At 53.9% G+C, this 84,494-nt stretch carries 97 protein-coding genes and 4 tRNA genes (1 of these 101 only partly in view); 37 read left to right on the top strand and 64 right to left on the bottom strand.

What is annotated here, in order from left to right:
- The 6 genes from ACI9KD_RS01605 to ACI9KD_RS01580 all read right to left on the bottom strand — a co-directional run.
- Positions 1-582: acyl-CoA dehydrogenase family protein (locus ACI9KD_RS01605; protein ID WP_414979389.1), on the bottom strand; the 582-nt coding region annotated here is incomplete at its 3' end.
- Between the two features lie 10 nt (positions 583-592).
- Positions 593-1,795, bottom strand: coding sequence for an acyl-CoA dehydrogenase family protein (locus ACI9KD_RS01600; protein WP_414979388.1), 1,203 nt, complete (start codon positions 1,793-1,795; stop codon positions 593-595).
- A 47-nt stretch (positions 1,796-1,842) separates the two neighbouring features.
- Positions 1,843-2,469 carry a glutathione S-transferase family protein gene (locus ACI9KD_RS01595; protein WP_414979387.1) on the bottom strand — a complete coding sequence of 209 codons (627 nt, stop codon included), beginning with the start codon at positions 2,467-2,469 and terminating at the stop codon, positions 1,843-1,845.
- Positions 2,466-3,638 (bottom strand): acyl-CoA dehydrogenase family protein, encoded by a 1,173-nt coding sequence (locus ACI9KD_RS01590; protein ID WP_414979386.1) that lies wholly within the window; start codon positions 3,636-3,638, stop codon positions 2,466-2,468. Before ACI9KD_RS01590 ends, ACI9KD_RS01595 begins: the two co-directional genes overlap by 4 nt.
- A gap of 127 nt (positions 3,639-3,765) precedes the next feature.
- The gene (locus tag ACI9KD_RS01585) at positions 3,766-5,517 is read right to left on the bottom strand and encodes an aromatic amino acid hydroxylase (protein ID WP_414979385.1); all 1,752 of its coding nucleotides are present in this window, start codon (positions 5,515-5,517) and stop codon (positions 3,766-3,768) included.
- A complete protein-coding gene (locus ACI9KD_RS01580) occupies positions 5,514-5,990 on the bottom strand; it encodes a MarR family winged helix-turn-helix transcriptional regulator (protein WP_414979384.1) in 477 nt (158 codons plus the stop codon). The genes ACI9KD_RS01585 and ACI9KD_RS01580 overlap by 4 nt, the downstream gene beginning before the upstream one ends.
- A 76-nt stretch (positions 5,991-6,066) precedes the next feature.
- Between ACI9KD_RS01580 and ACI9KD_RS01575 the strand changes: the two genes are divergently transcribed.
- From ACI9KD_RS01575 to maiA, 3 genes are read left to right on the top strand one after another with little or no spacing between them, the layout of a single operon-like run.
- Positions 6,067-7,200, top strand: a complete 1,134-nt coding sequence (locus ACI9KD_RS01575) for a homogentisate 1,2-dioxygenase (protein ID WP_414979383.1) — start codon at positions 6,067-6,069, stop codon at positions 7,198-7,200.
- 29 nt (positions 7,201-7,229) lie between these two features.
- Positions 7,230-8,222: a fumarylacetoacetate hydrolase family protein gene (locus tag ACI9KD_RS01570; RefSeq protein WP_414979382.1), complete on the top strand. Its 993-nt coding sequence runs from the start codon at positions 7,230-7,232 to the stop codon at positions 8,220-8,222.
- A 3-nt stretch (positions 8,223-8,225) separates the two neighbouring features.
- On the top strand, positions 8,226-8,876 hold the full coding sequence (maiA, locus tag ACI9KD_RS01565) for a maleylacetoacetate isomerase (protein WP_414979381.1): 651 nt from the start codon (positions 8,226-8,228) through the stop codon (positions 8,874-8,876).
- Here maiA and ACI9KD_RS01560 read toward each other — a convergent pair.
- Entirely contained in the window at positions 8,843-9,487 is a 645-nt protein-coding gene (locus ACI9KD_RS01560; protein ID WP_414979380.1) for a nucleotidyltransferase family protein, read from the bottom strand. The two genes, maiA and ACI9KD_RS01560, sit on opposite strands and share 34 nt — an antisense overlap.
- Positions 9,488-9,665: 178 nt before the next feature.
- On the opposite strand from ACI9KD_RS01560, the gene ACI9KD_RS01555 reads away from it, so the two are divergent.
- Complete coding sequence (locus ACI9KD_RS01555; RefSeq protein ID WP_414979379.1) at positions 9,666-10,277, top strand: YegP family protein; 612 nt, start codon at positions 9,666-9,668, stop codon at positions 10,275-10,277.
- Positions 10,278-10,580: 303 nt separating this feature from the next.
- Here ACI9KD_RS01555 and ACI9KD_RS01550 read toward each other — a convergent pair whose 3' ends face one another.
- Positions 10,581-10,925, bottom strand: coding sequence for a UrcA family protein (locus ACI9KD_RS01550; protein ID WP_414979378.1), 345 nt, complete (start codon positions 10,923-10,925; stop codon positions 10,581-10,583).
- Positions 10,926-11,257: 332 nt separating this feature from the next.
- Here ACI9KD_RS01550 and hemH point away from each other — a divergent pair, with 332 nt between their 5' ends.
- A complete protein-coding gene (gene hemH / locus ACI9KD_RS01545; protein WP_414979377.1) occupies positions 11,258-12,349 on the top strand; it encodes a ferrochelatase in 1,092 nt (363 codons plus the stop codon).
- On the opposite strand, the gene ACI9KD_RS01540 is transcribed toward hemH, so the two are convergent.
- The 5 genes from ACI9KD_RS01540 to rplU form a co-directional block, all read right to left on the bottom strand.
- Complete coding sequence (locus ACI9KD_RS01540) at positions 12,338-13,255, bottom strand: ZIP family metal transporter (protein WP_414979376.1); 918 nt, start codon at positions 13,253-13,255, stop codon at positions 12,338-12,340. The genes hemH and ACI9KD_RS01540 overlap by 12 nt on opposite strands.
- The gene (gene proB, locus ACI9KD_RS01535) at positions 13,255-14,382 is read right to left on the bottom strand and encodes a glutamate 5-kinase (RefSeq protein ID WP_414979375.1); all 1,128 of its coding nucleotides are present in this window, start codon (positions 14,380-14,382) and stop codon (positions 13,255-13,257) included. Before proB ends, ACI9KD_RS01540 begins: the two co-directional genes overlap by 1 nt.
- Positions 14,379-15,566, bottom strand: a complete 1,188-nt coding sequence (gene cgtA / locus ACI9KD_RS01530; RefSeq protein ID WP_414979374.1) for an Obg family GTPase CgtA — start codon at positions 15,564-15,566, stop codon at positions 14,379-14,381. The genes proB and cgtA overlap by 4 nt, the downstream gene beginning before the upstream one ends.
- 137 nt (positions 15,567-15,703) lie before the next feature.
- Positions 15,704-15,961: a 50S ribosomal protein L27 gene (rpmA, locus tag ACI9KD_RS01525; RefSeq protein ID WP_414979373.1), complete on the bottom strand. Its 258-nt coding sequence runs from the start codon at positions 15,959-15,961 to the stop codon at positions 15,704-15,706.
- A gap of 12 nt (positions 15,962-15,973) precedes the next feature.
- A complete protein-coding gene (gene rplU / locus ACI9KD_RS01520; protein ID WP_414979372.1) occupies positions 15,974-16,282 on the bottom strand; it encodes a 50S ribosomal protein L21 in 309 nt (102 codons plus the stop codon).
- Positions 16,283-16,671: 389 nt separating this feature from the next.
- On the opposite strand from rplU, the gene ACI9KD_RS01515 reads away from it, so the two are divergent.
- Positions 16,672-17,634 (top strand): polyprenyl synthetase family protein, encoded by a 963-nt coding sequence (locus ACI9KD_RS01515; RefSeq protein WP_414979371.1) that lies wholly within the window; start codon positions 16,672-16,674, stop codon positions 17,632-17,634.
- Between the two features lie 34 nt (positions 17,635-17,668).
- Here ACI9KD_RS01515 and ACI9KD_RS01510 read toward each other — a convergent pair whose 3' ends face one another.
- From ACI9KD_RS01510 to ACI9KD_RS01500, 3 genes are all read right to left on the bottom strand, one after another.
- On the bottom strand, positions 17,669-19,021 hold the full coding sequence (locus ACI9KD_RS01510) for a phosphomannomutase (protein ID WP_414979370.1): 1,353 nt from the start codon (positions 19,019-19,021) through the stop codon (positions 17,669-17,671).
- Positions 19,022-19,029: 8 nt separating this feature from the next.
- Complete coding sequence (gene galU, locus ACI9KD_RS01505) at positions 19,030-19,860, bottom strand: UTP--glucose-1-phosphate uridylyltransferase GalU (protein WP_414979369.1); 831 nt, start codon at positions 19,858-19,860, stop codon at positions 19,030-19,032.
- Between the two features lie 103 nt (positions 19,861-19,963).
- On the bottom strand, positions 19,964-21,373 hold the full coding sequence (locus tag ACI9KD_RS01500) for a mannose-1-phosphate guanylyltransferase/mannose-6-phosphate isomerase (protein ID WP_414979368.1): 1,410 nt from the start codon (positions 21,371-21,373) through the stop codon (positions 19,964-19,966).
- Between the two features lie 433 nt (positions 21,374-21,806).
- On the opposite strand from ACI9KD_RS01500, the gene fabA reads away from it, so the two are divergent.
- The gene (fabA, locus tag ACI9KD_RS01495; RefSeq protein WP_414979367.1) at positions 21,807-22,322 is read left to right on the top strand and encodes a 3-hydroxyacyl-[acyl-carrier-protein] dehydratase FabA; all 516 of its coding nucleotides are present in this window, start codon (positions 21,807-21,809) and stop codon (positions 22,320-22,322) included.
- A 3-nt stretch (positions 22,323-22,325) separates the two neighbouring features.
- A complete protein-coding gene (gene fabB / locus ACI9KD_RS01490; protein WP_414979366.1) occupies positions 22,326-23,552 on the top strand; it encodes a beta-ketoacyl-ACP synthase I in 1,227 nt (408 codons plus the stop codon).
- A gap of 31 nt (positions 23,553-23,583) precedes the next feature.
- On the opposite strand, the gene glp is transcribed toward fabB, so the two are convergent.
- From glp to ACI9KD_RS01465, 5 genes are all read right to left on the bottom strand, one after another.
- Positions 23,584-24,795, bottom strand: coding sequence for a gephyrin-like molybdotransferase Glp (glp, locus tag ACI9KD_RS01485; RefSeq protein ID WP_414979365.1), 1,212 nt, complete (start codon positions 24,793-24,795; stop codon positions 23,584-23,586).
- Positions 24,796-24,797: 2 nt separating this feature from the next.
- Complete coding sequence (moaB, locus tag ACI9KD_RS01480) at positions 24,798-25,316, bottom strand: molybdenum cofactor biosynthesis protein B (RefSeq protein WP_414979364.1); 519 nt, start codon at positions 25,314-25,316, stop codon at positions 24,798-24,800.
- Between the two features lie 5 nt (positions 25,317-25,321).
- Positions 25,322-26,200: a sugar nucleotide-binding protein gene (locus ACI9KD_RS01475; protein ID WP_414979363.1), complete on the bottom strand. Its 879-nt coding sequence runs from the start codon at positions 26,198-26,200 to the stop codon at positions 25,322-25,324.
- Between the two features lie 44 nt (positions 26,201-26,244).
- Positions 26,245-26,760 carry a single-stranded DNA-binding protein gene (gene ssb / locus ACI9KD_RS01470; protein WP_414979362.1) on the bottom strand — a complete coding sequence of 172 codons (516 nt, stop codon included), beginning with the start codon at positions 26,758-26,760 and terminating at the stop codon, positions 26,245-26,247.
- A gap of 76 nt (positions 26,761-26,836) precedes the next feature.
- Complete coding sequence (locus tag ACI9KD_RS01465) at positions 26,837-28,042, bottom strand: MFS transporter (RefSeq protein WP_414979361.1); 1,206 nt, start codon at positions 28,040-28,042, stop codon at positions 26,837-26,839.
- Positions 28,043-28,199: 157 nt separating this feature from the next.
- Here ACI9KD_RS01465 and uvrA point away from each other — a divergent pair, with 157 nt between their 5' ends.
- The gene (uvrA, locus tag ACI9KD_RS01460; RefSeq protein WP_414979360.1) at positions 28,200-31,052 is read left to right on the top strand and encodes an excinuclease ABC subunit UvrA; all 2,853 of its coding nucleotides are present in this window, start codon (positions 28,200-28,202) and stop codon (positions 31,050-31,052) included.
- A 392-nt stretch (positions 31,053-31,444) separates the two neighbouring features.
- Here the strand turns inward: uvrA and rplQ are convergent, their stop codons facing one another.
- The 28 genes from rplQ to rpsJ all read right to left on the bottom strand — a co-directional run bounded on the left by rplQ (position 31,445) and on the right by rpsJ (position 45,521).
- Positions 31,445-31,837, bottom strand: a complete 393-nt coding sequence (rplQ, locus tag ACI9KD_RS01455; RefSeq protein ID WP_414979359.1) for a 50S ribosomal protein L17 — start codon at positions 31,835-31,837, stop codon at positions 31,445-31,447.
- A gap of 103 nt (positions 31,838-31,940) precedes the next feature.
- Positions 31,941-32,945: a DNA-directed RNA polymerase subunit alpha gene (locus ACI9KD_RS01450; RefSeq protein ID WP_414979358.1), complete on the bottom strand. Its 1,005-nt coding sequence runs from the start codon at positions 32,943-32,945 to the stop codon at positions 31,941-31,943.
- Positions 32,946-33,021: 76 nt separating this feature from the next.
- Positions 33,022-33,642, bottom strand: a complete 621-nt coding sequence (gene rpsD, locus ACI9KD_RS01445) for a 30S ribosomal protein S4 (protein ID WP_414979357.1) — start codon at positions 33,640-33,642, stop codon at positions 33,022-33,024.
- 14 nt (positions 33,643-33,656) lie between these two features.
- Complete coding sequence (gene rpsK, locus ACI9KD_RS01440) at positions 33,657-34,049, bottom strand: 30S ribosomal protein S11 (RefSeq protein ID WP_008292587.1); 393 nt, start codon at positions 34,047-34,049, stop codon at positions 33,657-33,659.
- Positions 34,050-34,148: 99 nt separating this feature from the next.
- A complete protein-coding gene (gene rpsM, locus ACI9KD_RS01435) occupies positions 34,149-34,505 on the bottom strand; it encodes a 30S ribosomal protein S13 (protein WP_414979356.1) in 357 nt (118 codons plus the stop codon).
- Positions 34,506-34,640: 135 nt separating this feature from the next.
- Positions 34,641-34,757 (bottom strand): 50S ribosomal protein L36, encoded by a 117-nt coding sequence (gene rpmJ / locus ACI9KD_RS01430; protein ID WP_414979355.1) that lies wholly within the window; start codon positions 34,755-34,757, stop codon positions 34,641-34,643.
- A 27-nt stretch (positions 34,758-34,784) separates the two neighbouring features.
- On the bottom strand, positions 34,785-36,107 hold the full coding sequence (secY, locus tag ACI9KD_RS01425; RefSeq protein WP_414979354.1) for a preprotein translocase subunit SecY: 1,323 nt from the start codon (positions 36,105-36,107) through the stop codon (positions 34,785-34,787).
- A gap of 68 nt (positions 36,108-36,175) precedes the next feature.
- A complete protein-coding gene (gene rplO, locus ACI9KD_RS01420; RefSeq protein WP_414979394.1) occupies positions 36,176-36,610 on the bottom strand; it encodes a 50S ribosomal protein L15 in 435 nt (144 codons plus the stop codon).
- Positions 36,611-36,618: 8 nt separating this feature from the next.
- Entirely contained in the window at positions 36,619-36,807 is a 189-nt protein-coding gene (gene rpmD, locus ACI9KD_RS01415) for a 50S ribosomal protein L30 (RefSeq protein WP_414979353.1), read from the bottom strand.
- Between the two features lie 65 nt (positions 36,808-36,872).
- Complete coding sequence (rpsE, locus tag ACI9KD_RS01410) at positions 36,873-37,379, bottom strand: 30S ribosomal protein S5 (RefSeq protein ID WP_414979352.1); 507 nt, start codon at positions 37,377-37,379, stop codon at positions 36,873-36,875.
- A 12-nt stretch (positions 37,380-37,391) separates the two neighbouring features.
- On the bottom strand, positions 37,392-37,742 hold the full coding sequence (gene rplR / locus ACI9KD_RS01405; RefSeq protein WP_414979351.1) for a 50S ribosomal protein L18: 351 nt from the start codon (positions 37,740-37,742) through the stop codon (positions 37,392-37,394).
- A gap of 13 nt (positions 37,743-37,755) precedes the next feature.
- Positions 37,756-38,283, bottom strand: a complete 528-nt coding sequence (gene rplF / locus ACI9KD_RS01400; RefSeq protein ID WP_414979350.1) for a 50S ribosomal protein L6 — start codon at positions 38,281-38,283, stop codon at positions 37,756-37,758.
- 82 nt (positions 38,284-38,365) lie between these two features.
- Positions 38,366-38,761 (bottom strand): 30S ribosomal protein S8, encoded by a 396-nt coding sequence (rpsH, locus tag ACI9KD_RS01395; RefSeq protein ID WP_414979349.1) that lies wholly within the window; start codon positions 38,759-38,761, stop codon positions 38,366-38,368.
- A gap of 23 nt (positions 38,762-38,784) precedes the next feature.
- Positions 38,785-39,090 (bottom strand): 30S ribosomal protein S14, encoded by a 306-nt coding sequence (rpsN, locus tag ACI9KD_RS01390; RefSeq protein ID WP_414979348.1) that lies wholly within the window; start codon positions 39,088-39,090, stop codon positions 38,785-38,787.
- Between the two features lie 8 nt (positions 39,091-39,098).
- Entirely contained in the window at positions 39,099-39,638 is a 540-nt protein-coding gene (gene rplE / locus ACI9KD_RS01385) for a 50S ribosomal protein L5 (RefSeq protein WP_414979347.1), read from the bottom strand.
- Between the two features lie 23 nt (positions 39,639-39,661).
- Entirely contained in the window at positions 39,662-39,976 is a 315-nt protein-coding gene (rplX, locus tag ACI9KD_RS01380; protein WP_414979346.1) for a 50S ribosomal protein L24, read from the bottom strand.
- Between the two features lie 49 nt (positions 39,977-40,025).
- Entirely contained in the window at positions 40,026-40,394 is a 369-nt protein-coding gene (gene rplN, locus ACI9KD_RS01375) for a 50S ribosomal protein L14 (RefSeq protein ID WP_414979345.1), read from the bottom strand.
- A complete protein-coding gene (rpsQ, locus tag ACI9KD_RS01370) occupies positions 40,391-40,660 on the bottom strand; it encodes a 30S ribosomal protein S17 (RefSeq protein ID WP_414979344.1) in 270 nt (89 codons plus the stop codon). The genes rplN and rpsQ overlap by 4 nt, the downstream gene beginning before the upstream one ends.
- 2 nt (positions 40,661-40,662) lie before the next feature.
- The gene (gene rpmC, locus ACI9KD_RS01365; protein ID WP_414979343.1) at positions 40,663-40,854 is read right to left on the bottom strand and encodes a 50S ribosomal protein L29; all 192 of its coding nucleotides are present in this window, start codon (positions 40,852-40,854) and stop codon (positions 40,663-40,665) included.
- The gene (gene rplP, locus ACI9KD_RS01360) at positions 40,854-41,267 is read right to left on the bottom strand and encodes a 50S ribosomal protein L16 (protein ID WP_414979342.1); all 414 of its coding nucleotides are present in this window, start codon (positions 41,265-41,267) and stop codon (positions 40,854-40,856) included. The genes rpmC and rplP overlap by 1 nt, the downstream gene beginning before the upstream one ends.
- Positions 41,268-41,295: 28 nt before the next feature.
- Positions 41,296-41,964 (bottom strand): 30S ribosomal protein S3, encoded by a 669-nt coding sequence (gene rpsC, locus ACI9KD_RS01355; protein ID WP_414979341.1) that lies wholly within the window; start codon positions 41,962-41,964, stop codon positions 41,296-41,298.
- A gap of 19 nt (positions 41,965-41,983) precedes the next feature.
- A complete protein-coding gene (gene rplV, locus ACI9KD_RS01350) occupies positions 41,984-42,322 on the bottom strand; it encodes a 50S ribosomal protein L22 (RefSeq protein WP_414979340.1) in 339 nt (112 codons plus the stop codon).
- Positions 42,323-42,350: 28 nt separating this feature from the next.
- Positions 42,351-42,626 carry a 30S ribosomal protein S19 gene (rpsS, locus tag ACI9KD_RS01345; RefSeq protein ID WP_009024884.1) on the bottom strand — a complete coding sequence of 92 codons (276 nt, stop codon included), beginning with the start codon at positions 42,624-42,626 and terminating at the stop codon, positions 42,351-42,353.
- A 48-nt stretch (positions 42,627-42,674) separates the two neighbouring features.
- Complete coding sequence (gene rplB / locus ACI9KD_RS01340; protein ID WP_414979339.1) at positions 42,675-43,502, bottom strand: 50S ribosomal protein L2; 828 nt, start codon at positions 43,500-43,502, stop codon at positions 42,675-42,677.
- Positions 43,503-43,516: 14 nt separating this feature from the next.
- Complete coding sequence (rplW, locus tag ACI9KD_RS01335) at positions 43,517-43,813, bottom strand: 50S ribosomal protein L23 (protein WP_414979338.1); 297 nt, start codon at positions 43,811-43,813, stop codon at positions 43,517-43,519.
- Positions 43,810-44,427 carry a 50S ribosomal protein L4 gene (gene rplD, locus ACI9KD_RS01330; RefSeq protein ID WP_414979337.1) on the bottom strand — a complete coding sequence of 206 codons (618 nt, stop codon included), beginning with the start codon at positions 44,425-44,427 and terminating at the stop codon, positions 43,810-43,812. The genes rplW and rplD overlap by 4 nt, the downstream gene beginning before the upstream one ends.
- A gap of 17 nt (positions 44,428-44,444) precedes the next feature.
- Complete coding sequence (rplC, locus tag ACI9KD_RS01325) at positions 44,445-45,080, bottom strand: 50S ribosomal protein L3 (protein ID WP_414979336.1); 636 nt, start codon at positions 45,078-45,080, stop codon at positions 44,445-44,447.
- Positions 45,081-45,209: 129 nt separating this feature from the next.
- Positions 45,210-45,521, bottom strand: coding sequence for a 30S ribosomal protein S10 (rpsJ, locus tag ACI9KD_RS01320; protein WP_414979335.1), 312 nt, complete (start codon positions 45,519-45,521; stop codon positions 45,210-45,212).
- 282 nt (positions 45,522-45,803) lie between these two features.
- Between rpsJ and ACI9KD_RS01315 the strand changes: the two genes are divergently transcribed.
- Both ACI9KD_RS01315 and ACI9KD_RS01310 read left to right on the top strand, forming a co-directional pair.
- The gene (locus ACI9KD_RS01315) at positions 45,804-46,835 is read left to right on the top strand and encodes a cation:proton antiporter (protein ID WP_414979334.1); all 1,032 of its coding nucleotides are present in this window, start codon (positions 45,804-45,806) and stop codon (positions 46,833-46,835) included.
- The gene (locus ACI9KD_RS01310) at positions 46,717-47,052 is read left to right on the top strand and encodes a cation:proton antiporter (RefSeq protein WP_414979333.1); all 336 of its coding nucleotides are present in this window, start codon (positions 46,717-46,719) and stop codon (positions 47,050-47,052) included. The genes ACI9KD_RS01315 and ACI9KD_RS01310 overlap by 119 nt, the downstream gene beginning before the upstream one ends.
- An 18-nt stretch (positions 47,053-47,070) precedes the next feature.
- Here ACI9KD_RS01310 and ACI9KD_RS01305 read toward each other — a convergent pair whose 3' ends face one another.
- On the bottom strand, positions 47,071-47,391 hold the full coding sequence (locus tag ACI9KD_RS01305; RefSeq protein WP_414979332.1) for a TraR/DksA family transcriptional regulator: 321 nt from the start codon (positions 47,389-47,391) through the stop codon (positions 47,071-47,073).
- The gene (locus ACI9KD_RS01300) at positions 47,391-47,636 is read right to left on the bottom strand and encodes a YdcH family protein (RefSeq protein WP_414979331.1); all 246 of its coding nucleotides are present in this window, start codon (positions 47,634-47,636) and stop codon (positions 47,391-47,393) included. Before ACI9KD_RS01300 ends, ACI9KD_RS01305 begins: the two co-directional genes overlap by 1 nt.
- 183 nt (positions 47,637-47,819) lie before the next feature.
- On the opposite strand from ACI9KD_RS01300, the gene ACI9KD_RS01295 reads away from it, so the two are divergent.
- Complete coding sequence (locus ACI9KD_RS01295; RefSeq protein ID WP_414979330.1) at positions 47,820-48,203, top strand: TM2 domain-containing protein; 384 nt, start codon at positions 47,820-47,822, stop codon at positions 48,201-48,203.
- 43 nt (positions 48,204-48,246) lie between these two features.
- Positions 48,247-48,978, top strand: coding sequence for a hypothetical protein (locus ACI9KD_RS01290; RefSeq protein ID WP_414979329.1), 732 nt, complete (start codon positions 48,247-48,249; stop codon positions 48,976-48,978).
- 221 nt (positions 48,979-49,199) lie between these two features.
- Here ACI9KD_RS01290 and tuf read toward each other — a convergent pair whose 3' ends face one another.
- The 4 genes from tuf to ACI9KD_RS01270 form a co-directional block, all read right to left on the bottom strand.
- A complete protein-coding gene (gene tuf, locus ACI9KD_RS01285; RefSeq protein ID WP_414979328.1) occupies positions 49,200-50,423 on the bottom strand; it encodes an elongation factor Tu in 1,224 nt (407 codons plus the stop codon).
- Positions 50,424-50,540: 117 nt separating this feature from the next.
- Positions 50,541-50,616: transfer RNA gene (locus tag ACI9KD_RS01280), tRNA-Thr, on the bottom strand.
- A gap of 124 nt (positions 50,617-50,740) precedes the next feature.
- Positions 50,741-50,814: transfer RNA gene (locus tag ACI9KD_RS01275), tRNA-Gly, on the bottom strand.
- A 133-nt stretch (positions 50,815-50,947) separates the two neighbouring features.
- Positions 50,948-51,031 (bottom strand) — tRNA-Tyr (locus tag ACI9KD_RS01270).
- A gap of 451 nt (positions 51,032-51,482) precedes the next feature.
- Between ACI9KD_RS01270 and ACI9KD_RS01265 the strand changes: the two genes are divergently transcribed.
- Positions 51,483-53,798, top strand: a complete 2,316-nt coding sequence (locus ACI9KD_RS01265; RefSeq protein ID WP_414979327.1) for a sulfatase-like hydrolase/transferase — start codon at positions 51,483-51,485, stop codon at positions 53,796-53,798.
- A 123-nt stretch (positions 53,799-53,921) separates the two neighbouring features.
- On the opposite strand, the gene ACI9KD_RS01260 is transcribed toward ACI9KD_RS01265, so the two are convergent.
- The 3 genes from ACI9KD_RS01260 to birA form a co-directional block, all read right to left on the bottom strand.
- Positions 53,922-53,997 (bottom strand) — tRNA-Thr (locus ACI9KD_RS01260).
- 42 nt (positions 53,998-54,039) lie between these two features.
- Positions 54,040-54,825 (bottom strand): type III pantothenate kinase, encoded by a 786-nt coding sequence (locus tag ACI9KD_RS01255; RefSeq protein ID WP_414979326.1) that lies wholly within the window; start codon positions 54,823-54,825, stop codon positions 54,040-54,042.
- On the bottom strand, positions 54,822-55,802 hold the full coding sequence (birA, locus tag ACI9KD_RS01250; protein ID WP_414979325.1) for a bifunctional biotin--[acetyl-CoA-carboxylase] ligase/biotin operon repressor BirA: 981 nt from the start codon (positions 55,800-55,802) through the stop codon (positions 54,822-54,824). The genes ACI9KD_RS01255 and birA overlap by 4 nt, the downstream gene beginning before the upstream one ends.
- Before the next feature lie 143 nt (positions 55,803-55,945).
- On the opposite strand from birA, the gene ACI9KD_RS01245 reads away from it, so the two are divergent.
- Genes ACI9KD_RS01245 through ACI9KD_RS01210 form a run of 8 tightly spaced genes read left to right on the top strand, consistent with a single transcriptional unit; the run spans position 55,946 to position 64,961 of the window.
- Positions 55,946-56,362: a MerR family transcriptional regulator gene (locus tag ACI9KD_RS01245; protein ID WP_414979324.1), complete on the top strand. Its 417-nt coding sequence runs from the start codon at positions 55,946-55,948 to the stop codon at positions 56,360-56,362.
- A 19-nt stretch (positions 56,363-56,381) separates the two neighbouring features.
- Entirely contained in the window at positions 56,382-57,551 is a 1,170-nt protein-coding gene (locus ACI9KD_RS01240) for an isovaleryl-CoA dehydrogenase (RefSeq protein ID WP_414979323.1), read from the top strand.
- A 10-nt stretch (positions 57,552-57,561) separates the two neighbouring features.
- Positions 57,562-59,169: a carboxyl transferase domain-containing protein gene (locus tag ACI9KD_RS01235; protein WP_414979322.1), complete on the top strand. Its 1,608-nt coding sequence runs from the start codon at positions 57,562-57,564 to the stop codon at positions 59,167-59,169.
- 12 nt (positions 59,170-59,181) lie between these two features.
- The gene (locus ACI9KD_RS01230; protein WP_414979321.1) at positions 59,182-59,991 is read left to right on the top strand and encodes an enoyl-CoA hydratase/isomerase family protein; all 810 of its coding nucleotides are present in this window, start codon (positions 59,182-59,184) and stop codon (positions 59,989-59,991) included.
- On the top strand, positions 59,991-61,988 hold the full coding sequence (locus ACI9KD_RS01225) for an acetyl-CoA carboxylase biotin carboxylase subunit (RefSeq protein ID WP_414979320.1): 1,998 nt from the start codon (positions 59,991-59,993) through the stop codon (positions 61,986-61,988). The genes ACI9KD_RS01230 and ACI9KD_RS01225 overlap by 1 nt, the downstream gene beginning before the upstream one ends.
- Positions 61,988-62,893 (top strand): hydroxymethylglutaryl-CoA lyase, encoded by a 906-nt coding sequence (locus tag ACI9KD_RS01220; protein WP_414979393.1) that lies wholly within the window; start codon positions 61,988-61,990, stop codon positions 62,891-62,893. Before ACI9KD_RS01225 ends, ACI9KD_RS01220 begins: the two co-directional genes overlap by 1 nt.
- 45 nt (positions 62,894-62,938) lie before the next feature.
- Positions 62,939-63,367, top strand: coding sequence for a hypothetical protein (locus ACI9KD_RS01215; RefSeq protein ID WP_414979319.1), 429 nt, complete (start codon positions 62,939-62,941; stop codon positions 63,365-63,367).
- On the top strand, positions 63,360-64,961 hold the full coding sequence (locus tag ACI9KD_RS01210) for a cation:proton antiporter (protein WP_414979318.1): 1,602 nt from the start codon (positions 63,360-63,362) through the stop codon (positions 64,959-64,961). The genes ACI9KD_RS01215 and ACI9KD_RS01210 overlap by 8 nt, the downstream gene beginning before the upstream one ends.
- Here the strand turns inward: ACI9KD_RS01210 and ACI9KD_RS01205 are convergent.
- From ACI9KD_RS01205 to cysQ, 3 genes are all read right to left on the bottom strand, one after another.
- Entirely contained in the window at positions 64,958-66,199 is a 1,242-nt protein-coding gene (locus ACI9KD_RS01205) for a sterol desaturase family protein (protein ID WP_414979317.1), read from the bottom strand. The two genes, ACI9KD_RS01210 and ACI9KD_RS01205, sit on opposite strands and share 4 nt — an antisense overlap.
- A gap of 28 nt (positions 66,200-66,227) precedes the next feature.
- Positions 66,228-66,473 carry a YdcH family protein gene (locus tag ACI9KD_RS01200; RefSeq protein ID WP_414979316.1) on the bottom strand — a complete coding sequence of 82 codons (246 nt, stop codon included), beginning with the start codon at positions 66,471-66,473 and terminating at the stop codon, positions 66,228-66,230.
- A gap of 111 nt (positions 66,474-66,584) precedes the next feature.
- A complete protein-coding gene (gene cysQ / locus ACI9KD_RS01195; RefSeq protein WP_414979315.1) occupies positions 66,585-67,439 on the bottom strand; it encodes a 3'(2'),5'-bisphosphate nucleotidase CysQ in 855 nt (284 codons plus the stop codon).
- 22 nt (positions 67,440-67,461) lie between these two features.
- Here cysQ and yrfG point away from each other — a divergent pair, with 22 nt between their 5' ends.
- Complete coding sequence (gene yrfG, locus ACI9KD_RS01190) at positions 67,462-68,124, top strand: GMP/IMP nucleotidase (RefSeq protein WP_414979314.1); 663 nt, start codon at positions 67,462-67,464, stop codon at positions 68,122-68,124.
- Positions 68,125-68,135: 11 nt separating this feature from the next.
- Entirely contained in the window at positions 68,136-68,522 is a 387-nt protein-coding gene (locus tag ACI9KD_RS01185) for an RNA-binding S4 domain-containing protein (RefSeq protein ID WP_414979392.1), read from the top strand.
- On the opposite strand, the gene ACI9KD_RS01180 is transcribed toward ACI9KD_RS01185, so the two are convergent.
- The 3 genes from ACI9KD_RS01180 to ACI9KD_RS01170 are packed head-to-tail and all read right to left on the bottom strand — an operon-like array spanning position 68,519 to position 71,796.
- Complete coding sequence (locus tag ACI9KD_RS01180) at positions 68,519-69,433, bottom strand: glycosyltransferase family 2 protein (protein WP_414979313.1); 915 nt, start codon at positions 69,431-69,433, stop codon at positions 68,519-68,521. The two genes, ACI9KD_RS01185 and ACI9KD_RS01180, sit on opposite strands and share 4 nt — an antisense overlap.
- Positions 69,430-70,593 carry a glycosyltransferase family 4 protein gene (locus ACI9KD_RS01175; RefSeq protein ID WP_414979312.1) on the bottom strand — a complete coding sequence of 388 codons (1,164 nt, stop codon included), beginning with the start codon at positions 70,591-70,593 and terminating at the stop codon, positions 69,430-69,432. Before ACI9KD_RS01175 ends, ACI9KD_RS01180 begins: the two co-directional genes overlap by 4 nt.
- Before the next feature lie 3 nt (positions 70,594-70,596).
- Positions 70,597-71,796: a GGDEF domain-containing protein gene (locus tag ACI9KD_RS01170; RefSeq protein WP_414979311.1), complete on the bottom strand. Its 1,200-nt coding sequence runs from the start codon at positions 71,794-71,796 to the stop codon at positions 70,597-70,599.
- A 140-nt stretch (positions 71,797-71,936) separates the two neighbouring features.
- Between ACI9KD_RS01170 and ACI9KD_RS01165 the strand changes: the two genes are divergently transcribed.
- From ACI9KD_RS01165 to ACI9KD_RS01105, 13 genes are all read left to right on the top strand, one after another.
- Positions 71,937-72,680: a hypothetical protein gene (locus ACI9KD_RS01165; protein WP_414979310.1), complete on the top strand. Its 744-nt coding sequence runs from the start codon at positions 71,937-71,939 to the stop codon at positions 72,678-72,680.
- A 36-nt stretch (positions 72,681-72,716) separates the two neighbouring features.
- Positions 72,717-74,648 (top strand): 1-deoxy-D-xylulose-5-phosphate synthase, encoded by a 1,932-nt coding sequence (gene dxs / locus ACI9KD_RS01160; protein WP_414979309.1) that lies wholly within the window; start codon positions 72,717-72,719, stop codon positions 74,646-74,648.
- Between the two features lie 123 nt (positions 74,649-74,771).
- Entirely contained in the window at positions 74,772-75,545 is a 774-nt protein-coding gene (gene rfbF / locus ACI9KD_RS01155) for a glucose-1-phosphate cytidylyltransferase (RefSeq protein ID WP_414979308.1), read from the top strand.
- Positions 75,527-76,597, top strand: a complete 1,071-nt coding sequence (gene rfbG, locus ACI9KD_RS01150; protein WP_414979307.1) for a CDP-glucose 4,6-dehydratase — start codon at positions 75,527-75,529, stop codon at positions 76,595-76,597. The genes rfbF and rfbG overlap by 19 nt, the downstream gene beginning before the upstream one ends.
- The gene (locus tag ACI9KD_RS01145; RefSeq protein ID WP_414979306.1) at positions 76,594-77,151 is read left to right on the top strand and encodes a dTDP-4-dehydrorhamnose 3,5-epimerase family protein; all 558 of its coding nucleotides are present in this window, start codon (positions 76,594-76,596) and stop codon (positions 77,149-77,151) included. The genes rfbG and ACI9KD_RS01145 overlap by 4 nt, the downstream gene beginning before the upstream one ends.
- 4 nt (positions 77,152-77,155) lie before the next feature.
- Positions 77,156-78,379 carry a methyltransferase domain-containing protein gene (locus ACI9KD_RS01140; RefSeq protein ID WP_414979305.1) on the top strand — a complete coding sequence of 408 codons (1,224 nt, stop codon included), beginning with the start codon at positions 77,156-77,158 and terminating at the stop codon, positions 78,377-78,379.
- Between the two features lie 5 nt (positions 78,380-78,384).
- Positions 78,385-79,284, top strand: a complete 900-nt coding sequence (locus ACI9KD_RS01135; RefSeq protein ID WP_414979304.1) for an NAD-dependent epimerase/dehydratase family protein — start codon at positions 78,385-78,387, stop codon at positions 79,282-79,284.
- Entirely contained in the window at positions 79,274-80,791 is a 1,518-nt protein-coding gene (locus ACI9KD_RS01130) for an oligosaccharide flippase family protein (RefSeq protein WP_414979303.1), read from the top strand. The genes ACI9KD_RS01135 and ACI9KD_RS01130 overlap by 11 nt, the downstream gene beginning before the upstream one ends.
- Positions 80,792-80,793: 2 nt before the next feature.
- Positions 80,794-81,684: a class I SAM-dependent methyltransferase gene (locus ACI9KD_RS01125; protein ID WP_414979302.1), complete on the top strand. Its 891-nt coding sequence runs from the start codon at positions 80,794-80,796 to the stop codon at positions 81,682-81,684.
- A complete protein-coding gene (locus tag ACI9KD_RS01120) occupies positions 81,681-82,895 on the top strand; it encodes a glycosyltransferase family 2 protein (protein ID WP_414979301.1) in 1,215 nt (404 codons plus the stop codon). Before ACI9KD_RS01125 ends, ACI9KD_RS01120 begins: the two co-directional genes overlap by 4 nt.
- Positions 82,892-83,893, top strand: a complete 1,002-nt coding sequence (locus ACI9KD_RS01115) for a glycosyltransferase family 2 protein (RefSeq protein ID WP_414979300.1) — start codon at positions 82,892-82,894, stop codon at positions 83,891-83,893. The genes ACI9KD_RS01120 and ACI9KD_RS01115 overlap by 4 nt, the downstream gene beginning before the upstream one ends.
- 138 nt (positions 83,894-84,031) lie before the next feature.
- The gene (gene xseB / locus ACI9KD_RS01110; RefSeq protein WP_414979299.1) at positions 84,032-84,238 is read left to right on the top strand and encodes an exodeoxyribonuclease VII small subunit; all 207 of its coding nucleotides are present in this window, start codon (positions 84,032-84,034) and stop codon (positions 84,236-84,238) included.
- Positions 84,239-84,282: 44 nt separating this feature from the next.
- Positions 84,283-84,494: the beginning of a polyprenyl synthetase family protein gene (locus ACI9KD_RS01105; RefSeq protein WP_414979298.1), read on the top strand. Its footprint extends 607 nt past the window's final position; only the first 212 of its 819 coding nucleotides appear in the window; its start codon is at positions 84,283-84,285; its stop codon lies beyond the right edge, outside the window.

Raw genomic sequence — 84,494 nt, 5'->3', positions numbered from 1 at the left:
CAGCACTCGAGGGCTAATCGCTTGTGCCTCAAGCTCGCCGGCATCCACCACCGCTATCGCGGCCTCACCCTCAACACTCACAAGCACCGCGATCCACCGCGCACTCTGTGCGTCCATCACCATTTGCTTGCGACCCTGCAAAAGACCCGCATCGTCCACAAGACACGCGAACGGAGCACTCCAATCCTCGGACTCTAACTCCGCCACACAGGCCGCATCGCCTCCTGCGATACCTCGAAGTACATCAGATGTCGCATTAGCGTCGGCTCGCAGGAGCAACTGTGCCGCCAGCAAAGTCGACAGCAGTGGCGTACCCATAAGCGCCTTACCCAGACTCTCGGCCACAGGAACCGCAGCCCCAATACCGAGCCCCGCCCCACCAAGCTCTTCGGGCAAGCCAATACCTGTCCAGCCCATGGCAACCATCTCTTGCCACACAGCAGGGCTGTACTCCAAGGGCGATTCCAGGTGTTCCCGTGCCGCATTCAAGCCTCCACGGTCGGCGCAAAAGCTTCGAGCGTAGTCCAGGAGCATGCTCTGCTCTTCATCAAAACGCATTGCGGTATTACCGATCACTGACATAACGCGCCCCTTACTTCGGTAAACCGAGCACATGCTCGGCAATAATGTTGGCTTGCACCTGGCTGGTACCACCGCCGATGGTGGCCGAAAAACTGTTCAGATACGCCCGCTGCCAAAATCCACCCTCCCGAGCGCGGTCATCCCCAACAAACAGGGCCCCGTCGGCACCTTGAGCATTGATGGCAAACTGACGCATGCGCCTGGCGTACTCAGTCCAGCGTAATTTGTTCGACAGTGGAAGTGACATGGGATAATCACTGGTCAGCGCCGGTATACCCGAACGTCGGTCCCCGAGAGCGATAGCCTTCTCTTCCATAATCAGAGCGACCAACTGATCGCGCATGAGCGGGTCTTCAAGAACCGGACGTCCGTCGCGCTTCACATCGCGCAGTTGCGCGATGAGGTCATCCATCACGATTCGGACAAATGCCAGCCCCCCCGCCGCACCGGCCTCGGCCCCACGCTCGTACTGCAGCGTTTTCATCGCTATTTTCCAGCCCTCACCCTCGCCCCCCATAAGACAGTCAGCAGGAATACGGGCATCGCGAAAGAACGTCTCGGTAAAGCCGTACTCTCCCGTCAACTTGCGTATTGGCCGTGTCTCGACCCCCGCAACGGTCATGGGCGCAAGGAAAAACGACAGGCCATCGTACTTACGCTCTGCTTCAGGATTGCTTCTCGCCAGTAAAATCATGTACTTGGAGTAGTTCCCCATGGTCGTCCAGATCTTGCTGCCATTGATGACATATTCGTCACCATCGCGCTCAGCGCGGGTTCTAGCGCTACCTAAATCGGAGCCATGATCGGGCTCCGAAAAGCCTTGGCACCAGATATCCTCGGCGCTCAAAATACCCTTTAAGTAGCGCTGCTTTTCGTCTTCGGTACCGATGTCGTTGATTAGCGGCCCGGCCCAGCCAAGCCCGATAACGTTGAAGCAAATTGGCACGGCTTGCCGACGCATCTCCTGATCGACCACGGACTGATAAACAGCGTCGACGCCCTGACCACCGTGCTCTTTTGCCCAGGCCATACCCAGATATCCGGCAGACCAAACCTTATGCTGCCACTCTCTAAGAAATTCCAACTGTTGTTCCGAGCCCACTTCCATAAAGGTCTGCGGTAACAAAAAACCGGGATCACCGGGTTTGTTGGTCTCAAGCCAAGCTGCGACCTCACAACGAAATTCTTCTAATTCTTTAACAGCAGCATTCATAACGAACGTCCCATAGTTATGTAGTCGAAAAAGTTATCGCTTCTCGCTCAGTCGGTCGACTCTCGACCCGCCGCATCGGCGCGAACAAACGCATCCCGAGCCATGAGTCGGTCAAGATAGGCCGAGGTCTGAGGTTTGAAGCGCTCATCCAGTTTCAGCGTTCGCGCGAAATACAAAGCATATCCCACACAAATATCGGCGATGGTGAATCGGCCATCAACCAGATAGTCATTGTTTTCCAGGTGAGCATCCAATCGACGCAAACGGGCAATGAACCACTTGGCATAGTCATCAGCAACGGGCTTTTTTTCTGGAGTGGGCTCAAGAACCGTGTAACGGAGCACAATCGTCTGAGGGAACGTTAAGGTCGCATCGGCGTGATAGGTCCAGTTAAGCATATCGCCATAAGCGGGATGCTCCGGCGGCACGGCAAGGTGCTCGCAGCCCGGGCGCGTCGCCAGGTAGTGCGGGATGGCACAGGACTCGGTCATCTCCACGTCAGCGTCCACAAAGTACGGAATCGTACCCAGGGCGTTGATCTCTAAATACTCGCGCTGAAAAATCCGCGGCGGGAACGGCAGCATCACCAGTTCATAATCAAGCCCCAACTCCTCCAGTGCCCATACCGCGCGCAGAGACCGCGCTCCCGCACAATGCCAAAGCTTCATACTCATAGCCCGTACTGCCGTGTCGCCAAATCACGCATGATTTCTTCTGAGCCCCCACCAATCGCGTTCACGCGTACCTCTCTGTAGATACGCTCTACTCGGTTACCCCGCATGTACCCTGCTCCTCCGAGAATCTGCATCGCTTCGCGCGCGCAAAACTCCATGGTTTCGCTAGCTTGAACCTTGAGTAAGGCGATGTCTCCGGGGTTAGCGTTGCCGTTTTCCATACTCTCGTAGCAGACCCGGATGTAAGCCTGAGTAGCATTGAGTTTTTGTTTCATCATCGCAAACTTATGGCGAATCACCTGATGATCGGCGAGACGCTTTCCAAAGGTATTGCGTTCTCTGGCCCAGTTAGCCGCATCTTCCAGACAGACGCGCCCCAGTGCCTCCATAGAAGCCGCCATGAACATTCGTTCGCTGTTGAAATTGGTCATGATCACCAGAAAGCCACGATTCTCTTCGCCCATGAGATTCTCTACCGGGACACGAACGTTATCGAAGTACAGGGTCGCGGTATCCGAAGCCCACCAACCCTGTTTCCGGTCCAGAGAAGTGCGTGAAAAACCCTCAGCGTCAGTGGGAATCAGCAACATTGACACACCGCCAGCTCCGTCACCGCCGGTGCGCACCGCAGTAGAGACCCAGTTGGCGCGCATACCGCCGGTGATATAAGTCTTGGAGCCATTTACTATGTAGTGATCACCGTCACGAACTGCGGTGGTGCGCAAACTCGCCACATCGGATCCACCGCCGGGTTCGGTGATTCCAAGAGCGATATGCTTTTCACCCGCCAGTACGGCAGGTGCTACGGCTTCCTTCATAGCCTCCGAGCCCCAGTTAAGAACCGGCGGCAAGCCGATGCCATGAACCATCAGGGACGCCGGCACCCCACCGACCGCAAAGCGGTTTAGCTCTTCATTGGTAATCCAGCTGTGCCAGGAGTCGATGCCTTCCGATGTTCCACCATAGGCCTCCGGGTATCCCATACCCAGCAAACCTACTGCGGCAGCCTTCGGCCACAGATCCATCGGAATTTCCCCCGCTTCATCCCATTCTTCAGCGAATGGCGCGATCTCTGTGTCGATAAAGCGCCGCAAATGGGTGCGCCATTCCTCATGTTCAGGCCGAATATGGGGGTTGGGTAGGCGAGCACTATCAAAGTCGAGGGACATACAAACCTCCGGGGCTTAGGGCTTTAATTGAGTGTCACTTAATAATACTGAGTGACGCTCAACCCGACAAGCTGCAGATTATCACTGAAGCCATCACCCCCTTCCTAGCCGAGGACATTTCTGGCGCTTAGGCCGAAAATTGTCCCGGGAACACCAACGCCAGTGCTCGACGATGCTCATGCTCCACCACCAGCTCATCAAGTTCCTGCATCGCAGTGGCGGCAAGCCCCTCGGGCAACAGGTCTGCATCCATACGAAGAATCTCGGCGCGAAGCAACCATTCCGCGGGATAATCATTGAGAACACTAAGCAGTGACTGCCCCTCGGCGTCGCTCAGCTTTGTTACAGCGCTGCAATACTTGGCAAGCTTCGCATAGGCCTCCATTACCTTACTGTCTGCCTGCGCCCCCGGTGTTCCGGTGCGCGGCAAAGGCTTGTACAGCTGAAAGCTCTCTCGATCCGCGACGCCGCCAAAGACACTGGCAATACGGCCGCCCACAGCCATGTCGTAGCGACCCCATTCCGGCTGAAAGAGCTCCTGGCCATCAAGCGACGTGACCGTGCAATCGCTAAAGCTGAGCAAGAGATTGCGATGTTCCTGACGCAGGACGCTTTCGAGTCGACCGCGGACACTAATACCCGATAGAAACTCAAGGTGCACCGATTCCCCGACAACAATACGATGCACTTTAAGCTCGTCTACCGTGTACTGAGACAAACAGCGACTGAAGTCTTTGAGCAGACCCACGGGTGAGCCAAATCCCTCTTTGTGACTCGCTGTCGAGTGGCCATACAGCTCCTTTCCCCGCCAGGCCAGCTGAGTTGGCCCCTGGGTCTGCACGTAGGTCACGTTGCCCACGGCATCGCAATGTAGACCTGAAATCACACCGCTCACCTGCACACCAGAGTCGTACTGTGCCGTGCAAACGGCCGTCGAGGCTATCGCCTTGCGGAGCGCTCCAGCACCGCCGAGGCGAGCAGCCATAGTGGCCGCAAACTCCTCAAGCACCTGACTCATGTGTTTGCAGCTTCGCGTTACAAACAATTGCGGCTGGGTGGTCGTGATGTCGTAAGGCGCCTCCACAGCATTGACCGTGAGCGGGATCTTTCGCACGCGAGCATCATCTCGGCAGCTTTGACTTTCGCCAAGGGACGACAATAGGCCTGCGCCAAAGAGCCGATAATCCTCGAGCTCGCCTACCAGCCCATACTCCACTGTCCACCAATGCAGGCGGGTCAGCAATGCCGCTTCTGACGGCTGCTCGTCGCTGTTGGATAAAGCTGTGAGACGCGCCTCTGCTTCGGCAATGTCCTGAGTTGCTGTGCGGGGATCTTCTTTTAACATCGATAGGGCGCGGACCGCTTCGTAAAGCTCATGGTCATGCTGGCTAGCGATCGCCTGCATACCCACCTCACCAAAACGCTGCAGAAACTCCGCGTAATCAACGTCAATCAAAAACGGCGCATGCCCGGCAGACTCGTGCAGAATATCCGGCGCCGGCGTGTACAAAAGATGCTCTACGCTGCGCATTTCCAGGGCGATGACCAATACCTTCAGCGCCTGAAATTCCATAAAAATCGCCGGAGGTATAAAGCCGTCTACAACCACGGCTCTCCACCCCAGCTTAGCCAAACAGCTGTTCATCTCGTCGATGGATGGTATGTGATCCAGGGCTATTCCCGTTCGTGCAAGACCTTCGAGATATACCGGATGCGCGGTATCGGCAAGACCCCGCGTCAGAGCAGTCATTAAAAAACGCCACACCGCATGATCACGAGGTGTGTATTGGTTGACGGGATCCTGCACTGCTACAAAGGGTCGGAGGTGTAGCGGTAAACTCGCCACGATTTCTTGTTGGCTGGGCGACACGAAACTCACGACGTTGCACTCTCCATCACAATTGGGACTCGATCTTTCGACCTTGAGTGTTGCTCTAGCTTGTAAAGAATACCGGACAGATCTTCACGTTCCTGTTGAGTCAGTACTTTGAGAAAGTCGGCTTCCCAGCGAAGTGCAAGCGGCGCTATACACTCAAAAAGCTGCGCGCCCACCAGGGTGAGACACAGCTCATTGACCCGGGCATCTTCAGCGCTGATGTATCGCTCGAGCAAACCACGCTCTTCGAGCCCGACTAAAGCCCGGGACACCATCACTTTATCCAGATTGCCTTGCTGCGCGATGTCTTTGGCACTCATGTGTGGTGTTTCGTGGAGTAAGGCAAGAATACGCCATTGGGGCACACTCACACTGAATCGGCGTCGATAAACGCCTGCCAGGGACACGCTGATGTGTTTTGCCAGACGATCAAACCGATAAGGCAAAAATCTCTCGAGTTGAAACCGCTCTTTCACGACATTACCTATACGCTAGATAGTTTCATATGAAACTAGTATGCTGCCACTCTGTCAAGGGAAAAGGATTAAGGGTATGAGTCGGCAGTGGATTCCCCATGTGATTCGCGAAGGGCAACACTCGCGGCAGGCGCATTGCGACCTCCCGGGCGGGACCTATGAGCGAGAGATGGGCCGAGAAGGTTTTTTCGGTCCCGCAAGCCACATCCACCACCGGCACCCGCCCACGGGCTGGATTGACTGGAAGGGACCTCTGAGGCCCTATGCCTTTGATCTCACGCAGTTGGACGCACTCAGTGAATCGCCGTTTTCTCAAAAAGCATTACTGGCCAACAGTGATGTCGCCCTACGATTTTGGCGCTGCAGCAGCGCGATGCGTCATTTAGTACGTAATAGTGACGGTGATGACCTTTTGTTTATTCACAACGGCAGTGGCTCGCTCTATTGTGACTATGGGCAACTGGACTTCCGGGATGGCGATTATCTAGTAATACCCCGAGGTACTGCCTGGCGCATGGAACCACTGGAGCCTGTGGAATGCCTGATCATCGAAGATCGTGATGGCGCCTACCAACTGCCTGACCGAGGCATGCTGGGCCCTCATGCAGTCTTCGATCCCGCGATTCTTGATCATCCCCATATCAACGACGCTTTTCTTGCGCAACACAGCGAAGACAATTGGGACGTCCACATCAAACGTCATGACGAAGTGAGTATTGTGACTTTTCCGTTCAATCCGCTGGACGCGGTGGGTTGGCACGGCAGCAATACAGTTTTGCGATTGAATTGGCGCGATATACGCCCGGTCATGAGTCATCGTTACCACCTACCGCCTTCGGCACACACGACCTTCGTAGGCGGGGGCTTCGTGGTCTGCACCTTCTGTCCACGGCCCATCGAGACCGACCCAGGTGCATTAAAAGTCCCGTTCTATCACAACAACGACGACTACGATGAGGTGCTTTTTTACCACCGCGGTAACTTTTTTAGTCGCGACAATATTGAAGCAGGGATGATCACTTACCATCCCTGTGGCTTTGCCCACGGCCCTCACCCCAAAGCGCTGCACAAATCACAAACCGATCCGGCAAAAGCGACTGATGAAGTGGCAGTGATGATCGACACGCGGCGAGCACTGCAAATTCAAGCGGCGATAACGCCAGTTGAGAACCCCGACTACGTAAATTCTTGGCGCAGCCAGGGAGCCTGAGAACCCCACTCGACGAAAGGACAACATTCATGAAAATCGCCTCCTACAAATCTGGTCGCGACGGTCTTCTTATGATTGTCGACAGAGAACTCAAAAGCTGCTGCTCCGCGAGTCATATCGCGCCGACGCTACAAGCGGCATTGGATGACTGGGCCAACATAGCTCCCCAGCTAGAGCAACAATACGAGCAGCTCTGCCAAGGCCAAATCAGCGATGCTGAAACTTTCGACACAAGCCGATGCGCAGCCCCTTTACCGCGGAGCTACCACTGGGTTGATGGAAGCGCCTATGTCACCCATGTCGAGCTTGTTCGAAAAGCACGAGGCGCTGAGCTACCCGCCTCCTTCTGGAAAGACCCTCTGGTTTACATGGGAGCCTCGGACGCATTTATAGGACCGGAAGACCCCGTTGAAGCAGAGAGTGAGGAATGGGGCATCGATTTTGAGGCGGAAGTCGTTGTAGTTACCGATGACGTACCAGCGGGCGTCACGCCGAGCCAGGCAGCCAGACACATTAAGCTCATCGGGCTGGTGAACGACGTATCGCTGAGAAACCTGATCCCCGGGGAGCTTGCCAAGCAATTCGGGTTTTACCAATCCAAGCCCTGGACTGCATTTACGCCAGTGCTGGTTACACCCGACGAACTTGGTGACGCCTGGGATGGGGCGCGCTTGCATCTACCGCTGCGTACCACCTACAACGGTGAACTGGTGGGAGCACCCAACGCCGGACAAGATATGACCTTTGATTTCCCGACGCTCATCGCACATTGCGCAAAATCCCGCTCGCTGATGACCGGTGCCGTCATCGGATCAGGAACGGTATCCAATGTAGGCTCAGAAGCGGGTTCATGCTGTCTTGCCGAGATACGCTGCCTCGAAACCATTAAGGATGGGCAACCCAGCACGCCATTCATGCGCTTTGGAGATCGCATCCACATCGAGATGCTCGACGCAAACGCCAAATCGATCTTTGGTGCGATTGATCAAGTGATCGTGCGCTACACCGCACCAACTGGCTAAGCCATGGAGCTTTATAGCTACTTTCGCTCATCTGCTGCCTACCGCATACGCATTGCTCTGGGGATCAAAGGCCTGGAACATAAAATCGTTCCCGTTAACCTCACTACCGGACAGCAGCGTGGTGAGGACTATCTCAAAAACAATCCCCAGGGACTTGTGCCTGCGTTAACGCTCGAGTCCGGAGAAACGCTTGCGCAGTCCAGCGCCATACTCGAATGGCTCGAAGAAGCACATCCCGATCCGTCGCTTTACCCCCAGAACCTGATCAGCAAAGCGCAACATCGCGCCCTGTGTCAGCACATTGCCTGTGACATTCATCCATTAAATAATTTACGGGTGTTGCGCTACCTGAGCGGCACACTTAAGCAGGAAAAAACCCAAGTCGACGATTGGTATGCACACTGGATTCACCAAGGATTCATAGCAATAGAGATCGCCTTAGGTGATTTAGAGACGGAATTCTCTCTCGGGAATAATCCGGGAATGCTCGAGGTTTTTTTGATTCCGCAGGTCTACAACGCCTACCGATTTAAAGTCGATCTTTCACCTTTCCCGCGCATCGTAACTCTCGACAGTCACTGCCAAAAATTAGCAGTCTTCGCAAAGGCGCATCCCTCATGTCAAGTCGACTCACCCGTTGAAGAGCGGCCCTGAAGAAGCCGCTCGATTCCTTGAATGTCGCCGAGCGTATCAACGTCTAACAAAACACCAGGATCAACAACCGGGACAGGGACACAGTTTTCCACATTTTCCCGGAGCAGCTTACTGGCACCCGCGTCGCCGGACAGCTCTCTAAGCAGCGATAGATACCGTCGACCAAACAGTACCGGATGGCCTCTTCTCCCTTCAAAAACCGGATACACAATGCGCTCACTGTCCGCATTCTCCAAAATTCGCAAAACAGTCTGCGAAAGCAATCCTGGCATATCTGCGAGCGCCACAAGAATTCCCGGCACATCACCAATTGCAGAAACCCCCTCCGAGAGGGTCCCTCCCATGCCTTCTGCCGCGCGCGAACAACGCAAGCAGCCCACGGACTCACGGAGCAGCATTGATGCCAAAAAATCGTCGTCCCGCCTACCCGAAAGACACACAAACACCTCAAGACCTATATCTTTGTATTGCGAAATAGACTGCTGGAGTAGTGTTTTTTTTGAATCAAGAACAAAAGATCGCTTATCAGACCCGAATCGAACCGAGCCTCCGGCAGCCAAGAGCAATACCGTCGGCGCATTATCAAAGCTCTGGCGTAAGTCTCCATTCATAGTGATATCCGCAATTTTTAAGCTCCATAAGACTGCATTTACGCCGCTTTTATTCCCAGTAAATGCGGTTTTAGCCCTTGCGATAGCTTGTGAAAGCCTTATGCTGTTGATTGCGGATAAGTAATTCCGCTCCAACATAATGTGACTGGGCATCAGGATCGTTTCAAGGGGTTTTATCATGGCAGGAAAGTTTGAACTGAAAAAGGGGAAAACCGGAAAGTTCTCCTTCAATCTTAAATCGGGTAATGGGCAAGTTGTATTTACTAGCCAGACTTACGACAACAAACGCTCGGCAGCTGCGGGCATTTCATCCGTCAAGAAAAATGCGGATAAAGATGCGCGCTACGAGCGCAAATCTTCAACCAAAGGACAGCCTTATTTTGTAATGAAGGCGACCAATGGGCAGGTAGTTGGCAAAAGTCAGATGTACTCCAATGCAGTAAGCATGGAAAAAGGCATCAAGTCGGTAGGCCTAAATGCACCTAGCGCTGACACACTTGATCTAACTGTAGAAGCTCCAAAGGCAAAGACTGCACCCAAAAAGGCTAAGGCAGCACCTAAAAAAGTCAAGGCTGCGGTAAAGAAAACCGCCAAGAAAGCTAAGGCGGCACCAAAGAAGGCTAAAGCGGCAGTAAAGAAAGTCGTAAAAAAAGCTAAGGCAGCACCCAAGAAGGCTAAAGCGGCAGTAAAGAAAGTCGTAAAAAAAGCTAAGGCAGCACCCAAGAAAGCCAAAGCTGTAGCCAAGAAGAAAGCTCCTGCTAAGGCGAAAGCCAAAGCCAAAAAGAAGTAAGCTTTTGACGGCAGTCGCTCGTCGGCTGCCGTCCAGTTCTATCCCAAAGATCCAGCCCCGGCTGTGTTATTCCAACTATCTCACGCAAATTTTTTTCATCCAAGCTGTTACATCCAAGCTGTTACATCCAAGCCACAGCATCACAATGCAGCTCGCTTTTAATGAGACAGCTCATTCAAAGAACGTCTTACCGTTCCTCCAAACAAGCGCTTATTCAATACTCTTAGTCTGATCGCAATGATCCGGGGAGCCGCTGAGAACGACTCCCCGGGGTTCCGCCAGGGGCAGCGGAAACTAGGTCGATCAGTTTGTGGATGCGACCGACGAGGCGGTCACTTTTGACAATGCACGGGACAGAGACTGTTCATAGCACTCATCGTTGCGTGCAGCGCGGGAGACACTACCTGCTCTACGAAAGTCACTGTGACCACAAGCCTGCTCCGCGGCGCTGGCAAGCCGATACTGCAAGGCTTCCTGGCCAGCGGCCGAGGTAAGATCAAGATCCGAAAAATTTACCGCCACTTGAGTGGGCGTCGCGATGTAGTCGGCGACAACCTTAGTCGTGCTTTCAGCGCTTGCCTGAAGCGCCACTACTGCCAACATGCCTGATACTGCGGTTGCTATTGTTACCTTACGAAGTGCTTTCATGATCGTGCTCCATACGTTACATAGGTGGCTCGAGGCCGGATTCGTTAGCGGGGTAGGTCCTTCATCGCCATCCCACGCCTTCAAGGTAAGGCAACAAACAATGCATCGAAACACTGAATCGTCGAACGGTGTTGGTCTATCGGTAGGTCGATGGGATCCAGCGACCAAAGGAATACGTAAGGTTAATCAAGAATCGCTGTAGCGACGTAAGCGCCCTGGATCCGGGACATTAGCGGTACAATAATCTGCTGGAAGTCGTGGCTTGCCCACCTGGACAATGCTGGGAACAGCGGTTGCCAGCTTCGCTCAAGAATGGAAACACAGGGTTTACGATGAAGTATCTAGGCAGTCCGGATTTTGATCACGCCCAACAGGGACGCGTAGGCGTGCTCGTCACGAATTTGGGCACTCCGACAGCGCCGGAAAAAACCGCTTTACGCCCCTATCTCAAACAATTCCTGTCGGACCCGCGGGTCGTGGAAGTCCCCAGATTGCTTTGGTGGCTCATACTTAATGGCATCATCCTCAATGTGCGTCCAGCACGATCGGCGAAAGCCTATCGAACAGTATGGACTGACGAGGGCTCCCCGCTGTTGATCCACACACGAGCTCAGGCCCAAGAGCTACAGCGTCGCCTGAATAAGGAGCATGGAGGGGACGTTATCGTTGAGTTCGCCATGCGTTACGGACAACCGTCTATCGGCAATGCAATTCAGTCACTCATCGACCGCGGCGCCCGTCAGCTAGTGGTACTGCCGCTTTATCCGCAGTACAGCGGCCCAACGGGTGGCTCAAGCTTTGACGCGATCGCCGAAGACTTTAGCAAGCGACGCTGGATACCCGACTTTCAATTTATCGCCAGCTATCACGACCAGCCAGGCTATATCAGTGCCGTCGCTGACAGCATCAGGAAGCACTGGGATACCCATGGACGGGCCGAGAAACTCCTGTTCTCCTATCACGGAGAGCCTCGTCGCTATCTTGACGAAGGGGATCCCTACCACTGCCAGTGCCACAAGACGACGCGACTGGTGGCACTGGAGCTGGGATTGGCCGAGGATGCGTATCTGAGCGCCTTTCAATCTCGCTTCGGACGAGAAGAGTGGCTCAAACCTTATACAGACCACACACTTCGCGAAATGGCTGGGAGCGGTATACATTCAGTGCAGGTAGTGTGCCCCGGATTCTCGGCCGACTGTTTAGAAACGATAGAAGAAATTGGCGAAGAAAATCGTGACTATTTCCTGGAAGCCGGGGGCGAGCGCTTTGAATACATTCCCTGCTTAAACTCCAGCGAAGGGCATATCGATTTTCTGACCAGTCTCGTTAACGAACGAATTGGCCCCTGGATCAGACCTCAGGCGAATCAAGCCGAACTCTCAGCGAGCATGGCCAACAGCATGAAGGCACGCTTAGCGAGCTGACAACATACTCAGAGCGGGTACCGCATGCGTATGCTCTACGGCCGTATTTGCCATCAGGTAGGCCACTAGAATCCCCAGCAAGAATACCGCCGTGAGTTTCACCCGATCGTGGCTATGGAATTGAACCTCTGGCAACAGATCACTCAGCGCAATACACACAAAAGCCCCCGCAGAGAACGCTAACGCCGAGGCGATCACTGCCTCACCGTTAACCCCTAGTTGTGTGGCATAGAAGTAGAAGATAAGCGCCCCAAGGGGACAGACCAAAGCAAACACCAGGTTTGCTCTCAGCTGGGCTGACGCGGTCGTACCCGATGACTTCATCAGCGCTGTAATTGACATGGCATCAAGAGGCTTGTGCAGGAGAATGGCCAGAAAGACGCCAAAACCGATAAGTTGCTGCTGATGCCCATGAGGCGCTGATAACAGCGCGGCCCCCAAAGCGACTCCATCGATAAACGTATGAAAGGTAAGGCCTATCAATACGCCCTTCCAATTAACCCCCGGCAGGAGCATAGGGGCCACAGCAGCATCACTCCCATGCAGGGTTTCGTGGTCATGGTCATGCTCATGCTCATGCTCATGCTCATGCTCACAACTTGCCAGGGCCTCCGCCGGATAGTCAGGCTGATGAAAGTGCAGGATACGCAGCAGGAGCAACATCACGACCAGGCCCAGCATCAACCAGGACATGACCACCGTAAGGCCCTCCTCGACACCCAGAGCCAGCACAGCGTGAGGCAGCAAATGAAAAAAAGCGATTCCGAGCATTAAGCCCGACACAAGGCTCATGGCCAGTTGGGTTCGTGTGTGAGTCATGGCAACACGCTGTGTTAACGCACCGCCGGCGACCGAGAACACAATCAACGCTGCGCCGTAACCCAGGAGTAATAGCATTGGGGACATCAGAGCAGCACCAGATTATCGCGATGAATCAACTCCGGCTCTCCACCGTAGCCAAGCGTTTCCGCGATCCTTTGGGAGCTCAGCCCCATAATGCGGGCAGTTTCCTCGTTACTGTAATTGCTCAGACCTCGGGCAACTTCCCGACCTTTAAGATCCCGACACAGTAAAACGTCACCACGCTCAAAGTCGCCGCTCACAGACTTTACACCCACCGGGAGCAAGCTTCGGCCCGAGGTTCTAAGGACATTAACTGCACCATCATCAATCTCAACGACGCCGCGAAAGGTCACCAGACTTGCCAGCCATTGCCGCCGAGCATTCTCCGGGGCGCTACCACTTTCAAGCCAGGTACCCAGTGCTTCTCCATTGGCAAGACGCGACAGAATCCGCGGCTCTCGACCACTTGCAATCACCGTTTCTGTCCCCGAGCGTGCTGCAAGCCGCGCCGCGCGCAGCTTGGTCACCATACCCCCGCGACCCAACACACCACCCTCTCCCGCCACCGCATCCAGTGCGGCGTCATCAGCCCGGGAATGCGTAATCAGTTTAGCCTTCGCGTGAGTACGGGGATCGGCATCAAACAGTCCCGCTTGATCCGTCAACAGAACAAGTACGTCTGCATCAACCAGATTAGCCACCAAGGCCGCCAAGGTATCGTTGTCACCAAAGCGAATTTCATCGGTAGCCACGGTATCGTTTTCGTTAATAACCGGCACCACACCGTGGCCAAGTAGGGTTTTGAGTGCGGCTCGAGCGTTGAGGTATCGGTCTCGTGCAAGCACATCATCATGACCCAGCAGAATTTGAGCGACCATGAGCCCCTTCTCGGCGAAGGCCTCCTCATAACGCCGCAGCAGTGCGGACTGCCCTACCGCCGCTGCGGCCTGCAATTCATGTAGTTCGCGGGGACGCTGAGTTGCTCCAAGACGCAATAGGCCTGCCGCTACCGCCCCGCTACTTACCAGCAAAACCTCACAGCCCCGTTTACGCAACATAGCCAGCTCTGCGACTAATCCAGAGATCACGGTCTCGTCAATACTGCGGCCGTCGTTCGTAAGAAGAGCGCTGCCTACCTTTACCACCCAGCGCTTCGCGCCAGGTGCCCAGTCTCGGGCGTCGGCGTTCACGGCGCGTACTCAATCTCCACGTCATGATCGTCATCGTCATCGGCTTCGTCTTCGAGCTCTTCCTTGCCGTGACGGCGCGCGCGCAGTATGGCCGCACGTTCTCGCGACTCCTCTTGCATAGCCTGCTGCGCTTGACGCTCGGCAATCACGAGCTCTGGATCAAGAGCTTCATCTTCAACACAACGTTCAAGGTAATCCATCATGTTCTGACAAAGACGATCAGTACCATCGTGGGCAAGTGCCGATATCGTGTATATGGGCGCAGTCCATTGCAGCACATCGATGACCCTGGCACGTATTTCGGCGAGAGTATCTTCATCGATAAGATCAGTTTTGTTGAGCACCAGCCAGCGTTCCCGCGCTGCGAGCGTGGGGCTAAATCGCTCGATTTCACGGATGATGGTCAAGGCGTTATCAGCGGGGTCGCTACCATCCATGGGTGCCACATCCACTAAATGCAGAAGTATTCGGTTTCGCGTGAGGTGCTTAAGAAAACGAATCCCCAGCCCAGCACCGTCCGAAGCACCTTCGATCAAACCCGGAATGTCGGCGACAACAAAACTGCGCAAAGCATCAACTTTCACGACACCTAACTGAGGAATAAGGGTGGTGAAAGGATAGTCAGCAACTCTTGGACGAGCCGCAGAGACAGAGCGAATAAAGGTCGACTTACCCGCGTTTGGCAAACCTAACAGCCCAACGTCTGCCAGTACGTTAAGCTCTAGCTTGAGCGAGCGTTGCTCACCTTCACTGCCGGGGCTGGTCTGTTCCGGAGCACGATTTACGGAGGACTTGTAGCGGGTATTCCCCAGCCCGTGAAAACCACCTTGGGCGACCAGCAAGCGATCTCCCGCCGCTACAAGATCTCCCAAAATTTCACCACTATCTTCATCGAGCACGGTAGTCCCTACGGGAACAGGTAGCTCTAGGTCGGAACCTCCAGCACCTGTACAGTTTCGACCCCGGCCACTCTGACCACTCTCCGCGCGATACACGCGCTGAAAACGATAGTCGACCATGGTATTCATACCCTGGTCTGCACGCAGAAAAACGCTACCGCCGTCCCCGCCGTCCCCGCCGTCCGGCCCCCCACGCTCCACAAATTTCTCGCGACGGAAACTCAGGCAGCCGTTACCACCTTTTCCGGCGAATACGCTAATACTGGCTTCGTCTACGAATTTCATAGTTGTATTCTATCTTGCGCTAAGGCGCGCTGGGGAGTGAGTGAAAAATATCCGCTAAGGTGACGTGAAGTACAAGCGACAGGCAAAAAAAAGCCCCGGATGAAACCGGGGCTTCTCACTACGCTATCAGTTTCGCCTTAGGCGCCAACGACACGCACGAACTTACGGCTCTTGTCGCCACGGATAATAAACTCGACCTTACCTGCGACAGTCGCAAACAAAGTGTGATCCTTACCCAGACGAACATTTTCGCCCGGGTGGAACCGAGTTCCGCGCTGTCGAACGATAATGTTACCGGCTTTAACCTGCTCGCCGCCAAAGCGCTTCACGCCCAGACGCTTGCTCTGTGAATCGCGACCATTACGAGTACTGCCGCCTGCTTTCTTGTGTGCCATTTGTCAGTCTCCTTAAGCGCTAATGCCGGTGATACGTACTTCGGTGTACCACTGACGATGTCCGGTTTCTCTGCGGTAATGCTTACGTCGGTTGAACTTAATGATCTTGATCTTGGCGTGACGGCCTTGATTAATAACCTCAGCAGTGACCTTGGCTCCGTCAACAACTGGCGTTCCTACGCGCATGTTCTCACCGCCGACCATCAGCACACGATCGAACTCAATCGTGTCGCCAGTAGCCGCTTCAATTTTTTCAAGCTTGAGGAATTCACCCTCTGTAACGCGATGCTGCTTACCACCGCTCTCAATCACTGCGTACATCTTTCTTCTCCATTGTTAGCCCTCCCGCTAATTCACGAAAGACCACTATCGACTAACTGGCTATCCAGATAGCCTTTTTAGCAAGTGGCTGCACTGCGCTTGCAGTGGGCAGGGACGGGCACAAGTAACTGTATTTAAAGAACTTTTCCTACGCTAAAAAAAGGACCAATCCTTATCCCTCGCTTACCTACCACCGATCAGCTGCGACCACGGGTAGTTAGGGCGCGAGATTGTACTTAAAAGAGCCCTTAAGCTCAAGCAGCACGTGGGCTCATCGACGGCTGAGTCGACGCGGTTTTGGCCAAGTGCTGTAAAGCCGAATCCTTGACACTATCGCGAGGGACACCTAGCATGCGCGACCGATTCCCGGGGTCAAGGTCTCACCCACCATGCAACAAGTCCGCGACGTTGTCAGCGCCGAGCTAGACGCGGTCAATGCTGTGATTGTAGAGCAACTGCGTTCCGACGTAGATATGGTCGAAAATGTCGGTCAATACATCGTTGACGCTGGCGGCAAACGCCTGCGACCCGTACTCGTCTTACTGTCTTCTGCCGCGCTGGGAACCGTTAGCGACGCACAAATTCACTTTGCCGCCGTGGTGGAGTTCATCCATACCGCTACCTTACTCCACGATGACGTCGTGGATGTCTCTGAGTTGCGTCGAGGGCGGCCTACAGCCAACAGCGCCTTTGGCAACGCACCCAGCGTGTTGGTAGGAGACTTTCTCTACACCCGCGCATTTCAGTTAATGGTCGCCCTGGGCAATCATGACGTCTTAAAAATGATGGCGGATACCACGAACACTATCGCCGCCGGTGAAGTTCTGCAGCTGATCCGAGCCGGTGACGCCGACACGAGCGAAGACCAGTATTACGATGTAATCGACCGAAAAACGGCTGCTTTGTTTTCCGCAGGCTGCGAAGGTGCCGCTTTACTGGCGGGCGCAGACGCAGCCAAGGTAGAGCAGCTTCGAGTTTGTGGTCGCAACATCGGTATAGCGTTTCAGCTGATCGATGACCTTCTGGACTACGAAGGCGACCCGAAAGTAACGGGCAAAAACGTGGGGGACGACCTCGCCGAGGGCAAATCGACCCTGCCCTTGATTCACGTCATGCGCGAAGGCAGTGAAGCCCAAGCAAATCTTGTACGCGATGCTATTAAGGCCAAAGACCGTGAGCGGCTTCCGGACGTCGTTCAAGCGGTGCGTGATTGCGGCAGCTTGGAGTACACCAGAAACGCCGCACTCGGCTGCAGGGACAAAGCGCTCAACGCGCTTAAGGAACTGCCAGCGTCTTCTGCAAAAGACGCGCTCGCGCGCCTCGCCGCCCTGTCAATAGAACGATCCCACTAAAGACACCTACCAATACCTGGACCCTGAGCCAATATCAATCAGCGTCTATCAGTGCCAACAGCTCTTTAGTCTTCGCTTGCATCAACGCTAAGTCGCCGCGCGCCTCCACGTTCAGGCGCACAAGTGGCTCGGTATTTGAGCGTCGAAGATTGAAGCGCCATTCGGAAAACTCAAAACTCAGACCATCGACGGTTTCAAGCCGCAAAGCAGCGTCTGCATACCGTGCTTCCACGCGCGATAAGACCGCTTCAGGATCTTCGATGGAGCGATTGATCTCACCACTACAGGGAAAAGCCGCCATGCGCTCTTCCACCATATCTGCCAAAGACTGGCCTCGCGTACTAATCAGATCTGCGACCAACAACCAGGGAATCATTCCACTGTCGCAGTAGGCGAAGTCGCGAAAGTAATGGTGCGCGCTCATTTCACCACCATAAATCGCATTCTCAAGACGCATACGCTCTTTGATGAACGCGTGTCCAGTCTTGCTTTGAATCGCCTTACCGCCGAACTCCTCTACGACGGCTTGGGTGTTCCAGGTAAGCCGAGGATCATGCACCACCGGCTCCCCGGGGCTGCGCTTGAGAAACGCTTCTGCAAGCAGCCCTACCAGGTAGTATCCCTCGACAAAACGACCACTGGCATCAAAGAAGAAGCAACGGTCGAAGTCCCCGTCCCAGGCAATACCGAGATCGGCATTGTGTTCGCGCACCGCCTCAATCACGGGCTGACGATTCTCTTCGAGCATAGGGTTAGGGACGCCATTAGGAAAGTTTCCATCGGGCGCATGGTGCAATTTAATGAATTCAAAGGGCAGATGAGACTCAAGGAGATCAACCACCTTACCCGCTCCGCCATTACCCGCGTCCACGACAATTTTGAGCGGCTTCAGATTCGCTACGTCGATGTAACTCAGCAGATGCTCAACATACGCTTTTTCGGTATTCAGCGACTGGAGTTGCCCCCGAGTGTCCGCCGGGGTGAACTGATTTTTTTCTGCTAGTGCCTTGATATCGAACAGACCGGTATCACCCGAGATTGGCTTTGAACCCTCTCGCACAAACTTCATCCCGTTGTAGTCCTTGGGATTATGACTCGCAGTCACCGCTATCCCACCATCCATTTCGGCATGATGCGTTGCGAAATAAATTTCCTCTGTGCCGCACAAGCCTATGTCGTAGACATCCACTCCCTGAGACAACAGGCCTTCGGTCAACGCGGCTTTGATTGCCGGGCTACTGAGGCGAATATCATGACCAACAACGACCTTTTTGGGTTTGATAACCTCTGCATATGCACAACCTATACGCCGCGCGATATCTTCATTGAGCTGATCAGGAACCCGACCGCGAACGTCATAGGCCTTAAAACAAGTGATTTCGTCCATACAGCAGCTCAGCTCCCTTTGACGTAATGGTTTTCGTACATGTAATTGGTCGCCTCTACGAAGCCTGGAACACTACCGCAGTCGAAGCGCCGACCTTTGAATTTATAAGCCATAACACAACCCCGATCGGCCTGGATTTGCAGCGCATCCGTGATCTGCACCTCACCATTGGCACCCGGAGGTGTCTCTCGGATAATGTCAAAAATATCCGGCGTCAGAATATAGCGACCAATAATCGCAAGATTTGAGGGCGCCTCATCAGCACTGGGCTTTTCAACCATCTTGTCGACGCGATAGATTCCATCCTTTAAGGGCTCTCCTGCAATCACGCCATACTTGTGCACTTCCTCCATGGGTACTTCCATGATTGCGACGATAGAACAGCGAAACTGATTGTAAAGCTCAGCCATCTGCGACAGCACGCCCGGCCCTTCATTGATACAAAGGTCATCTGACAGAACAACACCAAAGGGCTCGCTACCGATGAGCGTTTCACCTGTAAGAATTGCATGGCCCAAGCCCTTCATTTCACGCTGGCGAACCATGGTGAAGATGCCCTTGTCCAGCACATTGCGGATACTGTCCAAATAACCTTCTTTGGCGGTCCCGCTAATCTGGTGCTCCAGCTCGTAGCTGATATCAAAGTGATCCGTAATCGCTCGCTTGCCGCGACCGGTGACCATGGCACAGGTGGTCATACCCGCCTCGATCGCCTCTTCCACGCCATACTGCACCAGCGGCTTGTTGACGATGGGAAGCATTTCCTTAGGCATACTTTTCGTTGCCGGCAAAAATCGCGTGCCATAGCCCGCAACGGGGAACATACATTTATTGATCACAAAGAGCTCCTGTTGTATTCAAGATCATAGGTGACGACTCGGCCACTCTACGAACAACGTTAATCGTTAATCTTGCAGCCAAAATTCTATTGCCACTAACGGACTAGGAACTGCGTCCGTAGACATCCTCAAAACGCACAATATCGTCTTCGCCAAGGTAGCTGCCTGACTGTACTTCAATAAGCTCCAGAGGTATTTTCCCTGGGTTTGCCAGGCGATGCTTGTGTCCCAGTGGGATGTAAGTCGACTGATCTTCCCGCAGCGTAAAGACCTTATCTTCACAGGTCACTTCCGCCGTCCCGTGCACGACTATCCAGTGCTCTGCCCGATGGTGATGCATCTGTAGTGACAAGGTCTGGCCCGGGCTAACCACAATGCGCTTAACCTGAAATCGGTCGCCTTCGATCAACGATTCGTAGCTTCCCCAAGGCCGGTAGACGCGCTGGTGCAACGTGGCCTCGGTGCGTCCCTCTGCCTTGAGGCGCGACACGATCTGCTTAACGTTTTGCACTCCATCACGGTCGGCAACGAGAATTGCATCCGGTGTTTCAACAACAATCAAATTCTTAATGCCCGTCGCTGCGATCAAGCGTGATTCGCTGCGCAGATAGCTGTTTGAACAGTCCTCAATCATCACGTCACCCATAAGGACATTGCCATCGCTATCGCGATCAGCCACCTGCCACAAGGTGGACCAGGCACCGACGTCGCTCCAACCGCAGTCCAGCGGTATCACTCCGCCGTGCTGCGTGTGCTCCATTACCGCGTAATCAATACTGTCAGACGGGCAGGCTAAAAATGCATCCTTATCCGGACGCAGAAAATCGAGGTCCGCGCTTGCATTGATCATCGCTAGCTCACAGGCCGCATAGATTTCCGGGGCATATGTTTTGAGCTCAGTAAGATAAGCAGAAGCCGACAACAGGAACATTCCGCTGTTCCAGTGATATTGACCACTCTCAAAATACTCCTTGGCGGTGTCAGCATCGGGTTTCTCGACAAAGCTATCGAGCGCATAAAGACCATCGCCCTGAGCATCACCGAGCCGCAAGTATCCGTAGCCTGTCTCCGCAGCGTCCGGCACCACGCCAAACGTCATCAGTGAGCCAGCCCGTGCTTTTTCCAGACCTAGCTTCACTGCCCGGGTAAAAGCATCCGCATCACGAATCAGATGATCTGCAGGTAGCACCAACAAGAGTGCATCGGGATCGTTTGTCAGCGCTTGAAAAGCGGCAAGAGCGACCGCAGGAGCCGTGTTGCGCCCCTCGGGCTCAAGAATGATCGCCGCAGGCTCTACGAACAACTGACGCAGCTGCTCTGCCACCATAAACCGGTGCTCATCGTTACAAATGATGAGCGGGGGGGCACTGTCCAGCTGCGATGTGCGCGCCATGGTGTCCTGAAGCATCGACAGCTCGCTCGCCAGAGCAAGAAACTGCTTGGGATAGGCCTCGCGGGAAACGGGCCACAATCGACTACCTACCCCACCAGACAACAAAACCGGTATCAACATCGACCCACTACCTCACAATTTCAGAAAACAAAACTTTACCGACATAAAGGCCAAACCGCACCCTGCTGTAAAGCACGAAAAACTCAAGCACCCAACCCTTGGTTCCCACAATGTTTATACATCAACGGGTGGACTTGTCTGATGCATGCATTAAACTATCCAACTACCGACTTGACGCAATAAAGTACAGCCTAACGACTTCGTGAGCGCTGACAAGTGCAGGGGTCTCAAAACCAATAAAACCCGGCAACAAACGCCAACTGCATCACAGGCTAGCCCCCACTTTCTACAAGAAAACCACAGCCTAAAAGACAACGAGAAGATAACGGTTAGGCTATTAGGTAAGTATTCAAGTCAAAGAGTTATATAAGCTGCAAAACCCCGCCCTCATTCGCGGAATTTCAATCACCTACCCCGGACGATACAAGCAACCATGAACCCTCAATCGAGCTTTGCAAAAGACGAACTGATTGCCTGCGGCATGGGCGAGTTGTTTGGCCCGGGGAATGCGCAACTGCCCGTCGACAACATGCTAATGCTCGACCGAATCACGCATATCAGCTCTGAGGGCGGGGCAAACGGCAAGGGTCAAATCATTGCCGAGCTGGACATCCACCCGGAGCTCTGGTTTTTTGACTGCCACTTCCCGGGCGATCCAGTAATGCCGGGCTGCCTGGGTCTTGATGCCATGTGGCAGTTGGTGGGGTTCTTTCTGGGCTGGCGGGGCAACCCCGGTAGAGGGCGTGCACTGGGTTGCGGTGAAGTTAAGTTTACGGGACAGATCCTGCCTACTGCCTCAAAAGTCACCTATACCATCGATATCAAACGTGTCATTGAGCGAAAGCTCGTGATGGGCATTGCCAATGGCACAGTCAGCGTTGACGACAAGGATATCTATCATGCGACGGATTTGCGCGTAGGTCTTTTCCAATCTACCGAGAGTTTTTAAATCATGCAGCGAAGAGTAGTAGTTACCGGCTTGGGCATTGTGTCCTGTCTGGGCAATGAGGCCGATACAGTAACGCAGGCCTTACGCGATGGCCGATCCGGCATTAGCATCAGCCAGTCGCAGATCGATATCGGCATGCGCTCGCACATCTCAGGATCTCCGGTTATCGATTTCAAAGAGCATATCGACCGAAAGCAACTACGGTTTATGGGTGATGCTGCTGCCTACGCCTACATAGCCATGCAACGCTGTATTGAAGATGCAGGGCTAACTGATAGCGAAATCTCCAACGATCGCACGGGCATTATTGCCGGTTCCGGCGGCGCATCCTCAGCAAGCCAGACCGAGGCTGCGGATATCCTTCGCGAGCGTGGCTTGCGTCGCGTGGGTCCCTATCGGGTGACCCAGACAATGGGAAGCACCGTTTCTGCCTGCCTTGCGACGCCGTTTCGAATTCGTGGCGTTAACTATTCCATTTCCTCCGCTTGCTCCACCAGCGCGCACTGCATCGGCAATGCTATGGAGCAGATTCAGCTCGGCAAGCAAGACCGTGTGTTTGCAGGCGGTGGCGAAGAGCTCCACTGGACCATGAGCAGCCTGTTTGACGCCATGGGCGCATTATCCACCAAGTACAACGACACACCTGAGCGAGCGTCTCGTGCTTATGATGCAGACCGTGACGGCTTCGTTATTGCCGGAGGCGGCGGCATGGTCGTGCTTGAGGCACTCGAGGCAGCTCAAACCCGCGGTGCAAAAATCTATGCTGAGCTTGTAGGCTACGGTGCAACTTCCGACGGATATGACATGGTCGCCCCATCTGGCGAAGGCGCTGTGCGCTGTATGCACCAAGCATTGTCGACAGTAGAGGGCACCGTGGACTACATCAACGCGCACGGCACCAGTACACCCGCCGGTGATATTCAAGAACTGAAGGCTGTCCGTGAAGCTTTTGCTGCACGGGACTACACGCCCATTATCGGCTCGACAAAATCTCTTTCCGGGCATTCATTGGGCGCTGCAGGTGTGCAAGAAGCAATCTACAGCCTGCTCATGCAACAAGCCGGATTTATAGCGGCGTCAGCCAACATTGAAACTCTGGACTCTGAAGCTGAAGGTATGCCTATCGCAAGAGAACGCCACGACAATGTGGATCTCCAGCGAGTGATGTCAAACAGCTTTGGTTTTGGCGGCACTAACGCCTCTCTGGTGTTCCAAAAGCTCAGCGCTTAAGCGCAGCTGAGCTGTTCAAACACAGAGCGCTTCAGTAAAGCAAACTGTCTAGCGGCATAAGCTGGATCGCTTGTCCAAGCTCAATCATTTCGCCCACCGGAACAATGGCCAAGGCATCACTGGCCGAAACAGAGCTGAGAACGCCTGAGCTCTGGTTCGCATAGGGACTAGCCCAGACTTCACCCGCCTTTAAACAGGTGCTCACGCGGAGAAACTCCTCTCGACTACCTTTATTGGGCACCGAAAAGTCCGCTCGCGCAGGCAGCAAATCAGACGACAACTCGCTTCGACCCTGCATGGCGCGGATATACGGCCGAGCCAATAACACAAAAGTAACAAATGCCGATGAGGGATTCCCCGGCACACCGATGAACGGTGTGGACCCTACATGACCAAAGGCGAACGGTTTGCCCGGTTTTATCGCAATGCGCCACAAGTCAATCTTACCCAGAGCATTCACCGAATCTCTCACGTGATCGGCTTCGCCCACAGAAACACCCCCGCTGCTCACAATCAGGTCCGCACGACCGGCGGCTTCGCTTAGGGCATCCAAAGTCGCGCTAGCCGTATCGCGCACGATACCCAGATCCACCACATCACAACCCAAAGCCGTCAGCAGACCAAACAGCATAGGACGGTTGCTGTTGTAGATCGCACCGGCAGGTAAAGGACCCGACCCAGGCTCTTGCAACTCGTTGCCTGTGGATAAGAGCGCGACTCTCAATTTATTGAAAACAGACACTTGCGCGATGCCCTGGGAAGCGAGTAAACCCATATCCTGCGGCCTGATTCGCCGCCCCCGAGCTAGTAATCGGTCGCCCGCCTGACAATCTTGCCCTTTAGCGCGGATATGCTGGCCAGTTCGAATAGTCCCGGGAAGCTCGACTAACTCCGCTTTTGCGACTACGTCCTCCTGCATCACCACAGCGTCCGCCCCATCAGGAATTTCGCCGCCGGTAAAAATCCTTGCGATGCTGTCAGAAGCAAGAGCATGCGCCGGGTCACCCGCGGCAATGCGTTCACTTATCGGTAGGCAGCGCCCCGCGTCTGTGGAGCGCAGAGCATAACCATCCATTGCGCTGTTATCTGCCGGGGGCACATCGATAAGCGCGTGCTGATCAAACGCCAACACCCTACCCAGAGACTCGTTCAGGGAAACCTCGGCGGTTCCAACACGAGGCACAGCATCACTGAGCAACTGATCCAAGGCATCGCGCAGCGGCAGGAGGGGCTTGGGTGACATAGCTAGGACAGTGCGTTGGTCAGTACGGCGACAAAGTTGCAGGGGCGATGCCGGCTATCTAACTGGTCCTTGAGAATTCCATTCCAGGCCGTGCGACAGGCACCGGTGGACCCAGGCATACAAAAGATTGCGGTGCGATTTGCCAGCCCGGCAATCGCCCGAGATTGCACGGTGGATGAGCCGATCTCCGTCAACGATAAGGCGCGAAACACCTCACCAAAGCCTTCGATGGTCTTGTCAAACAAGGGCTGTACGGCCTCCGGAGTAGAGTCTCTCCCAGAAAAACCAGTGCCCCCGGTAATCAATACCGCGTGAATCGCGGGATCCGCGATCCACTGAGAGAGCACCGCACGAATTTGATAAATATCATCAGGAACCAGGGCTCTTTGAGCAAGCTGGTGACCCTGCTCTGCTGCGGCTTGGCTAAGAAAATCACCCGAAGTGTCATTCTCCGGGCCGCGAGTATCCGACACCGTCAACACCGCTACCGCAAGACCGATAAATTCACTCTCTGACGCCATAACTATTAGCTGCTCTCCTTTGCAGTAAGGCTCTGGGAATACTGTTTAACGGTGGGGTTCATGAACCCCCGCCAAGGTACCTGCTTGATCCCAAAACCATCGCGCAGACGACTACAATCAAAAACACGCGTCTCTGTACTGCCCTCGGGGCTCTCTTCCCGGGGACTAATGACAACGTCTCCGGAGTCGCGATACTGACTCATCGCGGCAAGGGCCGCCTCGGCAAAACCATACCCTGTGGTGCGATCCGCGGAGCTGTAGTGATAAACGCCGCTGGCATCGGCCCCCACGCTCAATTGATCCAGCATTGCAGCTAGAACGCGGGCGACATCGTCACAGGCAACGGGACAAAAGATGTTTCGATCATCAAAAGCGGCATGCCGTTCTGACATCATCCGCGCCAACATTCTGGTCAGTAAATTGTTATCAGAACTGGCGAACAAAGGGCCGGTGCGCAACACAATAGCGGACGGCGCGGCCTGGGTTACCCGGCTCTCGATTTCCATAATCTGCAAACCGGGCTCACTTAACGCATCTGCTGCATCGAACTCGCGCAAGCTCCGTATACCCTGCCCCGCAAACACTTGATCACTGGACAGCAGGAGATAAGATATTTCGCTGTGTTCGCAGGCCTTTGAAAGCCAATGTGCGCGTTCCACGTCCAGAGGCTGAGGCACTTCTCCCGTAGCCACCTGCCACGCCAGCCGCAGATCCAGAACGGCTTGAGGCTTGTCTTTACGCGCGGCTTTCTTGGCTTGACGTTCGCTGCGCCACCGCGCGGAAGCAGTGCTCAGCGGTATGGCGCGATGACGACCCCACTGCGCAAATACAGCCTGAAGCGCTATACCTACGGGGTTATCAGAGCCAATTAGGAGGATATCCACGGGCTGTCAGAGCGCCCAGCGATGAGTACGCAATTTCACGCGACCTAAAATGGAATATCGTCGTCGATATCGCCCATTGCAGCAGGCGGCGACGCGGGGGCGGCACCACCCTTGGGTGGGGCGCTGTAGTTAGATCCGCCGGATGAGCCGCCGTTCGCTTCGGGATAGCCCTGATCGTAACCACTATCATCGCTACTGCTGCCGCCTCCACCGCTACCGCCGCGGCTGTCGAGCATTTGCATTTCGCTGCCGACAATCTCAGTGGTATAACGGTCCTGACCTGATTGATCCTGCCACTTACGGGTGCGGATAGCGCCCTCTACGTAGAGCTTGGAACCCTTGTGCAGATACTCAGCAGCCACTTCAGCCAACCGGTTGAAAAACACTACGCGGTGCCATTCTGTGCGTTCCTGTGGCTGCCCGGTTTGCTTGTCTTTCCATGTCTCGGATGTCGCCAGACGCACATTGGTCACTGAACCACCGGAAGGCATAAAGCGCGTTTCTGGCTCAGCGCCCAAATTACCCACAAGAATCACTTTATTGACGCCGCGCGAAGCCATACTACTGTTTCCGAATATGAAAATAGAGGCCGATCAATATAGCAATCCAACTCTGCAATTGCGACAGCATTAACGCTCAAAAAACGCCAGCGGCAGCACCAGGTTCGGCTCGAGGGTCGATTCGCCATATCAACACTAGCCAAAGCACAGCAGCCATGAGAATCAGCCACAGGAGCCCCGTGAGCCCGACGTAGCCATAGACCAAGCCACCCAAAGTTCCGCCAACAAAGGCGCCGAGAAACTGGCAGGTCGCGTACACACCCAGAGCTGTACCTTTGCCATGGGCAAACACCGCCTTGCTGACCAGTGATGGCAGAACAGCCTCAAGATAGTTAACCGCGGTAAAAAATCCACACAGTGCCGCGTACAGCAGCAGCGTATCCTTGCCCAAAAACAGCAGGGCTAACGATGCCGACATCATAAGTACAGTGATCTTTTGAGCGAGCCCTGTGCGGCCTCCTCGTTCCGACAAACGCAGAAGTGGATACATGCCCAGCAGCGACAGCACAAGAACGGGTAAATAGACTTGCCAGTGAGAGTCTCGCGGTACACCCATACTTCCCTCAATAACAGAGGGCAACACCAAAAATGATGCTGTGAGCATGAAGTGCAAGAGAAACACGGAGCCATTGATCTGCCGCAACGCAGGATCGGCCAGCACGGGTCGGAACATGTTCCGATTAGCACCCACATCTTCGTGAGCACGTGTTGCAATGGTAGGTATCCCCAGCGCAACAATGGCCATACCCAACAGTGCTAGCGCCGCGGTCATCCAGAAAACCGCCTCAAGACCACCCCAGGCAGCCAGGAGCGGCCCAAAGATTAACGCTAGCGCGAAGGACAGGCCGATACTGATACCGATGACCGCCATAGCTTTGGTACGCTGCTCTTCGGAGGTGACGTCGGCGGCCAAAGCCATTACCGAGCCAGAGATCGCCCCGGCACCCTGCAGCGCGCGACCCAAGGCAATCACCTGAACACTTTCTGCGAGAGCCGCTACCACGCTGCCGAGCACAAACATCGCTAATCCGCCCAGGATCACGGGCTTACGCCCAATTTTATCCGAGAGCCAACCTAGGGGTATCTGCAGCAAAGCTTGGGTCGCACCATAGGCTCCCAATGCCACGCCGATCATCAACGGAGACGCGCCCATCATGTCGGCGGCATACAGCGCCAACAGCGGCAACACCATAAATAAGCCGAGCATACGAAAGCTATAAAGCAGCGCCAAAGCGGCAACAACGCGCCGCTCCAGCGCCGTCATGGGATTATTTGTTAACAATTTAGGCGTACCTCGCGAATGCCGCGGATGGTAACAGTTTTTAAGTCAACCTCGACAATCCATGGCGCATCAAACGGCGTATAGTCAGAGAGTTTTGTCGCCTTCATCGCGCCACCTTATACTGTGGCGTTTTTGCTCGTCATTTGCGGAACCCAGCATGGAAAGTATTCAACTGCGTGGCGCACGCACGCACAATCTCAAGAACATCGACCTCGATATACCTCGGGACAAGTTAGTGGTGATTACCGGGCTTTCGGGATCCGGCAAGTCATCTCTAGCCTTTGACACCCTGTACGCGGAAGGTCAGCGCCGCTATGTAGAATCGCTTTCTACTTATGCGCGCCAGTTTCTGAGCATGATGGAAAAACCTGACATCGACCATGTCGAAGGACTCTCCCCTGCGATCTCTATCGAGCAGAAATCCACGTCGCATAACCCCCGCTCCACGGTAGGCACCATCACCGAAATCTATGATTATCTTCGGCTGCTCTACGCCAGAGTAGGAAAGCCGCACTGCCCGACGCATAAGCGACACCTCCAGGCACAGACTGTGAGCCAGATGGTGGATACCGTCTTAGCGCAACCCGAGGGTGCTCGCTTGATGCTTCTGGCTCCCGTGGTGCGCGAGCGCAAGGGTGAACATCATCATGTATTTGAGGAGCTTCGCGGCGCCGGCTTCGTTCGTGCGCGGGTCGACGGCAGCGTGCGTGATCTGGATGATCTTCCAGACCTCGACAAAAAGAAGAAGCACAGCATCGAAGTCGTTGTAGACCGCTTTAAGGTTCGCGACGACCTCAAGCAGCGTCTTGCAGAGTCCTTTGAAACGGCACTGGGGCTAACCGATGGCCTAGCGCTGGTGGTCGACATGGACGGGGAGTCCGCTGACCTGGTGTTTTCAGCTCGCTTCGCGTGTCCGGAATGTGGACACAGTATCAACGAGCTGGAGCCACGGCTGTTTTCCTTTAACAATCCTGCCGGCGCCTGCGGAAGTTGCGATGGGCTGGGTGTCAGGCAGTTCTTTGACCCAAGCCGGGTCGTTCTCTATCCCGAAGCGAGCCTCGCCGAGGGCGCTATTCGTGGCTGGGACCGCCGGAACGTGTATTACTTTCATATGCTCACCTCTCTGGCGGGTCACTTCGGTTTTGATATCGACACCCCCTTTGAAGAACTGTCTGACAAGCACCAGAAAATCATTATTGAAGGCAGTGGCAAAGAAGAAATAAGCTTCTCCTATGTGAATGACCGAGGCGATGTCTTCAAACGCTCACACGCGTTTGAGGGAATCATCCCCAATATGGAGCGGCGCTATCGCGATACAGAGTCTCAATCAGTGCGCGAAGACCTGTCCAAGTTTTTGACTACGGCTCCCTGCGCTGAATGCGAGGGCAGCCGGCTCTGCGAAGACGCTCGACACGTTCTGATTAATGATCGAAACCTTCCCGCCATCACAGCGCTCCCCGTCGGCCAGGCTGAAGACTATTTTGGCGCTTTGGCGCTGGAAGGACGCGACGCGGAAATCGCAGAAAAAATACTCAAAGAGATACGCGCTCGCTACCGGTTTCTAGTCGATGTAGGTCTGAACTATCTCAGCTTGGATCGCAGCGCCGAAACACTATCGGGAGGGGAAGCTCAGCGCATTCGTCTGGCCTCACAAATTGGCGCCGGACTCGTGGGAGTGATGTACATACTGGACGAACCCTCCATCGGCCTCCATCAACGAGACAATGAACGCCTGCTTCGCACGCTTACCCATCTTCGCGATCTGGGTAATACAGTCATTGTTGTAGAACACGACGAAGACGCTATTCGTTCCGCCGATCACATCATCGATATCGGCCCCGGCGCCGGTATACATGGGGGCACCGTGGTCGCCCAAGGCGATGCGCAGGCCATCATGGATGAGAAGACCTCTCTTACGGGCGCCTATCTCTCTGGAGAGCGTCGTATCGAAATTCCCGATACACGCACAGCCTTTGACAAAAATCGAATACTCCGCCTTAGCAAGGCCTCCGGCAATAACCTCCGGGATGTAGATCTCGAGATTCCGGTCGGCCTTCTTACCTGTGTGACCGGCGTATCCGGGTCCGGAAAGTCCACGCTGATCAATGCCACCCTTTATCCTCTAGCCGCCACGGCACTGAACGGCGCCACCACGCTGACTGCTGCCGCACATCATGACATTGCAGGTTTGGAGCACATCGATAAGTGCATCGACATTGATCAGAGCCCTATCGGTCGCACCCCGCGGTCCAACCCGGCAACCTACACCGGCATATTCACGCCCGTTAGAGAACTGTTCTCGGGCACCCAGGAAGCGCGCTCTAGAGGCTACAAACCTGGACGTTTCAGCTTCAATGTCAAAGGTGGCCGCTGCGAAGCTTGTCAGGGCGATGGCGTTACCAAGGTCGAGATGCACTTTCTCCCCGACATCTATGTGCCTTGCGATATCTGTAAAGGCCGACGATACAATCGCGAGACTTTGGACATTCGCTATAAAGGCAAGAACATCCATGAAGTACTCGACATGACGATCGAGGACGCTCTGGAGTTCTTCGAAGCCGTACCAACAATCTCAAGGAAACTTCATACCCTCATGGACGTAGGCCTGAGCTACGTGCGCCTTGGTCAAGCGGCCACCACCTTGTCTGGTGGTGAAGCACAGCGCGTCAAGTTATCTCGGGAGCTTTCGAAACGGGATACCGGTAGTACGCTGTACATCCTCGATGAGCCCACCACTGGCTTGCACTTTGAGGATATCCGTCAGCTACTGCACGTCCTGCATCGCCTGCGAGATCATGGCAATACTGTGGTCATCATCGAGCACAATCTGGACGTTATCAAAACTGCTGACTGGGTGGTCGATCTAGGGCCCGAGGGCGGCAGTGGCGGAGGACAAATCATTGCCACAGGTACACCAGAGACTGTTGCGAAGAACAAAAAGTCGTACACCGGGCACTTTTTGAAGGCTATGCTGGATGCTAAAAAGTCAGGAGCTAGTAAGGCGGCTTAACGTTCCGCCTTCGCTTCTCCGTTTTCCGGCGCCGGCGACACATTGGCCATTACTTCTCTCGCTACTAGCGCTTCTACGCTCCGTTAAGCAGCACTGACCGAGCGCATGCCCAAACTTAGCCCAGCCCCAGGGCATTACTTCTCTCGCTGCTAGCGCTTCCACGCTTCGCTCAGCGCAAACATCGTGAAGCTCAGCTACTGCCCTGAGATCGCTCCATGCGAGCTGTGATCTGTGATCCTAACCACAACTTTAGCGAGATGTGCCGCAGTGTCGAGCGAAGCACTGCGGGGGATCTCGCCGGTTAGACGCACCGTAAGTGAAACAGCAGGTCACAGGCACAAAAAAGCCGGGCTTAGACCCGGCTCTTCGACACTACTTGTGACTATCGCGGCTTATTCGTCGCCAGCGTCATCGTGACTCTCTGGTTGTGGACGGTCTACCAGCTCAACGTAAGCCATAGGCGCCTTATCCCCAGTACGAAATCCACACTTAAGGATCCGGATGTAACCGCCGGGGCGAGCCTGGTAGCGCGGGCCCAACTCGGTGAAGAGTTTGCCTACTGCTGCTTTGTCGCGCACGCGATCAAATGCCAGGCGTCGATTAGCAACGCTATCGTTCTTCGCCAGTGTGATCAGGGGCTCTGCGTAACCACGAAGCTCCTTTGCTTTAGGCAAGGTGGTTCTAATCAGCTCGTGCTCGACCAATGAAATAGTCATGTTACGAAACATGGCCTTACGGTGCGAGCTGTTGCGGTTTAACTGACGTCCGCTTTGACGATGACGCATTTTTCCAGTCCTTTACTCGGCGTCTCTCGACGCCCTGTTGTCTTTTGTGTTCGTAGCCCTGACACTGCCGAAGAAGGCTTTCAGTCTTCCTCAGCAAGCAGTGTTAGGCACTGAGCACCTTTTCGTCATTTCGCAGGCTAGTCGGTGGCCAGCTCTCAAGTCGCATACCGAGGGACAGGCCACGCGAAGCCAGCACATCCTTAATCTCAGTGAGTGACTTCTTACCCAAATTCGGCGTCTTCAACAGCTCTACTTCAGTGCGCTGTACCAAATCGCCGATGTAGTAAATGTTCTCGGCCTTCAGACAGTTCGCAGAACGTACCGTCAACTCCAGGTCATCTACAGGGCGTAGCAATACAGGATCAACTTCGTCCTCTGCGTCACTAGTTACAGCCTGAGTCTCACTCTGGAGATCAACAAACACCCGAAGCTGATCATTCAGAATCGTCGCTGCGCGGCGAATGGCTTCTTCTGGATCAATCGTACCGTTAGTCTCAAGATCAAGTACCAACTTATCCAAATCGGTGCGCTGCTCAACCCGAGCTGCTTCCACTACGTAGGAAACCCGCAGAACCGGAGAAAAGGTCGCATCCAGCTGGAGTCGACCAATCGAGCGCGTCTCCTCTTCGGGATTTTCACGAGCGTCTGCCGGTGAATAGCCTCGGCCTCGAGCAACAGTCAACTTCATGTGCACCGCTGATTTGCTGTTGAGGGTGCAAATCAGATGATCGGGATTACAGATTTCGATATCGTGATCGGTCTGGATATCAGCGGCGGTAACAGGACCCTCGCCTTCCTTGCTAAGAACAAGCTCTGCTTCGTCCTTACCGTTCATGATCAGGGCCACACCCTTGAGGTTCAGCAAAATCTCGATAACGTCTTCCTGCACACCCTCTATAGTAGAGTACTCGTGCAGAACGCCGTCAATCTCCACTTCCGTAATTGCGCAGCCGGGCATTGAAGACAGCAGGATGCGGCGCAGGGCATTACCCAACGTGTGGCCGAAGCCCCGCTCCAAAGGCTCAAGTGTGACTTGCGCGCGCGTCTTGCTCTTCTCTTCAACGTTAATCTTGCGAGGAGTCAGTAATTCCTTAACTGATGATTGCATCTGTGGCACCTGTATATAACTGTTCGGATCGATCTGCTCGAATTACTCGATTCAAGGCGCACAAAAGCGCCCAAGCTTACTTCGAGTACAGTTCGACGATCAGATTCTCATTGATGTCCGAAGAAAGGTCCTGTCGATCAGGAGCAGTTTTATAAACCGCTTCCAGCTTCTCAACATTGATCTCAATCCACTCGGGTTCTCCGCGCTGTGCTGCAAGCGCCATAGCCGACTGCACGCGCAGCTGCTTCTTGGCCTTCTCACGCAGAGATACGACATCACCAGCCTTAACTTTGTAAGAAGCGATGTTTACTACCGTACCGTTGACCAGGATTGCCTTGTGAGCAACCAACTGACGCGACTCGGAACGCGTAGAGCCAAAACCGATACGGTAAACCACGTTGTCCAGACGGCTTTCTAGCAGCTGAAGCAGGTTTTCACCGGTTGCGCCCTTGAGACGAGCCGCTTCTTTATAGTAGTTGCGGAACTGCTTCTCAAGCACACCATAAATTCGGCGAACCTTCTGCTTCTCGCGCAGCTGTACACCGTAGTCCGACAAGCGTCCGCGGCGTGCACCGTGCTGCCCTGGAACAGAATCCGGCTTACATTTGGATTCCAGCGAACGAACGCCACTCTTCAAAAATAGGTCAGTGCCCTCTCGGCGAGCGAGCTTACACTTTGGGCCAATATAACGAGCCATAATCTTGCTCCCTCTTAAACGCGACGCTTCTTGGGCGGACGACAACCATTGTGTGGGATCGGCGTCACGTCAGTGATATTGCTGATCTTGTAACCGCAGGCATTAAGCGCACGGACCGCAGATTCACGACCTGGCCCGGGGCCTTTTACCTGTACATCTAAATTCTGGAGACCATACTCTTTTGCCGCTTCACCAGCCCGCTCGGCTGCAACCTGAGCTGCAAATGGCGTGCTTTTACGCGAACCACGGAAACCAGAGCCACCAGAAGTCGCCCAGCTCAGTGTGTTGCCCTGTCGGTCGGTGATAGTAATGATGGTGTTGTTGAATGACGCATGAATGTGCGCGATTCCATCAGCAATGGTGCGCGTAATTTTCTTGCGCGTGCTCTTAGCACCTGGCTTAGCCATGTATCTAATCCTGTCTTAATATCAACACTGCACAGCGGTGCAGCTACACTAATTAAGGATTCACAGTTCCTTGCCCGGTCTTCTTCGACCGGTACAAAATTACCTGCGAATCGGTTTTCTTGGTCCCTTACGAGTACGCGCATTAGTCTTGGTGCGCTGTCCCCGAAGCGGCAGGTTGCGACGGTGGCGCAAGCCACGGTTACAGCCCAGGTCCATCAATCGCTTAATGTTCATAGAAACTTCACGACGAAGATCACCTTCGACAGTCAATTCCCCGACCTTATTACGCAGCACGTCCAGCTGATCTTCTGACAGATCACCTACACGAACGCTCCCTTCTACGCCGCTGGCCTCGCAAATACGCTTGGCTTGGGTACGCCCCACACCAAATATATAGGTGAGGGAGATTACGGCGTGCTTATTGTCGGGTATGTTGACCCCGGCTATACGAGCCATTCACTTATCTCCGAAAAACTGTGTGCGCGCACCGCGCCCAGTAAGCATTGCTTGCTGCGACGTGAGTTTGCGAAACCCTGGAAAAAGGCGCGCGATCTTAACGATTTTATTGCCAGAACGCAATGCCTGGAGCCCTTAACCCTGTCGCTGCTTGTGTCGCGGATCTGTATTACAAATCACGCGTACCACGCCCTTACGACGAACGACCTTGCAGTTTCTGCAGATCCTCTTTACTGATGCTCTTACTTTCATCTTACTACTCCCAAACAAGTCCCGCTCTTAACGAACGCGGCCCGCATTTCCATATTTCTTCAGATTGGCTTTCTTCATCACTGAGTCGTATTGATGCGACATCATGTGGCTCTGAACCTGCGCCATGAAGTCCATCACCACGACGACTACGATCAAGAGCGACGTACCGCCCAAATAGAAGGGCACGTTCCAAGTCACGACCAAGAATTGCGGCAAGAGACACACGAGCGCGATATAGGCTGAGCCAAACACCGTAAGCCGAGTCAAAACACCGTCAATATAATTTGCGGTTTGCTGCCCAGGTCGAATACCCGGCACAAACGCACCTGATTTCTTCAAGTTATCAGCCACTTCCTGCGGATTGAACATCAACGCTGTGTAGAAGAAACAGAAGAACACGATGAATATGGTGAACAACAGAATATTCAAGGGCTGCCCTGGCCCGATCGCCACTGCCATATCCTGCAGCCAATCGGCCGACCCTGAGGAACCAAACCACTGTGCTATAGAGGCTGGGAACAACAAAATACTACTCGCGAAGATAGCCGGGATCACACCCGCCATGTTCACCTTGAGCGGAAGATGTGAGCTCTGCGCCTGGTACATCTTGCGCCCCTGTTGGCGCTTCGCGTAGTTCACGGTAATTCTCCGCTGACCCCGCTCGATGAACACGATCATATAAATAACCGCTATCGCCAAAGACAGGATCAATAGTAGCGCGAGGATGTTGATCTCGCCTTGCCGCGCCTGCTCAAGAGACTGCCCAATCGCTGATGGCAATCCCGCCACGATCCCAGCAAAAATCAGCAACGAAATACCGTTGCCAACGCCCTTCTCAGTAATCTGCTCACCCAGCCACATCATGAATACAGCGCCGGTGACCAAGGAGGTGATCGCGATAACGAAAAACAGCATGCCTGAGTTGTAACTCATGCCCTGGTTCGCCATACCCACCGTCATACCTGTGGCTTGAACAATGGCGAGTACCACCGTCAAGTAACGCGTGTATTGGCTTATTTTTCTACGGCCCGACTCGCCTTCTTTCTTTAACTGCTCTAGCTGAGGCGTCACCGCAGACATCAACTGCATGATAATCGACGCAGAGATGTACGGCATGATACCCAGCGCGAGAATACTCATACGCTCCAGCGCACCGCCGGAGAACATGTTCGCAAGACCAAGAATGGTGCCCTGGTTCTGGTTGAACAACGCGGCTAACTGATTCGGATCGATGCCCGGCACAGGAATGTGCGTGCCGATCCGGTACACAATTATCGCGACCAATACGAAACGAAGGCGAGCAAAAAGCTCGCCCAGTCCGGCCCGGTTTGCTGAGGGTAACTCGGCCATCAGTTTGTCGTTGTCGCTCCTGTGATCCTGTTAGACTTTAGATGTGGCACTAGTAAAGGATTGAAGACCTAGTCTTCAATCTTGCCGCCGGCCCGCTCGATCGCCTCACGGGCGCCCTTGCTGACAGGTATGCCTTTGACCGTTACGGCACGTGTCAGTTCACCTGACAAGAACACTCGTACGCGCAACACAGCATCACGCACAACGTCAGCATTCTTTAACGCTTCCAGATCGATAACATCGCCATCAACCTTATTGAGCTCGCCCAAACGAACCTGCGCGGTTGTGCGAGAAATACGCGAAGTAAAGCCGTACTTTGGCAGACGCTTCTGAAGGGGCATCTGACCACCCTCAAAGCCGGGTGCTACTTTTCCGCCGGAGCGAGCCTTTTGGCCCTTGTGTCCACGACCGGCTGTCTTACCGTAGCCACTACCGATGCCTCGGCCAACGCGCTTATTCGCTTTACGCGAACCAGGAGCCGGGCTCAGGGTGTTAAGTCGCATTGTATCGCTCACGCCTGTTCCTCCACACTCAGCATATAGCTGACTTTATTAATCATGCCGCGGACCGACGGAGTGTCTTCCACTTCCACCGTGTGCCCAATACGACGCAGACCCAATCCTGCAACGCAGGCGCGGTGGTTCTTCAACCGGCCGCTGGTGCTCTTGGTCTGGGTGACCTTAATTATTGCCTTAGCCATGACTCGCTAATCCGTGTTGTTGCTAACAGTTACTTAAATCAATATTGTCGGTAGATAACAGCTACTTAGCTCGTAATCTCTTCGACACTCTTGCCGCGCTTAGCCGCCACAGATTCTGGCGAAGACATATCACGCAGGCCGTTAAATGTGGCGCGTACTACGTTTACGGGATTAGTAGACCCGTAACACTTGGCTAGTACGTTGTGTACGCCCGCGATTTCTAGAACCGCGCGCATAGCACCACCTGCGATGACGCCTGTACCCTCTGAAGCCGGCTGCATGTAAACCTTGGATGCACCGTGACGAGCCTTGATTGCGTACTGAATCGTACCGTTATCAAGATCAACTTGAATCATGTTACGACGCGCAGCTTCCATCGCTTTTTGAATTGCAACAGGCACCTCACGCGCCTTGCCACGACCAAAACCGACACGACCTTTGCCATCTCCAACTACGGACAGGGCTGTGAATCCGAAGATCCGGCCACCTTTTACTACTTTCGCCACACGATTAACCTGAACCAGTTTTTCCTGGAGGTCGCCGTCTTGCTGCTTCTGATCGTTAAACGCCATCGTCTATATACCCTAGAATTCCAGTCCGCCTTCGCGCGCGGCTTCTGCCAGCGCTTTCACTCGCCCGTGGTACTTAAACCCACCGCGATCAAAAGCGACCTTTTCAACACCTGCTGCTTTGGCTCGTTCCGCAAGGAGCTTACCTACCGCTGATGCTGCATCAATATTGCCTGTTGCCCCACTACGCAGACTAGTGTCCAACGTAGAAGCGCTTGCCAGGACCGTACCGCCAGTAGGCGCAAACACCTGCGCATAAATGTGCTGCGGAGTCCGGTGTACGCTCAGACGGTTTGCACCTTGGGTGCGCATACGCTGGCGCGCCTTGCGGGCGCGACGGAGACGCGAATCGTTCTTTGCACTCATCTCGAATGTCCTGTTACTTCTTCTTGGCTTCCTTACGTCGGACATGCTCATCCGCGTAACGAATACCTTTACCCTTGTATGGCTCTGGTGGACGGAAACGTCGAATTTTCGCCGCCGCCTCCCCAACTGCCTGCTTGTCAATTCCGCTCACAACGATCTCTGTCTGCGTCGGTGTCTCAGCACTGAGCCCTTCCGGGAGTTCAAAGTCCACCGGATGAGACAACCCGACAGTCAGATTTACTGACTTACCGGTAGCCTTGGCACGATAACCAACACCGTTAAGTACCAGCTTTTTCTGCCAGCCCTCGGACACGCCCTTGACCATGTTGTTCACAAGTGAACGTGTTGTACCTGCCATCGCCTTAGATGAATCGGTCTCGTACGCAAACGTAACGACACCGTCTTCCTGAGCAATGTTTACGCCTTTATAAAGAGACAGGGACAGAGAGCCTTTGGCGCCCTTCACCTGCACTTCACGACCGGCTACGGTCACCTCCACGCCTTTCGGCAGGGAGACTGGATTATTCGCAACTCTGGACATACTTCGCCCTTTCTCTCTGTCTTTTGGCGTTGCCTTGCAACAACGCCAAATTTCTTAACTAGCCAAGCCCGCACTCAGGTCTTTAGAAGACCGTGCAAAGCACCTCGCCACCTACGCCGGCTGCTCGCGCCGCACGTTCAGTCATAACACCACGCGACGTTGAAACGATTGCGACACCAAGTCCGTTACGTACAGTCGGCAACTCATCTTTACCTGAGTAGCGGCGCACGCTTGGACGGCTGACGCGATCAATTTCTGCAATTACGGGCTTACCTTCAAAATACTTAAGCTCGAGACGCAGACGCGGCTTTACGCCATCCGCATGAGCCTCAAATCCGGCTATGTAGCCCTCGTCTTCTAATACCTTTGCAACTGCGACTTTCAGCTTTGAACCGGGCATATCGATACCGGTGTGTCCAGCCATCTGTGCGTTGCGAATGCGGGTCAACATATCCGCCAATGGGTCTTGCATACTCATGTTTCTATTCCTCTCGGCTTCGCTTACCAGCTGGCCTTAACCAGACCGGGGACGTCACCGCGCATAGCGGCTTCACGGAGCTTGTTACGACACAGGCCAAACTTACGGTACACACCATGAGGGCGGCCCGTTATCGCGCATCGTCGCCGCTGTCGAACAGGGCTGGCGTTACGCGGCAACTTCTGCAATGCCACCTGCGCATCCCACTTCTCTTCGTCACTGGCAGTAGTACTTGCCAGGATCGCTTTAATCTCTGCACGCTTTGCCGCATACCGGGCAACGGTGCTAGCACGCTTGTCTTCGCGCGCAATCATCGACTTCTTAGCCATATCCCGAATTACCCTTTCAGCGGAAAATTGAAAGAACGCAACAAGGCGCGACCTTCGTCGTCCGTGCGTGCCGTCGTAGTGATCGTAATATCCATACCGCGAAGACTGTCTACTTCGTCGTAGTTAATCTCTGGGAAGATAATCTGCTCAGTCACACCCATCGCAAAGTTCCCGCGCCCGTCAAAAGACTTGGGGCTTATACCGCGAAAGTCGCGAATACGGGGAATGGCGATGCTAACCAATCGCTCGAGGAACTCATACATTCTCTCGCCGCGCAGAGTCACTTTACACCCGATGGGCCATCCATCGCGAATCTTAAATCCAGCAATAGACCGTCGAGCCAGGGTAACAACAGGCTTCTGTCCGGCAATTTTGGTCATATCTGAGAGCGCACTCTCCATAACCTTTTTGTCGCCTACGGCTTCGCCAACACCCATATTCAAGGTGATCTTGGTAATCCTGGGTATTTCCATCACATTATCCAAGCCCAATTCTTCTTTGAGCTTAGCTGCGATCTCGTCCCGATACTTTTCTTTCAAGGTTGCCATTTACTTGTACCTGTTCCTTGCCCTTAGGCGTCCAGAGCCGTGCCGTTAGACTTAAAAAATCTGACCTTTTTCCCGTCATCAACACGGAAACCAACACGGTCTGCTTTACTCGTCTCAGGGTTGAAAATTGCGATGTTCGACACCTGAATAGCCGCCTCTCGCTCAATGATCCCGCCCTGAACACCGGCCTGCGGGTTAGGCTTGGTGTGCTTTTTGATCATGTTAATGCCAGTCACAATTACGCGACTTTCACTTACAATCTTGCGCACCTTCCCACGCTTGCCCTTATCCTTGCCGGCCAGCACGATTACTTCATCGTCACACTTAATTTTCAACATAGCTCTCTACTCTCTGCCGTGCAGCAACCCTGAGGTTGACTCCCCGCCTTCAGATTACTTCCGGTGCAAGGGAAATAATCTTCATGAATTTCTCACCGCGAAGCTCTCGAGTTACCGGCCCAAAAATACGGGTCCCGATCGGAGCGTCTTGGTTGTTCAGAAGAACTGCCGCGTTATCATCAAACTTGATCAATGAACCATCAGGCCGTCGAACACCTTTCTTGGTGCGCACAACGACCGCAGTCATGACCTGGCCCTTCTTCACCTTTCCGCGAGGAATGGCTTCTTTAACCGTAACCTTGATGAGATCACCAACGCGCGCATAACGACGCTTGGATCCACCGAGGACCTTGATGCACATAACTCGGCGTGCGCCGCTGTTATCTGCCACTTCCAAATAGGATTCTGTCTGGATCATTGCGCCGCACTCTCCACTTTCTCTACAACCTCAACGAGGTTCCAGCTTTTGCTCTTAGAGATCGGACGAGTTTCAGCAACCGTCACCAAATCACCAACACCACACTGGTTGTCAGCATCATGGGCGTGCACTTTCGATGAGCGGGTCATGTACTTGCCATACATGGCATGACGGACGCGACGCTCGATAAGCACAGTGATGGTCTTGTCCATCTTATTGCTTAATACTCGACCAGTTACGGTACGGGTTCTTTTTTCAGCTGACATCGCTATTCACCTGCCTTTTCGTGCATCACAGTTTTAACCCGCGCGATGTCGCGCTGGTTTGCCTGCAAAAGATGCGTCTGACCTAACTGGCCTGTCGCCTTTTGCATGCGCAGCTTGAACTGCTCCTCTCGGAGCGCTAGGAGCTGCTCGCCTAATTGTTCTGCGCTCTGCTCGCGCAATTCGCTGCCTTTCATCACATCACCGATCTTTTAACAAATGCAGTGGCAATCGGAATCTTAGCTGCGGCCAGCTCAAAAGCTTCCCGCGCCAACTCTTCCGACACACCCTGTAATTCGTAGAGCACTTTGCCAGGTTGCACCTGAGCAACCCAATACTCTACGTTACCCTTACCTTTACCTTGGCGAACTTCCAACGGCTTGCCAGTAATCGGCTTATCCGGGAATACACGAATCCAGATCTTACCGCCCCGCTTGATATGACGGGTCATGGCACGACGAGCCGCCTCGATCTGGCGCGCAGTAAGGCGCCCACGACCAGTGGCTTTTAATCCGAATTCGCCAAAGCTAACCTTGCTACCGCGATGCGCGAGACCGCGATTACGGCCCTTCATCGCCTTGCGAAACTTTGTACGTTTTGGTTGCAGCATTCTTCTAAACCCTTAGCTTTTTGGCCGCTTACTTAGCCGCTGCTTTACGGCCGTTACCAGCCTCGTCAGCACCTAGCACCTCACCTTTGAAAATCCAGACTTTTACGCCCAAAATTCCGTAAGTCGTTGCCGCCTCATACGTGGCGTAATCAATATCTGCTCTCAGTGTGTGCAAAGGCACTCGACCTTCTCGATACCACTCGGTGCGCGCAATTTCTGCTCCGCCCAAACGGCCGCTCACCTGAACCTTGATACCCTGTGCACCCTGTCGCATAGCGTTTTGAACTACGCGCTTCATAGCGCGACGGAACATTACTCGTCGCTCGAGCTGCTGTGCCACATTCTGAGCCACTAAACGAGCGTCCAGATCGGGCTTGCGAATCTCTTCAATGTTGAGGTGCACGGGCACACCCATTTTCTCAGCCAATACCTTGCGAAGCTTATCGACGTCTTCGCCTTTCTTACCAATCACAATGCCTGGTCGGGCGGTGTGAATGGTGATACGTGCAGTCTGCGCGGGACGCTCAATAACAATGCGACTCACCGAAGCGTTATCAAGTTTCTTCTCGATAAAGCTGCGCACGTGCAGATCATTTATCAACTGTTTCGCATAGTTCTTGCGATCGGCATACCACACCGAAGTGTGATCCTTGACGATGCCAAGGCGGATGCCCGTGGGATGTACTTTCTGACCCATGTGGTGCTCTCCTAATCCTTTAGCTTTCGCCGTCGGCGACTTTTACTGTTATATGGCAGCTGCGCTTCAAAATACGATCAGCGCGACCCTTGGCTCGCGGACGCAAGCGCTTCATCGTCACACCTTCGTCTACGAACACTGAAGATATCTTCAACTCGTCTACGTCAGCGCCTTCATTGTTCTCAGCATTTGCAATCGCAGAGTTCAGCACTTTACGAACAATCTGTGCTGCCTTCTTATTGCTGTACTCCAGCACAGACAAGGCCTCTTCTACGGGCTTTCCCCGCACCTGGTCCGCAACCAGCCGCGCTTTCTGCGCGGAGATGCGGGCACCTTTCAATCTAGCTGCAACTTCCATCAATCTGATTCCTATTCCGGGCCAGCGCTTAGCGCTTCGCCTTCTTGTCCACAACGTGGCCCTTGAAAGTACGCGTTACTGCGAACTCGCCAAGCTTGTGGCCAACCATGTCCTCGTTCACCAATACAGGCACGTGTTGGCGCCCGTTATGTACGGCAATAGTCAAACCAACCATGTCCGGAGACACCATGGAACGACGCGACCAGGTCTTGATAGGTCGACGATCATTTGCTTCCACTGCTACCTCAACTTTCTTGAGAAGATGCAGATCGATAAACGGGCCTTTCTTCAATGAACGCGGCACTGTTTTCTTCCTCTAATCCTATTCGTCCAATCCCAAAGGGCGCCAGCGTTACTTCTTGCGCCGGCGACGCACGATGAGAGCATCAGTACGTTTGTTCTTGCGGGTCTTGTAACCCTTGGTCGGCGTGCCCCAGGGGCTAACCGGATGTCGACCACCAGAGGTACGACCTTCACCACCACCATGCGGGTGATCGACCGGGTTCATGGCAACACCACGTACCGTAGGACGAACACCACGCCAGCGCGCAGCACCAGCTTTGCCTAACTTACGCAGACTGTGCTCGGAGTTAGAAACCTCACCCAGCGTTGCGCGACAATCAGAAAGCACTTTACGCATCTCACCAGACCGCAGCCGAATGGTCGCGTAACGACCTTCCCGCGCGGCAAGCTGAACCGAAGCACCTGCGGAGCGCGCAATTTGCGCTCCCTTACCAGGCTTCAACTCAACTGCGTGCACTACCGATCCAACCGGGATATTGCGCAAAGGCAAACAATTACCCGCCTTGATTGGTGCTGCTGACCCAGACTGAACAGCATCACCAGCCTTCAAACCCTTGGGAGCGATAATGTAGCGACGCTCGCCATCGGCGAAGAGCAACAGAGCGATATGCGCTGTGCGGTTAGGGTCATACTCAATCCGCTCGACTTTCGCCGGAATTGCATCTTTGTTGCGCTTAAAGTCGATGATGCGATAGTGCTGCTTGTGACCACCGCCAATGTGACGCGTCGTAATACGTCCGTTGTTGTTTCGACCGCCGTTACGCGACTGCTTTTCCAGCAGTGGCGCGTAGGGTGCACCTTTGTGCAACTCCTCACTAACGACGCGAACCTGATGACGGCGGCCCGCTGACGTCGGCTTACTCTTTGCTATTGCCATTTGTCCGCTCTCCCTTACTCAGCTACCGCGAAGTCAATGTCCTGCCCTTGGGCAACGCGAACATAGGCTTTCTTCCAGGTCGGCTTGTGGCTGAACCCGTAGCGATTACGCTTCATCTTGCCCTTGACCTTTAGAGTCTGGACATCCTCAACGCTGACCTTGAAAAGCTGCTCCACTGACTTGCGGATCTCGCTCTTCGTCGCGTCAACCGCAACCTTAAATACATACTGATTATTGGCATCGGCAACAATCGCTGCCTTTTCCGACACATGCGGGCCCATCAGCACCTGAAATACGCGCTCACGGTTCATGCCAGCATCTCCTCAATCTTCTTAACGGCATCCACAGTCACCATGACCTTGTCATGAGACAACAAACTTACTGGATCAATACCCTGCACGTCGCGGACATCAACTTTCTGAAGATTGCGTGAAGCCAGATACAAGTTTACGTTCACCTCATCAGAGATCAGCAGCGCACTGTTCACGCCGTAAGCATCCAACTGACTGACCAGTAACTTCGTCTTAGGTGACTCTAAATCAAACGTTTCAACAACGACCAAACGATCCTGGCGAGCCAGTTCGGAAATGATAGTCTTGAGTCCTGCGCGGTACATCTTGCGATTTACCTTAACGCCGTGATCCTGGGGTCGGGCTGCAAACGTCACGCCGCCACTACGCCAGATCGGTGATCTAATTGTTCCAGCACGAGCACGGCCCGTACCTTTTTGGCGCCATGGCTTCTTACCACCACCACGGACATCAGAGCGATTCTTCTGAGCTCGCGTACCCTGACGGGCTCCGGCAAGAAAAGAAGTCACTACCTGGTGAACCAGATCTTCGTTGTATTCGCGAGCAAAGCTGGCATCTGACACTGAAAGCGTGCCTGCCGACTCATTCCCGGGCTTTAATATACTTAGTTCCACTTATATTCCTCCCGCGCTCAGCCTTTGACGGCCGGACGCACGAAGACGTCCCCACCGGGTGCACCAGGTACAGCACCTTTGATCAGGAGCAGATTACGCTCTACATCTACACGCACGATCTCTAGACCCTGCACCGTTACGTTCACATTACCCATCTGGCCTGACATCTTCTTACCTTTGAAGACGCGACCTGGGGTCTGGCACTGGCCAATAGAACCAGGTGCACGGTGCGACAGTGAGTTGCCGTGGGTGGCATCCTGCATACTGAAGTTCCAACGCTTAATAACGCCCTGGAAGCCTTTACCTTTGGACTTGCCCGCAACATCAACTTTCTGACCTTCTGCAAAACGCTCAACGGTCAGCTCAGCTCCCACCTCGAAAGACTCTTCTTCGGCAGACAAACGGAATTCCCACAGACCACGACCCGCTTCAACGCCGGCCTTAGCGAAGAGACCCGCTTCGGACTTACTCACTTTGGCGGCCTTTCGGCTGCCCGCGGTTACTTGAATCGAACGATAACCATCGCTATCGTTTTCTTTGATTTGAGTAACGCGGTTTGGAGAAACCTCCACTACGGTTACTGGAATAGATGCGCCGTCTTCGGTAAAGACGCGCGTCATGCCGGACTTCCGGCCGACTAAGCCAATAGTCATTTTGCCAACCTCACAGTGTACGGGGCTCTCACCCTCTATGGCCACCCAACTCTTCAACATAAAGGGCCGGGCGTTACACACCCCGCGCCTTGTATTAGTGGCCGGGGCAGGTCTTGCTACGAATTGTCGTTAGCCAAGACTGATTTGTACTTCCACGCCCGCCGCTAGGTCGAGCTTCATCAAAGCGTCAACGGTCTTTTCCGTCGGCTCGATGATGTCAAGAAGGCGCTTGTGGGTACGAATCTCGTACTGATCACGTGCGTCCTTATTTACGTGCGGTGATACCAGCACGGTGAAACGTTCTTTGCGCGTTGGCAGAGGAATGGGTCCTCGTACCTGTGCGCCGGTTCGCCGTGCTGTTTCAACGATTTCCTGAGTCGATGTATCGATCAGGCGGTGGTCAAAAGCTTTCAGGCGAATACGTATGCGTTGATTCTGCACGCGATCAGTCTCCAATCTTGACAAAAAACCAGAGCCCCGCGTTGGGGACCCCGACAAATGGAGCGCGAATTCTAGATATGAGTGCGCCGACTGTCAAGGAGTAATGTGCGAAATATCGCTAGTAGCGACAGCTGAGTCCTCAAGATTGACTCAGGTCAACGACAGCTCGGCTTTCACTTGAGGCGCGCGCACAAAGCGAGAAGTATCGAGAGCATTGCAAATCCCGACAAAGGACCTCATAGCATGGAAGACCTGTTTTCCCTTGGCATCATATAGCTCGCCGTGTTTGCCGCCCACTGGGCGGCCGGAAAAACCAAACTGACGCCGGTACTCTGGTTTCTTGTGATGGGCTGTATTCTGGTCAATGTCGGGGCGCTACCGGAGGATCAGGGCATCTTTATCCGGGATCTTGCAGAAATCGGAATCATTGCGATCATGTTTGCTCTGGGCTTTGAGGAGAATTCTTCGGCGTTTGTGCGAAGCATTCGCCGCAGCTGGGGGATTGCCTTGTTTGGGGCCATAGCGCCCTTCACCGTGGCCTACGCGACAGTTATGTACTTCTGGGGTGATGCTAACGCGGCCTTACTCTGTGCACTTGCCATGACCGCGACTGCGGTGTCGCTCACGATGGTTCCCCTACGCAGCGAAGGGCTGCACAAGACTGATGCGGCAACAGGCATCATGACCTCCGCGGTACTGGACGATATAGCCGCCCTGGCCCTTGTAGCCATCATGGTTCCGATGGCCACGGGCGAGGCGACTTTTAGTATCAATGCGCTGCTGGTCATCGGTGCTAAGGCCGTCGCGTTTTTCGTGCTGATTACGGTGATGGCTCTGTGGCTGTTTCCCATGCAAGGGGCTTTTTTTGACCGCATACCCGGACTCTCCGGATTCAACCTTAGCCGTCTGATCACCATGGAAAATGGAGAGCACGCCACATTGACGGTACTCCTAATAGCGTTATGGGTTGCACTGCTGGGCCACGAATTTAGATTTCACCCTGCAGTGGGCGCTTATATGGCCGGCCTTATTTTAAAGGAGGAATACTTCCTGTTAGCGAGTAACGCCGGAAAGACCGGAGAAACCGTCCACGAGGAAACCCGAAGGATCATTGATAGCGTCGCATTTCTCCTGGATTGGCCCGGTGTTTTTCATTGTTCTGGGTACACACCTGGTTCTGGACCTGGACATATTGATGTCGGTGATGGACGAGGCATTGATTTTGTTTATCGGCCTGTTTGTCGGCCTGTTTGTCGGACAAATCCTGTCAGCGGGACTCGCCGCTCGCTATACCGGCGGCTTCGACTGGTATGACAGTTGGCTCATCGGCTTTGGGATGCTCGGTAGGGCAGAGCTCGCATTTGTGGTAATGGATATAGCCTATGTGCAACATCAGGTGATTACCGAAGAAATGCTTTACACCCTAATGACGACAGCCTTTTGCCTCAACATATCTGTACCGCTTACGATTCGCTGGTGGAAAGGGCGCCGGGGAAATGCTCCGGAGCAGAGTGAAAATGTCTTCAACTAATAAGCGTCCTTCGATGACCTAGCTTGCGCAGTCGATGCAGTGTGTGGCCTCAGGCCTGACCTTAAGGCGATCCGGCGCAATGTCTGCACCGCACTGCACACAACGACCATAACTACCCTCGTCTATTCTGAGTAGCGCAGCTTTTACAGCAGCAATTGCGCCGCGAGTCTCAATACCAATCGCATCCACTACCTCATCGTTCTCTCGCTCTTGGGCCTGCTCTGCAGAATCCGAAGAGTGCTCTTGTGAAGCGTCGCGTTTGAGATTCCCCAGTCGCGCTTTGAGGTCCGATAATCGCTGCGCGAGCTCTAGCTTGGCGCTCAGCAGCTCTTCAACCATCAGTGAGATTCTTTAGTCAACATGCCATATAGCTCATCTTTCAGCTGCAAGCGTTGTCGCTTCGCGTCTTCCTCTGTTCGCGTCGCGACGGGCGTTACCTCGTTTTCCATATTCTCAACCTTTCGAGTCAGCTCATGGTATCGCTCGAAAAGCTTTCGAAAATGCAAATTACTCGTTTTCAACTCGTGTATTTGATCTTTGAGCTCGGGGAACTCGTGCACAAGATCGTGGTGAGGTACGGACATGTAAAGCTCCTTAAATGGGTGTCGATTGATTCGAATCATTGCCATGATTTCATCAATTCATCGCAGCATGGGGTCAGCTTAACGCCCACCTTCCATCCGAGACCATGACCTGTGTCATGATTAATGTCGGATTAGGTTCTGTTTGTCGGCAGGTAGCTGGCATAGGGAAAGGAGGCTAGGTTTATGCAACGCTCGCATTCGGTCGTGATGGGTTACTTGCTTTGGGTCTTCGGATTCATGGGTGCACATCGCTTCTACTACGGACGTCCGATCACCGGGACAATCTGGTTCTTCACCCTAGGCCTTTTTTTTATCGGCTGGATTGTTGACCTGTTTTTGATACCCGCGATGAACGATGACGCGGATCGACGATACTTCGAGGGAAGCGTCGACTACAACATCGCCTGGATACTTCTGACCTTCCTTGGCGCATTTGGTCTACATCGCTTTTACATGGGCAAGCTATTCACTGGTCTCTTGTATTTGCTGACCCTGGGGCTCTTTGGGCTGGGAATTCTTTATGACTACTGGACGCTGAACGAGCAGATTGACGATATCAATGAGTAGCCATGGCCGATATGCATCACGCATATCTAAACCCAGAGCCGCGATGACGCGTCATGTTTACTTTCATGGCTTGCCAGGCTCCGCCGCGGAACTGCACTTTCTCAGCGGCCTCGACATTGAGGCTCCACAGCTTATGCATCCTGCAGACTGGCAATACGCAGCCCAAAGCGCGTCCAATCCCAAGGACTCCTTCATCGGCTTCTCTCTGGGGGCGTTTGGCGCCATCAGAGCCGCCGCCCAAAGAAAATCAGCGAAGTCACTACACCTCATTTCGCCGGCAGCGCCACTGGAACTGGGGGATTTTTTGAACAGCATGGCCGGAGCGCCCGTGTTCAAGGCAGCTCGCACACATCACTACCTACTCACCGCACTGACCTACGGACAAAGGACCCTAGCCCAACTAGCGCCAGAACGGCTGATCAAGCAGATTTTTGCCACCAGCCCAGCCGCTGACAAGACATTGCTTGACGGTCAGGAATTTCGAGACTCCTGCCGCGACGGTATCCACGCCGCGCTAATCAACGACAGGAAACGCTATCTGGCCACCATTCATGCGTATGTGCGCCCCTGGGCGCAGCTCATTGATGAACTGGAATGTCCCGTGCACATTTATCAGGGCAGTGCAGACACCTGGACGCCTCCCGCAATGGCCGAGGCACTCTCACACCGGCTGGGTGATCGGTGCACCCTGGATGTTCTCGATGGGCTGGGTCATTACTCAACCTTGCACCAATCCCTCCCGAAGATTCTGCGCCACGAGGTCGCCAACCCCTAGCAGGCTTTGATCAGCCCCCGCCAGCTTTGGCTCAGTAGCGCGAGCATCACTGCGTTACTGCGCTCGCTGCTGGCGCTTTGACGCTCGGCTTCGCAACACAGCAGGGCTCGCTATAGCCTGCAAAGCCACCAACACCGAAGCCCGCGGATAAATCGAAGACAAAAAAACCCGGCACAAAGGCCGGGCTCTCGAATCAGGCCGTGGCCTGAAACTTTGATCAATTACTCGATGATCTTAGCGACGACGCCAGCGCCTACAGTTCGACCACCCTCGCGGATAGCAAAACGCAGACCTTCTTCCATCGCAATCGGTGCAATCAACGTCACGACCATCTGTACGTTGTCGCCCGGCATAACCATCTCAACGCCTTCTGGAAGCTCACAAGCACCCGTCACATCAGTCGTACGGAAGTAAAACTGCGGACGATAGCCCTTGAAGAATGGCGTGTGACGACCACCCTCGTCCTTGGACAAAACATAAACCTCAGACTCAAACTTCGTGTGTGGCAAAACACTGCCTGGCTTGGACAAGACCTGTCCACGCTCAACTTCTTCACGCTTGGTACCACGCAGAAGTACACCAACGTTCTCGCCTGCACGACCTTCGTCAAGCAGCTTGCGGAACATCTCAACGCCCGTACAAGTCGACTTCGCAGTGTCCTTGATACCGACAATCTCAATCTCGTCGCCCACTTTCACAATGCCGCGCTCAACACGACCCGTCACAACTGTGCCACGACCTGAGATAGAGAACACATCCTCTACCGGCATCAGGAACGGCTGATCAATCGCACGTTCAGGCTCTGGAATGTAAGTATCCAGAGTCTCAACCAAGGTCCTAACCGCCGTCGTACCCAGACCGTTCTCATCTTCACCGTTCAACGCCATCAGCGCCGAACCACAGATGATCGGTGTGTCGTCACCCGGGAACTCGTACTGGTCCAGAAGCTCACGAAGCTCCATCTCAACCAGCTCTTTCATCTCTTCGTATTCTTCTGAATCCGCACCGCCGCAATCTTCTGCCAGCAAATCTGCCTTGTTCAGAAATACAACAATGTACGGTACGCCTACCTGACGTGACAGCAGGATGTGCTCTCGTGTCTGAGGCATAGGACCGTCAGTCGCGCCGCAGACCAAAATCGCACCGTCCATCTGCGCAGCACCGGTGATCATGTTCTTCACATAATCCGCGTGTCCTGGGCAGTCAACGTGAGCGTAGTGACGAACGCCCGACTCATATTCAACGTGCGAGGTCGCAATCGTAATGCCGCGCTCTTTCTCTTCCGGTGCGTTATCAATACCGTCAAACGCTACCAACTCGCCGCCCCATACTTCAGAGCAAACGCGTGTAAGCGCCGCCGTCAGCGTCGTCTTACCATGGTCAACGTGTCCAATCGTGCCCACATTGACGTGGGGCTTATCGCGCTCAAATGCTGCTTTTGCCATTACAACTACTCTCCCTGCACCGGTGACGATTACTCGCCACGCCTCATCTTTGATTCTTCTAAGGTGTCGCGCGATCACCGCGCCCACCACACACAACCTGCACAACAGCTAAAGCAATGGAGCTCATAACCGGATTTGAACCGGTGACCTCTTCCTTACCAAGGAAGTGCTCTACCGACTGAGCTATATGAGCCTGTAGACTGCTTCTGCACCTAAATCCAGCGCCCAACCACTCAACGCCTTGCTGACTTTCGTCAGTCCCTGCCTTCTGAGCAGCACCCATCCTCACGAATGAGCCCAGCATCAGACGCCATTGCTGGAGCGGGTAGCGGGAATCGAACCCGCATCATCAGCTTGGAAGGCTGAGGTTCTACCCTTGAACTATACCCGCGGTAATTACCTTGCCTCGCCAGCACAAGCCACATAGCGCCCTGCACGACCACCTCTCTCGTGGTCGTGCGGCGCTCTCCTACGTCAGCAATACTACAAACCGACGCGTTTATTTGTTTCTTTTCAAAAACTTATGGTGGAGGGAGGTGGATTCGAACCACCGAAGCTTGCGCGTCAGATTTACAGTCTGATCCCTTTGGCCACTCGGGAACCCCTCCGAAAGGCGGCACATTGTCCAGATGAGCCGAACTAATGTCAACTGATTTCTAGGAAGAAACGCCGGTTCAGTAAGGCTAAATGGGTTCAAACGGAGTATCCGCCATTCAGAGTAGCCAGGGATCCTCTCGATTCCAAGTACGGCGAGGAACAAACACTTGCGGGACTAAGTTCTGCACTGAGCACAAAAGCGGTATTCTGCGCCCTACGGTTACGCTGGCTTTGCTGGGGTAACAGCTCGGTAGACTCGTTGCCAGCGGCCGATATCTCGCAGCCAAGGCTCCCCGACCATACCTCAACCGGGATCCAAGCATTGAAACTCTTACGGACCATTAGTGACATCGACGTACGCCCCTCAACAGACACAAATCAAAGCCCATCGCTTTGATCTTTTACGCTCTCAACATTCTTTTCCTCGCCCTGGTTCTCGTTGGTATCAGGCGACGATCGTTAGTGACCGCCATCATCGTCGGCTGTGTCACCTCTGTATTCCTGATCTTGTCGGGCGTACAAATCGTTGCTAACCGGTTTACTGGAGCCGGCGTTGATCAATCGGTGTTTTTTCACCTCAGCGTAGGATTCGATGGGGCTGGATGGCAAGAGTACATTCCGGGGATTGTGATAAGCGCCCTGTTTATTGCCGCATCACTGGCGATTCCGGTGATGCTCTACATTCTGGGACGCTCGCGGAATATGGAAAAGCCGCATCCACTGGCTTTTTTTGCGATTCTCGCTCTGCCGGTCTGTGTTTTCTTACATCCCACTACTACACAAACACTGGGCCTACTTAACGTGAGCCTCGTGCCGCAGTCCGAGTCCGAGAAACGTCAAGAAAAAGCAGGAAAGGAACAGCTTTTTGAGCGCTTTTTCGAAGAACCCGGAGAGCTTGGTTCGGGCAACAATAACAATCTGGTATTCATCTATTTAGAGAGCTTTGAGCGGACATACCTGGACGAAAAGCTGTTCCCAGGACTGGCACCAAACCTGGCAGCACTCGAAAAGCAGAGTCTCTATTTTACTGATGTCCTTAGTTACCGCGGCACAGGATTTACCATCGGAGGACTCGTAGCGAGTCAATGCGGCCTCCCCCTTTTGACAGCAGGCTCGAGTAATTCTATGCGGGGCATGGATCAGTTCCTGCCAAAGGCATCCTGCCTGGGGGATCTTCTGTCGGAAACCGGCATGAGCATGAACTACCTGGGGGGCGCAGATCTCGATTTCGCAGGCAAAGGGAAGTTCCTTTCAACACATGGCTTCAGCCACCCAAAAGGCTTGAAAGATCTAGGGCCACAGCTCCCGGATCCCAGTTACGTATCCAGCTGGGGCCTGTATGACGACTCACTACTAGACCAACTTCGCAGCACACACCGCACGCTAAAGGGCAAAAACGCGCCCTACGCACTCTTCGCTTTGACTATGGACACCCATCATCCGAACGGGCATCAATCAGCATCATGTACGAAACCTTATCGAGACGGTAGTAACAAAATGCTCAACGCCGTTCACTGCTCGGACCGGTTAGTCTCAACACTGATAAGAGAAATCAGACAGTCAGAAGATTTTGAGAACACCGTCTTGGTCGTGGCCTCTGATCACACGGCACTGAGAAACGCAGCCAGCGACCTGCTGGGTAAAGGCCGCCGGCGCAACTTGTTTATGATCTTCACTGCAGCGCAAGCCGGCGGCGTCGCTATCTCCCGCAGAGCCTCGACCTTCGATATCGCGCCCACGGTGCTCTCAGCCCTTGGATGGGAGAACACATCCATCGGCCTTGGGAGAAACCTACTAAAGGGGAAGCCGACCTTCCGCGAGGCCATAGCAGACTTAAACGGAGACACCCTCATCGGGGCCTGGAGCGAAGATGTCAACGCATTCTGGCAGTTCCCGTCTGCGCAAGAGGGCTTCGAAGTTCTACCCGAGGAAAGCGTGGTGGTTATGCAAAATCGACGTTTTGCATTGCCCATTGTTATCGAGTTCGATGACAACCTGAACGTGCGCACAAACGTTTTCGAATTTGATACACGGGGAACCCTTACGCAATACCTGTTAGCACGCACAACTGATGATGCTATTGGATGGATAGATGACTGCAGCAAGGTGCGCGCCATGAATTTAGCGCTTCGAGATCATGGACTCTGCCTGTTCGTGGGTGCACTCTCATCCGAAGACACCATTGAGCGGGAGATCAACGGCAACACAAAGCTTACCGCATCAACACTGAGCAAAGCCCTCCAGTCTGCAACACGCGGCAGTCTGAGTGCAGAGCGACGTCAGAGGTTACGGTCGCTAAACACCCATGGGGTACCCGATGTAGTTATGTACAACGAGAAGCTTGCTCAAGCCAATATCCTGGGCCCGGTTTCTGTATTGTCCAGCGCCGGACCAAAAACGCGGTCTTACATCCAGACAACGAAAAACAAACTAATGCTTCCACGAGGCGTGAACCTTGTGCGCGTCAACAATGCTGGGCGCGCCTCTTTGGTCGAAAACTTTGACGCCTGCAAGATCGGCGCAGACGTGGCAAAAGCACCGACGCGAGACTTCGCGGTCAATCGCAGCCCAAGCTTGGCAGCGCTTTTCATCGTCGTTCATGATTCCGGCATTTGCAGCGATGACACGCTGACAATTTCCGTAAATGGACAAAATCAAGCGTTCAGCAAAATCGGCTTTCGCGCGCCATACGTTGCGAGACTGTCTGCTGACGGCGAGCTGCAGTCCCAACACCTCGGAGAGCGATACACCAAACTGGCAGTCGAACTGGGCAACTAATGCCGGCTAAGCCCGGCTAAGGGAGACTTAAAGAAGAACGTATCTTGGCAAGAACTCGGACTGCTACCCGCTGCTGGGGCCGAGTCATCCGTAAGTCGATCGTTGGACAAACCATTTGAAAAATGGAGCTGGCGACACGAATCGAACGCGCGACCTGCTGATTACAAATCAGCTGCTCTACCTACTGAGCTACGCCAGCCAAATTTCAGGGGCGTGAGTTTAGACAAAGGATGAGCCGGATTCAATCACTCTGAGTAAATAGTGCCGAAGATACTTGGGGATAATTCAACAAGCCGGGGGCTTCCAGTTCCGCCTGCCGCAATAGACCTTCAAAAACGAGAGTAGGTGCCTTGTCGTAAGCAAGATTCAAAACCTTCGCTAATTGCGTCGAGCCGCCGCCACAAAGCAGCAGCTGGGGTCGCTCACCCTGCGCTTCAGCGACCGACATAGCTAGATGCACTGCGCCCGCCTGCGCAAGCAACAAGCCATGACTAACAGCCTCTGCCGTGGATCTACCAGGGGCCAAAGAGGCGTTTGCCGGAGCGCTGTCACGCACACGACCCGTATCTGCGAACAACGCCCGCTCCATCAAGGCCATACCCGGAATGATGTAGCCTCCCTCATGACACCCGTCTGCGGCCACTAGATCTACCGTGAGGGCTGATCCGGCATCCACCACACAGACTCGACCACGGACTCGCTGCCGCGCAGCCAACATGGCCAGCCAGCGATCCACTCCCATGCGCTCAGCGTCCTCATAGGAGTTCACCAATCCATCAAGGGACACGCGGGAAACAGCAAACCAGACACTTTTGCTCAGCCCACTCAGCTGAACAGACAACGCCTTCTGTTTATACGGCGCTGCGACACTTGAGACCAGCACGGTAGCCCCAACAAGATCATCACCTAACTCGTCGATCAACGAATCCGTATCTACTCGTCCCACGCGGAGCGTTCCCAGAGCGCCAACGCACATCCACTTGGCTGCGCTGTTGCCAATGTCCAACAATAGCGTTGCGCCGCTCATGACGATGCTTCCTGCAATCGTAAGGAGACTTCACCGCCATGAATACTCTGCACACCTGTGCTCGTACGCAGCAACAAAGCGCCCCGCTCGTCGACACCCTCCGCCTGTCCCGCAAGACGCTGGCCGCTGTTATCCACAATGACTGATCGGTTCGCAAAGGCGTCCAGGGATTGCCACCGCTCCCGCCACATCGCAAAACCCTGCTGCTCATAGACCGCCAGGGCAGGGAGCAATCGATTCAACAGCTTTCCCGCCAAGAGACTTCGTGAAAAGGACCCATCTGCGAAGGACCGAAGATCGGACCACGGCTGCTCGATTTGATCAGTCACGTAGGCCGGCAACTGCACATTGATTCCAACACCAATGACCACATCACAGGGCCCGGAAAAATCACCGCTCATCTCTACAAGAATTCCAGCGAGCTTCCTACCATCGAGATAAATGTCGTTAGGCCATTTTAAGGAGAGGTTTTCGACACCCAAGTCTCGAAGCGCATCACAGACCAACACGCCCGCCGCCAGAGAAAGACCCTCGAGAACCTCCGCCCCACCTTGAAACCGCCACGCCACCGATAAATAAATGCTGCTCGCAAAGGGGCTCACCCAGAACCGGCCTCGTCGGCCGCGTCCCGCGCTCTGACTTTCTGCAAGGCACACCGATGCACCCGCGATCGCAGCGTCTTGCCGCCGCAACTGCGCATTCGTGGAGTCGATACTTTGATGAATATCAAATTGCGTCAGAAGAGCGGCAGCATCTGCACCCAACGTGTCGCGGATTACAGATTCGCTAAGCAAATCAAGACCACCCTCGATCTGATAGCCTCGGCCTCTGACGCGATTTATCTCGAGGCCTAGTTTTTCCAGCAAGGTCACCTGCTTCCAAATCGCCGTGCGACTGACGCCATACTGTGTGGCAAGCGTCTCACCAGAATGAAATGCGCCATCGGCAAGCTGTATCAAGAGGTCTTTTGCGGACATGGACGAAAGAGCTGACTCCAAAAATGACTGGCGATCATAGCAAAGTCCCCCGCGGTGAACTGCGGCTCAGCGACTAATTACACTTCGAATTTTGTCTCATCACTACGCTTTACGTTAACGTAAACGTAAGGTATTCTTTTAAAATGAACGGAACACAAAAACACTTCAGCATCTCTGAGCTCTCCCGCGAGCTTGAAATCTCTACGCGGACGATTCGTTTTTACGAAGAAAAGGGCTTTATCAAACCTCTTCGCTCTGGTCAGCGGCGTATTTACAGTGCTGCCGATCGCGCACGCATCCGTCTGATCCTTCGCGGCAAACGCATCGGACTCAGCCTCGCGGAGAGTGTTGAGATCATCGATATGTATCAGCCCGGAGAGAGTGACTCCACACAGTTGGCGTCTTTGTTGGCGCGCGTGAGCAAACGCCGCGCCGCACTCGAGCAGCAACGAAAAGATCTTGATGACATGCTCACAGCGCTTGATGAAGTAGAAGATCTTTGTCGCGAGGCGCAGAGCAAGCATCACAACGAACACACCCAAGAAACCCTCATGGCATGACGCGCAAGGAGCTCAGCGTATGAATACCGGATACTCCACTCTCAATTTCGGGCTTGGCGAAGACATCGACATGCTCAGAGATGCGGTTCATCAAATGTGCGAAAAAGAGATCAAGCCTCGCGCTGCACAGATAGATAAAGATAATGATTTTCCCGCAGATCTTTGGCCCAAACTTGGCGCCATGGGGCTTCTGGGAATCACAGTCGATGAGCAGTTTGGCGGCAGCGGCATGGGCTACCTCGCGCACTCCATCGTCATGGAAGAAATCAGCCGAGCTTCTGGCTCAGTGGGCCTGTCCTACGGCGCCATGTCTAACCTGTGCTTAAATCAGATTCAACGCCACGGTGATGATGCGCAACGATCTCACTATCTGCCGAAGCTTTGCTCTGGCGAGCATGTGGGCGCATTGGCCATGTCAGAAGCCAACGCAGGTTCCGACGTAGTCAGTATGAAGCTTCAGGCACGCCGCGAGGGTGACCACTACGTGCTCAACGGCACAAAAATGTGGATCACCAACGGGCCGGACGCAGACGTTTATGTGATCTACGCCAAAACCGATATCCAGGCCGGATCACGCGGCATCACCGCCTTTATTGTCGAGCGCGACTATCCAGGGTTTTCCCGTTCACCAAAGCTCGACAAGCTCGGCATGCGTGGATCGAACACCTGCGAGCTCGTATTTGAAGATTGCAAAGTCCCCGCCGGGAATATTCTCCGCGCAGAAGGCAAAGGCGTAGAGATTCTGATGTCGGGTTTGGACTATGAGCGTACTGTGCTGTCCGGGGGACCCGTAGGCATCATGCAGGCCTGTATCGATGAAGTGCTCCCCTACCTTCATACACGACAGCAATTCGGCCAGGCTATTGGTGAATTCCAATTGATGCAGGGCAAATTAGCGGATATGTATGCTGACTTGAACGCTTGCCGCTCTTACCTGTATACGGTTGCAGCGGCTTGTGATCGTGGTGAAGAAACACGCCAGGACTGTGCCGCGGTTATTTTGTACACCGCCGAAAAAGCAACGCAAACCGCGTTACAGGCTATTCAGGCGCTCGGTGGCTATGGCTACACCAACGAAGCAAACGCCGGGCGCTTCCTGCGCGACGCAAAACTCTATGAAATCGGCGCCGGCACCTCCGAGATTCGGCGTATGCTGATTGGTCGCGAACTCTTCAAGGCCTCGGCCTGAGTATTAGCTTATGACAATTCTTCAGACCCGATACAACGCCAACGACAGCGTCGCGCTGGAAAACCAACGTGCGATGCGGGTTCAGGTAGAAGCGCTGCGCGAGCTGGTAGCAAAGATCAGCGAGGGCGGCGGCGAAGTCGCCCGAGAGCGTCACCTGTCCCGAGGAAAGTTACTACCGAGACAACGTCTCGATGCGCTACTGGATCCGGGAACGCCATTTCTGGAGTTATCCCAACTGGCCGCGCATGACGTCTATGAGGACGATGTACCCGGCGCTGGCCTCATCACCGGCATTGGTCGTGTAAGCGGTCAAGAGTGCATGGTGTTCATCAATGACGCGACGGTAAAAGGCGGCACCTATTATCCGCTCACTGTTAAGAAGCAAGCCCGCGCACAAACTATTGCCGAGCAAAACCAACTGCCCTGTTTGTACCTCGTAGATTCCGGTGGTGCTTTTTTGCCGCTGCAGGATGAGGTGTTTCCTGATCGCGAGCATTTTGGCCGCGCCTTCTACAATCAGGCTCGCATGTCTGCCAAGGGCATCCCACAGCTAGCTGCCGTTCTAGGTAGCTGCACCGCCGGAGGCGCCTACCTGCCTGCAATGGCTGACGAATCGATCATTGTCCGCAAGCAGGGCACTATCTTTTTGGGTGGACCGCCCCTGGTAAAAGCAGCCACAGGCGAGATTGTCAGCGCCGAAGAATTGGGCGGTGCCGATGTTCACTGTCGCCAGTCGGGAGTTACCGATCACTATGCTAACGATGATCGTCACGCCCTCGCACTGCTAAGACAGTCCGTCGCGAATCTCAATCGTGTTAAGCACGCCAATATCGAAATACGAAAGCCCGTGGAGCCGCGCTATCCGGCCACCGACCTCTATGGCATCGTCCCGGCGGACCGGCGCCAACCCTTTGATGTAAGAGAGGTCATAGCCCGCCTGGTTGACGACTCTGCATTTGACGAGTTTAAGGCCTTGTTTGGCGACACCATCGTCTGCGGCTTCGCACGATTGCATGGCTATCCGATCGGCATCGTCGCTAACAATGGCATCCTTTTTTCAGAGTCGGCGGTCAAGGCTGCGCATTTCGTCGAGCTCTGTGCTCAACGCAAAATACCGCTGCTGTTTCTTCAGAACATTACCGGATTCATGGTGGGTCGGGAGTACGAAGCTGAAGGCATTGCTCGCCACGGCGCAAAAATGGTTCACGCCGTAGCTTGTGCGGACGTTCCCAAACTCACAGTGATTATTGGGGGCTCATTTGGTGCAGGAAACTATGCCATGTGTGGTCGATCCTATGACCCTCGCTTTCTGTTTATGTGGCCCAACGCGCGAATTTCCGTAATGGGTGGTGAGCAAGCCGCGAGCGTCCTGGCGACCGTCAAGCAAGACCAGTTAGCTCGGCGCAACGAAAGCATGAGCGACGATGAAGAAGCCGAATTCAAACAGCCGATCCTCGATCGCTATGAAGCTCAGGGCCACCCCTTTTATGCGTCTGCACGTTTGTGGGATGACGGCGTCATCGACCCTGTAGACACACGCCAGGTACTCGCATTGGCGTTATCTGCGGCACTTAACGCACCAGTGACTGAATCACGCTTCGGCGTGTTCCGAATGTAAGGTGCAACTGTCATGACCACAAATAAGCAATCGTTTGTAAGCTGCACCATTGATGCGCAGGGCGTTGCCCGGGTAAGCCTCGACCGTCCAGAAAAACACAATGCTTTTGATGACGCGATGATCGCGGATATGCAGATGCACTTTGACGCCCTCGCGACACGAAAAGACGTTCGGGTAGTGGTCCTCCAGGCCGAAGGGAAAAGCTTTTCGGCGGGCGGCGATCTGGCCTGGATGCAGCGCATGGCAGAGTACGATTACGGGCATAACCTTGACGATGCCCGCGCTCTGGCGACCATGTTGCAGACTTTGAAAACGCTACCGCAGCCGACAATAGCGCGTGTACAGGGAAACGCCTTTGGCGGTGCCGTGGGACTCATCAGCTGTTGCGACATTGCGATAGCAACTCGAACTGCGCTGTTTGGACTTACCGAGACTCGCATCGGCCTTATCCCCGCCGCCATAGGCCCACATGTCATCGAGGCTATCGGTCCGCGCTGGGCGCGACGCCTGTTCCTCACTGCCGAGCGCTTCGATGCTACGCGCGCCGAAAACATTCAACTCGTGCATGAATGTTGCGAAGCGGACGCACTCGACAGCCGTATTGACGATATAGTCGAAGCTCTATTGCTTAATGGCCCCGAAGCCTTAGGCGCAGCGAAGCTACTTATTCGAGACATCGCAGGCAAAGCTGTAGACGCTCAGATGATTGACGACACCAGTGCACGCATCGCCCATATTCGCGTCTCACGTGAAGGCCAGGAAGGCTTGCAGGCTTTTCTCCAGAAGCGTCCACCGGGCTGGGCCACAGGGAGCAACAGCTAATGTTTAACCGAATTCTTATTGCCAACCGCGGCGAGATCGCCTGCCGCGTGATTCATACAGCCCGAGCACTGGGAATACGAACCGTCGCGGTTTACTCCGATGCCGACCGCAACGCGCTTCACGTACAGCTGGCCGATCAGGCCGTACATATCGGGGAATCGGCGGCGACGCTGTCCTACCTAAATCAGGAACGAATCCTAACGGCCGCGAAAGAAACCAGCAGCGAAGCCATACATCCGGGTTACGGGTTTCTGTCCGAGAACGCCGACTTTGCCCGAGCCTGCGAGACTGCCGGTATCGTGTTTATCGGACCAAGCGCAGCCGCTATCGAATCCATGGGCTCCAAGTCGCGTGCTAAAACGATCATGGCGGAAGCTGGCGTCCCGCTGATTCCCGGCTATCACGGCGACGACCAACGCGATGACGTACTTCGTCACCAGGCTGACGCTATGGGCTATCCCGTGCTGCTCAAGGCAACCGCAGGTGGCGGCGGCAAGGGCATGCGTGCCGTGAATGAGGCCAGTGAGTTTGCTGAAGCTCTCGCAGCTGCCCGACGCGAATCCGCGGCCAGCTTCGGCGATGACCGCATGCTAATCGAAAAACTCATCCAGCGTCCCAGGCACGTGGAAGTTCAGGTCTTCTGTGACGGACATGGCAACGGTGTTTATCTGGCCGAGCGAGACTGTTCCATCCAACGCCGACATCAAAAGGTCATCGAGGAAGCACCCGCGCCAGGACTTAGTGACGAACTGCGCCAAGCCATGGGCGAGGCCGCCGTCGAGGCCGCACGTGCCATAGACTATCTGGGAGCAGGAACCGTAGAGTTTCTATTAGATGCCTCCCACAAATTCTTCTTCATGGAAATGAACACGCGGCTACAAGTAGAACACCCGGTAACCGAAATGATCACGGGGCAGGATCTTGTAGAGTGGCAGCTACGCGTGGCTTCAGGAGAGCCGCTTCCGCTCAGTCAGACTGAGATTCGCATTGACGGACATGCGATGGAAGCACGTATCTATGCCGAAGATACGGAACAAGGTTTCCTTCCTTCCACAGGGGTTATCAGTTACCTACGCTTACCGCCAGAAGGGCCATCGCTGCGCATCGACACTGGTGTCATAGAAGGCAGTGAAATCAGTCCCTACTACGACCCGATGATCGCCAAGCTGGTGGTACATGGAGATACTCGAGAAGAAGCCCGCCGGCGACTCACTAGCGCGCTCAGCGCCTTCCGCGTTGCCGGACCAGCCAGCAATATTGCCTTCTTGTACAACATCGCCTCCTTGCCCGCATTTGCACACTGTGATCTTGATACCCATTTTATCGAGCGCCATAGCGAAGACCTATTCAGAGCGCCCCCGGCGCAGAAAAATCGCGACCTTGCCGCAGCTGCTTTGGCATTGCTGTCCTTGCGACGCCGCGCAAACCAAAGCCCTGGCAATGACCGCTTCTCGCCTTGGGCGGATAGTCGTGGGTGGCGTATGAACACACCCCATCGCCAACGCTTTGATGTGTTGTGCCACGGTGACGAGTACTTGGTAGAGCTGGTGGATCGCGGCGACTACCTGGAACTACTGCTGGACGACGAAACCGCCACCATTCGCGGCGACCTCAAAGATGATGTCCTGATGCTAGAGCTGGATGGCCATCGCTATCGCGGAAGCTTTGCCCGCGAAGATAACGAGTTCACGGTGTTCTGGGACGACGGTGCGTTTCGTTTTGCAGAGAAGCAACTTCTAGTTGCAGATACAAGCGCGGCCGTAGCAGGCGACAGTGAATTTGGCGCACCCATGCACGGCACCGTGGTCGCGCATCTTGTGGAGCCCGGAACAACGGTAGCCGCAGGCGATGCGGTTGTGGTTATTGAAGCCATGAAAATGGAGCAAACGCTCCGGGCGCCGTCTGCGGGTCGGGTTAATGGGTTCCGGTGTAAGCCCGGGGACCTCGTAGATCGCGGCGCCAGTCTGGTCGACTTCGATCCTGAGGTATCGGAGTGATCAACGCTGTCCGTTATCCAAAAGAGGTCTCTTTGGTCGAGGTTGGGCCACGTGATGGTCTTCAGAACGAGAGTACTCCGCTGCAAACAGACGACAAGATAGCTCTGGTAGAGGGTCTTGTAGAAGCCGGACTTCGGTACATAGAGACCGGAAGCTTCGTCAATCCGCGCTGGATACCGCAGATGGCTGATAGCTCAGATGTATTCCACCGCATTGCGCGGGCACCCAGCGTTACCTACGCAGCGCTAACACCTAATCTTAAGGGGTTTGAGCGTGCAATGGCGGCAGGCGCCAGCGAAGTCGCTGTGTTTGCAGCCGCCTCGGAGTCATTTTCTCAACGCAATATTAATTGCTCAATCAGCGAAAGCATTGAGCGCTTCCGTCCGGTCATGGATGCGGCAGACACGGCCGGCATCGCTGTGCGGGGCTATGTGTCCTGTGTGCTCGGCTGCCCTTACGAGGGCGACATCAAACCCGCTGCCGTGCTCGCAGTCTGCCAGGATCTTCTGGCGCTCGGATGCTACGAAGTATCCCTGGGAGACACTATCGGCACGGGCACACCGGGATCCATGGACGCCTTGCTAAACACGCTTGTTCCCGCGCTGGGCGCGCATAAATTGGCGCTGCACTGTCATAACAGCTACGGGCAAGCTCTTGCCAATATTCTGATCGGCTTGCAACACGGCATTACGCGTATTGACAGCTCGGTAGCTGGCCTAGGCGGCTGCCCCTATGCCACCGGCGCCAGTGGAAACGTTGCAAGTGAAGACGTCGTTTACATGCTACAGGGATTGGGCATCGAAACGGGTGTTGATCTCGATGCCCTGATCGCCGTGGGTGAGTCGGTTTGCAAAAAACTCGGGCGTGACAGCCAGTCCGCTGTTGCCAAAGCCAGAGGCGGTTAAGCGCCTGACATTGCTGCAGCAGCTCTCTGTGTTAACGTTTCCAGCGTGACTAAGCACCCTGACACAGACCCGCAAAAACTTCGCAACCTGGCGGCTATTGTGGCGATTCTGTCCGGTGCCAGTCAGTGTATGTCGCTTTGGCTCTTACCTACGACCTCCACGCTGCTACTAACAGCGCTTACCGGTGCGCTTTACCTGCTTCTAGGCCTTGGCCTTTTCGGAATATCGCGTTTCTCACTGTTCCTGGCAATCACATTGCCGCCCTTACGTGGCTGGTTTGGGCTCTACCCTCTGGAAATACCGGCCTGGGAGCTCTTGCGCATCGCGAGCGACCTGACAATTGCTTTGCTATGCATACCCGCGCTTTGGGCATCCCTGCATCCCGAACATCAAAAAGTGGAGCCCGGGTTGAAGGGTGTATCTGACTTACCAGTGACAGCGGGCTTACCCGAGCATAGAGCCGACAATGCCTGATCCGCTGTTGATAATCGTCGCTCTGATGTGTGGTATGGCCAGTCGCGCAATTGGCATGCCAGCGCTCATCGGCTACTTGGCAGCCGGCTTTGTGCTGCATGAGCTCAACGTCGATGGCGGCGAGATGCTCGCCAAATTGGCCGAGATGGGCATCACCCTCCTTTTGTTCAGCATTGGCCTAAAGCTGCAAACTCGCGATCTTTTGATGCCGCGTATTTGGGGAACAACGGTTGTGCATATGCTGGTCACGCAATTGGTGGTTCTCGCTTTCCTCAGCCTTGCGGGACAATTGATGCCCCAGTTGGGCCTGTCAATCAGCGGCAATTTAATCATCGCCTTCGCGTTCAGCTTTTCCAGCACCGTATTTGTTATTCAAATCATGCAAGAACGCGGCGAAATCGCATCGCGACACGCCAATCTCGCGATTGGTGTACTGATCATTCAGGACCTCGCCGCCGTGTTGTTCCTCGCGGCCTCCACGGGCAATGTGCCTGAATTATCAGCGCTCTGGCTCCTACTGCTACTTCCCGCACGTCGTCCGATCTTACGTTTGCTTAGCCTTGCCGGTCACGGCGAATTGTTCACCTTGGCCGGCTTTGCCCTCGCTATTTTAGGTGCGCAGCTGTTTGACAGTGTCGGCATCAAGGGCGATCTTGGCGCACTATTGATAGGCGTTTTACTGGCCGGAGAACAAAAGGGCAAAGAGCTCGCACGCAACCTTCTTTACTTCAAAGACCTGTTTCTCGTGGGCTTCTTTTTATCCATTGGACTCAGTGGCTGGCCCTCTCCGAGCCTCATGATCCTAGCCTTCGCTCTCGGCGCCATGGCCTTGCTCAAACCACTGCTGTACTTCCCACTGTTCACGCGATTCCACGTTGCTCCGCGCACCGCCTTGCTGGCCTCCAATAGCCTTGCGAACCACAGTGAATTCGGCCTGATTGTTATTGCCGTGGCAGTCACGCAGGGCTGGGTCGGCCAAGAATGGAGCAGCGCCATGTCTATCGCTATTGCGATGAGCTTTTTGGTCGCCTCACCTCTAAATAAGTTGTCTCACAAGCTGTATCGCCGTCATCGAGTTCGCCTACTTCGCCATGAGTCGCCTCTCGTCCGCGCCCAACGTCCTGACACGCGCAACGTTCGTGTTTTGGTGCTGGGCATGGGCAACATCGGAACCGGTGCTTACGAAGCTATAGCGCGTAGTTACGGCGAGGAGGTTCTCGGTATTGATGACAACGACCGCAAGCTCGCGCAGCATCATGCGATGCATAGACGCGTTGCCGCAGCCGATGCCAGTGACCCTGACTTCTGGCATCGCGTCGCGCTGGACGAACTCGAACTTGTAATGCTGGCTCTGACCAATCATGAGGAAAACATGCTGGTTGCCGATCTGCTCCGGGAAATGGGTTACCAAGGACGTATTGCAGCCGTTGTTCGATTCGACGAAGAAGCCCAAGCGCTCGAAGCCAAGGGTATTTCAGCCTTTAATCTGTATGCTCAAGCGGGAGAAGGCTTCGCGGCTCACGCAGCGCGTGGTTTACGGGAGAGAAGAAGCCGCGATCGCGACGCCACCGACGCTTCAGAGCCCGGCAGCTAGGCCGTATTCATCGACTCGGCCGCGGCAGCGGCGTTTGGAGACCAATACAACAGCAGGACGAACAAGACGTTAACCGTCAGATAAGCCGCTGCAACGCCCGTAAAAATGCCAAGCCCCGGTGTCATTACAAGCCCCAGTGCAAAGGCGCCCAGGCGCAGCAGATCCCACCGCAAACTGATCCAAGGCGCCCGCCCCTCGATCCATGAGGCCGTGGTTACCGTCGTCAACAGCATAGCCACTACGAACCATACGCTTGCGGCGTAGCTGTCTAAGACCCCGGCTTGCAGATATCCCAGTAACGCGACCACGGCTACGAGCTGAAACAGGGCGTAAACACGCACCGCCAAACTTGTAGGCGGATCGAAGCGCACGAAGTCGTTCAAATCAGCTTTGGGGCGTGGATCTGTCACCGCTAACTCTGCGGGCCGCCACCCGGTTCTGGCAATCCAGACAAGCAATTTGTCGCGCCACCGCGGTGCATTCCAGCTATCCCGGAACATGTCAGCGTAGATATGTGTCAGCGCACGAAGTGGATTAAAACTGCGCAGCGGACCGCGGATACCGTAGATGGGAGGCTCAGACGCGAGCTCTTCCTGAAAAGTGCCAAACACGCGGTCCCAAAGAATAAACAGACCACCATAGTTGCGATCCAAATAGTGATCGTTCTGCGCATGGTGAACACGATGATTCGAGGGCGTGACAAATATCCATTCATACCACCCTAGCTTACCGACATGCTCGGTATGCACCCAGAACTGGTAGATAAGATTGATCGACGCCACAGTGACAAGCACCTCCGCCGGCACTCCCAAAGCAAACATCGGGACATAAAAAACCCAGCCTAGTAAAAAACCGGTACTGGTTTGGCGCAATGCGGTGGAGAGGTTGTAGTCCTCACTCTGATGATGCGCCACATGTGCAGCCCACAGAATGGTTCTTTCATGGCCAAGGCGATGAAGCCAGTAGTAGCAAAAGTCATAAAGAACAGTCGCCAACACCCAGGTCCAGATACTCTTTGAACTCATTAATGACAAGGAGAAATGCTCTGCGGTGAGATGATAGATATAGCCACCAACACCCAGGGTAATAAACTTCCTGGCCTGACTTAGTGTCCCCAGGAAAAGGCTACTAACCGCGTCATTCACACGATAGGTGTTGTGACCAACCCACAGACCCCAGAACAGCTCCAGCACCATGGCCAGGATAAAAAACGGAACAGCGTAAACAATGAGGTCCATAGCGGCAGACTCGAACCAACAGACGCCTCTAGGCGTCGAGATCCGGAATCATGTCATCCTTAAGAAGTGCGATAGTGTCTTTCAGCCGCAGCTTCTCTTTCTTCAAGCGTTGAAGAAGAATTTGATTCCGATAAGGATAAAGCTGCATCTCGTCGATGCGCGTATCGAGCGCCCGATGCCGCGTTTGCAGTTGCAGTAGTCGCATCGCAGGCGTCAAAACCTCGTTTGCGGCTTCGGCGTCAGCGTCTGGTTCCTTGCCCGGTGGCCAGTTCATGTACAGGGTTTCCCGCCTTCAGTCACACTGTGAGGAGAACGTAAAAGATAACCGCGCCCTCGCCTGCAGACAAGCCCCGTCTTAGCTATGCGACTCACTGATGCCAGCCGCTCATGCCATAGACTCTAACAGCTCATTCCAAAGCGACGCCGATCTGTCACCCACTGCCACAAAGTGCGGACTGAGCAGAGTGTCCCGGGCGTTGTACCGCAAGGGCGCGCCATCAAGACCCAAAACCCGGCCTCCCGCGGCGGTTACTAAGGCATCGCCCGCTGCAACATCCCACTCACTGCAAGGCGAGAAGCGTGGATAACAATCTCCACGGCCCGCAGCCAGATCACAGAACTTCAATGCACTCCCGCTATTTTGCCGCGACAATTCATGCGTAGACTTCAAAAATTCCAGGCAGCGATCCAGACTGGGGTTTTTGTGACGCCGACTTGCGAGGATTACCAACTGGTCTGAGGGAAGCTTCCGAGTGGTCAAAGGCGTTGCCTGCCACGCGCCGGATTCGAAACAGAGTCGCCAAGCGCCCTCACCAATGATTCCCAGGCTGCCCTTCCGCGACAGTGGCTCGTAAATCAGCCCTAGTGTCGGCCGCTGGTTCTCTATCAGCGCAATATTTATAGTGAACTGCCCGGTCCGCTCGAGAAACTCACGAGTACCATCCAGAGGGTCCACCATCCAAAAGGAATCCCATTGGTCGCGATCGGCTATCTCGCCGGGGCTGCACTCTTCAGACAATAAAGGCAATTCAGGTTTCAAGCTGCGCAAACCTTCACTCAGAATTTCGTGTGACGCAAGATCGGCCTTGGTGAGCGGTGTTCGATCTTCTTTGCTGTACAAAAGACCCGCGCTTGCCTCGTCGTTGTAACACGCAAGTATGCTCTGGGAGGCACTTTGGCAGAGGTCGAGAAGAGCCCAGATTTCGCCCCGCGACAATGGCGGGTGCCCAGAAAATTGCATAGACGTTACTATACACCCAGCGATGATTGACTGGCCTAACATTCGCACGGTGCTGCTGGACATGGACGGCACCCTGCTTGACCTCCATTACGATAACCATTTCTGGATGGAGTATCTGCCTCGTGCCTATGCGCAAACGCGAGGTATTTCAGAAGCCGAGGCCATAGCGTATCTTCACGACAGCTTTACATCCATCCGAGGGTCTCTTCCCTGGTATTGCCTTGATCACTGGTCCAAAGAGCTGGATATGGACATCCCGCGACTCAAGCGCGAAATAAAGCACATGATTCGTATGCGCCCCTACTCTTTGGAATTTCTTCGCTGGCTGCGCTCCCAACCCCTGGACGTTTTATTGGTCACGAATGCGCATCGAGAAACGCTGAACATCAAAATGGCAGAAGTCGATATCACCGAGTGGTTTGATCACATCGTTGTATCTCATGACCTCAATGCGCCAAAAGAGCAGCAGGTTTTCTGGGAACGCTTACAAGAACTACACCCCTTTGATCCCGAAACAACCTTGTTTATCGATGACACAGAGGCGGTGCTCGATGCGGCTAAAACCTATGGCATACGGCACTTGCTCACGCTACTTCAACCCGACAGCTCTCAGCAGAAGCGTATGGGCACCCGATTTCCGGGCATCCATCATTTTGACGAGATCATGCCAGCTATACTTCCATGAGCGGCGCATCCATGGAGAAACTGCGAGTCGACAAATGGCTCTGGGCAGCCCGTTTTTTTAAGACCAGAAGTTTGGCCAAAGCGGCCATCGAAGGAGGGAAAGTTCAGCTCGAAGGCCAACGAGTCAAAGTCTCAAGGGAAATTTGCACCGGCGATGAACTTCGCGTTCGCCAAGGCTGGGACGAGCGAGACATCATTGTTCTGGCCCTGAGTGATCAGCGCCGCGGAGCAGCAGAGGCTCAGGCGCTGTATCTGGAGACAGAACAGAGCATTGCGCGCCGTGAGCAGTCAGCCCAGGCACGAAAGCTCGCCGGAGGTATGATCGGGCGCCCGGCCAAAAAACCCGATAAAAGAGCGAGACGGCAGATTCATCGCTTTCGCCATATTGACGATGGCTAATCAAGTTTTTTCAGCGCAGCCGCCATACGCAGCGCGCGTAAAGGCCTGTGAGGCGCTGCAAACTCTCCAAAGGCGAGCGCCGCAAAGCGCTTTTTCAACGAATCAGAACCCACTTGCAGAAGATAATTCTCCAGCACCTGCGGGGGATTGATCTGCCTATGAAGAAGGCGCTCTATAAGCACCCGCACTGCGACCAACTGTGAGGAAAGCACCCCTCTTTGCCGAAGAAATAGCTCGGGGGCGTGCACTAGCTGCCGCAGTGGGTCGTAAGCACCCACTACGTTCGAGTCGTGCTGTCGGTAGTTGACCAAGGTTTGAGAGTCGCAAAATAACGGGCCTTCGCACAAAGCGCAAAGTGCCAGCCACCAATCATGGTTTCTCAGGCCTGGGGGGAAAGGCAGGGCTAAGTCCAGCACCTCAGCTGTAACAGCCAGCGTGCAGCCCACAACGGAATTGTGCGCAAGCAAGGAGCTTACTGATGGCTGCAAGGGAGAGTCCAACTGCTGTAAAAAACGCACTTCAGTTGCCTCTCCCTTAGCATTTGTCAGCATGAGATCACTACAGCAGGCGCGGAAATTTTGCAGTTGCTGACGCTGCAGTGATAACTTTTCGGGATGCCACACATCATCCTGATCACAGAGTGCCACCCACTCAGCTGATACTCTGGCAGCTTCACTGAGAAGATACTCGAAGTTGCCCACAGCACCCCGGCCACCTTTGCGTTGATCTAAAAAACGCATCCTCGAATCACGACGCACATTGTCATGAATAATTTCTAGCGTCGCATCCGAAGATCCGTCGTCGCTAATTAAAAGCTGCCAGCCTTCATAGGACTGCGCGATCACGCTGTCAATTTGCTCCTGCAGCCATCGATCACCGTTGTAAGTCGCCATACAAATAATGACGCTCATCGGTCCGTACACTCAGGGTTTAATCGGGGATCGAGGGCGGCGATAAGGCTTTCTTTGATTACACGGTTACTAAAATGCTGTTCGTACACGGTGCGAGGCGCGGGAGACCAGTCGCTTTTCAAGCGGGCAATGGTTTCCTCTATTGCCCCCGCCAGCGCCGCCGGATCGGCGGGTGGACATACAATCAGACCCGTATGTTCGTCGGCGAGCGCATTTATTGCAGCTCCGCTTCGTGTAATTGTCGGTCTACCCGAGGCGAGCGCCTGATGAACTTTATAGGGAACAACAGATGCCGCTTTAAGCGAATCACCAAACGCACCAAGGACAATATGTGCCTCAGCAATGGCGCCCCTCAAAGTATCCGTGTCGACAATACGTCTTTCCCAGCTAAGTGTGTTCAGTGGCGCACGCTCTAAGTCCGCCCATATGCTGGGGGCTACCTGTCCATCGCCGATGATCCGCAAGTCCACATCGACTCCCTGACTTTCGAGAAGACGCGCAGCGGCAACGATGTGCTCAACACCGTGTAAAGGTATAAAAGTGCCCCAGAACAAGAGCCGCGCTCGCTCGGCCATAGCTTGACGTGGGATTTCAGTCCAGATTGACTCATCAATACCCACCGGTATTTCGGCGACCTGCGTGTCCGTGCCTGCAAGATACTGCCTCAGCAGGGTCGCCTGCTCAGCTGTATCGATCAATACGACATCGGCTTTTCCCAGTGTGAAGCGCTGAAAAGCCAAGAGCATGCGTGCCCGCAACGACTTATGAGGAATAAGCTTTCGATCCTCAACAACGGTGCTATGCAACTCCAAAAAAGCATCGACTATTAGGCGCTTTCGCCGCGTCTGACCGGAAATCCAAAGTAAAGCAATATCCAGATAGGCCGGATAGGGAACAAATACAGTGTCGCATCCCCTCAGCAGGGAACGCTGGGACCACAGGGACCATGCATCACGCAACAGGCCACCTACACGCGAGAAAATAGTCTTGCCGGAAGAAAAACCGTGTCCCGCGGATCGCGTTTCAGGGCGAACATACACAGTCTCGCCGCTGAGTTCTTCGAGGATGTTTACAAGTATTCTATTTCTCTGATAAAGGTCGTGATCGCTATAAGCACCAAAGATGGCCAGACGTTGAGGCATCACGGGTAAGTCACTCACACATCACACCAAAGCGATCTTGTCGCGTCCTTCGCGTTTAGCCTCATACAGAGCAGCGTCTGCTCGATCAACCAAAACTCCGGGATCCACATCCTCGTCAGGCATGATCGAAAGAACACCCTGGGATATGCTGATTCGATCCGATACGTCCGATGCGCTATGCGGAATATTCTCTTCGTACACCAAACGCTGCAAGCGTTCAGCAGCCCGCAGAGCATCGGGAGCTTTCGCGCCCGGCAGAACCAAAATAAATTCTTCGCCGCCATAACGCCCAGCAACCTCACCCGCTCGGGCAGTCACCCGCTGCATGATATCCCCAATACGCCGCAGCACCTCATCACCCGCTGGGTGGCCATAGGTATCGTTGTACTTCTTAAAATAATCGACATCGATGAGAATAACCGACACCCATCCGTGGGAGCGCCGCGCACGATTCACTTCGTCTCGTAGAGTCTGATTTATCAGCCGGCGGTTACCCAGCCCGGTAAGTTCGTCAATGTTAGCCAGATCCGTAAGCTGACGCCGAGCCTCCTGAAGCTGCACATTTCGATCTCGCAAAGAACCGGTAATCTGACCCAGTTCCCGGGTCATCGTCTCTTGCTGCCAGCTCAGGCTGAGCATACGCCGAAATGTATCGTGGATGCCATTACCTGCTGCCGTAAGAAGCCCCGTGAGCGCCAACAGCAAAAGCCCAAGCAGTAAGTTGTAAGGTTGATCCCAAAAATGCGCGAGACTCCACCACGCAATGGGCCATAGTGCAGCGAAGATGAAGGCCAGAAAGTACTCTCTGACCACAACCATTACAGCCAGTGAAATCACCGAAATAAACACCACAATTAGCAGCAGCAAGTACTGAAGGGTGACCGGAAGATAAGGACTCACCAGAATAAAAGTCCCAGACCAGACCAGCCCGGTCACGGCCGAACCAAGCACCAGCTGCCAAAACAGCTTCTGCGGCCCGCTCAAGTAGCGGCGATCAGCCAGCGCGCTGCTCATATGCAAGGACCTGAGCAGTAAAAGACTCAAGAGCCCAAAGCCCCAGAGCAAAAGGCCTCCAGTATCAAAGTAAGGCCAAAGTAGTCCCATAACCGCAATCACGCCAATAAGGTTAGCCATCATCGACGCCACGCGCGCGTGCTGCATGAGCAACTCAAGCTGTGCGGAGAACAGCTCACTTTCTGGAATGTTACGTAAATAAATCATGGGTAAAAGTTTACACGTAGCACTGCCCACCCGGTAAGTACATATTGTGAGGGTGAGACCTCGATCACAGGGTCGCGTATGGGTCATTGCCGGGTACTACAAGCTAAGACACACTTAGCGTCGAATATAAGGGATACGCGATGTATCAATGGAAAACACTGCGAATATTGGCAGGGCTGCTGCTCTGTTTACCCCTAATTCACTTCGCACTCATCGTTTCCCGGGATATCAGCACTTACCTCGACCCCTCGCCAGAGGTTTGGGATAGCGAGATTGCCGCCTTGATTGCCGCTGACCTCGATGACGCGATACCTCAGCAACCCATTGTGGTTATTGGAGGCCATCGCGTCCGTCTTTGGAAGGACCTGCCCGCCAGCCTGCTCCCAAGAGCCACCCTGTTGCGCCCCTTGGGAGACGCAACTCTCGAAGATCTTACATTTCATTACGATCGTCTGGCAGCCTTCTACCGTCCGGATGTTCTTGTGGTGTTTCCTGGTTACGCGGACCTGTATTTGCGTGACCAAAAGACCCCCGAAGACTTCACCGCCAGCTTACGGACACTTCTTAACCGCGATGAAGAATACGGCTCCAGTAGCTGGCGCTATGTGATCGCCCCTGTACAGATGCCATTGCACCCCGATGACCACGAGCGCATCTCTCAGATAGACAAATCCATAGACCAGCTCGCGGCAGAGCTACCCGACCTCACGATTATTGACCCCAACCCTATCTTGAGCGGCTTAGATGGGAGCCCCAATCCCGAGTACTACCGTGGTGATGGTATTAACCTGAGCCCTAGTGGATACGGGCGCATATCTTTACTCCTTGCAACGCAGATCAAAGCGCGCCAACAGCTGGACCAGGAAGCGAGCAGCCCACAATAGCAACCAGCTACACGCATTTTGCGCTACAATTTCGCGATGTTTGATGAACTCCCCACAGCACGACCGACCACTGCGGCACTTGATAAAATTGATCAGGGTGCAAACCTTTCCGAGCTGACCGAAAAAGAGCTGCTGGCCCTGCCCGATGAGCTGCGCTCTTACCTTCTGTTTAGTGCAGGACAGTCTGGCGGGCACTTTGGCGCCGGTCTCGGTGTTGTTGAATTAACTATCGCTCTTCACCGAGTTTTCGATACGCCTAGAGATCGAATTGTTTGGGATGTCGGTCATCAAGCCTACCCACACAAGATTCTCACCGGCCGCATGCAGCGCATGGGTACCATACGCCAAGCTGGCGGACTGGCAGGCTTTCCTAAACGCAGCGAGAGCGCCTACGACACCTTTGGCGTCGGCCACTCATCAACCAGTATTTCAGCCGCCATGGGCATGGCCCTGGCAGCAGCTCGAGAAAGCGATCCTCGGCGCGTGGTGGCGGTTATCGGCGACGGCGCAATAACCGGTGGCATGGCCTTTGAGGCCTTAGCGCATGCAGGCGATGTCCGACCGAATATGCTCGTCATATTGAACGATAATCAAATGTCCATCGGTCGAAACACCGGTGGACTGGCCAAATACTTCGCGAAAATATGGGCCAGCAAGACGTATATCAGCATGCGCGAAGGTGGCAAACGCGCGTTAAAGAAGATCAAGCCTGCCTGGGATCTGGCTAAGCGTACCGAAGAGCACATGAAGGGTATGGTTGCCCCGGGGACACTGTTTGAGGAGTTAGGCTGGCACTATATCGGTCCAATAGATGGGCATGACCTACCGCAACTCCTGCAAACTCTTGAGAATATGCGTGATCTCAAAGGTCCCCAGTTTTTGCATGTGCTCACCATGAAGGGTAAGGGCTACTCTCCTGCAGAAGCTGATCCCATAGGTTTTCATGCCATTAACAAACTCGAAATCAAGCCTGCGGCTGGAGCTGAGCCGCCCACGCCACCGGCACCGACACTGAAAAAGGTCAAATACCAAGATGTTTTTGGTCAGTGGCTCTGCGACATGGCGGCCACAGATGAAAGGCTGATGGCAATTACGCCCGCCATGTGCGAGGGCTCTGGAATGGTGCCCTTCGCACAGCAGTATCCAGAGCGTTTTTTTGATGTCGCCATTGCCGAACAACATGCGGTGACTCTCGCCGCTGGCATGGCTTGTGAGGGCGCCAAGCCGGTGGTGGCTATCTACTCAACATTTTTACAACGAGCCTACGATCAACTCATACACGATGTCGCACTACAAAAGCTCGATGTGACCTTTGCGATTGATCGTGCGGGGCTGGTGGGGCAGGACGGCCCCACGCATCACGGAGCCTTCGATATCAGCTATTTGCGCTGCATCCCAAACATGGTGATTGGCGCCCCCTCGGACGAGAACGAATGTCGCCAGATGCTGTACACGGCTTATAGACATCCCGGCCCGGCTGCCGTTCGCTATCCTCGAGGAACCGGACCTGGCTCTTTGATTGAAGAGACCATGACCGAAGTACCCATCGGAAAAGCTGTACTTGTTCGAGCTGGCAAAGGGGTTGCGATCCTGAATTTTGGTGCGCTATTTTCTGAAGCGATGAAAGCCGGCGAAGAGTTGGATGCAACGGTGGTGGACATGCGTTGGGTCAAGCCACTGGATGAAGAACTCATACTGGAGCTCGCCAGCAGCCATGATCTTTTAATCACGCTGGAAGAAAATGCGATTGCTGGTGGCGCTGGATCCGCTGTGTCGGAGTTGTTAGCGCATCATGGCATCCAGTGTCCCGTTAAGCACATAGGGATACCCGATAACTTTATTGAACACGGCGACCAAAGTGCACTTCGAACCTCCGCTGGCACCTCTGTCCAAGCTATTATCGCCTGTTCTCAAGGACGAGCGGCAGCGGTTGATCCGTTGTCCAGATCTTTCACTGTGGCAAATTGAGCAGCGGTTCGTTCGCGCCCACACGAAGCCCCTAGGCTTTCAGCACAGTGCGTCAATCGCTAAAAACACGATCAGAATTTTATACATACGATAGATAAGCCATATGTCCAGGGGAGTATTTCAATGAAAGCGGTGCTGCTGGCGGGGGGGTTCGGCACGCGAATCTCTGAAGAAACTCTTGTTCGGCCAAAGCCTATGGTGGAAATCGGCGGGCGCCCGCTTTTATGGCACATTATGAAACTCTACTCCCACTATGGGATAGAAGACTTTGTGATCTGCTGCGGTTACAAGGGATATATGATCAAAGAATATTTCGCGAACTACTTCTTACATATGTCTGACGTGACCTTCGATCTTCGGAACAATTCCATGCATGTACATCAAAAGTATGCCGAATCATGGAAGGTCACTCTCGTGGACACCGGCGAAAACACAATGACCGGGGGAAGACTTGCTCGCGTTCGTGATTACCTCAGCGAAGACGAGAGTTTTTGCTTCACCTACGGAGATGGCCTTGCGAATATCGATTTGCGAGCGCTTATAGATTTCCATCGCCTCAAAAATCGAACCGCGACAGTCACCGCAGTTCAGCCGCCTGGTCGTTATGGTGCACTGACTATCGGTGACGACATTGCAACTGGGTTTGTAGAAAAGCCTCAGGGAGATGGGGCGTGGATAAATGGTGGTTTTTTCGTTTTGAAAGCATCAGCTATCGACCTAATTGAAGGTGATCACGTGGTTTGGGAAGAGGGCCCCCTACGCTCGCTTGCCAGCCAAGGTCAGCTTGCCACCTACAAACACAGAGGGTTCTGGCAGCCGATGGATACGCTGCGAGAGAAAAATCAATTAGAAGCCTTGTGGTCATCCGAGCAAGCCCCATGGAAACTCTGGGACTGATGATTACGGCTAATAACTTTGCCGGCGCGAAAGTGCTCATTACAGGCAACTCTGGCTTCAAGGGTTCCTGGCTGCAACTGTGGTTGCAGCTTCAGGGAGCGGAAGTCACAGGTTTGTCACTTCCACCCAGCACCAACCCAAATCATAGAGACTGCCTCTTTCCAGAAGCACGCCAATCCTGGATAGACGTACGTGATAGCGACAAGGTTAAGTCACTCGTAGCTGAAATCAAGCCAGATGTGATTTTTCATCTCGCCGCCCAGCCTCTCGTTCGCGACTCATATCGCGACCCTATTGGCACTTGGCAGACAAATGTTCTCGGGACAGCCAATGTCCTTGATGCCTGCCGAGATCTGCATCGGCCTTGCGCAGTTGTAATAGCGACCTCAGACAAATGCTATCTCAATAAAGCCACCGGACGCGCATTTGTAGAGGACGATCCTCTGGGCGGGAAAGACCCCTATAGTGCCTCCAAGGCGGCCGCGGAGATTCTTGCGTCGAGCTATCGTGATTCATTTTTCGGTACTGACAGTGAAGTTCTCGTCGCCACTGTCCGGGCAGGAAATGTTATCGGAGGTGGCGATTGGTCGGATGATCGGCTTGTTCCAGATGCGGTACGAGCATGTTTCGAGGGTCACCCGCTTAAGATAAGATATCCTCAGGCTACGCGTCCCTGGCAACATGTACTCGAGGCTACTGCAGGTTATACGCGTCTCGCGGCCAAGCTTATTGAAGGCGATCGCAGTTTTGCCCGAAGCTGGAATTTTGGTCCTCAAGGTAGCGAGAACCGTCCGGTCATAGACGTACTTAGCGTTCTTGCAGTAGCCTGGCCTCAGCTTACCTGGGCACAGGAGGAGCGAGGCGCGCCTCAGGAAGCGCCTCTCTTAGCGCTTGACAGTAGTTTGGCCTACGAAAAACTTGGCTGGCGTCCAGTGTGGGATTTTACAACGACTATTGCTCGAACCGTAGAATGGTATGACGCTTGGTACAGTTCCTCACACGCAATTACCGAAGAACAAATTACAGCCTATCAGCAAGAAGTTTCACCATGAGCGATTGGTTCCAAATCTGTGAAACGCCACTTCAGGGACTGTGTTTACTTAAGTGTCGCCGTCACGCAGACAGTCGTGGCCATTTTTCGCGACTCTACTGCCATTCTGAGCTTGACTCCATTCTGGAAGGCGATGGTGTAGAGCAGGCCAACTACTCGATAACTAAGCTGGCGGGAACAGTGCGAGGGCTACACTTCCAGCGTGGCGCGAATGCTGAGAAGAAGCTTGTCCGCTGCGTGCAGGGAGAGATTTGGGATGTTGCCGTGGATCTTCGTGATGATTCTCCGACCTACCTTCAGTGGTACGCGGCGACACTCTCAGCTGAAAATGGCAAAGGTCTACTTATACCTGAAGGCTTCGCACATGGATTTCAGACGCAGACACCAGACTGCATCCTGACCTATTTCCACACCAAAAAATATGCTCCACACGCAGAAGGCGGAATCCATTGTGACGACCCCGAAATAGGCATCCCTTGGCCCATAGACTCACGGAACCTCTCTAACCGTGACGATTCGCTGCCCATAATTAAAGATAGACAGCTAGGAGCGTAGTTAAGTGAAGTGTCGTTTTTGCGCATCAAGCACACTGTTTCAAGTCGTAGATCTCGGCTATGCGCCGCCATCTAACGCGTATCTAAGCGACGAAGACCTTCGAGCCCCTGAGGTACATTTACCTCTTCGGATCTATGCTTGCAGTCAGTGCTGGCTTGTTCAAACAGAGGACTATGCTGCATCGACGACACTGTTTACGAATGATTATGCGTACTTCTCTTCAACTAGCGAGAGTTGGCTGCGACACGCTCACGACTACACCAACAGTATCGTTCAGCAACTAACTCTCAAGGAGCACTCCCTGGTCATCGAGTTGGCTTCAAATGATGGCTACCTACTCAAGAACTTCGTCTCCAAGGGAATACCTTGCTTGGGCATCGAACCCACTAAGGCAACTGCCGTAGCCGCCGAAAAAATTGGAATCCCCGTCTTAAGGGAGTTTTTCACCGAGGCTTTGGGTAAGCACCTGGCAGCAACTGAAAGATCGGCGGACCTTGTCATTGGAAACAACGTTTATGCGCACGTCCCCGACATAAATGACTTCACCGCCGGGATGGCCCGAGCATTGAAGCCAGAAGGAGTTATTACACTCGAATTCCCGCACCTACTAACACTAATCGACAGCTGCGCATTCGATACAATTTATCATGAGCACTACTCCTATCTTTCGCTATCTACCGTTCAACAAATCTTTGCGTCTCATTCCCTACGTGTTTGGAAGGTCGAAAAACTCACCACACATGGCGGAAGCCTCCGAGTTTACGGATGCCATGAAGCCGCCTCCAGACATACCGAGGACAATGTAAAGGCATTGATTGACGAAGAAATCGCTGGTGGACTTCGGCAGGTGGCGACTTACTCATTATTTAGAGAGCGCACCGTTCGAATCAAACATGAGTTCCTGCGCTTTCTTCTGCAGTGTCGGAAAAATAAAACAACTGTTGCCGCATACGGGGCAGCGGCGAAAGGGAGCACTTTGCTGAACTTTAGCGGCGTCACTCCTGACTTACTTCCCTATGTTTGTGATGCAGCAGCGTCTAAACAGGGAAAATACTTGCCTGGCAGCCATATCCCTATCCTGTCGCCCAAGGTGTTGAGTGAAAGGCAGCCAGACATTGTCTTACTACTGCCCTGGAATCTACGTCCGGAGCTGACAGAATCACTGGACTATGTAAAAAAGTGGGGCGGCACGTTGGCAACAGCAATACCCAGTATTGAGCTGTTTTAATCGCGTTGAGGATACTGCTAACAGGATCGACGGGGTTAATCGGCCGAAACCTGCTTCCTCTGCTTCTAGCAAAAGGGCATGAAGTCACCTGTGTTGTTCGCTCAGGGGCGCCAAAGCAACTGTCGCCGACACATTTTCATCTAACTGGGGACCTCTTAGAAGATAGGTTTTCGCTTCACGGCCTGAAGTATGACTCCTTAATACATCTCGCCTGGCTTACAACGCCCGGCGAGTATTGGACATCAGCTCTCAACGAGGCGTGGGTGGATGCCAGCCTTCGCCTTGCGCGTCAATTTCTTGATGCGGGCGGCACTAAAATCATAGTGACCGGCACCTGTGCGGAGTATCGCTGGGGCAATTCTTCATGCGATGAGGATACAGGCGCGTTACAGCCACAAAGTCCCTATGGATCGGCGAAAGCAAAATTACGCAACTGCCTCTTAGATGAACTTCAAAGTTATGCTGGCAGCAGCCTCGCCTGGGCACGAGTCTTTTTTCCTTATGGTCCCGGAGAAGCAACACAGCGCTTATTCCCCCAACTCTTGATTCCGATGCTGGCAGGGGAAGATGTGCGATGCAGCGATGGATGGCAGAAAAGAGACTATCTCCACGCAAATGATGTAGCCGGAGCGATAGCCACCCTCATCGACAACAGGAGCGCGGTTGGTGACTTCAATATTGCTTCAGGGCAGGCAGTATCTATACGGGATATTGTCGATATTTGCCGTGAAGTAACTCTTTCAAACTCACGCATAGTCTACGGCTCAATACCAATGCGCGTTAGCGAACCCGACCGAATCGCAGGCAACAGTACCAAGCTAACGCAACTTGGCTGGGAACCCCAGCTCGATCTCCGCATAGGCATTGCCGCATATTCTGAGTGGTTAAGAACGCATGGCTTCTAGCGCTCAAGACCTCAACAGCGGCGTGAAAAACACCGCATTACGCAACATTTTGTGGAATGGCATAGGCCGATTTGGCAATGCCCTTCTTCTATTTATTTTTGTCCCGATTCTCGTATCTATTCTTGGAACCGAGTCCTGGGGGGTTATTGGCTTTGCCTTGTCAATAACAGCGATCTCAGCGATTTTTGACCTGGGGCTTGGAGCCACTCTAAGCCGCGAAATATCCCGCTATTCCGCAGATTCGAACCGAATGCGAGAACGTCGGGATCTTGTGTTCACCTACGAACTCCCGGTACTGATAGCTGCCTGCTTAATCAGTTTGGCAATGTATGTCCTTGCCGAAGCCATCGTGTCGCAGTGGCTCGATGGGAATCGAATTCCCGGCAATATTCTTCAGCAATCCCTGACGCTCGTTGCGCCGTTACTAGGGCTTCAACTACTAATCACTCTTTACAACGGAGCTATTCTGGGGCTCCAGGAGCAGGTGTATGTAAACCTCGCAAGGCTAAGCTATTCCGCAACTCTGTACGGCGGGGCGATCGCTCTTCTTTACTTGCGGGAGTCCCCCAACATAGTTCTATTTTTCGAATGGCAACTGATCTGCGCTCTGGCGTACTGTGTGATATTGCGTATCCGCCTGTATCGTCAATTGCGGCAAGCGGTCAGGGCTCGCTGGAATATCGACTATCTGCGCGAGAGTTGGCGCTTCGCATTAAGCGTCGCCGGAACCGGCATTCTCGTTGTCTGCCTTACACAGGGAGACAAGATTTTATTGAGTAAGCTTTTGGATCTGGAGACCTTCGGCAGCTACATGCTTGCCGTCACTTTAACTAGCCTGCAAACATTGCTCGTCCAACCTGTACACACCGCCATCTATCCTCAGTTGACGGCCATGCTAAGTCAGGGAAATGAAGAGAACGCTGCATCAACTTTTCTACGCTGGTCACGCCGAGTAGCCATTATCGCAACGCCTTTGGGCGCGTTACTTTGCGTATTCCCTAACTCTATAGCAAGCATCTGGCTGGCTGATTCCAGTTTAGCGACTCGCATTGCGCCGTCAATTTCAATTCTGGCACTGGGATCACTCTTCAATGCGCTCTGCACGCTTCCCTACACATTGCAACTTGCGGCGGGCTGGGCGAACCTGGGGATGTATTCAAATTTCATTGCGCTACTCGTGATGATTCCTGGCCTACTACTCGTCACACCCATCCTCGGAATGGAGGGTGCCGCACTCATATGGATGGCACTGAATGCCGGCTATCTACTAATACAGATCCCCATAATGTTCAGTCGCTTGCTACCCCAATGCCGTGCTGACTGGTATCGGGATGCGTTCGCATACCCAGTACTGATAAGCTTCATAACTCTCGGCACAGGCCTCTCAATCTCTCGGCTCGCTCATACGGGTACTGTTAGCACTCTCCTCATAGCCCTCGCGGCAACACTTGCCGCGGTAGCACTCAATGCCCTTCGCACCTATCGTATAGAGATGTCTGAAAATTGAATATGTCTACGCAATGCCGTCTTTGTGGAAGTTCTGATTTGGTCATGTGCTATCGGACTCGCGACTACAATCGGAGAATCGACGAGCGTCAATTTAATTATGTAGAGTGCCAAGCTTGCAAAACTCTTCAACTCGCCTTTATCCCCGAGAATCTTGCCACTTACTACGCCAGTGAGTATTTTCAGATTCCGCTTAGCGCTGCAAACCTCTTGCCGGGAAGCAAGGTGGACAGATTTAAACTCTCACTGTTGAAGAAGCACACCAGTCCATGCGAAATACTGGAAATTGGGCCCGGTGTCGGTGGTTTTGCATACCTTGCAAAAGTGGCAGGATATTTTCCGCAGGTTATAGAAATTGACCGAGCATGCCGGCAATTCATACAAGAACAACTAGAGATCCCGGCAGTAGCAGGCCCCGAGGACCTATCCGGTTTCCCAGCGAACAGTTTTGACTGCATAGCACTCTGGCATGTGCTCGAACACCTAACGGAGCCAAGGGCCCTGATGAACAATTTGTGGAGGGTTTTACGCCCGGGGGGAACTGTCTTGCTGGCCTTACCGAACCCAGACTCTCTTCAATTTTCAATATTTGGCCGTTTCTGGGCGCACCTGGATGCCCCCCGACACGTCGCTCTGCCCCCGGCTCAAACACTGATTCGTGAACTGGAAGCGCGGGACTTGCAGTTAACTGAGTTGACCAGTAGTGATGCTGGAACTCTATACTGGAACCGGTTCGGCTGGACAGAATCCATGAAAAACCTCTCCAGGTCTTCGCTTACTCAGTCGCTGCTCGGTGCATTCGGCATGGGCGCGGCCGCCATCAGCTACTCTTTAGGTTCATTAGACCCCACGCGAAGTGCGTATACGCTGGTAGTTCGCAAAGCCTCACTATGAAAATATCGATTCTGATCCCGACACGAGATCGCATCCATTTACTCAAGTACGCGGTTACAAGCGCACTTGAACAGAACTACGAGAATATCGAGATCGTCGTATCAGACAACAATTCAGCTGAGCCGGCGGGCCCCTGGCTTAAGTCTCTGGCCGACTCCAGAATCAAGTACATCTGGCATGGTGAAACCCTGCCTGTAACCGACAACTGGAACAGAGCCCTAGAACAGGCATCTGGCGACTACGTCGTGATGCTGGGCGACGACGATGCCCTCTTAGAGGGCTACTGTGATCGGCTGAGGCGTTTAGTCGCCGAGTACAGCCAGCCCGATTGCATTTATCTAGGCGCTTACCTATTTACCTATCCGGGCGTTATACCTGGAAAGAAGCAAGGCATGCTGAACGAGGCAAGAAATGCCATCTTTTGGAGAAGCGGAAGAGACCAATACCTATTGGACAGTCAAGTAAGACTTCGGCTCGTGAATGATGCGATGCACTTTTACAACTCCTACGGCTTTAACATGCAATTTGTAGCTTTGCACCGTGACATTATTAAGCAACTTTCGAAAAACGGCGAATTTTATCGGTCCCCGTACCCCGACTATTATGCAATGAATAACGTCATGCTTCAGGCACAGCGAGTCGTCGTCTCAGAAAGCCCCCTCGTCGCCATAGGGGTATCACCCAACTCTTTTGGATGGTACTTCCAAAATCATCGGGAGAGTGCTGGAAACGAACATTTAAGTATTGATGAGACTGATTTCGCAGTGCCTGGAGTGAACGCTGAGGACATTCTTCCTGGCACATCAATGAATACTCATTGGCTAATGGCCGTCGCAACCCTCAAGGAAGCGAACAAGCATGATCCTCGCTTATCCGCTCCATCCATAGCCCGCTACCGACGCAAACAAATCATCTACTTTGCATTACTACTTGCTAATGGGCATACAGACGCCGAGGCACGCGCGTCTTTTATCTCACTATTAAGCCAGAGAGAACGGTACTATTTTCTAGCCCTTCGAGCACTCATTGCCACTGGCGCGGGAAGTCCATGGCTGCTGGGAAAGCTCCACGTCATATCGCAAAAAAGAATAAGTTATTTGCGTCGCATAATGATGCGACGGCTACTACAAAAAAACACCGTCAAGGAGGTGGAAGCCGGTAAAAATATACTAGACATCGGAACTTTGATCGACGACGTCAACCGTAAATGACCAAACCCCTCGTAAGCATATGCGTACCGGTTTTAAATGGAGAGCGTCACTTAGCGGAAACTCTCGACTCCGCCCTTAAACAGACCTATAAGAATATCGAAGTCGTTGCGGTCGACAACAACTCGTCGGATGGCACATCCGCAATCCTTGAAGCATTTTCCGCTCAATGGGGTTCACGGCTTAAAGTATTTCGAAATGCCGAAACGCAGGGGATGGCCACAAACTTCAACATAGCTGTTGCACATTCGCGAGGAGCATTTCTAAAGCTTTTGCCACACGACGATGTGCTCACGCCTGAGAGTGTCGAGGTGCTAATGCGTGAGCGCTCAGAAAATGACGCGTTGATCGTAGGACTTCGAGACTTCATCTTGAGCAGCGCCTCGTTTAGAGAAAGACTGTCCTACCGAAACCTAAATAGATTTTGGCGAGCGGACAAGGTTTTTGGCAGTGGTGCCATCGCTCCCGACCAATATCTAAAGATCATCTCAAAAAACACCACGCACAACGTTATCGGGGAACCGGCCAACGTGATTATATCGAGGGCCGCTTTTGAAGCCGTAGGCGGCTTTACAGAGCCGTTTCAGCAGTTATGTGATCTCAGACTGTGGCATGCTATTGGCTTACGCTATGGGATTCGCGTTGTTGCCACCAAAGTCGCCTTTTTTCGCGTACATGAAGGCTCTCACAGCAACGCCAGCCGCTACGACGAAGGACTTAGAGAAAGCCTGCTAATAGATCACTCCGCTCTCTCAGAATACGTACTGCAATACACATCTTCCTCAAACAACGATTATGCTCGCGCAAGAGTGCGCCTTAACGTTAGTCTGGATAATGCACGCCTGCGTGTATTTTCAGGTCATGAGCAGACAAACGGAGCGTCTGATGACAGCCACTACTGGGCAGCAAAACACGTAGTGAAACTAGTTCCGTTAAAGCGCGTCTACCAACTCATCGCCCTGCGAATTGCCATGGGTCTGTTTAAAAATTCAGGCGACTAGTGATTATCCTGACGTAGGGAAATCAATACTCCCGGAGCCCGAAATCATCCCTTAGACGCTGTGAACCGTACCTGGCTCTTTGCCCGCAAGGCTCCCTATGTCAGTATGTGGCGTAAGACTATGATTCAGGATAGATGGATGAGCAAAACTCTCGCTGAAGTGATTAAGCGCATCGACGAAATTGCCGTGAAACTGGAGCAAGATAACGATTCTCTTGAAGAATCGATTAAACATTTTGAAGAAGGAGTAACCCTGACACGAGAGGCACAAGCTCTTCTTTCGACTGCGGAGCAGCGCGTGGCAACTCTCATAAAGCAAGAGCTTTCAACCGATACTATCGATTAAGGCCATTACCTCTGGCTAACTCAGTAAATCCACCTCGGCCAAACATGCAAAAACGCCCCCCCGACCGACTAAACCGTGCCCTTGCCCATCTTGCAGCGTCACCCGGCAAACGCCTCCGGCCCCGACTGCTCCAGGCGGCGGCGAGCGCAGTAGGTAACGAATCCGGCAAAACTCTGGCCATTAACGCCGCAGAAGCTATCGAACTCATCCACACCTACTCACTGATCCATGACGACCTCCCCGCCATGGATGACGA

This window comes from Congregibacter sp., from assembly GCF_047617445.1.
Classification (GTDB): Bacteria; Pseudomonadota; Gammaproteobacteria; order Pseudomonadales; family Halieaceae; genus Congregibacter.
Note: the sequence above shows the minus strand (reverse complement) of the source record. Positions and strands in the feature narration are given on the sequence as shown.

Bases quoted from the DNA above. Each gene is read 5' to 3' on its own strand.
- ACI9KD_RS01600 (WP_414979388.1), bottom strand. From the start codon at position 1,795: ATGAATGCTGCTGTTAAAGAATTAGAAGAATTTCGTTGTGAGGTCGCA.
- ACI9KD_RS01595 (WP_414979387.1), bottom strand. From the start codon at position 2,469: ATGAGTATGAAGCTTTGGCATTGTGCGGGAGCGCGGTCTCTGCGCGCG.
- ACI9KD_RS01590 (WP_414979386.1), bottom strand. From the start codon at position 3,638: ATGTCCCTCGACTTTGATAGTGCTCGCCTACCCAACCCCCATATTCGG.
- ACI9KD_RS01575 (WP_414979383.1), top strand. From the start codon at position 6,067: ATGAGTCGGCAGTGGATTCCCCATGTGATTCGCGAAGGGCAACACTCG.
- ACI9KD_RS01570 (WP_414979382.1), top strand. From the start codon at position 7,230: ATGAAAATCGCCTCCTACAAATCTGGTCGCGACGGTCTTCTTATGATT.
- maiA (WP_414979381.1), top strand. From the start codon at position 8,226: ATGGAGCTTTATAGCTACTTTCGCTCATCTGCTGCCTACCGCATACGC.
- ACI9KD_RS01560 (WP_414979380.1), bottom strand. From the start codon at position 9,487: ATGAATGGAGACTTACGCCAGAGCTTTGATAATGCGCCGACGGTATTG.
- ACI9KD_RS01555 (WP_414979379.1), top strand. From the start codon at position 9,666: ATGGCAGGAAAGTTTGAACTGAAAAAGGGGAAAACCGGAAAGTTCTCC.
- ACI9KD_RS01550 (WP_414979378.1), bottom strand. From the start codon at position 10,925: ATGAAAGCACTTCGTAAGGTAACAATAGCAACCGCAGTATCAGGCATG.
- hemH (WP_414979377.1), top strand. From the start codon at position 11,258: ATGAAGTATCTAGGCAGTCCGGATTTTGATCACGCCCAACAGGGACGC.
- ACI9KD_RS01540 (WP_414979376.1), bottom strand. From the start codon at position 13,255: ATGTCCCCAATGCTATTACTCCTGGGTTACGGCGCAGCGTTGATTGTG.
- cgtA (WP_414979374.1), bottom strand. From the start codon at position 15,566: ATGAAATTCGTAGACGAAGCCAGTATTAGCGTATTCGCCGGAAAAGGT.
- rpmA (WP_414979373.1), bottom strand. From the start codon at position 15,961: ATGGCACACAAGAAAGCAGGCGGCAGTACTCGTAATGGTCGCGATTCA.
- rplU (WP_414979372.1), bottom strand. From the start codon at position 16,282: ATGTACGCAGTGATTGAGAGCGGTGGTAAGCAGCATCGCGTTACAGAG.
- ACI9KD_RS01515 (WP_414979371.1), top strand. From the start codon at position 16,672: ATGCAACAAGTCCGCGACGTTGTCAGCGCCGAGCTAGACGCGGTCAAT.
- ACI9KD_RS01510 (WP_414979370.1), bottom strand. From the start codon at position 19,021: ATGGACGAAATCACTTGTTTTAAGGCCTATGACGTTCGCGGTCGGGTT.
- ACI9KD_RS01500 (WP_414979368.1), bottom strand. From the start codon at position 21,373: ATGTTGATACCGGTTTTGTTGTCTGGTGGGGTAGGTAGTCGATTGTGG.
- fabA (WP_414979367.1), top strand. From the start codon at position 21,807: ATGAACCCTCAATCGAGCTTTGCAAAAGACGAACTGATTGCCTGCGGC.
- fabB (WP_414979366.1), top strand. From the start codon at position 22,326: ATGCAGCGAAGAGTAGTAGTTACCGGCTTGGGCATTGTGTCCTGTCTG.
- glp (WP_414979365.1), bottom strand. From the start codon at position 24,795: ATGTCACCCAAGCCCCTCCTGCCGCTGCGCGATGCCTTGGATCAGTTG.
- moaB (WP_414979364.1), bottom strand. From the start codon at position 25,316: ATGGCGTCAGAGAGTGAATTTATCGGTCTTGCGGTAGCGGTGTTGACG.
- ssb (WP_414979362.1), bottom strand. From the start codon at position 26,760: ATGGCTTCGCGCGGCGTCAATAAAGTGATTCTTGTGGGTAATTTGGGC.
- uvrA (WP_414979360.1), top strand. From the start codon at position 28,200: ATGGAAAGTATTCAACTGCGTGGCGCACGCACGCACAATCTCAAGAAC.
- rplQ (WP_414979359.1), bottom strand. From the start codon at position 31,837: ATGCGTCATCGTCAAAGCGGACGTCAGTTAAACCGCAACAGCTCGCAC.
- ACI9KD_RS01450 (WP_414979358.1), bottom strand. From the start codon at position 32,945: ATGCAATCATCAGTTAAGGAATTACTGACTCCTCGCAAGATTAACGTT.
- rpsD (WP_414979357.1), bottom strand. From the start codon at position 33,642: ATGGCTCGTTATATTGGCCCAAAGTGTAAGCTCGCTCGCCGAGAGGGC.
- rpsK (WP_008292587.1), bottom strand. From the start codon at position 34,049: ATGGCTAAGCCAGGTGCTAAGAGCACGCGCAAGAAAATTACGCGCACC.
- rpsM (WP_414979356.1), bottom strand. From the start codon at position 34,505: ATGGCTCGTATAGCCGGGGTCAACATACCCGACAATAAGCACGCCGTA.
- rpmJ (WP_414979355.1), bottom strand. From the start codon at position 34,757: ATGAAAGTAAGAGCATCAGTAAAGAGGATCTGCAGAAACTGCAAGGTC.
- secY (WP_414979354.1), bottom strand. From the start codon at position 36,107: ATGGCCGAGTTACCCTCAGCAAACCGGGCCGGACTGGGCGAGCTTTTT.
- rplO (WP_414979394.1), bottom strand. From the start codon at position 36,610: ATGCGACTTAACACCCTGAGCCCGGCTCCTGGTTCGCGTAAAGCGAAT.
- rpmD (WP_414979353.1), bottom strand. From the start codon at position 36,807: ATGGCTAAGGCAATAATTAAGGTCACCCAGACCAAGAGCACCAGCGGC.
- rpsE (WP_414979352.1), bottom strand. From the start codon at position 37,379: ATGGCGTTTAACGATCAGAAGCAGCAAGACGGCGACCTCCAGGAAAAA.
- rplR (WP_414979351.1), bottom strand. From the start codon at position 37,742: ATGAGTGCAAAGAACGATTCGCGTCTCCGTCGCGCCCGCAAGGCGCGC.
- rplF (WP_414979350.1), bottom strand. From the start codon at position 38,283: ATGTCCAGAGTTGCGAATAATCCAGTCTCCCTGCCGAAAGGCGTGGAG.
- rpsH (WP_414979349.1), bottom strand. From the start codon at position 38,761: ATGAGTATGCAAGACCCATTGGCGGATATGTTGACCCGCATTCGCAAC.
- rpsN (WP_414979348.1), bottom strand. From the start codon at position 39,090: ATGGCTAAGAAGTCGATGATTGCGCGCGAAGACAAGCGTGCTAGCACC.
- rplE (WP_414979347.1), bottom strand. From the start codon at position 39,638: ATGGCAACCTTGAAAGAAAAGTATCGGGACGAGATCGCAGCTAAGCTC.
- rplX (WP_414979346.1), bottom strand. From the start codon at position 39,976: ATGTTGAAAATTAAGTGTGACGATGAAGTAATCGTGCTGGCCGGCAAG.
- rplN (WP_414979345.1), bottom strand. From the start codon at position 40,394: ATGATCCAGACAGAATCCTATTTGGAAGTGGCAGATAACAGCGGCGCA.
- rpsQ (WP_414979344.1), bottom strand. From the start codon at position 40,660: ATGTCAGCTGAAAAAAGAACCCGTACCGTAACTGGTCGAGTATTAAGC.
- rpmC (WP_414979343.1), bottom strand. From the start codon at position 40,854: ATGAAAGGCAGCGAATTGCGCGAGCAGAGCGCAGAACAATTAGGCGAG.
- rplP (WP_414979342.1), bottom strand. From the start codon at position 41,267: ATGCTGCAACCAAAACGTACAAAGTTTCGCAAGGCGATGAAGGGCCGT.
- rpsC (WP_414979341.1), bottom strand. From the start codon at position 41,964: ATGGGTCAGAAAGTACATCCCACGGGCATCCGCCTTGGCATCGTCAAG.
- rplV (WP_414979340.1), bottom strand. From the start codon at position 42,322: ATGGAAGTTGCAGCTAGATTGAAAGGTGCCCGCATCTCCGCGCAGAAA.
- rplB (WP_414979339.1), bottom strand. From the start codon at position 43,502: ATGGCAATAGCAAAGAGTAAGCCGACGTCAGCGGGCCGCCGTCATCAG.
- rplW (WP_414979338.1), bottom strand. From the start codon at position 43,813: ATGAACCGTGAGCGCGTATTTCAGGTGCTGATGGGCCCGCATGTGTCG.
- rplC (WP_414979336.1), bottom strand. From the start codon at position 45,080: ATGACTATTGGCTTAGTCGGCCGGAAGTCCGGCATGACGCGCGTCTTT.
- ACI9KD_RS01310 (WP_414979333.1), top strand. From the start codon at position 46,717: ATGTCGGTGATGGACGAGGCATTGATTTTGTTTATCGGCCTGTTTGTC.
- ACI9KD_RS01305 (WP_414979332.1), bottom strand. From the start codon at position 47,391: ATGGTTGAAGAGCTGCTGAGCGCCAAGCTAGAGCTCGCGCAGCGATTA.
- ACI9KD_RS01300 (WP_414979331.1), bottom strand. From the start codon at position 47,636: ATGTCCGTACCTCACCACGATCTTGTGCACGAGTTCCCCGAGCTCAAA.
- ACI9KD_RS01295 (WP_414979330.1), top strand. From the start codon at position 47,820: ATGCAACGCTCGCATTCGGTCGTGATGGGTTACTTGCTTTGGGTCTTC.
- ACI9KD_RS01290 (WP_414979329.1), top strand. From the start codon at position 48,247: ATGACGCGTCATGTTTACTTTCATGGCTTGCCAGGCTCCGCCGCGGAA.
- tuf (WP_414979328.1), bottom strand. From the start codon at position 50,423: ATGGCAAAAGCAGCATTTGAGCGCGATAAGCCCCACGTCAATGTGGGC.
- ACI9KD_RS01255 (WP_414979326.1), bottom strand. From the start codon at position 54,825: ATGAGCGGCGCAACGCTATTGTTGGACATTGGCAACAGCGCAGCCAAG.
- birA (WP_414979325.1), bottom strand. From the start codon at position 55,802: ATGTCCGCAAAAGACCTCTTGATACAGCTTGCCGATGGCGCATTTCAT.
- ACI9KD_RS01245 (WP_414979324.1), top strand. From the start codon at position 55,946: ATGAACGGAACACAAAAACACTTCAGCATCTCTGAGCTCTCCCGCGAG.
- ACI9KD_RS01240 (WP_414979323.1), top strand. From the start codon at position 56,382: ATGAATACCGGATACTCCACTCTCAATTTCGGGCTTGGCGAAGACATC.
- ACI9KD_RS01235 (WP_414979322.1), top strand. From the start codon at position 57,562: ATGACAATTCTTCAGACCCGATACAACGCCAACGACAGCGTCGCGCTG.
- ACI9KD_RS01230 (WP_414979321.1), top strand. From the start codon at position 59,182: ATGACCACAAATAAGCAATCGTTTGTAAGCTGCACCATTGATGCGCAG.
- ACI9KD_RS01225 (WP_414979320.1), top strand. From the start codon at position 59,991: ATGTTTAACCGAATTCTTATTGCCAACCGCGGCGAGATCGCCTGCCGC.
- ACI9KD_RS01210 (WP_414979318.1), top strand. From the start codon at position 63,360: ATGCCTGATCCGCTGTTGATAATCGTCGCTCTGATGTGTGGTATGGCC.
- ACI9KD_RS01205 (WP_414979317.1), bottom strand. From the start codon at position 66,199: ATGGACCTCATTGTTTACGCTGTTCCGTTTTTTATCCTGGCCATGGTG.
- ACI9KD_RS01200 (WP_414979316.1), bottom strand. From the start codon at position 66,473: ATGAACTGGCCACCGGGCAAGGAACCAGACGCTGACGCCGAAGCCGCA.
- cysQ (WP_414979315.1), bottom strand. From the start codon at position 67,439: ATGCAATTTTCTGGGCACCCGCCATTGTCGCGGGGCGAAATCTGGGCT.
- yrfG (WP_414979314.1), top strand. From the start codon at position 67,462: ATGATTGACTGGCCTAACATTCGCACGGTGCTGCTGGACATGGACGGC.
- ACI9KD_RS01185 (WP_414979392.1), top strand. From the start codon at position 68,136: ATGGAGAAACTGCGAGTCGACAAATGGCTCTGGGCAGCCCGTTTTTTT.
- ACI9KD_RS01180 (WP_414979313.1), bottom strand. From the start codon at position 69,433: ATGAGCGTCATTATTTGTATGGCGACTTACAACGGTGATCGATGGCTG.
- ACI9KD_RS01170 (WP_414979311.1), bottom strand. From the start codon at position 71,796: ATGATTTATTTACGTAACATTCCAGAAAGTGAGCTGTTCTCCGCACAG.
- ACI9KD_RS01165 (WP_414979310.1), top strand. From the start codon at position 71,937: ATGTATCAATGGAAAACACTGCGAATATTGGCAGGGCTGCTGCTCTGT.
- dxs (WP_414979309.1), top strand. From the start codon at position 72,717: ATGTTTGATGAACTCCCCACAGCACGACCGACCACTGCGGCACTTGAT.
- rfbF (WP_414979308.1), top strand. From the start codon at position 74,772: ATGAAAGCGGTGCTGCTGGCGGGGGGGTTCGGCACGCGAATCTCTGAA.
- rfbG (WP_414979307.1), top strand. From the start codon at position 75,527: ATGGAAACTCTGGGACTGATGATTACGGCTAATAACTTTGCCGGCGCG.
- ACI9KD_RS01145 (WP_414979306.1), top strand. From the start codon at position 76,594: ATGAGCGATTGGTTCCAAATCTGTGAAACGCCACTTCAGGGACTGTGT.
- ACI9KD_RS01130 (WP_414979303.1), top strand. From the start codon at position 79,274: ATGGCTTCTAGCGCTCAAGACCTCAACAGCGGCGTGAAAAACACCGCA.
- ACI9KD_RS01125 (WP_414979302.1), top strand. From the start codon at position 80,794: ATGTCTACGCAATGCCGTCTTTGTGGAAGTTCTGATTTGGTCATGTGC.
- ACI9KD_RS01120 (WP_414979301.1), top strand. From the start codon at position 81,681: ATGAAAATATCGATTCTGATCCCGACACGAGATCGCATCCATTTACTC.
- ACI9KD_RS01115 (WP_414979300.1), top strand. From the start codon at position 82,892: ATGACCAAACCCCTCGTAAGCATATGCGTACCGGTTTTAAATGGAGAG.
- xseB (WP_414979299.1), top strand. From the start codon at position 84,032: ATGAGCAAAACTCTCGCTGAAGTGATTAAGCGCATCGACGAAATTGCC.